General features: G+C 64.7%; 115 protein-coding genes, 1 tRNA gene, 1 pseudogene and 1 riboswitch (1 of these 118 only partly in view). Of the genes and pseudogenes, 57 read left to right on the top strand and 60 right to left on the bottom strand.

The features are described 5' to 3' along the window. From murI to DSD28_RS20725, 6 genes are all read left to right on the top strand, one after another. On the top strand, positions 1-47 hold the end of the coding sequence (gene murI, locus DSD28_RS20750) for a glutamate racemase (protein WP_119258343.1). The gene continues 715 nt to the left of window position 1, outside the view; 47 of the gene's 762 nt are visible here — the last part of the coding sequence; its start codon lies beyond the left edge, outside the window; its stop codon occupies positions 45-47. 119 nt (positions 48-166) lie between these two features. Further along, positions 167-1,678, top strand: coding sequence for an ATP-binding protein (locus DSD28_RS20745; RefSeq protein ID WP_119258342.1), 1,512 nt, complete (start codon positions 167-169; stop codon positions 1,676-1,678). Positions 1,679-1,899: 221 nt separating this feature from the next. Next, positions 1,900-2,517, top strand: a complete 618-nt coding sequence (gene rpsD, locus DSD28_RS20740; RefSeq protein WP_119258341.1) for a 30S ribosomal protein S4 — start codon at positions 1,900-1,902, stop codon at positions 2,515-2,517. 74 nt (positions 2,518-2,591) lie between these two features. Continuing rightward, positions 2,592-3,521, top strand: a complete 930-nt coding sequence (locus tag DSD28_RS20735; RefSeq protein ID WP_119258340.1) for a glutaminase — start codon at positions 2,592-2,594, stop codon at positions 3,519-3,521. After that, complete coding sequence (gene ttcA, locus DSD28_RS20730; protein ID WP_348627941.1) at positions 3,451-4,419, top strand: tRNA 2-thiocytidine(32) synthetase TtcA; 969 nt, start codon at positions 3,451-3,453, stop codon at positions 4,417-4,419. Before DSD28_RS20735 ends, ttcA begins: the two co-directional genes overlap by 71 nt. Next, positions 4,409-5,227, top strand: a complete 819-nt coding sequence (locus DSD28_RS20725; protein WP_119258338.1) for an inositol monophosphatase family protein — start codon at positions 4,409-4,411, stop codon at positions 5,225-5,227. The genes ttcA and DSD28_RS20725 overlap by 11 nt, the downstream gene beginning before the upstream one ends. A 164-nt stretch (positions 5,228-5,391) precedes the next feature. On the opposite strand, the gene DSD28_RS20720 is transcribed toward DSD28_RS20725, so the two are convergent. The 6 genes from DSD28_RS20720 to DSD28_RS20695 all read right to left on the bottom strand — a co-directional run bounded on the left by DSD28_RS20720 (position 5,392) and on the right by DSD28_RS20695 (position 11,660). Further along, the gene (locus DSD28_RS20720; protein WP_119258337.1) at positions 5,392-6,597 is read right to left on the bottom strand and encodes a multidrug effflux MFS transporter; all 1,206 of its coding nucleotides are present in this window, start codon (positions 6,595-6,597) and stop codon (positions 5,392-5,394) included. Positions 6,598-6,722: 125 nt separating this feature from the next. Further along, positions 6,723-7,058 carry a Grx4 family monothiol glutaredoxin gene (grxD, locus tag DSD28_RS20715; protein ID WP_119258336.1) on the bottom strand — a complete coding sequence of 112 codons (336 nt, stop codon included), beginning with the start codon at positions 7,056-7,058 and terminating at the stop codon, positions 6,723-6,725. Between the two features lie 170 nt (positions 7,059-7,228). Beyond that, positions 7,229-7,465 (bottom strand): hypothetical protein, encoded by a 237-nt coding sequence (locus DSD28_RS20710; RefSeq protein WP_119258335.1) that lies wholly within the window; start codon positions 7,463-7,465, stop codon positions 7,229-7,231. A gap of 7 nt (positions 7,466-7,472) precedes the next feature. Then, positions 7,473-7,706, bottom strand: a complete 234-nt coding sequence (locus DSD28_RS20705) for a BolA/IbaG family iron-sulfur metabolism protein (protein ID WP_119258334.1) — start codon at positions 7,704-7,706, stop codon at positions 7,473-7,475. A gap of 211 nt (positions 7,707-7,917) precedes the next feature. Next, the gene (gene purL / locus DSD28_RS20700) at positions 7,918-10,137 is read right to left on the bottom strand and encodes a phosphoribosylformylglycinamidine synthase subunit PurL (RefSeq protein WP_119258333.1); all 2,220 of its coding nucleotides are present in this window, start codon (positions 10,135-10,137) and stop codon (positions 7,918-7,920) included. Positions 10,138-10,241: 104 nt separating this feature from the next. Then, positions 10,242-11,660 carry a PLP-dependent aminotransferase family protein gene (locus DSD28_RS20695; RefSeq protein WP_119258332.1) on the bottom strand — a complete coding sequence of 473 codons (1,419 nt, stop codon included), beginning with the start codon at positions 11,658-11,660 and terminating at the stop codon, positions 10,242-10,244. A gap of 95 nt (positions 11,661-11,755) precedes the next feature. Between DSD28_RS20695 and DSD28_RS20690 the strand changes: the two genes are divergently transcribed. Beyond that, entirely contained in the window at positions 11,756-11,971 is a 216-nt protein-coding gene (locus DSD28_RS20690) for a DUF1127 domain-containing protein (RefSeq protein ID WP_119258331.1), read from the top strand. Positions 11,972-11,976: 5 nt separating this feature from the next. Here the strand turns inward: DSD28_RS20690 and DSD28_RS20685 are convergent, their stop codons facing one another. The 5 genes from DSD28_RS20685 to purC all read right to left on the bottom strand — a co-directional run bounded on the left by DSD28_RS20685 (position 11,977) and on the right by purC (position 14,480). Further along, complete coding sequence (locus tag DSD28_RS20685) at positions 11,977-12,369, bottom strand: hypothetical protein (RefSeq protein WP_119258330.1); 393 nt, start codon at positions 12,367-12,369, stop codon at positions 11,977-11,979. 129 nt (positions 12,370-12,498) lie between these two features. Beyond that, a complete protein-coding gene (purQ, locus tag DSD28_RS20680) occupies positions 12,499-13,170 on the bottom strand; it encodes a phosphoribosylformylglycinamidine synthase subunit PurQ (RefSeq protein WP_119258329.1) in 672 nt (223 codons plus the stop codon). Beyond that, on the bottom strand, positions 13,167-13,424 hold the full coding sequence (locus DSD28_RS20675) for a hypothetical protein (protein WP_119258328.1): 258 nt from the start codon (positions 13,422-13,424) through the stop codon (positions 13,167-13,169). Before DSD28_RS20675 ends, purQ begins: the two co-directional genes overlap by 4 nt. A gap of 20 nt (positions 13,425-13,444) precedes the next feature. Further along, entirely contained in the window at positions 13,445-13,687 is a 243-nt protein-coding gene (gene purS, locus DSD28_RS20670) for a phosphoribosylformylglycinamidine synthase subunit PurS (protein ID WP_119258327.1), read from the bottom strand. A gap of 28 nt (positions 13,688-13,715) precedes the next feature. After that, positions 13,716-14,480 (bottom strand): phosphoribosylaminoimidazolesuccinocarboxamide synthase, encoded by a 765-nt coding sequence (gene purC / locus DSD28_RS20665; RefSeq protein ID WP_119258326.1) that lies wholly within the window; start codon positions 14,478-14,480, stop codon positions 13,716-13,718. A gap of 214 nt (positions 14,481-14,694) precedes the next feature. Between purC and DSD28_RS20660 the strand changes: the two genes are divergently transcribed. Then, a complete protein-coding gene (locus tag DSD28_RS20660) occupies positions 14,695-15,015 on the top strand; it encodes a DUF1476 domain-containing protein (RefSeq protein ID WP_119258325.1) in 321 nt (106 codons plus the stop codon). A gap of 87 nt (positions 15,016-15,102) precedes the next feature. Here DSD28_RS20660 and DSD28_RS20655 read toward each other — a convergent pair whose 3' ends face one another. Both DSD28_RS20655 and DSD28_RS20650 read right to left on the bottom strand, forming a co-directional pair. Beyond that, positions 15,103-17,709 carry a sensor domain-containing protein gene (locus tag DSD28_RS20655; RefSeq protein ID WP_119258324.1) on the bottom strand — a complete coding sequence of 869 codons (2,607 nt, stop codon included), beginning with the start codon at positions 17,707-17,709 and terminating at the stop codon, positions 15,103-15,105. A 90-nt stretch (positions 17,710-17,799) separates the two neighbouring features. Continuing rightward, positions 17,800-18,360 (bottom strand): RBBP9/YdeN family alpha/beta hydrolase, encoded by a 561-nt coding sequence (locus DSD28_RS20650; protein WP_119258323.1) that lies wholly within the window; start codon positions 18,358-18,360, stop codon positions 17,800-17,802. Between the two features lie 170 nt (positions 18,361-18,530). Between DSD28_RS20650 and DSD28_RS20645 the strand changes: the two genes are divergently transcribed. Continuing rightward, entirely contained in the window at positions 18,531-19,331 is an 801-nt protein-coding gene (locus DSD28_RS20645) for a DUF2189 domain-containing protein (RefSeq protein WP_119258322.1), read from the top strand. 95 nt (positions 19,332-19,426) lie between these two features. On the opposite strand, the gene purB is transcribed toward DSD28_RS20645, so the two are convergent. The 5 genes from purB to DSD28_RS20620 form a co-directional block, all read right to left on the bottom strand. Beyond that, positions 19,427-20,734 (bottom strand): adenylosuccinate lyase, encoded by a 1,308-nt coding sequence (gene purB, locus DSD28_RS20640; RefSeq protein WP_119258321.1) that lies wholly within the window; start codon positions 20,732-20,734, stop codon positions 19,427-19,429. Between the two features lie 80 nt (positions 20,735-20,814). Next, entirely contained in the window at positions 20,815-21,546 is a 732-nt protein-coding gene (locus DSD28_RS20635; RefSeq protein WP_119258320.1) for a DUF2259 domain-containing protein, read from the bottom strand. Next, entirely contained in the window at positions 21,543-22,220 is a 678-nt protein-coding gene (gene rpe / locus DSD28_RS20630; protein ID WP_119258319.1) for a ribulose-phosphate 3-epimerase, read from the bottom strand. Before rpe ends, DSD28_RS20635 begins: the two co-directional genes overlap by 4 nt. Positions 22,221-22,287: 67 nt before the next feature. After that, the gene (locus DSD28_RS20625) at positions 22,288-23,292 is read right to left on the bottom strand and encodes a P1 family peptidase (protein ID WP_162911491.1); all 1,005 of its coding nucleotides are present in this window, start codon (positions 23,290-23,292) and stop codon (positions 22,288-22,290) included. Next, positions 23,289-24,365 (bottom strand): ABC transporter substrate-binding protein, encoded by a 1,077-nt coding sequence (locus DSD28_RS20620; protein WP_119258317.1) that lies wholly within the window; start codon positions 24,363-24,365, stop codon positions 23,289-23,291. The genes DSD28_RS20625 and DSD28_RS20620 overlap by 4 nt, the downstream gene beginning before the upstream one ends. Before the next feature lie 216 nt (positions 24,366-24,581). On the opposite strand from DSD28_RS20620, the gene DSD28_RS20615 reads away from it, so the two are divergent. The 7 genes from DSD28_RS20615 to DSD28_RS20585 all read left to right on the top strand — a co-directional run bounded on the left by DSD28_RS20615 (position 24,582) and on the right by DSD28_RS20585 (position 30,204). Next, the gene (locus tag DSD28_RS20615; protein ID WP_205536226.1) at positions 24,582-25,034 is read left to right on the top strand and encodes a flavin reductase family protein; all 453 of its coding nucleotides are present in this window, start codon (positions 24,582-24,584) and stop codon (positions 25,032-25,034) included. 72 nt (positions 25,035-25,106) lie between these two features. Then, positions 25,107-25,988, top strand: coding sequence for an AAA family ATPase (locus DSD28_RS20610; protein ID WP_119258439.1), 882 nt, complete (start codon positions 25,107-25,109; stop codon positions 25,986-25,988). 3 nt (positions 25,989-25,991) lie between these two features. Then, the gene (locus tag DSD28_RS20605) at positions 25,992-27,230 is read left to right on the top strand and encodes a vWA domain-containing protein (RefSeq protein ID WP_119258315.1); all 1,239 of its coding nucleotides are present in this window, start codon (positions 25,992-25,994) and stop codon (positions 27,228-27,230) included. A 22-nt stretch (positions 27,231-27,252) separates the two neighbouring features. Next, positions 27,253-27,579: an XdhC family protein gene (locus tag DSD28_RS20600; RefSeq protein WP_119258314.1), complete on the top strand. Its 327-nt coding sequence runs from the start codon at positions 27,253-27,255 to the stop codon at positions 27,577-27,579. Beyond that, positions 27,579-28,277 (top strand): XdhC family protein, encoded by a 699-nt coding sequence (locus DSD28_RS20595; RefSeq protein WP_119258313.1) that lies wholly within the window; start codon positions 27,579-27,581, stop codon positions 28,275-28,277. Before DSD28_RS20600 ends, DSD28_RS20595 begins: the two co-directional genes overlap by 1 nt. Further along, complete coding sequence (locus DSD28_RS20590) at positions 28,274-29,884, top strand: NTP transferase domain-containing protein (protein ID WP_119258312.1); 1,611 nt, start codon at positions 28,274-28,276, stop codon at positions 29,882-29,884. The genes DSD28_RS20595 and DSD28_RS20590 overlap by 4 nt, the downstream gene beginning before the upstream one ends. A 2-nt stretch (positions 29,885-29,886) precedes the next feature. After that, positions 29,887-30,204, top strand: coding sequence for a TfoX/Sxy family protein (locus DSD28_RS20585; protein ID WP_119258311.1), 318 nt, complete (start codon positions 29,887-29,889; stop codon positions 30,202-30,204). Here the strand turns inward: DSD28_RS20585 and DSD28_RS20580 are convergent. The 5 genes from DSD28_RS20580 to bcp form a co-directional block, all read right to left on the bottom strand. Further along, positions 30,177-30,614: an NUDIX domain-containing protein gene (locus DSD28_RS20580; RefSeq protein WP_119258310.1), complete on the bottom strand. Its 438-nt coding sequence runs from the start codon at positions 30,612-30,614 to the stop codon at positions 30,177-30,179. The two genes, DSD28_RS20585 and DSD28_RS20580, sit on opposite strands and share 28 nt — an antisense overlap. A gap of 8 nt (positions 30,615-30,622) precedes the next feature. Continuing rightward, positions 30,623-32,122: a DEAD/DEAH box helicase gene (locus DSD28_RS20575; protein WP_119258309.1), complete on the bottom strand. Its 1,500-nt coding sequence runs from the start codon at positions 32,120-32,122 to the stop codon at positions 30,623-30,625. A 193-nt stretch (positions 32,123-32,315) separates the two neighbouring features. After that, a complete protein-coding gene (locus DSD28_RS20570) occupies positions 32,316-33,596 on the bottom strand; it encodes a M23 family metallopeptidase (protein ID WP_245424893.1) in 1,281 nt (426 codons plus the stop codon). 98 nt (positions 33,597-33,694) lie between these two features. Continuing rightward, the gene (locus DSD28_RS20565; protein WP_119258308.1) at positions 33,695-34,522 is read right to left on the bottom strand and encodes a ferritin-like domain-containing protein; all 828 of its coding nucleotides are present in this window, start codon (positions 34,520-34,522) and stop codon (positions 33,695-33,697) included. A 22-nt stretch (positions 34,523-34,544) separates the two neighbouring features. After that, a complete protein-coding gene (gene bcp, locus DSD28_RS20560; RefSeq protein ID WP_119258307.1) occupies positions 34,545-35,012 on the bottom strand; it encodes a thioredoxin-dependent thiol peroxidase in 468 nt (155 codons plus the stop codon). 150 nt (positions 35,013-35,162) lie between these two features. On the opposite strand from bcp, the gene DSD28_RS20555 reads away from it, so the two are divergent. Next, positions 35,163-38,555, top strand: coding sequence for a DUF3971 domain-containing protein (locus DSD28_RS20555; RefSeq protein ID WP_119258306.1), 3,393 nt, complete (start codon positions 35,163-35,165; stop codon positions 38,553-38,555). Between the two features lie 47 nt (positions 38,556-38,602). Here the strand turns inward: DSD28_RS20555 and tyrS are convergent, their stop codons facing one another. Beyond that, positions 38,603-39,856: a tyrosine--tRNA ligase gene (gene tyrS / locus DSD28_RS20550; RefSeq protein ID WP_119258305.1), complete on the bottom strand. Its 1,254-nt coding sequence runs from the start codon at positions 39,854-39,856 to the stop codon at positions 38,603-38,605. A 114-nt stretch (positions 39,857-39,970) separates the two neighbouring features. Between tyrS and DSD28_RS20545 the strand changes: the two genes are divergently transcribed. Further along, positions 39,971-41,104 carry an anhydro-N-acetylmuramic acid kinase gene (locus DSD28_RS20545; RefSeq protein WP_119258304.1) on the top strand — a complete coding sequence of 378 codons (1,134 nt, stop codon included), beginning with the start codon at positions 39,971-39,973 and terminating at the stop codon, positions 41,102-41,104. A 90-nt stretch (positions 41,105-41,194) separates the two neighbouring features. After that, positions 41,195-42,373 (top strand): GGDEF domain-containing protein, encoded by a 1,179-nt coding sequence (locus DSD28_RS20540; protein WP_119258303.1) that lies wholly within the window; start codon positions 41,195-41,197, stop codon positions 42,371-42,373. A 60-nt stretch (positions 42,374-42,433) separates the two neighbouring features. Here DSD28_RS20540 and DSD28_RS20535 read toward each other — a convergent pair whose 3' ends face one another. Continuing rightward, entirely contained in the window at positions 42,434-43,111 is a 678-nt protein-coding gene (locus tag DSD28_RS20535) for an alpha/beta hydrolase (RefSeq protein ID WP_119258302.1), read from the bottom strand. A gap of 211 nt (positions 43,112-43,322) precedes the next feature. On the opposite strand from DSD28_RS20535, the gene DSD28_RS20530 reads away from it, so the two are divergent. The 9 genes from DSD28_RS20530 (at position 43,323) to DSD28_RS20490 (ending at position 52,715) form a co-directional block, all read left to right on the top strand. Next, the gene (locus DSD28_RS20530; RefSeq protein ID WP_119258301.1) at positions 43,323-44,492 is read left to right on the top strand and encodes a cysteine desulfurase family protein; all 1,170 of its coding nucleotides are present in this window, start codon (positions 43,323-43,325) and stop codon (positions 44,490-44,492) included. 136 nt (positions 44,493-44,628) lie between these two features. Then, positions 44,629-46,098 (top strand): Fe-S cluster assembly protein SufB, encoded by a 1,470-nt coding sequence (sufB, locus tag DSD28_RS20525; RefSeq protein ID WP_119258300.1) that lies wholly within the window; start codon positions 44,629-44,631, stop codon positions 46,096-46,098. Positions 46,099-46,172: 74 nt separating this feature from the next. Next, the gene (gene sufC / locus DSD28_RS20520) at positions 46,173-46,928 is read left to right on the top strand and encodes a Fe-S cluster assembly ATPase SufC (RefSeq protein WP_119258299.1); all 756 of its coding nucleotides are present in this window, start codon (positions 46,173-46,175) and stop codon (positions 46,926-46,928) included. Positions 46,929-46,951: 23 nt separating this feature from the next. Then, positions 46,952-48,226: a Fe-S cluster assembly protein SufD gene (sufD, locus tag DSD28_RS20515; RefSeq protein WP_119258298.1), complete on the top strand. Its 1,275-nt coding sequence runs from the start codon at positions 46,952-46,954 to the stop codon at positions 48,224-48,226. Between the two features lie 15 nt (positions 48,227-48,241). After that, entirely contained in the window at positions 48,242-49,480 is a 1,239-nt protein-coding gene (locus DSD28_RS20510; RefSeq protein WP_119258297.1) for a cysteine desulfurase, read from the top strand. A gap of 10 nt (positions 49,481-49,490) precedes the next feature. Then, complete coding sequence (locus tag DSD28_RS20505) at positions 49,491-49,871, top strand: SUF system Fe-S cluster assembly protein (RefSeq protein WP_119258296.1); 381 nt, start codon at positions 49,491-49,493, stop codon at positions 49,869-49,871. A gap of 79 nt (positions 49,872-49,950) precedes the next feature. Next, positions 49,951-50,340 carry a Fe-S cluster assembly scaffold SufA gene (gene sufA / locus DSD28_RS20500; RefSeq protein ID WP_119258295.1) on the top strand — a complete coding sequence of 130 codons (390 nt, stop codon included), beginning with the start codon at positions 49,951-49,953 and terminating at the stop codon, positions 50,338-50,340. Positions 50,341-50,457: 117 nt separating this feature from the next. Further along, on the top strand, positions 50,458-52,332 hold the full coding sequence (locus DSD28_RS20495; protein WP_119258294.1) for an ATP-binding protein: 1,875 nt from the start codon (positions 50,458-50,460) through the stop codon (positions 52,330-52,332). After that, entirely contained in the window at positions 52,308-52,715 is a 408-nt protein-coding gene (locus DSD28_RS20490) for a response regulator (protein WP_119258293.1), read from the top strand. Before DSD28_RS20495 ends, DSD28_RS20490 begins: the two co-directional genes overlap by 25 nt. Positions 52,716-52,864: 149 nt before the next feature. On the opposite strand, the gene gcvP is transcribed toward DSD28_RS20490, so the two are convergent. The 4 genes from gcvP to DSD28_RS20470 all read right to left on the bottom strand — a co-directional run bounded on the left by gcvP (position 52,865) and on the right by DSD28_RS20470 (position 57,948). Continuing rightward, positions 52,865-55,726 carry an aminomethyl-transferring glycine dehydrogenase gene (gcvP, locus tag DSD28_RS20485; protein ID WP_119258292.1) on the bottom strand — a complete coding sequence of 954 codons (2,862 nt, stop codon included), beginning with the start codon at positions 55,724-55,726 and terminating at the stop codon, positions 52,865-52,867. Then, positions 55,726-56,088 carry a glycine cleavage system protein GcvH gene (gene gcvH, locus DSD28_RS20480; RefSeq protein WP_119258291.1) on the bottom strand — a complete coding sequence of 121 codons (363 nt, stop codon included), beginning with the start codon at positions 56,086-56,088 and terminating at the stop codon, positions 55,726-55,728. Before gcvH ends, gcvP begins: the two co-directional genes overlap by 1 nt. A gap of 39 nt (positions 56,089-56,127) precedes the next feature. Then, positions 56,128-57,267, bottom strand: coding sequence for a glycine cleavage system aminomethyltransferase GcvT (gene gcvT / locus DSD28_RS20475; protein ID WP_119258290.1), 1,140 nt, complete (start codon positions 57,265-57,267; stop codon positions 56,128-56,130). 156 nt (positions 57,268-57,423) lie between these two features. Then, positions 57,424-57,523: riboswitch (glycine riboswitch) on the bottom strand. A gap of 137 nt (positions 57,524-57,660) precedes the next feature. Beyond that, positions 57,661-57,948, bottom strand: coding sequence for a hypothetical protein (locus tag DSD28_RS20470; RefSeq protein WP_119258289.1), 288 nt, complete (start codon positions 57,946-57,948; stop codon positions 57,661-57,663). A gap of 254 nt (positions 57,949-58,202) precedes the next feature. On the opposite strand from DSD28_RS20470, the gene DSD28_RS20465 reads away from it, so the two are divergent. From DSD28_RS20465 to DSD28_RS20440, 6 genes are all read left to right on the top strand, one after another. Beyond that, the gene (locus DSD28_RS20465) at positions 58,203-58,439 is read left to right on the top strand and encodes an Lrp/AsnC ligand binding domain-containing protein (protein ID WP_024271053.1); all 237 of its coding nucleotides are present in this window, start codon (positions 58,203-58,205) and stop codon (positions 58,437-58,439) included. Between the two features lie 56 nt (positions 58,440-58,495). Then, entirely contained in the window at positions 58,496-59,491 is a 996-nt protein-coding gene (locus DSD28_RS20460) for an RluA family pseudouridine synthase (protein WP_119258288.1), read from the top strand. Then, positions 59,491-60,156, top strand: a complete 666-nt coding sequence (locus tag DSD28_RS20455; RefSeq protein ID WP_119258287.1) for an HAD-IA family hydrolase — start codon at positions 59,491-59,493, stop codon at positions 60,154-60,156. Before DSD28_RS20460 ends, DSD28_RS20455 begins: the two co-directional genes overlap by 1 nt. Continuing rightward, complete coding sequence (locus DSD28_RS20450) at positions 60,149-60,934, top strand: ATP12 family chaperone protein (RefSeq protein WP_119258286.1); 786 nt, start codon at positions 60,149-60,151, stop codon at positions 60,932-60,934. The genes DSD28_RS20455 and DSD28_RS20450 overlap by 8 nt, the downstream gene beginning before the upstream one ends. Positions 60,935-61,028: 94 nt before the next feature. Continuing rightward, positions 61,029-62,561: an acyl-CoA carboxylase subunit beta gene (locus DSD28_RS20445; RefSeq protein ID WP_119258285.1), complete on the top strand. Its 1,533-nt coding sequence runs from the start codon at positions 61,029-61,031 to the stop codon at positions 62,559-62,561. A gap of 20 nt (positions 62,562-62,581) precedes the next feature. Continuing rightward, positions 62,582-62,968: a DoxX family protein gene (locus DSD28_RS20440; protein WP_119258284.1), complete on the top strand. Its 387-nt coding sequence runs from the start codon at positions 62,582-62,584 to the stop codon at positions 62,966-62,968. Here DSD28_RS20440 and sugE read toward each other — a convergent pair. The 7 genes from sugE to DSD28_RS20405 form a co-directional block, all read right to left on the bottom strand. Beyond that, positions 62,965-63,279 carry a quaternary ammonium compound efflux SMR transporter SugE gene (gene sugE, locus DSD28_RS20435; RefSeq protein ID WP_119258283.1) on the bottom strand — a complete coding sequence of 105 codons (315 nt, stop codon included), beginning with the start codon at positions 63,277-63,279 and terminating at the stop codon, positions 62,965-62,967. The genes DSD28_RS20440 and sugE overlap by 4 nt on opposite strands. A 156-nt stretch (positions 63,280-63,435) precedes the next feature. After that, the gene (gene fghA, locus DSD28_RS20430) at positions 63,436-64,269 is read right to left on the bottom strand and encodes an S-formylglutathione hydrolase (RefSeq protein ID WP_119258282.1); all 834 of its coding nucleotides are present in this window, start codon (positions 64,267-64,269) and stop codon (positions 63,436-63,438) included. 18 nt (positions 64,270-64,287) lie between these two features. Beyond that, positions 64,288-64,944 carry a DUF1345 domain-containing protein gene (locus DSD28_RS20425; RefSeq protein ID WP_119258281.1) on the bottom strand — a complete coding sequence of 219 codons (657 nt, stop codon included), beginning with the start codon at positions 64,942-64,944 and terminating at the stop codon, positions 64,288-64,290. Then, complete coding sequence (locus DSD28_RS20420) at positions 64,941-65,420, bottom strand: YaiI/YqxD family protein (protein WP_119258280.1); 480 nt, start codon at positions 65,418-65,420, stop codon at positions 64,941-64,943. The genes DSD28_RS20425 and DSD28_RS20420 overlap by 4 nt, the downstream gene beginning before the upstream one ends. Positions 65,421-65,459: 39 nt before the next feature. Next, entirely contained in the window at positions 65,460-65,933 is a 474-nt protein-coding gene (locus DSD28_RS20415; protein WP_119258279.1) for a GNAT family N-acetyltransferase, read from the bottom strand. Then, complete coding sequence (locus DSD28_RS20410; protein ID WP_119258278.1) at positions 65,933-67,060, bottom strand: S-(hydroxymethyl)glutathione dehydrogenase/class III alcohol dehydrogenase; 1,128 nt, start codon at positions 67,058-67,060, stop codon at positions 65,933-65,935. Before DSD28_RS20410 ends, DSD28_RS20415 begins: the two co-directional genes overlap by 1 nt. Before the next feature lie 84 nt (positions 67,061-67,144). Next, positions 67,145-67,549 (bottom strand): helix-turn-helix domain-containing protein, encoded by a 405-nt coding sequence (locus DSD28_RS20405; RefSeq protein ID WP_119258437.1) that lies wholly within the window; start codon positions 67,547-67,549, stop codon positions 67,145-67,147. A gap of 201 nt (positions 67,550-67,750) precedes the next feature. Between DSD28_RS20405 and DSD28_RS20400 the strand changes: the two genes are divergently transcribed. Both DSD28_RS20400 and DSD28_RS20395 read left to right on the top strand, forming a co-directional pair. Beyond that, positions 67,751-68,656 (top strand): DMT family transporter, encoded by a 906-nt coding sequence (locus DSD28_RS20400; RefSeq protein WP_119258436.1) that lies wholly within the window; start codon positions 67,751-67,753, stop codon positions 68,654-68,656. A gap of 76 nt (positions 68,657-68,732) precedes the next feature. Further along, positions 68,733-70,685 carry an acetyl-CoA carboxylase biotin carboxylase subunit gene (locus DSD28_RS20395; protein WP_119258277.1) on the top strand — a complete coding sequence of 651 codons (1,953 nt, stop codon included), beginning with the start codon at positions 68,733-68,735 and terminating at the stop codon, positions 70,683-70,685. Between the two features lie 12 nt (positions 70,686-70,697). Here DSD28_RS20395 and lipB read toward each other — a convergent pair whose 3' ends face one another. Next, entirely contained in the window at positions 70,698-71,444 is a 747-nt protein-coding gene (lipB, locus tag DSD28_RS20390; RefSeq protein ID WP_119258276.1) for a lipoyl(octanoyl) transferase LipB, read from the bottom strand. 196 nt (positions 71,445-71,640) lie between these two features. Here lipB and DSD28_RS20385 point away from each other — a divergent pair. Together DSD28_RS20385 and DSD28_RS20380 are read left to right on the top strand one after the other, a co-directional pair. Beyond that, a tRNA-Leu gene (locus DSD28_RS20385) sits at positions 71,641-71,725 on the top strand. A gap of 69 nt (positions 71,726-71,794) precedes the next feature. Then, positions 71,795-71,998 (top strand): hypothetical protein, encoded by a 204-nt coding sequence (locus tag DSD28_RS20380; protein ID WP_119258275.1) that lies wholly within the window; start codon positions 71,795-71,797, stop codon positions 71,996-71,998. A gap of 66 nt (positions 71,999-72,064) precedes the next feature. Here DSD28_RS20380 and DSD28_RS20375 read toward each other — a convergent pair whose 3' ends face one another. Further along, on the bottom strand, positions 72,065-72,298 hold the full coding sequence (locus tag DSD28_RS20375; RefSeq protein WP_119258274.1) for a DUF2171 domain-containing protein: 234 nt from the start codon (positions 72,296-72,298) through the stop codon (positions 72,065-72,067). Between the two features lie 58 nt (positions 72,299-72,356). Further along, positions 72,357-72,851, bottom strand: coding sequence for a peptide deformylase (locus DSD28_RS20370; RefSeq protein WP_119258273.1), 495 nt, complete (start codon positions 72,849-72,851; stop codon positions 72,357-72,359). A 294-nt stretch (positions 72,852-73,145) separates the two neighbouring features. Here DSD28_RS20370 and mgtE point away from each other — a divergent pair, with 294 nt between their 5' ends. Further along, complete coding sequence (gene mgtE, locus DSD28_RS20365; RefSeq protein WP_119258272.1) at positions 73,146-74,576, top strand: magnesium transporter; 1,431 nt, start codon at positions 73,146-73,148, stop codon at positions 74,574-74,576. A gap of 62 nt (positions 74,577-74,638) precedes the next feature. Further along, positions 74,639-75,025 carry a MerR family transcriptional regulator gene (locus DSD28_RS20360; protein ID WP_119258271.1) on the top strand — a complete coding sequence of 129 codons (387 nt, stop codon included), beginning with the start codon at positions 74,639-74,641 and terminating at the stop codon, positions 75,023-75,025. Positions 75,026-75,037: 12 nt separating this feature from the next. On the opposite strand, the gene DSD28_RS20355 is transcribed toward DSD28_RS20360, so the two are convergent. The 3 genes from DSD28_RS20355 to DSD28_RS20345 form a co-directional block, all read right to left on the bottom strand. Then, positions 75,038-75,511, bottom strand: a complete 474-nt coding sequence (locus DSD28_RS20355) for a methyltransferase family protein (RefSeq protein ID WP_119258270.1) — start codon at positions 75,509-75,511, stop codon at positions 75,038-75,040. 4 nt (positions 75,512-75,515) lie between these two features. Next, the gene (locus DSD28_RS20350) at positions 75,516-76,550 is read right to left on the bottom strand and encodes a DUF1624 domain-containing protein (protein WP_245424892.1); all 1,035 of its coding nucleotides are present in this window, start codon (positions 76,548-76,550) and stop codon (positions 75,516-75,518) included. Positions 76,551-76,623: 73 nt separating this feature from the next. After that, positions 76,624-77,313, bottom strand: coding sequence for a DUF599 domain-containing protein (locus tag DSD28_RS20345; RefSeq protein WP_119258268.1), 690 nt, complete (start codon positions 77,311-77,313; stop codon positions 76,624-76,626). Positions 77,314-77,328: 15 nt separating this feature from the next. On the opposite strand from DSD28_RS20345, the gene DSD28_RS26030 reads away from it, so the two are divergent. From DSD28_RS26030 to DSD28_RS20335, 3 genes are all read left to right on the top strand, one after another. After that, a complete protein-coding gene (locus DSD28_RS26030; RefSeq protein ID WP_162911489.1) occupies positions 77,329-77,523 on the top strand; it encodes a hypothetical protein in 195 nt (64 codons plus the stop codon). Between the two features lie 352 nt (positions 77,524-77,875). Then, the gene (locus tag DSD28_RS20340) at positions 77,876-79,276 is read left to right on the top strand and encodes an L-serine ammonia-lyase (protein WP_119258267.1); all 1,401 of its coding nucleotides are present in this window, start codon (positions 77,876-77,878) and stop codon (positions 79,274-79,276) included. Between the two features lie 74 nt (positions 79,277-79,350). Further along, the gene (locus tag DSD28_RS20335) at positions 79,351-79,788 is read left to right on the top strand and encodes a DUF1489 family protein (protein WP_119258266.1); all 438 of its coding nucleotides are present in this window, start codon (positions 79,351-79,353) and stop codon (positions 79,786-79,788) included. A 6-nt stretch (positions 79,789-79,794) separates the two neighbouring features. Here the strand turns inward: DSD28_RS20335 and DSD28_RS20330 are convergent, their stop codons facing one another. From DSD28_RS20330 to DSD28_RS20305, 7 genes are all read right to left on the bottom strand, one after another. Further along, entirely contained in the window at positions 79,795-80,067 is a 273-nt protein-coding gene (locus DSD28_RS20330; RefSeq protein ID WP_119258435.1) for a hypothetical protein, read from the bottom strand. 163 nt (positions 80,068-80,230) lie between these two features. After that, positions 80,231-81,679: a D-alanyl-D-alanine carboxypeptidase gene (locus DSD28_RS20325; protein ID WP_119258265.1), complete on the bottom strand. Its 1,449-nt coding sequence runs from the start codon at positions 81,677-81,679 to the stop codon at positions 80,231-80,233. Between the two features lie 120 nt (positions 81,680-81,799). Beyond that, positions 81,800-82,561, bottom strand: a complete 762-nt coding sequence (locus DSD28_RS20320; RefSeq protein ID WP_119258264.1) for a hypothetical protein — start codon at positions 82,559-82,561, stop codon at positions 81,800-81,802. A 244-nt stretch (positions 82,562-82,805) separates the two neighbouring features. Further along, on the bottom strand, positions 82,806-83,405 hold the full coding sequence (locus DSD28_RS20315; protein WP_119258263.1) for a transglutaminase-like cysteine peptidase: 600 nt from the start codon (positions 83,403-83,405) through the stop codon (positions 82,806-82,808). A 77-nt stretch (positions 83,406-83,482) separates the two neighbouring features. Then, complete coding sequence (locus DSD28_RS26025) at positions 83,483-83,842, bottom strand: hypothetical protein (protein ID WP_162911488.1); 360 nt, start codon at positions 83,840-83,842, stop codon at positions 83,483-83,485. A gap of 45 nt (positions 83,843-83,887) precedes the next feature. Further along, the gene (locus tag DSD28_RS20310; protein WP_119258262.1) at positions 83,888-84,499 is read right to left on the bottom strand and encodes a PilZ domain-containing protein; all 612 of its coding nucleotides are present in this window, start codon (positions 84,497-84,499) and stop codon (positions 83,888-83,890) included. Positions 84,500-84,600: 101 nt separating this feature from the next. After that, on the bottom strand, positions 84,601-85,269 hold the full coding sequence (locus DSD28_RS20305; RefSeq protein ID WP_119258261.1) for a PAS domain-containing protein: 669 nt from the start codon (positions 85,267-85,269) through the stop codon (positions 84,601-84,603). A 290-nt stretch (positions 85,270-85,559) separates the two neighbouring features. On the opposite strand from DSD28_RS20305, the gene DSD28_RS20300 reads away from it, so the two are divergent. Next, the gene (locus DSD28_RS20300; protein WP_119258260.1) at positions 85,560-86,303 is read left to right on the top strand and encodes a rhomboid family intramembrane serine protease; all 744 of its coding nucleotides are present in this window, start codon (positions 85,560-85,562) and stop codon (positions 86,301-86,303) included. A 185-nt stretch (positions 86,304-86,488) separates the two neighbouring features. Then, a complete protein-coding gene (locus DSD28_RS20295; protein ID WP_119258259.1) occupies positions 86,489-86,917 on the top strand; it encodes a CBS domain-containing protein in 429 nt (142 codons plus the stop codon). A 105-nt stretch (positions 86,918-87,022) separates the two neighbouring features. Here DSD28_RS20295 and DSD28_RS20290 read toward each other — a convergent pair whose 3' ends face one another. The 3 genes from DSD28_RS20290 to folE all read right to left on the bottom strand — a co-directional run bounded on the left by DSD28_RS20290 (position 87,023) and on the right by folE (position 89,439). After that, a complete protein-coding gene (locus DSD28_RS20290; protein WP_119258258.1) occupies positions 87,023-87,985 on the bottom strand; it encodes a patatin-like phospholipase family protein in 963 nt (320 codons plus the stop codon). 353 nt (positions 87,986-88,338) lie between these two features. Next, entirely contained in the window at positions 88,339-88,791 is a 453-nt protein-coding gene (hisI, locus tag DSD28_RS20285) for a phosphoribosyl-AMP cyclohydrolase (RefSeq protein ID WP_119258257.1), read from the bottom strand. Positions 88,792-88,827: 36 nt separating this feature from the next. Then, positions 88,828-89,439 carry a GTP cyclohydrolase I FolE gene (gene folE, locus DSD28_RS20280; RefSeq protein ID WP_119258256.1) on the bottom strand — a complete coding sequence of 204 codons (612 nt, stop codon included), beginning with the start codon at positions 89,437-89,439 and terminating at the stop codon, positions 88,828-88,830. Between the two features lie 332 nt (positions 89,440-89,771). Here folE and DSD28_RS20275 point away from each other — a divergent pair, with 332 nt between their 5' ends. From DSD28_RS20275 to DSD28_RS20265, 3 genes and pseudogenes are all read left to right on the top strand, one after another. Then, entirely contained in the window at positions 89,772-90,218 is a 447-nt protein-coding gene (locus DSD28_RS20275) for an iron-sulfur cluster assembly scaffold protein (RefSeq protein WP_119258255.1), read from the top strand. 204 nt (positions 90,219-90,422) lie between these two features. Further along, on the top strand, positions 90,423-90,791 hold the full coding sequence (yidD, locus tag DSD28_RS20270) for a membrane protein insertion efficiency factor YidD (protein ID WP_119258254.1): 369 nt from the start codon (positions 90,423-90,425) through the stop codon (positions 90,789-90,791). Positions 90,792-90,794: 3 nt separating this feature from the next. Then, positions 90,795-91,109 (top strand): annotated as a pseudogene (locus tag DSD28_RS20265) (DUF1697 domain-containing protein); the annotation flags it as partial. A gap of 49 nt (positions 91,110-91,158) precedes the next feature. On the opposite strand, the gene DSD28_RS26020 reads toward DSD28_RS20265, so the two are convergent. Then, entirely contained in the window at positions 91,159-92,652 is a 1,494-nt protein-coding gene (locus DSD28_RS26020; RefSeq protein ID WP_162911487.1) for a hypothetical protein, read from the bottom strand. A gap of 749 nt (positions 92,653-93,401) precedes the next feature. Between DSD28_RS26020 and thrS the strand changes: the two genes are divergently transcribed. Further along, positions 93,402-95,372 carry a threonine--tRNA ligase gene (gene thrS / locus DSD28_RS20260; RefSeq protein WP_119258252.1) on the top strand — a complete coding sequence of 657 codons (1,971 nt, stop codon included), beginning with the start codon at positions 93,402-93,404 and terminating at the stop codon, positions 95,370-95,372. Positions 95,373-95,518: 146 nt separating this feature from the next. Here thrS and DSD28_RS20255 read toward each other — a convergent pair whose 3' ends face one another. Next, positions 95,519-96,505 carry a hypothetical protein gene (locus DSD28_RS20255; protein WP_409530039.1) on the bottom strand — a complete coding sequence of 329 codons (987 nt, stop codon included), beginning with the start codon at positions 96,503-96,505 and terminating at the stop codon, positions 95,519-95,521. Between the two features lie 105 nt (positions 96,506-96,610). Here DSD28_RS20255 and DSD28_RS20250 point away from each other — a divergent pair, with 105 nt between their 5' ends. The 3 genes from DSD28_RS20250 (at position 96,611) to DSD28_RS20240 (ending at position 99,083) form a co-directional block, all read left to right on the top strand. Continuing rightward, complete coding sequence (locus tag DSD28_RS20250) at positions 96,611-97,195, top strand: nitroreductase family protein (RefSeq protein ID WP_119258250.1); 585 nt, start codon at positions 96,611-96,613, stop codon at positions 97,193-97,195. A 4-nt stretch (positions 97,196-97,199) separates the two neighbouring features. Further along, on the top strand, positions 97,200-97,808 hold the full coding sequence (locus tag DSD28_RS20245) for a flavin reductase family protein (RefSeq protein ID WP_119258434.1): 609 nt from the start codon (positions 97,200-97,202) through the stop codon (positions 97,806-97,808). Between the two features lie 147 nt (positions 97,809-97,955). After that, positions 97,956-99,083 carry a DUF2336 domain-containing protein gene (locus tag DSD28_RS20240; RefSeq protein ID WP_119258249.1) on the top strand — a complete coding sequence of 376 codons (1,128 nt, stop codon included), beginning with the start codon at positions 97,956-97,958 and terminating at the stop codon, positions 99,081-99,083. Positions 99,084-99,107: 24 nt separating this feature from the next. Here the strand turns inward: DSD28_RS20240 and DSD28_RS20235 are convergent, their stop codons facing one another. Then, a complete protein-coding gene (locus tag DSD28_RS20235) occupies positions 99,108-99,533 on the bottom strand; it encodes a hypothetical protein (protein WP_119258248.1) in 426 nt (141 codons plus the stop codon). Positions 99,534-99,603: 70 nt separating this feature from the next. Further along, entirely contained in the window at positions 99,604-101,682 is a 2,079-nt protein-coding gene (gene parE, locus DSD28_RS20230; RefSeq protein WP_119258247.1) for a DNA topoisomerase IV subunit B, read from the bottom strand. Between the two features lie 208 nt (positions 101,683-101,890). Here parE and DSD28_RS20225 point away from each other — a divergent pair, with 208 nt between their 5' ends. Beyond that, positions 101,891-102,775 carry an alpha/beta hydrolase gene (locus DSD28_RS20225; protein ID WP_119258246.1) on the top strand — a complete coding sequence of 295 codons (885 nt, stop codon included), beginning with the start codon at positions 101,891-101,893 and terminating at the stop codon, positions 102,773-102,775. A 9-nt stretch (positions 102,776-102,784) separates the two neighbouring features. On the opposite strand, the gene DSD28_RS20220 is transcribed toward DSD28_RS20225, so the two are convergent. Both DSD28_RS20220 and DSD28_RS20215 read right to left on the bottom strand, forming a co-directional pair. Then, a complete protein-coding gene (locus DSD28_RS20220; RefSeq protein ID WP_162911486.1) occupies positions 102,785-103,402 on the bottom strand; it encodes a hypothetical protein in 618 nt (205 codons plus the stop codon). Between the two features lie 17 nt (positions 103,403-103,419). Next, on the bottom strand, positions 103,420-104,997 hold the full coding sequence (locus DSD28_RS20215; protein ID WP_205536224.1) for a caspase family protein: 1,578 nt from the start codon (positions 104,995-104,997) through the stop codon (positions 103,420-103,422). Between the two features lie 153 nt (positions 104,998-105,150). On the opposite strand from DSD28_RS20215, the gene tpiA reads away from it, so the two are divergent. The 3 genes from tpiA to DSD28_RS20200 all read left to right on the top strand — a co-directional run bounded on the left by tpiA (position 105,151) and on the right by DSD28_RS20200 (position 108,297). Beyond that, entirely contained in the window at positions 105,151-105,921 is a 771-nt protein-coding gene (tpiA, locus tag DSD28_RS20210; RefSeq protein WP_119258432.1) for a triose-phosphate isomerase, read from the top strand. 122 nt (positions 105,922-106,043) lie between these two features. Then, positions 106,044-106,523, top strand: a complete 480-nt coding sequence (gene secG, locus DSD28_RS20205) for a preprotein translocase subunit SecG (RefSeq protein ID WP_119258244.1) — start codon at positions 106,044-106,046, stop codon at positions 106,521-106,523. A gap of 136 nt (positions 106,524-106,659) precedes the next feature. Next, positions 106,660-108,297 carry a CTP synthase gene (locus tag DSD28_RS20200; protein ID WP_162911485.1) on the top strand — a complete coding sequence of 546 codons (1,638 nt, stop codon included), beginning with the start codon at positions 106,660-106,662 and terminating at the stop codon, positions 108,295-108,297. A gap of 59 nt (positions 108,298-108,356) precedes the next feature. Here DSD28_RS20200 and DSD28_RS20195 read toward each other — a convergent pair whose 3' ends face one another. Beyond that, positions 108,357-108,761 (bottom strand): BA14K family protein, encoded by a 405-nt coding sequence (locus tag DSD28_RS20195; protein ID WP_119258242.1) that lies wholly within the window; start codon positions 108,759-108,761, stop codon positions 108,357-108,359. A gap of 283 nt (positions 108,762-109,044) precedes the next feature. Here DSD28_RS20195 and DSD28_RS20190 point away from each other — a divergent pair, with 283 nt between their 5' ends. Continuing rightward, positions 109,045-110,016 (top strand): GlxA family transcriptional regulator, encoded by a 972-nt coding sequence (locus tag DSD28_RS20190; RefSeq protein ID WP_119258241.1) that lies wholly within the window; start codon positions 109,045-109,047, stop codon positions 110,014-110,016. Positions 110,017-110,256: 240 nt separating this feature from the next. Here DSD28_RS20190 and DSD28_RS20185 read toward each other — a convergent pair. Then, positions 110,257-110,673 (bottom strand): amino acid ABC transporter ATP-binding protein (locus tag DSD28_RS20185; RefSeq protein WP_162911484.1); only part of this gene is annotated, 417 nt, incomplete at its 5' end.

Genomic DNA, 110,673 nt, shown 5'->3' with positions numbered 1-110,673 from the left:
TCGCGACGTGCCGGCTGATGCAGGGTTTTGGTCTGCGCGTCGTCTGACACGGCATTCCTGTGGGTTTTTCAAAAGCCGGGCGCGACGGGCGTTGATTTCGTGTTAGGGCTTGCCGGCCCTCCGCAGGCGGCCGGGCGAATCGGATTTTTCAGGAACGAGGAACGGGATGAAGGTCGGCATCGACATGGGAACGGTGCAGGGCGGCGCACCGGCCAGGCTCGATATCGAGGAACTGCTGGCGACGCGCCTGCTCGTGCAGGGCAATTCGGGTTCGGGCAAGTCGCATCTCCTGCGCCGCCTGCTCGAACAGTCCGCGCAATGGGTGCAGCAGGTCATCATCGATCCCGAAGGGGACTTCGTCACGCTGTCCGACCGCTTCGGCCATGTGGTGGTCGATGGCGAGCGCACGGAGGCGGAGCTTGTCGGCATCGCCACCCGCATTCGCCAGCATCGCGTGTCCTGCGTGCTCTCGCTGGAGGGCCTTGAGGCCGACGAGCAGATGCGCGCGGCCGGCATCTTCCTCAACGCGCTGTTCGATGCGGATCGCGACTACTGGTATCCGGTGCTTGTTGTCGTCGACGAGGCGCAGCTTTTCGCCCCCGCCGTCAGCGGCGAAGTCTCCGAAGAAGCGCGCAAACTCTCGCTCGGCGCGATGACGAACCTGATGTGCCGTGGCCGAAAGCGCGGCCTTGCCGGCGTCATCGCCACGCAGCGCCTCGCCAAGCTTGCCAAGAACGTCGCCGCCGAAGCCTCCAACTTCCTGATGGGCCGCACCTTCCTCGATATCGACATGGCGCGCGCCGCCGATCTTCTCGGCCTCGACCGGCGGCAGGCGGAAATGTTCCGCGACCTGCCGCGCGGCTCCTTCGTCGCGCTCGGCCCGGCGCTGTCGCGCCGCCCGCTGCCGGTGACGATCGGCGCGGTCGAGACCTCCGCGCGCTCCACCAGTCCCAAGCTGATGCCCCTGCCGGATGCGCCGCAGGATGTCGAAGACCTGATCTTCACGCCGGACCCGGACGAATTCACACGTCCCGTCGTCCGCCGCGCGCCGCCCGCGCCGCGCCCGACGACGGATATCCTTGCCGAACTTTCCCGCGCCCGGCCGGAGCCGGTGCAGACGGAGGCGAAAGCCCCAGCGCCGGAGATTTCCGCCGAGGAGCGCGAAAGCCTGCTCGACCAGGCGCTCGCCGAAATCCTCGCCAACCCCGAGGCCGCCTTCCGGGCCGATGCCGAAATGTTCCAGGATTTCCTCGTGCGCTGCCGCATCCGCCGCGTGCCCGGCGCGCCGCTCTCGCTGCCGGCCTTCAGGCGCAAGATGGCGGTCGCCCGTTCGGGTGTGGATGCCGAGACGGCGGCGACGGAGGTCTGGGCGAGGGCGCTCGATCTTTCCCGCAGCGTCACCGAGGATTTGCAGGGCGTGTTCCTGCTCGTCGCGCAGGCGGCGGTGCGCGGGCTGGCCTGCCCCTCGGATGCGCGGATCGCGCGCGCCTATGGCACCCATTCGGCCCGCCGCGCGCGCCGTCTCCTCGGCTATTTCGAGGAGCAGGGGCTGGTGGTCGTGCACAGCGATCTCGCCGGCCACCGCATCGTCGCCTTCCCGGACCTCGGCTGCGAGACGCTGCCGGGCGACGCCAACGGGCCGGACCTTGCGGATTCTCACCGCGATGCCGCGGAATAGTCGGATTTCCGGGCTTTCCGCGTTGACATCTTCCTGAAACCCGCCTAATGACCCCGCCAGCGCCGGGCAGAAATGTCCGGTGTTTCATTTGACATGTCCCGTGGATTCTCCGGTCGCGATCGTGAGAAACCTGTCGGAACCCGAAAAAGGTTCAGAGGAGGGCGTGTTTCCTTCAGCCGGTCCCGCAAGGGAACGGCATAACAAGACCTAGAGGAAATGCGATGAGCAAGCGCGCTGCATCCAAGTACAAAATCGACCGCCGTATGGGCGAAAACATCTGGGGCCGTCCGAAGTCCCCGGTCAACCGCCGCGAATACGGCCCGGGCCAGCACGGCCAGCGCCGCAAGTCCAAGCTTTCGGACTTCGGTGTTCAGCTCCGCGCCAAGCAGAAGCTGAAGGGCTACTATGGCGATATCCGCGAGAAGCAGTTCCGCGCGATCTTCGCCGAAGCCGAACGCCGCAAGGGCGACACCCCGGAAAACCTGATCGGCCTGCTCGAATCGCGCCTCGACGCGATCGTCTACCGCGCCAAGTTCGTTCCGACGGTCTTCGCTGCCCGTCAGTTCGTCAACCACGGCCACGTCAAGGTCAACGGCGTCCGCGTCAACATCGGTTCCTACCGCTGCAAGCCGGGCGACGTCATCGAAGTCAAGGAAAAGTCCAAGCAGCTCGTCACGGTTCTCGAATCCGTTGGCCTCGCTGAACGCGACGTTCCGGACTACATCGAAGCCGACCACAACAAGATGACCGCGACCTTCGTTCGCGTTCCGGTTCTCTCCGACGTTCCCTACGCGGTCGTCATGGAACCGCACCTGGTCGTCGAATTCTACTCGCGTTAATTCGCGAAAGACGCCTTGCGCAATCTGGAAAAGCCGCCAAGAGATTGGCGGCTTTTTCTTTTGGGGGTACCCGCGTGACAGACCTTCAGGCTATCGTCGAGGAAATCCATGCGAGCCTGTCGCCGCGGCGCGGCGAGGGCAAGGTGGCCGATTACATTCCGCAGCTTGCCCATGTGGACCCTCAGAAATTCGGCATGGCCGTCGTTACGGTCGATGGCGAAACCCACCTTGCCGGCGACGCGGATGAGGCCTTTTCCATCCAGAGCATCTCAAAGGTCTTCACCCTGACGCTGGCGCTCGGCAAGCATGGCGAGGGCATCTGGAAGCGCGTCGGGCGCGAGCCCTCCGGCTCGGCCTTCAATTCCATTGTCCAGCTCGAACAGGAAGCCGGCATCCCGCGCAATCCCTTCATCAATGCCGGGGCCATCGCCATCACAGATCTCGTGCTCGCCGGCCACACGCCGAAGGAGGCGATCGGCGAGGTCGTGCGCTTCCTGCGCTATCTGGCGGACGAGGAGGATATCATCGTCGACCAGGCCGTGGCGCGCTCGGAGCAGGCGACGGGCTTCCGCAATTTCGCGCTCGCCAATTTCATGCGCTCCTTCGGCAAGCTCGACCATGCGGCCGAACTGGTGCTCGGCGTCTATTTCCATCAATGCGCGCTGGCGATGAGCTGCCGGCAGCTGGCGCGGGCAGGGCTGTTCCTCGCCAACAGCGGCACCAATCCTCTCACCGGCCACCGCGTCGTCTCGCATCTTCGGGCGCGGCGCATCAATGCCCTGATGCTGACCTGCGGCCACTATGACGGCTCGGGCGATTTTGCCTATCGCGTCGGCCTGCCCGGCAAGAGCGGCGTCGGCGGCGGTATCCTCGCCGTCGCGCCCGGAAAGGCCTCGGTCGCGGTCTGGTCGCCGGGCCTCAACGAGAACGGCAATTCGCTGCTCGGCTCGTTGGCGCTGGAAATGCTGGCAACGCGCACCGGCTGGTCCGTCTTCGGGGCTTGATTGTGCCGGCCGTTCGGGGCATTGCAGGCGCATGACCCTTGCCCTTGCCGAAATCGAAGACGATGCACCGGAGGATGGCCGCCATCCGCTCTTCGCGGATGCGCCGTCGAGCGTCTCCTTCAACAAGCTGCGCAAGCGCCTGCTCCGCCACGTGCGGCAGGCGATGGACGACTTCGCCATGCTCAAGGGCCAGAAGCGCTGGCTCGTCGGCCTTTCCGGCGGCAAGGACAGCTACGGCCTGCTGGCGCTCCTCATGGACCTCCAATGGCGCGGCCTGCTGCCCGTCGAGCTGATCGCCTGCAATCTCGACCAGGGCCAGCCGAACTTTCCCAAGCACATCCTGCCGGACTACCTGAAATCCATCGGCGTGAAACACCGCATCGAATATCGCGACACCTACTCCATCGTGAAGGAGAAGGTGCCGACGGGAGCGACCTATTGCTCGCTCTGCTCGCGGCTCCGGCGCGGCAACCTTTATCGCATCGCCCGGGAGGAGGGCTGCGACGCGCTGGTGCTCGGCCACCATCGCGAGGATATCCTCGAGACCTTCTTCATGAACTTCTTCCACGGCGGGCGGCTCGCCGCCATGCCGCCGAAGCTCTTGAACGACGAGGGCGATCTGATGGTGCTGCGTCCGCTCGCCTATGCGGCGGAGGACGACCTTGCGAAATTCGCCGCCGCCATGCGCTTCCCGATCATTCCCTGCGACCTCTGCGGCTCGCAGGACGGTCTCCAGCGCAATGCGATGAAGGCGATGCTGGCGGATATCGAGACGCGCATGCCGGGCCGCAAGGACGCCATGCTGCGGGCGCTGGGCCACACCAACCCGTCCCATCTCCTCGATCCGAAGCTTTTCGATTTCTCCTCCCTGGAAACGGTAAGACAAAATGACGATTGACATCAATGCGCTGGCGCTCGTGCTCGCACAGGCGGCCGAGGCCGAAATCCGCCCGCGCTTCCGCGCCCTCGGCAAGGGCGACATCCGCACCAAGGCGGACGCCAACGACCTCGTGACGGAAGCCGACGAGGCGGCCGAGCGCTTCATCAAGCGCGAGGTGACGGCGCAGTTTCCGGGCGTGCTGTTCGTCGGTGAGGAATCGGTCGCGGCCGATCCTGCGCTGCTGGGCAAGCTTGCGGATGCAGAGCTCGCCATCGTCGTCGATCCGATCGACGGCACCTTCAATTTCGCGGCCGGCGTGCCGCTCTTCGGCGTCATGGCGGCCATCGTTTCCGGCGGCGAGACGGTCGGCGGCATCATCTACGATCCGATGGGCGACGATTTCGTGATGGCGGAAAAGGGCGGCGGCGCCTGGCAGACGGGCGATCATCGCCCGGCGGTCCGGCTGAAGACGCGCGGCGCCGCGCCGCTCGAGGCGATGACCGGCATGGCATCCACCAGCTTCCTCGACCGCGCGCGCCGCGCCCGCGTCCTGTCGAACCTCGCCAAGGTCGCCTTCGTTTCCAACTATCGCTGCGCCGCGCACGAATACCGCACCTTCGCGGGCGGCAACCTGCATTACCTCATGTACAACAAGCTGATGCCCTGGGATCACCTCGCCGGCACGCTGATCGCGCGGGAGGCCGGCGCCTATGCCGCCCGTTTCGACGGCTCGGCCTACAGGCCCCATCACGTCGAGGGTGGCCTGCTGCTGGCGCCGGACAGGGAAAGCTGGGAGATGCTTCGCCGCGAGGTCTTCGTCGACTGAGTGGAGCGCATTGAATGAAAAGGCCCGGCTGCATCCGCATCCGGGCCTTTTGTTTGCCTTCAAGCCTTGCCTCCCGTCATCCTCGGGCTCGACCCGAGGATCCACGCCGTGAAGAGGGGCAGGCTGGGAAGCGGAGCGGAACTGCATGCAGCCCCGCCGCCTTCTCAAACCGGCTTGTTATGCGGCTGGAACAGCTTCCCGTGCTCGGCGATCAGCACGAAGATGAGGCCGATCACCGAGAGGGTGAAGAAGCCGATGACCAGCGGCAGCGAGGTGCCGTTGAAGGACTGGCCGATGATCGCGCCGATCACCGTGCCGCCGGCCGTGCCCATGAAGCCGAGCACCGAAGAGGCTGTGCCGGCGACGTGGCCAAGCGGCTCCATGGCGAGCGAGTTGAAGTTCGAGCCGATCCAGCCGAACTGGAACATCGTCAGCGCGAAGATCACGATGAAGATCGCAAACGGCAGATGCGTCGGCCAGAGCAGCGTCAGGACGAGCCAGATCGTGTTCACGGTCAGGAAGCCGAGCAGTGCGCCATGCGACAGGCGCCGCATGCCGAAGCGCCCGACGAGCCGCGAATTGACGAAGGACGACAGGGCCATGAAGGCGGCGACGCCGGCGAAGGCGAGCGGGAACCACACGCCGAGCCCGTAGATGCCGACATAGATCTGCTGCGCCGAGTTGATGAAGCCGAAGAGCCCGCCGAAGATGAAGGTGCTCGCCAGCGTGTAGCAGAGCGCCACGCGGTCGGTGAGAACGATGCGGAAGCCGCCGAGTATCGAGCGCGCCGTGAAGGGGCGCACGTCCTCGGGATGCAGGGTCTCCGGCAGGCGGATATACATCCACGTGCCGACGACCACGGTCATGACCGCCATGAAGATGAAGATCAGGTGCCATTCGCCGAACAGCATGACGACCTGGCCGGTGCCCGGCGCCATGACCGGAACGACCATGAAGACCATCATGATGAGCGACATGACCTCCGCCATCGCGCGCCCGCCGAAGACGTCGCGGACGATGGAGACGGTGATGACGCGCGTTGCGGCCGAGCCGATGCCCTGGATGAAGCGCAGCGCCAGCAGCGCGGCGAAGCTCGGCACGAGGATGGCGAAGAGCGACGACACGGCATAGATGGCAAGGCCGAAGAGCATCGGCTTGCGCCGGCCGAAACGGTCGGAGATCGGGCCGTAGAAGAGCTGCGCGCAGGCAAAGCCGATCAGGTAGGCCGAGATGACATATTGGCGGTGGTTCTCGTTCTCGACGCCGAGGCTGGCGCCGATCTCCTGGAGACCGGGCAGCATGATGTCGATGGCGAGCGCGTTGAGCGCCATCAGGAGGGCCATCAGTGCGATGAATTCTACTTTGCCCATGCCTTTCAGGCGCTGGGCCGATTCAGGGGAAAGTCCAGACATATCAATTTATTCCATGAAAGAGATAAGGCGCCGCTGGGTGCGGCGCCTTTTGAAAAGCTTGCCGGCGAAAGATCGGAAAGGCGTCAGGCGGCGCCCTTGACGGCGATGCCCTGGCCCTGAAGATGGGTCTGCAACTCGCCCGACTGGAACATCTCGCGCACGATGTCGCAACCGCCGACGAACTCACCCTTCACGTAAAGCTGCGGGATGGTCGGCCAGTTGGAATAGTCCTTGATGCCCTGGCGGATGTCGGCGTCGGCGAGCACGTTGATGCCCTTGTAGTCGACACCCACATAGTCGAGGATCTGCACGACCTGGCCGGAGAACCCGCACTGGGGGAATTCCGGCGTGCCCTTCATGAACAGGACGACGTCGTTGGTCTTCACTTCATTGTCGATGAAATCGTGGATGCCGCTCATTTCAATATTCCCTGGCAAATCGGCTTCAAGGGCCGATGCGATGAACCGTTCGCCCTAGATAACAATCTCGTGTGACAATTGCCAGAAGCGCCCGGGAAAAAACGCCGGGGGCTGCCTTACGACTTGCGGGGTGTTGCGCGTTCGCCGCGCCTTTGCCCGGTCGGTCGAGGCTAGCGGTTGCGCTGGGGGCTGCGGCTTGCCGCCGTCCTGCGGCGGCTCACCTGCTTGCGGGCGCGCCGCGCCGGCTTCTTCTCCGGCTTCAGCACGGCTTCGATCACGTCGGCGAGGAGGCCGCCCGAGGCCTTCCTGCGGCGGGTCGAAGCCGACCGCACGCCGGTCTTCTTCAGCACCTCCTTGAGGGCTGCGTCCACCACGCCGCTGACGAGGTCCTTGATGAGGTCGGCCACCGCCGGATCAGTCCGGCGCGGAGGTCTGGAGGGCGAGGGCATGCAGCACACCGCCCATATTGCCCTTCAGCGCTTCGTAGACCATCTGGTGCTGCTGCACGCGGCTCTTGCCGCGGAAGCTTTCCGCCACCACCTCGGCCGCATAGTGGTCGCCGTCGCCGGCAAGGTCGCGGATCGTCACCTTGGCGTCCGGAATGCCTTGCTTGATGAGGGTTTCGATGTCGCCGGCGCTCATTGCCACAGTGAAGTCTCCGATTCCGTTATTGCCCATGCAGGATAGTGGCGAACATCCGGAAAGGTCAATCGCAGAGGTCGTCCATCCCGGCTTCTACAAGAGCGGCCGCGCGCGACTGCGGCCAGGCTGTGCGTCGCAGCCCGCCGCAAAAGGAAACGGGCTCATCGTTCCGCTGGAACGATGAGCCCGCAAATCACCTGGCGTCGATGCCCGCCGATCAGGCGGCTTCGCCGTCCATGAATGCCGGGAACCAGCCTTCGTGGGCCGTTTTCAGGCTGGCGACCGGCAGCGACAGGAGGTCGCCGACGGAAAGCGCATCGCCGCCCACCGTGCCGAGGCGGCGGAACGGCACGCCCGCGCCTTCCGCATTGGCACAGACGAAGTTGGCGAGATCGGCCGGCACGGCGATGACGTAGCGGGCCTGGTCTTCGCCGAAGAGCAGCGCATGGGCCGGGCCGTTCGCCTCGGAAAGGTCGATCCTGGCGCCCTTGCCGGAGGACATCGCCATTTCCGCGAGCGCGACGGAAAGGCCGCCCGAGGAGATGTCGTGGCAGGCCGTGACCTGGCCATTGCGGATGGCCGAGCGCACGAAGTCGCCGTTGCGACGTTCCGCATAGAGGTCGACTTCCGGGGCCGGGCCGTCGACGATGCCGAGCACGTCGCGCAGATAGACGGACTGGCCGAGATGGCTGCCGTCGACGCCGATGAGGAGGAGATGGTCGCCGTCCTTCGCGCCGCCGATCTTCGCCATGACGGACCAGTCGGGCAGCAGGCCGACGCCGGCGATGGTCGGGGTCGGCAGGATCGCGATGCCGTTGGTCTCGTTGTAGAGCGAGACGTTGCCGGAGACGATGGGGAAGTCGAGCGCGCGGCAGGCTTCGCCGATGCCCTCGATGGCCTTGACGAACTGGCCCATGATCTCGGGCTTTTCCGGGTTGCCGAAGTTCAGGTTGTCAGTGGAGGCGAGCGGCTCGGCGCCGGTCGCAGTGATGTTGCGCCAGCATTCGGCGACGGCCTGCTTGCCGCCCTCGAACGGATCGGCCTCGACATAGCGCGGGGTCACGTCGGAGGAGAAGGCGAGCGCCTTGGTGGCATGGCCCTCGACGCGCACGACGCCGGCGTCGCCGCCCGGGATCTGCAGCGAATTGCCCTGGATCAGCGTGTCGTACTGCTCGTAGACCCAGCGGCGGCTCGACTGGTTCGGCGAACCGACGAGCTTGAGGAGGGCCTGTCCGTAGTCGTTCGGCTCGGCGACCAGATTGGCCGGCAGCGGGGCGGGCTTGCCCGGCTCGCGCCAGGGGCGGTCGTATTCCGGCGCTTCGTCGCCGAGCTGCTTGATCGGCAGGTTGGCGACTTCCTCGCCCTGGTGCAGGATGCGGAAGCGCAGGTCGTCCGTCGTATAGCCGACAATGGCGAAGTCGAGGCCCCACTTGACGAAGATGGCCTTGGCTTCCTCTTCCTTGGCAGGCTCGAGAACCATGAGCATGCGCTCCTGGCTTTCCGAAAGCATCATCTCATAGGCGGTCATCTGCTCTTCGCGCACCGGAACCAGATCGAGGTTCAATTCGATGCCGAGGTCGCCCTTGGCGCCCATCTCGACGGCCGAGCAGGTGAGGCCGGCCGCGCCCATGTCCTGGATGGCGATGACGGCGCCGGTCTGCATCAGCTCGAGGCAGGCTTCCAGCAGGCACTTCTCGGTGAAGGGGTCGCCGACCTGAACGGTCGGGCGCTTCTCCTCGATGGACTCGTCGAATTCGGCCGAGGCCATGGTCGCGCCGCCGACGCCGTCGCGGCCGGTCTTGGCGCCGAGATAGACGACCGGCAGGCCGACGCCCTTGGCTTCGGACAGGAAGATCGCGTTGGACTTGGCAAGGCCGGCGGCAAAGGCGTTGACGAGGATGTTGCCATTGTAGCGCGCGTCGAACTCGACTTCGCCGCCGACGGTCGGCACGCCGAAGGAGTTGCCGTAGCCGCCGACGCCGGCGACGACGCCCGAGACGAGGTGGCGGGTCTTCGGATGGTCCGGCTCGCCGAAGCGCAGCGCGTTCATCGCCGCGACCGGGCGGGCGCCCATGGTGAAGACGTCGCGCAGGATGCCGCCGACGCCGGTCGCCGCACCCTGGTAGGGCTCGATATAGGACGGGTGGTTGTGGCTCTCCATCTTGAAGACCACGCAGTCGCCGTCGTCGATATCGACCACGCCGGCATTCTCGCCCGGGCCCTGGATGACGCGCGGACCCTTGGTCGGCAGCGTGCGAAGCCAGCGCTTGGAGGACTTGTACGAGCAGTGCTCGTTCCACATGGCCGAGAAGATGCCGAGTTCGGTGAAGGTCGGCTCGCGGCCGATCAGCGAGAGGATGCGGTCGTATTCATCCGGCTTCAGCCCGTGGGCGGCAATCAGCTCCGGGGTGATCGGGCGGGTGTTCGAAATGGTCATCGTCGCTCGTCTTGTCGGTGGAGGGCAGGATTGCGGTCTCTTTACCCCATGCTGCTTTGCAGCGCGACAGGAAAATGACCGCCAACCACATGAGAAAGCGGCTTTCAGGCCGGGCTGTCGTAGCCTGTCGGACCATGGGCGAGCAGGCGGCGCAGCCGCGTCAGGCCGGTGACGACGTCCTCGCGGTTCTCCGGCGAGGAAAGGCCGATGCGCACCCGGTAGAAGGTCTTTTCGGTGCGGCCGGCCTTGAACTCGTCCTCGTCGTCGATGAGGATATCCTCGTCGAAGGCCGCCTGCCGGAAGGTGCCGGCGAGCCAGGGGTCGGGCAGCTTCAGCCAGAGGAACGGCACGCGCGGGTGCGAGTTGAAATCGAGCCCGGCGAAGATGTCCCGCGCATGGGCCTCGCGGGCGCCGACTTCCTCGGCCACCCTGCCGCGGATGGTGTCCGCCATGCCGCTCAGCACCAGCCGCGCACCGAGTTCGGCAAGCAGATAGGGCAGGCCGCCGCTCACCATCTTGTGGGCGATGCGCACGCGCTGGGCAAGATGCGGCGGGCAGGCGATCCAGCCGCCGCGCACCCCGGCCGCGACGCTCTTCGACAGGCCGCCGACGAGGAAGGTGCGGTCCGGCGCGATTTCCGCCAGCAGCGGAATGCCGGTGTCCGCCGTCGCGCCGTAGAGATTGTCCTCCACGAGGAAGACATTGTGCCGCCTGGCAATGGCGGCAATGGCACGGCGGCGCTCCTCCGGCATGGTGGCGAGGGTCGGGTTCTGTGCCGAAGACATCAGGAAGGCGAGCTTGGGATGTTGCTGCAGGCAGACCCGCTCGAAATCTTCGGGAATGACCCCCTCGGCATCCGACTCGACGAGCGCGGTCTGGCGGCCGAGGAGGGCGGTGCCGCGGCTGATCTGCGAATAGGTGACGTGCTCGAAGGCGATGCGGTCGCCGGGCGAGGTGATGACCGAAACCGCGGCAATGACCGCCGCATGCGCGCCCAGCGTCGGCACGATGCTGTCGAGGCTCGGCTGCCAGTCGCCCTGTTTCAGCCAGCGCCGCCCGGCCTCCAGCCAATGCTGCGGGAAGTTGCGGGTGTAGCTGGCGATCTCGTTCGGCTGCTCGCGGCAGATGGCGGAAAGGATATCGGTGATGACGGCCGACTGGCCGACATCCGTCGCCGCCGTCGTGTCGAAGCGCAGCTTGCCCGGCGGGGCATTGGCGGCCCGCGTGCCGGAAAGCCGTGCGCTGACCGTGTCGATCGGCGCCGGCTCGTCCTCCGCGCCCGTGCCGAGCACATAGGTTCCGCGCCCGACTTCGCCGCTGACGAGGCCGCGCTCGCGCACCATGCTGTAGGCGCGGCTGATCGTGCCGATCGTCACGCCGACATCATAGGCGAGGTTGCGCTGTGGCGGCAGCTTGCTGCCGGCGGCGAGCGCCCCGGTATTGATCGCCTGCTCGATCTGGTCGGCGATGCGGACATAGAGCGGCCCGTCGGAGGCCTGGAGATCGGGTAGCCAATTTGTCATGGTGGCAATTCTTATATTGCACCGTTTTGTGAGTCAATTCATCTCTGTCTTTGCCGATTGTCACTATTTCCGGTGACATTTCAGGAGATGCAGTGATGGCAATTGAGACATTTTACGCCGGCACGGAGCTAAAGTCGCGCGGCGCGTTCCGCGTGATCCTTCGTCGCGCATGGCGCGTCTATCAGGCATGGCGTATCAGGCGACACACGCGTTATGCGCTGCTGGAACTGACGGACGAGCAGCTTCGCGATGTCGGGCTCACCCGCAGCGAAGCCCGGCGTGAGGCCGGAAAGTCCTATTTCTGGGATTGATCCCGTCAGCAGCCCTTGCCGCCGCCGGCCCAGCGCTTGACGTCGGTCGCGATGCGCGGACCGACGGCTTCGCCCATCAGCGGGCCGAATGCGTCGAGCTTGGCGGGGCTTCCTTCAGCCTGCACGACGAGCAGCGGCCGGGCTTCCGGCGAATTGCGGTGGACGACCAAGATGCGCGGGCGGCCGGAGAAGGAATTCAGCTCCGGCGCGAGGCGATAGGCCTTGAAGGCCGGATCGCCAGACTTGAACCAGCAGCTATTCGCGCCGAGCGCGACCCGCTCCATCATCGGAAGGGCGCGATTGTCGGCCTTCGGCGCCGGGGTCTTCGCCTGGCAGCCGGCCATGGCCGCAGCGGCGACGAGCGGCAGGAGGAGCTTGGCGGAGAGGAGAGGGCGCATGGAAGACCTTTCGGGAGCGAACATGCGCCTTGATAGCAAGGGCCGGTTAAGAGAGGCTGACGAAACCGTATGAAGCCGGCGGATCGGGGCTTTTCGGCGCCCGTGTCCGGCAGGTTTCGTCAGGTTGCCTCAGGCCGCGATGACGTCGAGAACCGATGCGAAGAGCCCACGGCCGTCGGAACCGCCATGGGCGGCCTCGATGAGGTTTTCCGGATGCGGCATCAGGCCGAGCACGTTGCCCTTTTCGTTCATCACACCGGCAATGTCGTTGATCGAACCGTTCGGGTTGGTGCCTTCGGCATAGCGGAAGACGACCTGGCCGTTACCTTCGACCTTGGCGAGCGTCTCGGCGTCGGCGAAATAGTTGCCATCGTGATGGGCGACCGGGCAGCGGATGATCTGGCCCTTTTCATAGGCGCGGGTGAAGTCGGTGTCAGCGTTGGCGACTTCCAGCTTCACTTCGCGGCAGACGAATTTCAGCGAGGCATTGCGCATCAGCGCGCCCGGCAGGAGGCCCGCTTCGAGCAGGATCTGGAAGCCGTTGCATACGCCCAGCACCTTCACGCCGGCCTCGGCCTTCGCCTTGATAGCCTGCATGATCGGCATGCGGGCGGCGATGGCACCGCAGCGAAGATAGTCGCCGTAGGAGAAGCCGCCCGGAATGACGATGAGGTCGACATCCGGCAGGTCCGTTTCGGTCTGCCAGACGGTCACCGGCGCCTTGCCGGAAATCTTGGTCAGCGCAGCGATCATGTCGCGGTCGCGGTTGAGGCCGGGGAGTTGGACGACGGCGGATTTCATGGGTGTGCTTCAAACCTTGCCTGGGCCTCGGCGAGTTCACGCAGTTCGAGGCGGTTTTCGATACGGTCGAGACGCTGGTCCACGCGGTCCAGGCGCGAATAGATGTGGTGAACGTCTTGCTGCACTGTCACGAGCGCTCCCCGCATCGTGATCATCTCACTGCGAAGATCGGAAAGCCCGGTATCCAGTTTGTCCATTCGGGAATGGATGCTTTTCAGCACTTCGTACAGCAGCTCGTTCGTCACTTCTGCCATTCTTCATCTCCCTTCAACCGTCAGGCGAGGGCGATAGTATAGTTCTCGATTACCGTGTTGGCCAGAAGCTTGTCGCACATGGCCTTAAGGTCGGCTTCGGCCTTGGCGCGGTCTACGGTCTGGAGCTCCAGGTCGAAGACCTTGCCCTGGCGGACCTGGCCGACGCCGTCGAAGCCGAGGCTGCCGAGGGCGCCTTCGATGGCCTTGCCCTGCGGGTCGAGAACACCGTTCTTGAGCGTAACCGTTACGCGTGCCTTGATCATGTCTTTCGTTCCATCCTTGGGAGACGTGTTACTTCACCAGAACCGGGCCGGTGCCGCGCACGGGCTCGTTCTCGTTGATGATGCCGAGGCGGCGGGCCACTTCCTGGTAGGCTTCCACGAGGCCGCCCATGTCGCGGCGGAAACGGTCCTTGTCCATCTTCTCCTGGGTGGCGATGTCCCAGAGGCGGCAGCTGTCGGGCGAAATCTCGTCGGCGATGATGATGCGCATCATGTCGCCCTCGTAGAGGCGGCCGCATTCGATCTTGAAATCGACGAGCTGGATGCCGACGCCGAGGAAGAGGCCGGAGAGGAAGTCGTTGACGCGAATGGCGAGCGCCATGATGTCGTCGAGTTCCTGGGGGCTTGCCCAGCCGAAGGCCGTGATGTGCTCCTCGGAGACCATCGGGTCCTCCAGGGCATCGGCCTTGAAGTAGAATTCGATGATCGAGCGCGGCAGGACGGTGCCTTCCTCGATGCCGAGGCGCTTGGAGAGCGAGCCGGCGGCGACGTTGCGCACGACGACCTCAAGCGGGATGATCTCGACTTCCTTGATCAGCTGCTCACGCATGTTGAGGCGGCGAATGAAATGGGTGGGAATGCCCATCTTGTTCAGCTGCGTGAAGAGGTACTCGGAAATCCGGTTGTTGAGCACGCCCTTGCCGTCGATGACATCGTGCTTCTTCTTGTTGAAGGCGGTCGCATCGTCCTTGAAGAACTGGATCAGCGTGCCCGGCTCCGGACCCTCATAGAGAATCTTGGCCTTGCCCTCGTAGATACGGCGGCGACGGTTCATGGAGTTTTCTCTTTGTTGGCGCGATTGGGCCGCGCAGGTGTCTTTCTTTCGGGCTCCCATAAACGAAATGCCGCGGTTTCACAATCGCCGAGACGCCCGATCCCCCGTTTTCCGGCCTTTGCCGGGGGATGCGGAAGCTCCTCTTGTATATCGGCCGGGGTTTTGATTTATGATCGTCAGGCCTCACGGGTCAGAAAATCTACGGGAGACACATATGAGCGGCATACAAGATCGGGAAAAGGCCTTCGAGGCCAAGTTTGCACTGGACGAGGAACTTCGCTTCAAGGCCGAAGCGCGCCGCAACAAGCTCGTCGGCCTGTGGGCTGCCGGCCTGCTCGGCAAGACCGGCGAAGCGGCGGAAGCCTATGCCAAGGAAGTCGTGGCCGCGGACTTCGAGGAAGTCGGCCACGAGGATGTCGTGCGCAAGGTCAAGGCCGATTTCGATGCGGCCGGCGTTGCCCGCACCGAAGATGAAATCCGCGTGCAGATGATCGAGCTTCTGGCGGTCGCCATTTCGCAGCTCGAAGCGAACTGAACGGCGCTCGCGCGTTTTCGAAAGCCGTCCGGCATGCCGGGCGGCTTTTGCGTTTCCTGAGTATTTCCAGCAAAAGCGCGAAGCGGTTTAGCGTCCGGAAACGCTCTGGCGGGTAACGGCGCGGCGGATCTCGTTCTGCAGGTCGCGCGCGGAGCCGGCATTCGCGCGCCATTCCTGGCGCTCCACGAAGGCGGGGAGCGCCGATGCCGGCATCGGGCGGGCGAGGGCGTAGCCCTGCAGGATATCACAGCCGAGGTCGCGCATGACGGCGACATGGGCGGCCGTCTCGACACCTTCGGCCACCACCTCGATATTCAGCGAGCGGCCGATCTCGATGATGGTGCCGACGAGCTTGCGCTGGCCGGGCGAGCGCGCGACCGGCTTGACGAGCTGCCGGTCGATCTTCAGGCGCCGCGGACGCAGCTTCATCAGGCTGATGATGGAGGCGTGGCCCGTGCCGAAGTCGTCGATCTCGATATCGATGCCGAGCCTGCGCATCTCGGCGAGGTTTTCCAGCACCGTGCGGTCGCAGTCATCGAGGAAGATCGATTCCAGAAGCTCGAATGACAGCGATTTTGGAGGGATGTCCAGCATCTGCAACGAGCGGGCGAGCTCCGGGTCGTGCAGGCGCTTGGAGGAAACGTTCGCCGAAATCTTGCCGATGCCGAGCCCCATGGACTGCCATTCCGCGAAATCGGCAAGCGACCGTTCCAGCACGATGCGGTCGATCATCGCCACGCAGTCGAGATCCTCGGCGATCTTCAGGAAGGTGTCCGGCGTAAGGATGCCGCGCGTCGGATGATCCCAGCGGGCCAGCGTCTCGACGCCGGTCATGTCCAGCGTGCGGGCCGAGAATTGCGGCTGGTACCAGGGAAGGAAGCGGCGCTGCTCGATGCCGGAGAGGATATCGTCGGCCGTCTGCTTCTTGACGATGATCTGTGCCTGGAAATCGCTGGTGAAGAACTCGTGCCGGCTGCGGCCGCGGTTCTTGGCGCGGTAGAGCGCAAGGTCGGCATTGACGAGGAGTTGCTTGGCGTCGACGGCCGCGCCCGACTGGCTGGCGATGCCGACGCTGGCGCCGAAGCGGCAGATATGGCCGTTGAAGGTAACGGGCTTGCGCATCGCCTCGACGATCGCCTCGGCAAGCACTGCGAGGTTCCGCCCGGATGAGGCGCTGGAAAGGAAGACGAATTCGTCACCGCCGATCCGCGCGACGAAGTCGCCGTCTCCCTTCAGTTCGCCCAGTACCTTCGCGGCGTGTATGAGCATTTCGTCACCGGCAAGGTGGCCGAGCGTGTCGTTGATTTCCTTGAAGCGGTCGAGGTCGATATGCAGCACGGCAAGCCGGCTGCCGGACCGGCGCGCCGCCTCCGCCGCCTCCTCGATGGCCGCATCCAGGTAGCGCCGGTTCGGAAGCCCGGTCAGGTGGTCGTGCAGGGCGGTGTATTCGATGCGCGCCCGCGCCGCTTCCAGTTCGTCATTGTGGGCTTCGGCAAGCTCCTTGGCGTGCTTCAGCTCCTCCTGCAGCAGCACGTCGTCGGTCACGTCCCAGTTCGCGCCGATGAGGCGCGGCACGCCGGTGCCGTCGAGATAGGGCGCGGCCCGCCCGCGGATGTGGCGGATCTCGCCGTCGCCGCGGATGATGCGGAACTCGTTGGAGAAATCCCGGCTGTGGAAGATACCGTCGCGCACCTTGGCGGTGGCCTTGCGCTTGTCCCCGGGATGCACAGCGCGTTCCCAGGTGGTGCCGTCTGGCGCCTCGGTGAGCCCGTACATTTCGATCATCCGGTCGTCCCAGCGCACCTCGCCCGTGCGCAGGTTGACCTCGAAAACGCCGATGCGCGAAACGTCGAGCGCCAGCTCCAGCCGGCGGGACATCTGGGCGAGGCGCTCTTCCGCCTCCTTGCGCTCGGTAATGTCCGTGTCGGTGCCGGCAATGCGGCTCGGTTTGCCGTCGTCATCGTATTCGACCACCGCGCCACGGCTTTCGATCCAGATCCAGCGCCCGTCCTTGTGCTTCTCGCGATAGCTGAAGACGTTGAACGGCGCTTCGCCGCTCTCCTGCCTTGCGATCTGCGCGAGCACATGGGCCCGGTCGTCGGGATGGACGGAATCGATCCACGCATCGAGGTTACCCTCGATCGGGTCGTCCGGCTGAAGGCCGCGGATCGTGCGCCACTGGCGGGAATAGAACAGGTCGCCGCGAGCGAAATCATGGTCCCAGACACCCTGTCCGGCGGATTCGAGAGCGTGGTTCCAGCGGCTTTCCCGCTCGGCCAGTTCCAGCGCGTTGCGTTTGCGCTCGTCGATGTCGACGATCTGGACGATCAGGGCCGGCGAAGCATCTTCGCCGGGATTGACTGGCGGTGCGATGAAGGAGGCCAGAACCCAGAATTCCGCGCCATCCGCGCGCTGGAGGCGGATTTCCCATGGCGACTGCTCGGCCATCGGCGCGCGCATGGCGAGCGGCAGAATGGCGCGGTCCTTGGGCGAGACGGCAGCCTTGAAGGTCGTGAGTGCGGAGAAGGAGGCAACGCCGAGCGCCTTGAGCAGCACGGCATTCGCATCCACGATGCGGCCTTCGCCATCGAGCGCGGCGAAGCCGAAACCGGAACGGTCGAACAGGCGGCGGTAGAACGATTCGTGCTCCGCTTCCCGCACGGCAATGGAGGTCGAACCGGAAGGTTTGGCCATAAACGCGGCGCCTGCAATGAACTCAACAGCCGGCAGCGTGCAGGATTTCTATGAAATTCCTCTTAATGATGAAATGAGGGCCCCGGCCGGTCAGGCCGGCGCCTTGAGACGGCTGAGGAACTGGGCGAAGACCATCGTTCCCTCCGGCCAGGGGCCGTGGCCGGATTCCGCGTTGATATGGCCGGATTCGCCGGCGTCGAGCAGAAGCGAGCCCCAGGCGGCGGCAATGTCGTCGGCGTGTTCGTAGGTGCCGAACGGATCGTTGCGGCTGGCGACGACGAGCGAGGGGAAGGGCAGCGGATCGCGCGGATAGGGCCCGAAGCTCATGAAGTGCTTCGGCCGGATATCGGGATTGGCGACATCGGGCGGCGCGACGAGGAAGGCGCCGGCGACCTTGTCGCCGAGATGCGGCACGGCATGGATGGCGCTGGCAACGCCGAGCGAATGGGCGACGATGACGACGGGCTTCGTGGCCGCCGCGACGTCCTCGACCACGCGCCGCACCCAGTCCTCGCGCACGGGCTTTGCCCATTCGGCCTGCTCCACGCGGCGCGCCGTCGAGAGTTTCGATTGCCAGCGGCTCTGCCAGTGGTCGGGGCCGGAATTGCTGTATCCGGGGACGATGAGGATATCTGCTTCCGAGACTTTCATGCGCCCGGATGTGCGTTCACGAAGTGCTGAAGTCAAGGGGGCGGGACAAATCGGCCCTCCGGGTGTATGATTCGCGGTCTTCAATGCCAGTCACGGCCTGCCGTGGTGGCGGACGATTGCCCTCCACTTGGTGCGCCATTGACGGTTTCCAACCGGCAAGGAGGAGTATCATGGCGAGCTTTCATGTCATGGCCGGCCCCGGCGAGATGGTCGCCCATCCGGCAATCCGGCGGATCGGCCTCACCGATATCCGGGATGCGCTCATGCGCGGCTTCGACGATTTTCGCGCCAAGCCGTCGCATTACGTCTTCCTCAGTCTCATCTATCCGATCTGCGGCGTGGTGCTCGTCACCTGGAGTTCCGGGGCCAACATGTTGCCGCTGATCTTTCCGCTGGTGGCGGGCTTCGCGCTGCTCGGGCCGTTCTTCGCCATCGGCCTCTACGAGATCAGCCGTCGGCGCGAGCGCGGCATGGATGCGTCCTGGCTGCATGCGCTGGAGGTTCGCCATTCGCCGGCCCTGCCGTCGATCCTCGCCCTGGGTGCGATGCTGATGGTGCTCTTCGTGGCATGGCTTGTCTTCGCGCAGATGCTCTATACCAGCCTTTACGGGCCGGAGCCGCCGCGCTCGCTGTCGCTGTTCCTCGCCTCCGTCTTCGATTCCGAGAACGGGCTGCTCCTGATGCTGGCCGGCAATACCATCGGTTTCTGCTTCGCGCTGGTCGTGCTGGCGACCACCGTCATCGCCTTTCCGATGCTGCTCGACCGGGATGTCGGGGCGGTCGCAGCCGTCGAGACGTCGCTGCGCGCGACGCTGGTCAATCCCGTGCCGATCGCCTGCTGGGGCCTGATCGTCGCGGCGCTGCTGATCATTGGCTCGATCCCGCTCTTCGTCGGGCTTGCCGTGATCATGCCGATCCTCGGCCATGCCACCTGGCATCTCTACAGGAAGATTGTCGTCGACGAGGGATAGGGAACGTTTCGCGGGCGGAAGCGCCAGGAGGAGAGTGCAAGACCGCCCGCCAGAGGGGAGCGATGGCGCCATTGGCGCCATCGCCTTTTCAGACCTTAGACCGTGCCGAAGACGCGGCGGAAGATCGTGTCGACATGCTTGGTGTGGTAGCCGAGGTCGAACTTTTCGCGGATCGCCTCTTCGGAAAGGGCGGCGCGCACTTCGCCGTCCGCCAGAAGCTCCTCGAGGAAGTCCTTGCCTTGTTCCCATACCTTCATGGCGTTGCGCTGCACGAGGCGGTAGGCATCCTCGCGCGAGACCCCGGCTTGCGTAAGGGCAAGCAGGACGCGCTGCGAGTGAACGAGCCCGCGGAACTTGTTGAGATTCTTCAGCATGTTCTCCGGGTAGATCACCAGCTTCTCGATGACGCCGGCTAGGCGGTTCAGCGCGAAGTCGAGGGTGATCGTCGTGTCCGGGCCGATGCCGCGCTCGACGCTGGAATGCGAAATGTCGCGCTCGTGCCACAGCGCCACATTCTCCATGGCGGGCGTGACGGCCATGCGCACGAGGCGGGCAAGGCCCGTCAGGTTCTCGGTCAGCACCGGGTTGCGCTTGTGCGGCATGGCGGAGGAACCCTTCTGGCCCGGCGAGAAGAACTCTTCGGCCTCCAGGACTTCCGTGCGCTGCATGTGGCGGATTTCGATGGCGACGTTCTCGATGGACGAGGCGATGACGCCGAGCGTGGCGAAGAACATCGCATGGCGGTCGCGCGGAATGACCTGCGTGGAGACAGGCTCCGGCACGAGGCCGAGCTTGGCGCAGACATGCTCTTCGACGCGCGGATCGATATTGGCGAAGGTGCCGACGGCGCCGGAGATCGCGCCGGTGGCGATTTCCGCGCGGGCGGCGACGAGGCGGGCGCGATTGCGATCCATCTCGGCATAGAAGCGGGCGAGCGTCAGGCCCATCGTCGTCGGCTCGGCATGGATGCCGTGGCTGCGGCCGATGCGGATCGTGTCCTTATGCTCGAAGGCGCGGGCCTTGAGGGCCGCGAGCACGCGGTCCATGTCGGCAAGCAGGATATCGGCGGCGCGCACGAGCTGGATGTTGAAGGTCGTGTCGAGCACGTCCGAAGACGTCATGCCCTGGTGCACGAAGCGGCTGTCCGGGCCGACGAACTCGGCAAGATGCGTCAGGAAGGCGATGACGTCATGCTTGGTGACGGCCTCGATCTCGTCGATGCGGGCGACGTCGAACTCGGCCTTGCCGCCCTTTTCCCAGATGGTCTCCGCGGCCGATTTCGGGATGACGCCGAGCTCGGCCAGCGCGTCGCAGGCATAGGCCTCGATCTCGAACCAGATGCGGAACTTCGTTTCGGGCGACCAGATGGCGACCATGTCCGGTCGGGAATAGCGAGGGATCATCGGCTCTAGACTTTCCTTGGGAGGGTGGGAATTGCCGCCGCTTTAGCAAAGATGGCCGGCAAGCTCAACGCATGGCGGCCCTACGGGCGGAAGGGCACTGCGATCCAGCGGCCGTCCGCGCCCTCGAAGCCGAAGCTGCGCACCAGCACGAGCGCGACATGGACCGGTTTCACATTGAACGCGTTGAAGGTGACCGCGCCGGATATCTGGTAGGAGAAGGCGCAGTTTCGGCTCTCGGGCACGCGCTTGTCCTCGTGCACCAGCGTATCGGCGACGGTCCCGTCGTTCTTGACGAGCTTGAGGCGGAAGCCCTTGATGCCGTCCGGCGCGATGTCGCGGCACCGGTCCGTCATGTCGAGGGCGATGTCCTCGATGGCGAGGGAAAAGGCGCCGCCGACCGTCGGTTCGACGGCGTGCTGGAGATATTCGATGCGCTTCGTATCGACATTGCCTTCGCCCATCGGGTTGAAGGCAGCGAGCACGCCGGGATTGGCCAGCACGTCGTACCGGTCGGCGAGCGCCTTCGCCTTGTCGCGGCTTTCCGCGCGCGCCTTGGCGATGCCGGCCGCTTCGTCGTCGATGCGCACGCGGATCGGCGTGCCGGGAAGGTAGGCGTCCTTTTCCGTGTCGATGAAATAGACGTTGGAATAGGGAAAGCCCGAGCCGTCCTGGACGCCGAATTCCTCGAAGGCGTAGACCTTGCCGTCCGGCGAGAAGCCGAGGGACTGGAAGGTGGAAAAATCGCCCGCCTGCGCGCCCGCCGCCGAAAGGCAGGCCGCAAGAACGATGGCCGCTCTTCCCGAGGTCGTCACGCCCGCGCACCCTCCGCATTGCCGCGCAGGGTGTCGACGGTCTTGCGATAGGCCTCGACATGGCCGCCGCCGAAGATGGCCGAGCCGGCGACGAAGACATTGGCGCCGGCGGAGGCGGGAAGGGCGATCGTATCGACGGCGATGCCGCCGTCGACCTGCAGCTCGATCGGCCGCTCGCCGATCATGGCGCGCACGCGGCGGATCTTCTCTTCCATCGCCGGAATGAACTTCTGGCCGCCGAAGCCGGGATTGACGGTCATCACGAGGACGAGGTCGATCTTGTCGAGGAGATAGTCGAGCACGCTTTCGGGCGTCGCCGGGTTGATCGCCACGCCCGCGCGCTTGCCGAGCACCCGGATCGCCTGAAGCGAGCGGTCGAGATGCGGGCCGGCCTCGGCGTGGACCGTGATGCCGTCGCAGCCCGCCTTGGCGAAGGCTTCGAGATAGGGATCGGCGGGGGCGATCATCAGGTGGCAGTCGAAGAAGGCGTCGGTATGCGGGCGCAGCGCCTTGATGACATCCGGGCCGAAGGAGATGTTCGGCACGAAATGGCCGTCCATGATGTCGAGATGGATCCAGTCCGCCCCGGCCGCGACGACGTCGCGCACTTCCTGGCCCAGCTTGGCATAGTCGGCGGCGAGGATGGAGGGCGCGATCCGGATGGGAAGGGTCATGTCAGGCTCCTGGGCGAGAAATCTGGCGTCGCCATACCATTCCCGGCAGGGCCGAACAACGGGCGAATTACCGCGTGGCCCAAGTCGCCATCACGTCGCCCGGCATCGCCGCCGCATCGTGCACGCCGCGCGCTATGGCGCGGGCCATGGTGGAGGCGGCCGCGGCGCAGAGATCGATGAAATCCTCCGCCGCCGGTGCGCGGCCGCTCCTGCCGGTCGCGAGCGCGAAGACGAGATCGCCGTCGAGCGGCGTATGCGCCGGCCAGAGCGCGCGGGCAAAGCCGTCATGGGCGGCAATGGCGAGGCGCTTGGCCTCCGCCTTCGTCAGCACCGCATCCGTGGCGATGACGGCGATGGTGGTGTTCTCCACGCCGGCCGGCCGTGGCGACAGTTTCGTGCGTGGGATGCGCGCATCGGCGGGGAACGGGGTGGGGAGGCCGAGCCCGCCGAACTCGCCGTCCTCCTCGAAGGGCGCGGCCCAGAAATGCGGTGTGTTCCCGACGGTGGCCGAGCCGAGCGCATTGACCGCCACCAGCGCGCCGACCGTGAAGCCGTTCTCCAGCACGCTGGAAGCCGAGCCGATTCCGCCCTTGAAGGTCGCCGTCAGGGCCCCGGTGCCGGCCCCGGCGCTGCCGGTCTCGAAGGTCTCGCCCGCATCGGCGAGCGCCTGGTAGCCGAGCTCGCGATAGGGCGGGTAGCGGCCCCAGTCCTTGTTGCCGCCGTTCATGAGGTCGAAGAGGATGGCGGCGGGGACGATGGGCACGCGATGGGGACCGACGGCAAAGCCGCGCCCCGCCTCGCGCAGGCCCGCCTGCACGCCCGAGGCGGCATCGAGGCCGAAGGCCGAGCCGCCGGACAGCACCAGCGCGTCGACCGTCTGGACCGTGTTGTGCGGCTCCAGGAGATCCGTCTCGCGCGTGCCGGGCGCGCCGCCGAGCACCTGCACGGCCGCCGTCGCGGGCTCCTCGCAGAGCACGACCGTGACGCCGGAGCGAAGGACATGGTCGGTGGCGTTGCCGACCTTGAGGCCGGCAACGTCGGTGATGAGGTTCCGCGGACCGGGCGCCATCACTCGCTCTCCGCCGCCTTGTCCACCGGCACGAAGGCGCCCGCGCGCCAGACGAGCAGGCGGTAGGGGTTTTCCCTCAATTCGTGATCGGCACCGAAGGCAATCGTGCCGATGGCCGTCGCGAAGCTGCCGGCACTGAGCTTCTGCGTGAGGTCGCCGCCTGCCGCGGCAGCCGTCGCCAGTACCGTGACGGCGGCGTGGGCGGGGAGCACATAGCCTTCCGCGACGATATCCTTTTCCGCCATCGCCGCGGCGACCGGCGCGCCCTCCGGCAGGGACTGGTAGTCGGGCAGGGCGATGGCCTCCACGCCGTCCGTCATCGGCACGACGGGATCGGCGCCGACCAGCGCCTCGCCGCCGAGAAGGGCAAGCGGCTTCTTCTCGGCTTTCGCATCGCGTGCGATGACGGCGACGTCCGTGCGGTCGCCGCCGACGAAGACATGGGTGGCGCCGGTCTTGGCGAGGCGTCGCACCAGCGCGAGCTGTTGTTCCTGTGCCGGCCGATACGTATCGACGAAGGTCGCCTTCATGCCGACGTCCTCCAGCCGCAGCCGCACGGCCTCGACAAGCTCGCGGGCATGGATCGTGCCGTCGTCGATGAGGGCGAAGGATTCGGCTTTCCAGTCGCGGGTGATGACCTCCACCGCCTTGTCCGCTTCCGCCTTCGGGCCGGGGGCGAGGCGGAAGAGCGGCCATTTCTTCTTCAGCGCATCCTCCATGAGGATGCCGGAGCGCACGGAAAGCGTGACAGCCGGCACATTCGCCTCGGCGAGCGCGGGCAGCGAGGCGGCAAGCCCCTCCGAGCAGAGGAAGCCGACGGCGGCGGTCGCATCGGCCGCTAGGATTGCCTTGGCGATGCCGGCTCCATCCGTCTCGTCGCAGGCCTCCGCAATCTCGACGACCGTGTCGCCGTTCGCCTCGGCGGCAAAGCGCGCGCCGTCGCGGACCTGCTGGCCGAGAATGGCGAGCGGTCCGTCCTTCGGCGCGACGACGGCGAAGGTGAGGCCCGCGGCGGCTGCCGGCGCGGCGGCAAGCACGGACGCTGCGAAGAGGCTGGCAAGGGCGGCGGTCTTCATTCTCAATCCATGGATCGCGATCCCGCCCTTTGTAAGGATCGGGCCTCGGGCGTCAAAGGGAATTATCGTTCCGGGATCCGCTTTGTCTCTGGCGGGACAGGAATTTTCAGCCCCGGGGGTTACATTTTTCTTCACTTTCGCCATGTATCTCATGTGTCAAAGGAGAATGCCGTGTTGGACAGGTTGGTGGTGGATTCGTCACTCTACAGGGATGCCATGAGCCGCTATGCCGGCCATGTGCAGATCGTGACGACCGCGCATGAAGGCGAGAAACGCGGCGTGACCATCACCGCCGCCTGCTCGGTATCGGACAATCCGCCGATGCTGCTCGCCTGCGTCAATGCTTCCAACCCCAAGAATGCGATCTTCGAGAAGAGTGGCCGCTTCGCGCTGAACACGCTCTCCGCCGACCAGATCGAGCTTGCCAATGCCTTTTCGGGCCGCGATCCCTCGCTGACCTCCGAACAGCGCTTCGCCATGGGCAACTGGCAGGAATTGGTGACGGGCGCGCCGGTGCTGAAGGACGCGCTCGCCGCCTTCGATTGCCGCGTCGTCGAGTTCAAGGTGATGGCCACCCATATGGTGCTCATCGGAGAGGTGATGGGCGTCTCCTTCGGCGAGCACAAACCGGCGCTTCTCTATATGGACCGGGGCTACCGCGCGCTATAAGTTCATCCTCCGGAATGGAGGAACGACGTGCCCTATCGACGCGGACAGATCCCGCAATCCATCGACGAGACCATGGAGATGCTGGCGGCGGGGAACTACCTTGCCGGCCGTTCGCTGGCGACCGTACTGTTCCTCTCGCTGCGCATGAAGCGGCCGCTCTTCCTCGAAGGCGAGGCCGGCGTCGGCAAGACGGAGATCGCCAAGGTTCTGGCCTCCGCCCTCGACCGGCCGCTGATCCGCCTGCAGTGCTACGAGGGGCTCGACATCTCCTCGGCGGTCTATGAGTGGAACTATCCGGCGCAGATGCTGGAGATCCGCCTTGCCGAAGCCTCCGGCACCACCGACCGCGGCCGCATCGAGGCCGATATCTTCTCCGAGCGCTACCTGATCCGCCGCCCGGTGCTCCAGGCGCTGTCCTCGCCGGACGGCCGCGCGCCCGTCTTCCTCATCGACGAGCTCGACCGCACGGACGAGGCCTTCGAGGCCTTTCTGCTGGAAGTGCTGTCGGATTTCCAGGTGACGGTGCCGGAACTCGGCACGATCCGCGCCGCCGAACCGCCCATCGTCATCATCACGACGAACCGCACGCGCGAGGTGCACGACGCACTGAAGCGGCGCTGTCTCTATCACTGGGTCGATTATCCCGACGCCGCGCAGGAACTGGAGATCATCCGCCGCAAGGTGCCGGGCTGCAATGCCACGCTCTCGCAGCAGGTCGTCGCCTATGTCCAGAGGCTGCGCGGGCTCGACCTCTTCAAGAATCCCGGCGTTGCCGAGACCATCGACTGGGCGACGGCGCTCACCGAGCTCGACCGGATGGCGCTCGATCCGGAAACGGTTTCCGACACGCTGGGAACGCTGCTGAAATACCAGGACGATATCGCCCGCATCGAGGGCGCGGAGGGCCGCAAGCTGCTCGACGACGTGAAGGCCGGTCTGGCGGCGGCGGGTTGAGCGATGGCAAGGGCGGTGGGCAACGGAATTTCTGGCACTGCCGCTGACGGGCGGCTCGCCGACAATATCGTGCATTTCGCCCGCGTGCTGCGCAAGGCCGGCCTTCGCCTCGGCCCGGCGGCGGTGACGGACGCCATCGAGGCGGTGGAGGCCATCGGCATCGGCGAGCGCGAGGAATTCTACACCGCGCTCCACGCGACGCTCGTCAAGCGCCACGAGGACGACGCGGTTTTCGACGAGGCATTCCGCCTGTTCTGGCGCTCGCGCGATCTCGTCGGCAAGATGATCGCGCTGATGTCGCCCGTCGTGACCCGGCACGAGGAGCGGGAAAAACGCAAGGCCGGGGAAACCCGCGTCTCGGATGCCTTGTTCGGCGGGCAGGAGGACCGGCGCAGGGAGCGCGACGAGCCGGATATCGAGATCGACGCCCGCTTCACCGCCTCGGGCAGCGAACTCCTGCGCCGGACGGATTTCGCGCAGATGACATCCGCCGAGCTTGCGGCGGCGAAACGGGCGATTGCCGATCTTGTCCTGCCGATGGACGAGGTGCGCACCCGCCGCTTCCGCCGCAGCACCCGTCCCATCGCCATCGACGCCCGCGCCACCATGCGCCACGCCATGCGCACCGGCGGCGCGCTGATCCTGCCGCGCCACCGCGAGCCGAAGACGGTGCATCCGCCGCTCGTCGTGCTCGCCGACATTTCCGGCTCGATGAGTCAGTACACGCGCATCTTCCTGCATTTCCTGCATGCGCTCGGCGAGACCCGCCGCGTCCACGCCTTCCTGTTCGGCACGCGGCTCAGCAATGTCACGCGCCAGATGCGCCACCGCGATCCCGACCTTGCCGTGGAGGCATGCAGCCAGTCGGTGAACGACTGGTCCGGCGGTACGCGCATCGGCGAGACGCTGAAGGAGTTCAACCGGCTCTGGTCGCGCCGCGTGCTGGCGCAGGGCGCCGTCGTGTTGCTCATCACCGACGGGCTGGAGCGCGAGGGCATCGAACTGCTCGAAAAGGAAATGGACCGATTGCACCGTTCCTGTCGACAGCTCATCTGGCTCAACCCGCTCCTGCGTTTCGAAGGGTTCGAGGCGCGGGCGCGCGGGGTGCGGGCGATGCTGCCGCATGTGGACGAATTGCGCCCGGTGCACAATCTGGAGGCCATGGCGGATCTGGTGGCAGCGCTTTCGGGCATGGTGCGGCGCGGCGCCGGCGATCCGCGCCGTTTCCTGCCCGTAGCGTGAGAGAATGAGGGAGGAGGAAAGAATGGACGCGAAGGATGTGCTCGATCCGCTGACGATCGCGGAACGCTGGATGGATGACGGGCGCATGGTGGCGCTCGCGACCGTGGTCGAGACCTGGGGCTCGGCCCCGCGCCCCGTCGGCAGCCATCTCGTCATCGACGGCGAGGGTAATTTCCACGGCTCCGTCTCCGGCGGCTGCGTGGAGGGCGCGGTCATCGGCGAGGCGATGGAGGTGATAGGCGACGGCGAGCCGCGCATGCTGGAATTCGGCGTCGCCGACGAGACCGCCTGGCGCGTCGGTCTTTCCTGCGGCGGGCGCATCCGCGTCTATGTGGAGCGGGTGGGCTGATGGATCCCTTTCTCCTGCGCAAGCTGAACAAGGAACGCGCCGCGCGCCGTGCCGTCATCCACCTGACGGATCTCGGCGACGGGCGTGACCGGGTGATCCGCGAGGGCGATCCTATCGCGGGGCCGCTCGGCGAGGCCGTTACCGCCGCCTTCCGCTCCGGCAGGTCCGGCGTGGTGGAGGCGGAGGAACGGAAATTCTTCCTCAATGTCCACCTGCCGCCCGCCCGCATCGTCGTCATCGGCGCGGTCCATATCAGCCAGGCGCTGGCGCAGATGGCGAAGGTCACCGGCTTCGACGTCCTGATCATCGATCCGCGCACCGCTTTCGCCACGGAGGAGCGCTTTGCCGGCATCGATCTCGTCGCGGACTGGCCGGAGGATGTGCTGAAGACCCGTCCGCTCGACGCCTATACGGCGCTCGCCGCCGTCACGCACGATCCGAAGATCGACGATTTTCCGCTGTCGCAGGCCCTTTCCACCGGCTGCTTCTATGTCGGCGCCCTCGGCAGCCGGAAGACCCACGCCAAGCGCGTTGAGCGACTGAAGGCGCTGGGACACAGCGAGGCGGAAATCGCGACGATCTCGGCGCCCATCGGCCTCGATATCGGCGCAGCGAGCCCGGCGGAGATCGCCGTCGCGATCCTCGCCGACATCGTCGCACATCTGCGCCGCCGCCCGTTGCGCGAGGCCATGCCATGATCTTCGGGGAAGTGCCGGTCGGGGACGCGGTCGGCGCGCGGCTGGCGCATGGCGTGCGCGCGGAGGGCCTGTCGCTGCACAAGGGGCGCATCCTGACGGAGGAGGATCGCGCGGCGCTGGCCGGGGCGGGGATTTCGACCGTCATCGCCGTGCGGCTTGAGCCGGGCGATATCGGCGAGGACGAGGCGGCGGCGCTGATCGCCGCAGCTATCCCGCCGGATCATCTTGCCTTCACGCCGCCGGCGACCGGCCGCATCAATCTCCATGCGCAGGCAAACGGCCTTTTCGTTGCCGACCGTGCGGCGGTCGACCGCTTCAACCGCATCGATCCGGCGATCACGCTCGCCACCCTGCCGGATCACGTCAGCGTCGCGGCCGGCGACATGGTGGCGACGGTCAAGATCATTCCGCTCGCGGTGCCCGGCGCGCTCGTCCAGGCGGCCGCGGCCGTCCTTGCGTCGAGCCGGGCGCTGGAGGTGAAGCCCTTCGCGGCGCATCGGGTCGGCGTCGTCGCGACGGAGCTGCCGTCCCTCAAACCCTCGGTGATGGACAAGACGCGCCGGCTTTTCGAGCAGCGCCTCTCGCCCTCCGGCAGCCGGCTGACCGACGAGGTGCGCGTGCCGCACCGGGCCGAGGCGGTAGCCGATGCCATTCGCCGCGCGGCGCCGGAAAACGATGTCGTCGTCGTTTTCGGCGCTTCGGCGGTGACTGACGCCAATGACGTGATCCCCGCCGCGATCCGCGCGGCCGGCGGCGTGGTCGAGCATGTCGGCATGCCTGTCGATCCCGGCAATCTCCTCGTTCTCGGGCGCATCGGGTCGGTGCCGGTGCTCGGCGCGCCGGGTTGCGCGCGCAGCCCGAAGGAGAACGGTTTCGACTGGGTGCTTGCCCGCATCTTCGCTGGAGAAAAGCCCGGCCCGCAGGAGATCACCGGGATGGGCGTCGGCGGGCTCCTGGCCGAGATTCCCAGCCGGCCCCAGCCGCGCGATATCCGCATGCCCGAGCGCCCGCTCTCCGTCGCCGCGCTCGTGCTGGCGGCGGGCCGCGCCAGCCGCATGCAGGGCAGCCACAAGCTGCTCGCCGCCTTCGAAGGCAAGGCGCTCGTCCGCCGCTCGGCGGAGGCGGCGCTTGCAGCAAGGCCGTCGCGCGTGCTCGTGGTGACGGGGCACCGGGCGGAGGAGATCGAGGCGGAGCTTGCGGGCCTCAGGATCGATATCGTCCGCAATCCCGATCATGCGCAGGGCATGTCGACCTCGCTGCGCGCCGGCGTCTCCGCGCTTGGTCCGGGCTGCGACGGCGTCGTAGTGATGCTGGCCGACATGCCGCATGTCACCGGCGCGGATGTGCGCCGCCTGCTCGACGCCTTTGCGGCGGCCGGCGGCCATGCCATCGTGCGGGCGGTGTCGGGCGGCAAGCGCGGCAATCCCGTCGTGCTGCCCCGCGCCACCTTCGCCGCCATCCTGCAGCTCGAAGGCGATGTCGGCGCCCGCCATATCGTCGAGAGCGCCGGGCTCGATGTGGTGGATGTTGAGATCGGCGCGGCGGCGCATGTCGACGTCGACACGCCGGAGGCAGTGGTCGCGGCGGGCGGTATTCTGAGGGATTAGCGATGGATCGGGATGAGATCGAGGAAATGTTCCAGGCGCTCGGGCCGGTGACGATCCGGCGCATGTTCGGCGGCAAGGGCATCTACCATGCGGGGCGCATCCTGGCGCTGGAGGTGGATGGCGAGATCCTGCTGAAGGCGGACGCGGAAAGTGGGCCGGATTTCGAAGCCGCCGGCAGCCGACAATGGTCCTACGAGGGCAGGAGCGGCAAGCCGGTGAAGATGCCCTACTGGTCGATCCCGGACGAGGCCCTCGACGACCCGGACGAGATGGCCATCTGGGTGCGCCGGGCCTACGAAGCGGCGTTGCGGGCGAAATGACGCGCGCCGAGCGCCTTGACGGCATCGGCGGCGAAGCGCGAGAGCGGCGAGGGCAGGGCATCCAGCGGGAACCAGCCGAATTCCGGAAGCTTCTCCGGCTCCATGACGCGCGCCTCGCCCGCGAAATCCTCGGTCACATAGATGAGCGAAACCCAGTGCTGGCGCTCGTCCGCGATGATCTGCTCGGAAAGGCAGAGGAACTCGACGGCGCCGATGGAAAGGCCGGATTCCTCCTCGGCCTCGCGGCGGGCGCTGTCGACGGCGCGCTCCATGTGGTCGACCTTGCCCCCGACGATGTTCCACGAGCCGGCTTCCGGCGCACGCAGGCGGCGATAGAGCAAAAGCTTGCCCTCACGCAAAACAGCCAGGCCACAACCGAGGCCCGGCATGTCGATGCCTGGAATGGACATGGATCGGATCAGGCCTTGCCGGCGATCAGCATGAAGGCCGGAACCTCGTCGCCGAAGCCGAGCGGCGTCGGGCCGTCATCCTCGTCGCGGCGATAGCGGTTGCGGCGATCGCGGCTGTCGTCGTTGGCCGGACGCGGCGCGGCGTGGTTTGCGGACCGCGGATTGCGGGCGGAATTCTGCGGCCGCCCTTCCGCCTTGCGTTCAGCTTTCACGGCTTCCACCTTCTCTTCGGTCTCGCTGGTCTCGATGCGGGTTTCCGCCGCACGGCTTTCGCCCTTGCGACCGCGGGAACGATCACGGTCGCGGTCACGACCGCCGCGATCGCGGCCGCCGCGGGGGCGTTCGCGCTCTTCGCTCTCGGCCTGCTGCGGCAGGTCCTCGATGCCGCCGTTCAGCCATTCGACCTTCTGATCGATCAGCTTCTCGATGGCATCGACGAATTTTCCGTCGCGCTTGGATACCAGGGTGAAGGCGGCGCCCGAGCGGCCGGCACGGCCGGTGCGGCCGATGCGGTGGACATAGTCCTCGGCATGGATCGGGACGTCGAAGTTGAAGACGTGGCTCACGTCCGGAATGTCGAGGCCGCGGGCGGCGACGTCGGATGCCACGAGGAGCGTGAGCTTGTTTTCCTTGAAGTTGGCCAGCATCGTCGTGCGGGCCCGCTGGTCCATGTCGCCATGCAGCGCGCCGACGGAGAAGCCGTGGCGGTCGAGCGAGCGGAAGAGATCGGCGACGTCGACCTTGCGGTTGCAGAAGATGATGGCGTTCTTCAGGTCGTCCTGCGCGCGGATGAGGTCGCGCAGCGTCGCGCGCTTCTCGTAGTCCTTGCCGTGCGTGGCGACGAGGCGCTGCGTCACGGTCTTGGCGGTGGAGGAGGGCGGCGCCACCTCGATCCGCTCCGGGTTCTGCAGGAAGCGGTCGGCCAGCTTCTGGATTTCCGGCGGCATGGTGGCCGAGAAGAAGAGGGTCTGGCGGGTGAAGGGGATGAGCTTGGCGATGCGCTCGATATCCGGGATGAAGCCCATGTCGAGCATGCGGTCGGCTTCGTCGATGACGAGGATTTCCACGCCGGTCATCAGCAGCTTGCCGCGCTCGGTATGGTCGAGCAGGCGGCCGGGGGTGCAGATCAGGACGTCCGCGCCGCGCTCCAGCTTGCGGTCCTGCTCGTCGAAGGAGACGCCGCCGATGAGCAGTGCCACGTTGAGCTTGTGATTCTTGCCGTACTTTTCGAAGTTCTCCGCGACCTGCGCGGCAAGCTCGCGCGTCGGCTCGAGGATGAGCGTGCGCGGCATGCGGGCACGGGCGCGGCCCTTTTCGAGCAGCGTCAGCATCGGAAGGACGAAGGAGGCGGTCTTGCCGGTGCCCGTCTGGGCAATGCCGAGAATGTCGCGCCGCGCGAGCGCCGGCGGGATGGCGCCGGCCTGGATGGGAGTCGGGATCGTATATCCCGCATCCGTGACGGCGGACAGGACTTTCGGGCTCAGGCCAAGATCAGCAAAAGTGGTCAAAGGGAAAACAGTTTCCGTTCCGGTTCTTGCGAACGCTATGGGTTTCAGCGGCGCAATAGCCGCAAGGATGCAGCGCACATATGCCGAAAGTGCCGGAAAGTCAAGGAAATCAGCGAATTTGGTAAATCCGCGAGTGATTTGAAGCCGATGGCAGACAATTTTGTCATACCGAAGCGCCCGGGCTTGCGCTACGTCAATCCATATAGGTCGTCAGCTTCATGCCTGCGGTGAGGAAGCGCATCGGGTCGACGGCCTTGCCGTTGCGGCGCACTTCGTAGTGTACATGCGGGCCCGTGGAGCGGCCCGTCGTGCCGGAAAGGCCGACCGGATCGGAGGCTTCCACATGGTCGCCGATCTTGACGAGCACGCGGGAAAGGTGCGCGTAGCGGGTCGTCAGGCCATTGCCGTGGTCGATCTCCACCATGTTGCCGTAGCCGCCCGTGCGGCCGGCCACCGTGACCGTGCCGGCGCCGGTGCAATGGACCTCGGTGCCCGTCGCGGCGCGGAAGTCTATCCCGGCATGAAGGGCGAGGCGGCCGAGGAACGGATCGGTACGGTTGCCGAAGCGGCTGGTGATGTTGCTGCCGGGCGCGGGATTGCCGAAGGGCAGTTTGCGCGCCGTGCGGCGGGCGGCGTCGAGCCGGTCCAGCGCGGTATCGAGGTCGCTGATCGATTCCTCGAAGGCATCGCCCGGGCTCATCGGCTCGACGAAGGGGCCGCCGATGGCCGTGTCGGCGGATGTATCCGTCGGGATGCCTTCGGCGATGTCGAAGCCGGTGCGGCGCAGGATCTTCTGGATGGCGTCAGCCGTTTCCGAGGCGCCGGCCGTGAGCGACTGGATGCGACCGAGCTGCTCGTGCTCGAGATCCTTCAGCGACAGCGTGACCTTCGAGAACATGCGGTCGGCGTGGTCGGCGACCGATTCGCCCGTGGAAGCATAGGCGAGCTGCGTCGTCTTCTGCGGCGTAATGCCCATGATGGCCTCGATCGCGCCGGCCGCATCGGCGCGGCGTCCGTCCGTCATCGGCTTCTCGCCGGGTAGGGGCACCGTTTCGCCGCCATCGACGCCGCTGCTTTCGGCGCGGCTCAGCAGGGCGTCGAGCTTGCCGTGGCGCTCGGACAGCGCGAGCTGCTGCTGCATCAGCTTCTCGACCTTCTCCTCCACCACTTGCTGATCGAGGAGCTGGCGGCTGGTGACGCGGTCTACCTGGGCGCGGAGGGCGGAAATGCGGTCCTCGTAGTCGTGCTGCATGCGGGCCTGGCGCGCCATGGTGGCGCCGATCAGGTCGTCGCGCAGGACGAGATAGGAGGTGGCGGCGAGATAGCCGACGGTGAACATGCCGGCAAAACAGAGCGTCACGGCGGCCATCCAGGGGCGGATGGTCATGTGGCGGATCTTGTCGCCGCTCGCCAGGATCACGACATGCTGCTGCGCGCGTTTTCCAAAGACACGGTTTTCAGGACGCTCCGCCACCTAAAACTCCCCGGCCGATTCTCATGGTTCTCGTGCGGGGAATTACACATTGTTAGGGTTAATAAAGCCTTTCCAGGACGGCTTTTCCGCCCGGAATATCAGCTTTGGCTGACGGAAACGAGCGCCCGGTAGAAGGACGGCGTCAATCCCGCCTCGGCGCGGGCTATATCGTTGAAGGGCGGCTTCAGGGGGCTGCGGAAATTCAGGCGGACAAGCTCCTTGAAGGCGGCGGCCGGGTCCTTCTTCTCGCGGGCGCAGAGGAAGCGGAACCATTTGGCCCCGACGGCCACATGGCCTTTCTCATCGTTGTAGATGATGTCGAGGATGTCGGCGCTGGCGTGGTCGCCCGTCTCGCGCATCTTCGCCTGCAGGGTCGGCGTCACGTCGAGGCCGCGCGCCTCCAGAATGAGCGGCACCACGGCAAGGCGGGCCGTCAGATCGTTGCGCGTGTCGTGCGCGGCCTGCCAGAGCCCGTCATGCGCCGGCAGGTCGCCATAGTCCGCGCCGAGCTCGCGCAGGCGATCGCGCACGAGCCGGAAGTGCTTGGCCTCCTCGAACGCAACTTGCATCCAGCCGTCGAAGAAGGAATGCGGAACCCGCTCCGTCGTGAAGCGGGCGACGATGTCGAGCGCGAGGTCCACGGCGTTGAGCTCGATATGGGCGAGGGCATGGAGAAGGGCGATGCGGCCTTTCAGCGTGTGCAGCGAGCGCTTCTCCATATGTTTGGGCGGAATGAGCGCCGGCTTTGCCGGGCGGCCCGGCCGGAGCGGCAGCGCAGGATCGCGCGGCGAGCGCATCGAAAGCGTGCGGGCGAACCAGCGCCGGGCGGTCTCCTGCGACAGCGCCGTCTTCAGGTCGAGGTCGGCCGCAAGGATTGCCGCCGTCGCCCCGCCACGCAGGCTCTCGATATACGGAAGGTCTGTCATTCCAGCGCCCTGTTTCCGGTTCTTAAAGTTTTCTGGCAGCGTCGAGCACGGCCTCGACATGGCCCTTGACCTTCACCTTCGACCAGATCTCCGCGATCCTGCCGTCGGCATCGACGAGCACCGTCGTGCGCTCGACGCCCATATAGGTGCGGCCATACATGCTCTTTTCCTTCCACACGCCGTAGGCCTCCAGCGTCTCATGGCTCTCGTCGGAGGCGAGCGGCACGGCGAGGGCGTGCTTCTGAACGAACCGGTCGTGCTTCTTCACCGGATCGGGCGAAAGGCCGATGAGCGCGACGCCCGCCGCATCGAAATCGGCTTTTGCGGCGGTGAAATCCTTCGCTTCCATCGTGCAGCCTTCCGTGTCGTCCTTCGGATAGAAGAACAGCACGACCGGGCGGCCGCGGAATTCGGAAAGCGAGATTGCGCCGCCACCGTCGCGCGGAAGGGTGAAATCCGGCGCGTCGGCGCCTCGGACCAGTTCTGCCATGGGATTTCCTTTCTTTGGCCGGCTTTTTGAGTCAGGGACACGGCTTCCCGCATATATAGTGACAGGCAGAATCGTCCAGCGGTGAGCGGGCGATGCGCGGCAATTCCATGGGATAACGCGGCGCAGAGGGGCAAAGGAAACAGACGCGAGATGGGAGAAATCCGCGGCGAGAAAGTCGTGTTCCGGAAGCAGGACATTGTTCCGCTGCACGAATTGCCGTCCGCGCAGGCGCATGAGCCCATCCTCCTGCATGCCGTCGAGACGAGCCGTACGGGTATTCTCTGCCGCATCGCCGCGACGGCCGTCGCGCTCGTGCTGTTCCTCGGCGCGGTCGTCATCGGCCTCGTCGAGATGGGAATTTTCGACAATGCGCTGAATGCCCGCGCCGTCACGGCGCTCAATCAGGCGCTCGGGCCGCGCTACCGGGCTTCTGTCGATCATACGGTCGTGCGGCTTGCGGGTCTCAACGGCTTCGCGCTGAAGGCGGAGAACGCGCGCATCATCGAGGTCGAATCGGGCAAGGAGCTGGCGACCACCGAATCCGTCGGCATCGTGCTCGATCCCTGGGCGCTTGCCACGGGCCATGTCGCGGTCTCCCGCCTCGATGTGGACGGCGCGATGTTCAACGCGGCGCTCCTGCCGAAGAGCAAGCCGCTCGACCTTGCCGCGCTGCGCATTTCCGATGTGCCGGACTATCTCAAGACCACCTTCGAGCGGCTGGACGGCATCAATCGCCTGATCGACGTCAACGCGATGCAGGCCGTCAGCATTTCCGAACTCGGTGCGACCTTCGCGGGGCCGAACGGCAAGCCCGTGGTGCTTTCCGTCGCCAGCCTGCGGTTTTCTCGCGACGATGCCGGCGTGATGTCCATCGAGGGAGCCTTCGAGCTGCAGGGCAAGGAGGGGGAGATCGACCTGAAGGCGGCGACGGGCAACGGGGCCGTGCAGGGGCTCGACGGGGCGATCCGCAATATTGCGCTCGGCGACTTCTTCCTCAGCCACAGCCCGGACGGCGAGGTGCATGCCGGCCTCGATACGACGGTGGATCTTGCCATCCACGCGCGCCGCGAGAGCGAACAGGCAAAGCCGCAGCTGACGCTGGGCGTGAAGCTTGCCGCCGGCGCGATCTACGGCGACGGCGTCGCCGCCGAGCTGCGGCCGTCCACCGTGCAGGCGACCTACAATTTCGACAAGGGGGCCATTGAGCTCGCCTCGTCGGATGCCGGCGTCGGGCTCTCGCACTTTCCCTTCACGGGTGGCCTGATCGATCTCGACCGCGTATCCGACAAGTCGGACAAGGGCTTTGCCATCGACCTCGTCTTCAGCAATGCGATCAGCCGTCCGGTCGATTCCAGCGAGGCGCCGATCCGCTTCGACGCCAAGGTGAGCGGCGCTTATCTGCCGGCGGCCAGGAAGCTGCAGTTCGACGAGATGGCCGTTTCGAGCGACAAGGGCAATGTCGCCGGCTCGCTCGCGATGCGCTTTTCCGACCGCGAGCCGGAGGTGAGTTTCGTGATGATCGCCAGCGAGCTTCAATCCGCGGCGGTCAAGCAGTTCTGGCCCTTCTGGATGGGCAAGATAGCGCGCAGCTGGGTTCTGAAGAACATCTACGGCGGCACCATTACCAATGGCCGCATCGAGTTCTATCTTGCCGAAGGTCGCCCGCGCGAGCCGGGCGTGCCGATGCATCTCGACGCGAACGAATTGAAGATCGATTTCGACATCGAGGGCGCCCGCATGAATATCGCGGGCGATATTCCGCCGCTGCGCGATACGTCCGGCAAATTCCGCCTGCGCGGCCCGCGCACGGAAATCTCCATTACCGGCGGCACGGCCTATTTCCCCTCGGGGCGCACGGTAGCGCTGACCGGCGGCACCTTCGTGCTGCCGGACAATTACACCAAGCCACTGATGGCGGACATGGACATCGACGTTTCCGGCGATGCCGACGCCATCGCCGAACTCGTTACCTACAAGCCGATCCGCGCGCTGCCGGCGACCGGTTTTGCGCCGGAGGATTTCAGCGGTCACGTGAAGGCCAAGGTGAAGGCGCATTTCGGGGTCGTTTCCGCGCACAATCCGCCGCCGCCGCAATGGACCGCGGCCCTGACCCTCGACGACGTGGACGTGCGCAAGCCGATCGCCGGACGCAACGTCACGGGACTGCATGGCCTGCTCGCCATCGATCCCACGGTGGCCAGTCTCGATGCGAAAGCCGATATCGACGGCGTTCCGCTCAATCTCGAACTGGTCGAGCCGGTCGACAAGAAGGCGGGCATCGTGCGCAAGACGGTTCTGACCGGAACGCTCGGCAACAAGGAACGGCGCAAGCTGCTGCCGGGGCTCGACGACGTGATCGAGGGCAATATCGCGGTCCGGCTAGAGCAGGAGGGCGACGGTCCGCGCCAGGTCGAGGCCGATGTCGGCGCTGCCGCGATCTCCATTCCCTGGCTTGGGTGGACGAAGGGCGCAGGCATCGGCGGCAAGGTGACGTTGACCGCGAATACAGACGACAAGGTGACGCGGATTTCCGGCTTCCGCTTTGCCGGCGACGGTTTCAGCGTTTCGGGCGATCTCGCGTTTCACGGCACGACGCTGGATTCGGCGAACTTCTCCACTGTCCGCCTGTCCGCCGACGATCGGTTCAGCCTGAAGGTCGACCGCGCCAAGTCCGGCTATCAGGTGCGTGCCGATGGCGAGGCCGCGGATCTGCGCCAGGTGCTGGCGCGGCTGAAGAATCCGGGTGGTGGCAGCGACGGCGGGGACAAGCAGAATATCAGCGTGGAGGCCAATCTCTCGCGGGTGGTGGGCTTCAATGGTGAGACCCTTTCCGGCGTCAATTTCCGCTATGCGACGGCGGGCGATCGCATTTCAGCGGTCGATCTCTCCGCCGTGACGGAGAGCGGCGCACCGGTGGTGGTGAAGCTCGCCAATAACGGCGCCATCGATATCATCCAGTTGACGAGTGGCGACGCCGGCGCGGTCGCACGCTTCGCAGATATCTACGGCCACCTGCGCGGCGGTCTTTTGAACGTGCGGCTGAGCCAGCGGACCAATGGCGGCTGGGCGGGCTCGGTCGATATCCGCAATTTCGCGCTCGTCGGCGAGGAGCGGCTGCGCTCGCTCGTCTCCACCCCGGCCGGTGAGAACGGCCGCAGCCTGAACGACGCCGTGCGCCGCGAGATCGACGTCAGCGCGGTGAAATTCTCGCGCGGCTTCGCGCAGGTGCGGATCGGCGGCGGTACGCTCGCCCTCGACAACGGCGTGGTGCGCGGCGAAACGGTGGGCGCGACCTTCCAGGGAACCGTGCGCGACGCCAACGGCCGGATCGACATGACCGGCACCTTCATGCCGGCCTATGGCCTAAACCGGCTGTTCGCCGAACTGCCGCTGATCGGCATCATCCTCGGCAACGGCAACGACCGCGGCCTGATCGGCATTACCTTCAAGCTCTCCGGCGCCTTCGACAAACCGAACCTCATCATCAACCCGCTCTCGATCATCGCGCCGGGCGTCTTCCGCAACATCTTCGAGTTCCAATGAAAAAGGCCGCCCGGAGGCGGCCTTGATGGTGAAGTGTGTCCGGCCGCTCAGGCCGGGCGGACGAGAATATGCTTCTTCTTGCCGAGCGAAAGCTTGATCACGCCGTCGGCGGAAACGTCCGCCGTGCCGATGACGCGGCGCTCGTCCGATACGGCCGTGTCGTTGATGCGCACGGCACCGCCCTGGACATGGCGGCGCGCTTCGCCGTTGGAGGCGGCAAGCCCTGCCTTGACGACGAGCGTCAGCAGGCCGATGCCGGCTTCCAGTTCACCGGCCGCGACGTCGATCGACGGCAGGTTTTCCGCGATCGCGCCTTCCTCGAAGGTCTTGCGCGCGGTCTCGGCGGCCTGTTCGGCAGCCTGTCGGCCATGCAGCATCGCCGTCACTTCCGTCGCGAGGATTTTCTTCACCTCGTTGATCTCGGCGCCGCCGAGCGCGGAAAGGCGGGCGATCTCGTCCATCGGCAGCGTCGTGTAGAGCTTCAGGAAGCGCGGAACGTCCGCATCTTCCGTGTTGCGCCAGTACTGCCAGAAATCATAGGCCGAGAGCATTTCCGGGTTCAGCCACACGGCGCCGGAGAGCGACTTGCCCATCTTGGCGCCAGACGCGGTGGTCAGCAGCGGCGAGGTGAGGGCGTAGAGCTGCGGCGTGCCCATGCGGTGGCCGAGGTCGATGCCGTTGACGATGTTGCCCCACTGGTCGGAGCCGCCCATCTGCAGGCGCACGTCGTAGCGCTTGTTCAGTTCCACGAAGTCGTAGGCCTGCAGGATCATGTAGTTGAATTCGAGGAAGGACAGCGACTGCTCGCGTTCGAGGCGCATCTTCACGCTGTCGAAGGAGAGCATGCGATTGACCGAGAAATGCCGGCCGACATCGCGCAGGAACTCGAGATAGTTGATGCCGAGCAACCAGTCGGCATTGTTGATCATCAACGCGTCCTTCGGGCCGTCGCCGTAGGTCAGGTAGTTGGAGAAGACCTTCTTGATGCCGGCGATGTTGGTGCTCAGCGTTTCCGGCGTCAGGAGCTGGCGCGCCTCGTCCTTGAAGGAGGGGTCGCCCACCATGCCGGTGCCGCCGCCCATCAGCGAGACCGGGCGGTGGCCGGTCTTCTGGAACCAGTGCAGCATCATGATCTGGATGAGCCCGCCGGCGTGGAGACTCGGCGCCGTGGGATCGAAGCCGATATAGGCCGTCACGGTTTCCTTGGCGAGAAGATCGTCGAGGCCGGTTTCATCGGAAATCTGGTGGATGAAACCGCGCTCTTTCAGCGTGCGAAGGAAATCGGATTTGAATTCGGACATGGCCTGTCTCTCTGGTGGGATCGTGCTTGGTCGGGAAGATTTTCCCGCGGACCGCCGGGCGTTTAGCACCGTTTGCGCGCATAATCACTTCAAAAGTGATTCTGGAGTGGCGGCATGACGGGGATGTTGACGGCGATTGGCCTGATGAGCGGCACGAGCCTCGATGGCATCGACGTGGCGCTGCTGCGCACGGACGGTGAGGCTGTAGTCGAGCGCGGACCGTCGATGGGGCGTCCCTACGACGTGGCCTTCCGCCGCCGGCTGCAAGGCGCACTGGAGACAGCCAAGATGATCGGCGAGCGCGGCGAGCGGCCGGGCGATCTGGCTGAGATCGAGCGCGAACTGACCCTTCGCCACGCCGAGGCGGTGCGCACATTCCTTGCCGAGAACGATCTGCGGTCGGATGACATCGACGTTATAGGCTTCCACGGCCAGACCGTGCTGCACCGGCCGAATCAGGGCCTCACCGTGCAGCTCGGCGACGGCGACCTGCTGGCCCGCGAGACCGGCATCGACGTGGTCTACGACATGCGGGCGAACGACATGGCGCATGGCGGGCAGGGCGCGCCGCTGATCCCGGCCTACCATGCCGCGCTTGCCGCAGGCCTTTCCCGCGCCAGCGGCGAGGCTGTGGTCTTCGTCAATATCGGCGGCATTTCCAACATCACCTTCGTCGGCAGCGGCAGCGAGATCGTCGCCTATGACAGCGGGCCGGGCAATACGCTGATCGACCAGTGGGTGGAGGCCCATGCCGGCATTCCCTACGACCAGGGCGGCATGATCGCCTCGGAGGGCAGGGTGGACGCCGGTCTTGCCGAGCGCTACCTGGGCCACGCCTTCTTCACCGACAAGGTGCGCCGCTCGCTCGACCGCAACGATTTCCGCCCGCCACAAGGCGTGGAGGCGAGCCTCGAGGACGGTGCGCGCACGCTGGCGCATGTCACCGCCGCCGCCATCCTGCGCTCCGCCCGCCATCTGCCGGAGCGGCCGAAGCTCTATGTCGTCTGCGGCGGCGGGCGGCTCAATCCGGTCATCATGGGCGACCTTGCAGCGCTTGCCGGGCCGGAGGGCGCCGCGGTCGTGGCCGCGGAGGCCGTCGATCTCAACGGCGACAGCATGGAGGCGGAGGCCTGGGCCTATCTCGCCGTGCGCTCGCTGCGCGGGCTGCCGCTCACCTTCCCGGGAACGACGGGCGTGACGGCGCCGGTGACGGGCGGCCTGTTGCGGAAAGCAGCCCCTTCCGATTAACGCTTTTTTCGTCGCCGTTCTCTAGCATCCGTCCGATCGTACCGGGGCGTTTCCGCACGGCGCGACATCGGTTCTTGTATAAGGTGGCCAATGAGTGGCGCAGGTTTCCTGCTGACGGTGAACTTCCTCATCGCGCAGTGTTTCTGCATGTTTTTCCTGGCGGTTTCCGCCCGCAGCCGCAATCGGGTCGCCGCCCGCTGGTTTGCCGGCTGCTTTGCCGTCGCGTCTCTCTCGACCGTCTTCGAACTGCTCGTCGCCTATGTTCCCCCGGCGAAACCCTGGGCGATCCTCGCCTTCGCCTCGATGCTGGGCGGCATGTTCATGCTGCGCGTCGGCATCGGTCAGCTTTATGGCCTGAAGACCAGCCGGCTCGGGCTTGCCGCGCTCTTTGCCGCCTTCGTCGCGGTCGACTGTTTCATCTACGATCTGCCGCGCGGCACGCTGCAGCATGCGCTGCCCTACCAGACGCCTTTTGCGGTGGCGCTCGGCCTCAGCGCCTTCGCGGCCTGGCGCGCGCGGGAGAAAACCTTCGTCGACCGGGCGCTTGTCGTATTGCTGGCCGTCACCAGCGCGCATTTTCTCCTCAAGGCTTTTGCCGCCGTCCTTGCTGGATCGGGCAATACGGCGAAGGACTACCTCGCCAGCCAGTTCGCGCTCGTGTCGCAGAGCATGGGCGCGGTGCTCATCGTCGCCGTCGGCCTCATGCTGCTCTGCGTGCTCGTGCTGGAGATCGTCGCGGACGAGAAGGTCAACGCGGAGATCGACCCGCTCTCCGGCCTGCTCAATCGCCGCGGCTTCGACAACCGGGTCGATGCGCTGATTGCGGGCCCGGGGCCGCACAGCATCGTGCTCTGCGACCTCGACCACTTCAAGGCGGTAAACGATACCCATGGCCACCAGGGCGGCGATGCGGCCATCCGCGCTTTCGGCGAGATGCTCAGCGCAGCGGCGCCCAAGGGCGCGCTTGCCGCGCGCATCGGCGGGGAGGAATTCCTCATGTTCCTGCCGCGCACCGGCAAGGAGGCCGCCTTGCTCTTTGCCCATGCGCTGCGGGCGACGCGGGCCGTCTCGCCCATTCCGGGCCTTCCGGCCGGAATAAGAGTGACGTCCAGCTTCGGTGTTGCCGAAATCGGCGACCGGGAGCCTTTCCGGTTCGCCATGCGCCGGGCCGATGACGCGCTCTACGCCGCCAAGAATGCCGGCCGCGACTGCGTGCGCGAGGCCGAGCCGTCGGCCGTCGTGCTGGAAGTCGTCAAGCGGGCGAACTGACGGTAAAGAAAAAGCCCGGAGGCGGGGCCTCCGGGCTCGATGTCTTTGGTTTTCGGCCGATCAGCGGATGCGCTTGGCGGCCGGCTCCGGCGTCAGTTCGCCGGCAAGGCGACGGTCGAGATAGTCCTCGCATTCCGCCATCAGCGTCTCGGTCTGGCCGTTGAAGAAGTGATTGGCGCCCGGCACGGTCTTGTGCGTGATCAGGATACCCTTCTGCGCCTTCAGCTTTTCGACGAGACCGTTGACGTCCTTCTCCGGCGCGACCTTGTCGGCTTCACCATTGATGATCAGGCCGGACGACGGGCAGGGCGCCAGGAACGAGAAGTCGTAGGTGTTCGGCTGCGGCGCGATCGACATGAAGCCTTCGATCTCGGGGCGGCGCATCAGGAGCTGCATGCCGATCCAGGCGCCGAAGGAATAGCCGGCGACCCAGCAGCTCTTGGAATCGGGATGAAGGCTCTGCACCCAGTCGAGCGCCGAGGCGGCGTCGGAGAGTTCCCCCGCGCCGTGGTCGAATTCGCCCTGGCTGCGGCCGATGCCACGGAAATTGAAACGGAGAGTCGTGAAACCGCGCTTCTGGAACATGTAGAAGAGCTGGTAGACGATCTGGTTGTTCATGGTGCCGCCGAACTGCGGATGCGGGTGCAGCACGATGGCGATAGGGGCGTTCTTCTGCTTGGACGGCTGGTAACGGCCTTCGAGGCGACCGGCGGGTCCGTTGAAGATGATTTCGGGCATTCTTACTCCGGCACATTCGCGTTCTGAAACGGATTCTTGTCAAGTCAAGTCTTGACGAAAGCACTCAGCTTTTCTAGAACCTAGTTTAGAACTGTTCGAAACTGTTTGGACGCATCTGGCGCCATGAGTTTGGTGTCATAAGGCAAGCCCGGCGGAAATTTCAAGAAAAATGCACGTCGTCTTGATCTTGCCGGACACGCACGGATAACGAATGACGAAGACTGAGCGCACATATCTCGACTGGAACGCCACCGCGCCCTTGCTGGTCGCGGCGCGTGAGGCCGTGATCGCCGCGCTCGACACGGTCGGCAATCCGTCTTCCGTGCATGGCGAGGGCCGGGCGCTGCGCATGCTGGTGGAAGCCGCGCGCCGTGACGTTGCCGCGCTCGTCAATACGGCCCCGGCCCATGTCATCTTCACGAGTGGCGCGACCGAGGCGGCGAACCTTGTCCTGACGCCCGATTACCGCATGGGTCGCACGCCGCTTGCCATCGGTCATCTCTATGTGTCCGAGATCGAGCATCCGGCGGTCCGCGAGGGCGGGCGCTTTCAGCGGGAGAACGTAACGACTGTTCCGGTCACGCGCGCCGGTGTGGTGGATCTGGAAGCGCTCGAAACGCTGCTCCAGAACCATGACAAGGCCAAGGGTCTGCCGATGGTTGCCGTCATGCTCGCCAACAACGAGACAGGCATCGTCCAGCCGGTGAAGGCTGCCGCGGAAATCGTGCGCCGCCATGGAGGTCTCCTCGTCGTTGATGCGGTGCAGGCCGTCGGCCGCATGCCGGTCGATATCGAGGCGCTGGATGCCGATTTCCTCATCGTCTCCTCGCACAAACTCGGCGGTCCGAAGGGCGCCGGCGCGCTCATCGCGCGCGGCGAGGTGCTGATGCCCGCGCCGCTGATCCGTGGCGGCGGGCAGGAGAAGGGGCACCGTTCCGGCACAGAGAACCCGGCGGCGCTCGCCGGCTTTGCCGCCGCGGCGCGTGCGGCGACCGCCGACATGGTTGAGCGCAATGCCCGGATCACCGGTCTGCGCGACGCGCTGGAGGCGGGCATGCGGCTTGCGGCCAATGACGTGATCATCCACGGCGCGGACGGCGAGCGCGTCGCCAATACGTCCTTCTTCAGCCTGCCGGGTCTCAAGTCCGAGACGGGGCAGATCGCCTTCGACCTCGAAGGAATCGCGCTTTCGGCGGGTTCCGCCTGCTCGTCCGGCAAGGTCGGGCAGAGCCATGTGCTGACGGCCATGGGCTTCGATGCCGCGCTCGGCGGACTTCGCGTCTCGCTCGGGCCGGGATCGGCGCAGGCGGATGTGGATCGGTTTCTGGCCGCTTTCTCGCGCGTCGTCTCGCGGCGCCGCGTGACGGGGAACGCGGCCTGAAGGAATCTTGCGGAAACGCGAGTTTTCGCTTGCCAAAGGGTGGGAAAAGCCGCCTTTGGCGCTTACATAACCGGCGGCTCACCGCCACCCGTTAACAAGCTGCCGGACCTTGTCTCCGGCGAGATTGGAGAACGATATGCCTGCGGTGCAGGAAACGATCGATCAGGTCCGTCAGATTGACGTCGACCAGTACAAATACGGCTTCGAGACGAAGATCGAAATGGACAAGGCCCCGAAGGGTCTTTCCGAGGACATCATCCGCTTCATCTCTGCCAAGAAGGACGAGCCGAATTGGATGCTCGAATGGCGCCTCGACGCCTATCGCCGCTGGCTGACCATGGAAGAGCCCACCTGGGCGCGCGTCGATTATCCCAAGATCGACTTCAACGACCTCTACTACTATGCCGCTCCGAAGAACCAGAGTGGCCCGAAGTCGCTCGACGAGGTCGATCCCGAGCTGCTGAGGACCTATGAGAAGCTCGGCATTCCGCTGCGCGAGCAGGAAATCCTCGCCGGCGTCGAAAAGTCCAAGATCGCCGTCGACGCCGTCTTCGACTCCGTCTCCGTCGTCACGACCTTCAAGGAAGAGCTGAAAAAGGCCGGCGTGATCTTCATGTCGATCTCGGAAGCCATCCGCGAATATCCCGAGCTCGTGAAGAAATATCTCGGCTCTGTCGTTCCGGCGACAGACAATTTCTACGCCACGCTGAACACCGCCGTCTTCACCGACGGTTCCTTCGTCTTCGTACCGAAGGGCGTTCGCTGCCCGATGGAACTGTCGACCTACTTCCGTATCAACGAGAAGAACACCGGCCAGTTCGAGCGTACGCTGATCATCGCGGAAGAGGGCGCTTACGTGTCCTACCTCGAAGGCTGCACCGCGCCGCAGCGTGACGAGAACCAGCTTCATGCCGCTGTGGTCGAACTCGTCGCGCTCGACGATGCCGAGATCAAGTATTCCACCGTCCAGAACTGGTATCCGGGCGACAAGGAAGGCAAGGGCGGCATCTACAACTTCGTGACGAAGCGCGGTGATTGCCGCGGCAAGAACTCGAAGATCTCGTGGACGCAGGTCGAGACCGGCTCCGCCATCACCTGGAAGTACCCGTCTTGCATCCTGCGCGGCGATGGTTCGCGCGGCGAGTTCTACTCGATCGCCGTTTCCAACGGCCATCAGCAGATCGACTCGGGCACGAAGATGATCCATCTCGGCAAGAACACGTCGAGCCGTATCGTCTCCAAGGGCATTTCCGCGGGCTTCTCCAACAACACTTATCGCGGCCAGGTTTCGGCCCATCGCAAGGCGGAGAACGCGCGCAACTTCACCCAGTGCGACTCGCTGCTGATCGGCGACAAGTGCGGTGCGCATACCGTGCCCTATATCGAGGCGAAGAACGCCACGGCCCAGTTCGAGCACGAGGCGACCACCTCGAAGATCTCGGAAGACCAGCTGTTCTACTGCCTGCAGCGCGGCATCCCGACCGAAGCGGCGATCGCCCTGATCGTCAACGGCTTCGTCAAGGAAGTCATTCAGGAACTGCCGATGGAATTCGCCGTCGAGGCACAGAAGCTGATCGGTATCTCGCTGGAAGGCTCGGTCGGCTGACCTTCGCCCATTGATCATCCGGGCGCGCGCAAGACGCGCGCCGACAAACGAATTCGTCCGAAAAGGATACGTCCATGCTTGAAATCAAGAACCTGCACGCCCGCATCGCCGAAGACGGCACCGAGATCATCCGCGGCCTGAACCTCACCGTGAAGGCTGGCGAAGTCGCCGCCATCATGGGTCCGAACGGCTCCGGCAAGTCGACGCTTTCCTACATCCTCTCCGGCCGCGAGGACTATGAAGTCACCGAGGGCGACATCCTCTATAACGGCGAGAGCATTCTGGAACTCGACCCGGCAGAGCGCGCCTCCAAGGGTATCTTCCTTGCCTTCCAGTACCCGGTCGAAATCCCGGGTGTCGCCACCATGCAGTTCCTCAAGGTCGCGATGAACGAGCAGCGCAAGGCGCGCGGCGAGGACGAGCTGACGACGCCGGACTTCATGCGCCGCGTCAAGGAGGCCGCCGCCGAACTGAAGATCGCGCCGGAAATGCTGCGCCGCCCGCTGAATGTCGGTTTCTCCGGCGGTGAGAAGAAGCGCGCCGAGATCCTGCAGATGTCGCTGCTGGAGCCGAAGCTGTGCGTTCTCGACGAGACCGATTCCGGCCTCGACATCGATGCCCTGAAGATCGTCGCCGACGGCGTCAACGCGCTCCGTTCGCCGGATCGCGCCGTTATCGTCATCACGCACTATCAGCGCCTGCTCGACTACATCGTGCCGGATACGGTCCACGTTCTCTACAAGGGCCAGGTCATCAAGTCCGGCGACAAGACGCTGGCGCACGAGCTGGAAGCGAACGGCTATGCCGACATCATCGGTGCTGCCGCCTGACGGCACGGTGAAGGAGTGATCCCATGAACATGCAGACAGGCATGAAGCTTTCGGTCGCCGAGACCGCGCTTTGCGAAGCCTATGACAACGCCATCGGCGAACTGCCGGGCGACGGCGCGGTTCTGGCCGCACGTGATACGCTGATCAGCGACTTCAAGGCCGCCGGTCTTCCGACGCGCCGCGTGGAAGCCTGGCACTATACGGACCTCAAGGCGCTCCTGCGCGCCGTTCCGGCGTTCGACCCGGCGGCTTCGGTCGCCAAGGTCGGCTCGCTGGTCGAGGGGTCGGCCGTGGTTTCGGTCGCAAACGGCCTCGCCGACGCCCGCGCGACGGCCGAGGGTGTGACGGTGCGGACTTTCAAGGACGCGCTGGTGGACGGCACCGCCGCCGCAGGGCTTGCCGCCCGTGACGGCGACGATGCCATCGGCCGCATCAACGGCGCCTTCGTGCGCGATGGTTTCGTGCTCGATCTGGCTGACGGTACCGAGCTGGAAGCTCCGCTCGAGATCCAGACGATCCAGAACGCCGGCCAGACGCATACGCGCTTCCCGGCGACCTTCGGCGCCAATACGAAGGCGACTGTCATCGAGCGCCATGTGGCCGGCGGCGAGAACGCTGCCTTCGTGACGACGGTCAGCGACATCACGCTTGCCGACGGTGCGGAGATCACCTGGATCATCCTGCAGACGCAGGGCGCTGCGGATACCCATCTCGGCCAGATCCGCATCACGCTCGGCACCGACGCGAAGCTGCGTCTTTACGTAGTCAATGCCGGCGGCAAACTCGTCCGGCAGGAAATCCATGTGGTCGTTTCGGGTGAGGGCTCGGACCTGACGCTGCGCGGCATCAATCTTCTCGGCGGCGAGACGCACAACGACGTGACCTTCACGGTCGGTCATGACGTGCCGAACACGACGTCGAGCGAAGTTATCCGCAACGTGATCTTCGATCGCGCGCGCGGCGTCTTCCAGGGCCAGATCCGCGTTGCGCCGGATGCCCAGAAGACCGACGCCAAGATGTCGTGCAACACGCTGCTGCTCTCCGACGAAGCCGATTTCTCCGCCAAGCCGGAGCTGGAAATCTTCGCCGACGACGTGCAGTGCGGCCACGGCGCGACCGTGATCGATATCGACCACACGCAGCTCTACTACCTGATGGCGCGCGGCATTCCGGAAAACAAGGCGCGCGCCATGCTGGTCAACGCCTTCGTCGCCGAGATCGTCGAGGAGCTGGAAGACGAGCCGCTGGTCGAAGCGCTGGAAGGCATCATCGCCGCCTGGCTGGAAAAGCACGCCTAGTTTAGGACGATCGAGATGGAACAAGCACCCGCACTGGCCTACGACGTCGAGGCGATCCGCAAGGATTTTCCCATCCTGTCGAAAACGGTCTATGGCAAGCCGCTGGTCTATCTCGACAACGGTGCTTCGGCGCAGAAGCCGCAGGTGGTGATCGACGCGGTCGCACATGCCTATTCCAACGAATATGCAAACGTGCACCGCGGCCTCCATTTCCTGTCGAATGCCGCCACGGACGCCTATGAGGCGGCGCGCGAAAAAGTGCGCCGTTTCCTGAATGCGTCTTCGGTCGACGAGATCGTCTTCACGAAATCCTCGACCGAGGCGATCAACACGGTCGCCTATGGCTACGGCATGCCCAGGATCGGCGAGGGCGACGAGATCGTCCTTTCGATCATGGAGCACCATTCCAACATCGTGCCGTGGCATTTCATCCGCGAGCGGCAGGGTGCGAAGCTCGTCTGGGCGCCGGTCGATGAGACGGGCGCGTTCCAGATCGAAGAGTTCGAGAAGTGCCTGACGGAGCGCACGAAGCTCATCGCCATCACGCATATGTCGAATGCGCTCGGCACCATCGTTCCGGTCAAGGAAGTCTGCCGCATCGCCCGCGAGCGCGGCATTCCGGTTCTGGTGGACGGGTCGCAGGGCGCAGTGCACATGCCGGTCGACGTGCGCGATATCGATTGCGACTGGTACGTGATGACCGGCCACAAGCTCTACGGCCCCTCGGGCATCGGCGTGCTCTACGGCAAGATGGATCGCCTGAAAGAGATGCGCCCGTTCCAGGGTGGCGGCGAAATGATCGTCGACGTGAGCGAGGATATCGTCACCTATAACGATCCGCCGCACCGCTTCGAGGCCGGCACGCCGCCCATCGTGCAGGCGATCGGTCTCGGCTATGCGCTTGATTACATGGAGAAGATCGGCCGCGCGGCGATCTCCGCCCATGAAGCCGATCTGCGCGACTATGCCCATGAGCGGCTTTCGGCGATCAATTCGCTGCGCATCTTCGGCACGGCGCCGGGCAAGGGGTCGATCTTCTCCTTCGAGCTGGAAGGCATCCATGCCCATGATGTGTCGATGGTGATCGACCGGGCAGGGGTTGCGGTGCGCGCTGGCACCCATTGCGCCCAGCCGCTCTTGAAACGCTTCGGCGTCACCTCCACATGCCGGGCATCGTTCGGCCTCTACAATACGCGTGCCGAAGTCGATGCATTGGCCGATGCGCTCGACCATGCCCGCAAGTTCTTTGCCTAGGAGCAGGCCCATGTCCCTCGACGCAACGGAAGACAAGATCGACGTCCGCGACGGCATCGTTCACTCGGCGATCCCGGCCGACGAACTGGCCCGTCTCAGCGACGACGTCATTTCCGCCCTGAAGACGGTCTATGACCCGGAAATCCCGGCCGATATCTTCGAGCTCGGTCTGATCTACAAGATCGACATCGAGGACGACCGCATGGTCAAGATCGACATGACGCTGACAGCGCCCGGCTGCCCCGTGGCCGGCGAGATGCCGGGCTGGGTCGAGAACGCCGTCGGCGCCGTGGAAGGCGTGTCCGGCGTCGAGGTCAAGATGACCTTCGATCCGCCGTGGACGCCGGACCGCATGTCGGAAGAAGCGCAGGTTGCGGTTGGCTGGTATTGATCGCTTAACCGCCGATCACTAGATTCAGATTCGGAAACCATCGGGCCTTGAACCCGTTAGGTCGAAGGAGATTATGCCCATGGCCTTTGCAGTCATGACACTGACCGACGCGGCGGCAAACCGCGTCAAGGCGATCGTCGACAATGCCGGTGGCGATGCCAGGGGTATCCGCGTCGGCATCAAGAAGGGCGGTTGCGCCGGAATGGAATATTCCGTCGACCTCGTGACCGAACCCAATGCCAAGGACGACCTGATCGAGCTGAACGGCGCCCGCGTCTGGGTCGCGCCGGAGGCCGTGCTCTATCTTCTCGGCACGCAGATGGATTTCGAGGTGACGACCCTGCGTTCGGGCTTCACCTTCCACAATCCCAACCAGACATCCGCCTGCGGCTGCGGAGAATCGGTCGAGTTGAAGCCTGCCGATCTCGCAGCCCTTGCCGCCGCCGGCCAGCCGACCGTCCGCGCCTGACTGGCTGGCCGACGACTGCGAATCCTTGCAGCTTCCCTTCACGGACGGTTTTGCCTAGTCTCCGACGCGCGGCATGAGAGGCTCGTGCCGCCGTGATCGCCAGGAGGGGCGCGAGCGATGACCGGCTTTGCCGCGGCACTTTACGAAAACCTGCCGTTTCCCGTCCTGATCGTGGATGCCGGGGCCTGCGTCGTCTCGCACAACGAGGCCGCGGCCCGCGCCTTCGGCTGGAATCGCGACGGCCGCAGGCCCGATGCTGCCGCCGTTATCGACGGGGCGAACCCCGCCACGCTGCTTGCCCGTCATGCCGCGGAAGGTCGCGAGAACACCCATGCCTTCGCCTTCCGCCACGAGAACGGCTCGCTGTTCGAAGCGACGGCCCATGTCATTCCTTTGCCGGACGAAGCGGACGGCGCGGCGCGCTACGCGCTCCTCCTTCGCAGCCTCCTCAGCGGCGGCAGCCATGGCGAGCAGGTCCTGCTCGGCCAGCGCATCGCTGCCGCGCTCGACACCATGACCGAGGGCTTTGCGATCTTCGATCCGGCGGAGCGGCTTGTGATGTTCAACCGCTCCTACAAGGAGCGCTGCGCGGGCGCGCGGGATGCCGTGCGTGTCGGCGCGACGATGGAAAGCATCGTGCGCGCCAATATCCGCGCCGGAATGTACCCCGGCATCGAGGAGGGAACATCGGGGGCCGAGGCCCTGGTGCGTGAGCGCCTTGAAAAACACCGGGATGCCGGCGGTGGCGGCGCCGTCTTCGAATTCGGCAAGGGGCGCTGGATCCGCGGCGAAAGCCATGTCGCCGAGACGGGCGATATCGTCGCCATGCGCATCGACATATCGGAGCTGAAGCGCACCGAGGCGGCGCTGGAGGAAAAGCGGCGCGAATATCTCTCCCTGCTGCAGATCCTGCCCGACATGATCCTGCGCTTCGACAGGAACCTGACCGTCCGCTTCGCCAACGACAAATATGCCGCCCATATGGGCTCGACCACCGACGCGCTGATCGGCCGGTATCTTCCCGAGGTCGCCTGCGCGCCGGAACAGACAGCCGTGCTGATGGATATCGCCGCCTATACGCGGGACGCTCCTGTGAAGACGCTGGAAATCTGCATCGATCACGAAGGCCAGCCGATGTGGATGCTGTGGACGGCCGTCGCGATCTTCGATGGGGAAGGCGTCAGCGAGGTTGTCAGCGTCGGCCGCGACATCACCGAGGCCAAGCGCCAGCAGCAGCGGGTGGAGGCGCAGACGAACGAGCTGCGCCGCAAGAACGAGGCGCTCGACCAGTTCACCGCCACCGTCTCGCACGACCTGAAGGCGCCGCTGCGTCATCTCTCGATGTTCGCCGAGATGATCTCGGAGGACGTGCATCGCGGCGAGTTCGCCGAACTGCCGGCCTATGCCGATCATGTGCGCAAGAGCTCCGCGCGCATGCGGCGCATCATCGACAGCCTGCTGGAATTCTCGCAGATCGCCTACCGCATCGCCACGCCGAAGCCGGTCTCGCTCTCCGGCGTGGTGGGCGATGCGCTGGCGCTGCTGGAGGGCCATGTGGAGGAGACCGGCGGACGGGTGGAGGTCGAGCCGCTGCCGGAGATCATGGGGGATCCCGAGCTCCTGAAGCGCCTTGCGCAGAATCTCATCGGCAACGCGCTGAAATACCGCCGTCCCGACAAGGCGCCGTCCGTCCGCATTTATGCAAGGCAGCGGCCCGATGGCATCGACCTTGTTGTGGAGGATGACGGGATCGGCATCGACCCGCAGCATGTCGGACGCATTTTCGAAGTTTTCCAGAGGCTTCACCGCGACGAGACGGTCTATCAGGGCACCGGCGTCGGGCTCGCACTGGCGCGGCGGATCGTCGAGAGTCACAACGGCGTCATAGCGCTTGACACGAGCTATGCTCCCGGCGCACGCTTCATCGTGACGTTTCCGCAACCCGTGAAATCGAAGGGGAGCGAACAGTGGGAGGTTCGGCCAGAAAGCTGATCGTCGTCGATGACGATCCGGTGGACGTGCGCTTCGTCATGCGCGCCTTCAGCGATACCGGAAGCCCGATCGAGATCACCCATGCCGCCGATGCCGAGGCCGCCAGCGACCGGCTCGATGCGGAAGCCTTCGACTATATCCTGCTCGACATCAACATGCCCGGCATCAGCGGCATGGAGCTTCTCAAGCGCCTGCGCGGCCGGCCGCGCACGGCGGTGACGCCTGTCATCATGCTTTCCTCGTCGTCGAACACCGCGGACGTCAGCCGCGCCTATGAGAACGGCGCGAACGCCTATGCCGTCAAACCCTCGACGCTGAGCGGCTACCGCGAGTTCGCCGAGGGCTTCACTCGCTTCTGGGTCGACGTCGCCGTCGCACCCTGATCCAATCCCTGCCCGCAATGGAAAACCCCGGCCGATGGCATCGGCCGGGGTTCGTTCGATGTCGACGCCGCTTCCTTTTCTGGCGTCATGGTCGGATCAGGCCCGACCATGACGAAGGAGACGTGAGCGGACCTGAGACAGGCCGGGATTTACTCAGCCGCTTCCGCGTAATCCTCCAGCGGCGGGCAGGAGCAGACGAGGTTGCGGTCGCCGTAGACATTGTCCACGCGGTTGACCGGCGACCAGTACTTGTCGACCCGGAAGGCGCCCGGCGGGTAGCAGGCCTGTTCGCGCGAATAGGGGCGATCCCATTCGCCGACGAGGTCTTCCACCGTGTGCGGCGCGTTCTTCAGCGGGTTGTTGACCGGGTCCATCCGGCCTTCCTCGATGGCGCGCGCTTCCTCGCGGATCGCCAGCATCGCCTCGCAGAAGCGGTCGATCTCGGCCTTGGTCTCCGATTCCGTCGGCTCGATCATCAGCGTGCCGGCGACCGGCCAGCTCATGGTCGGGGCGTGGAAGCCGCTGTCGATCAGGCGCTTGGCGACGTCGTCGACGGTGACGCCGGCGCTCTCGGCGAGCGGGCGCGTGTCGATGATGCATTCATGCGCCACGCGGCCCTTCGCGGACTTGTAGAGCACGTCATAGGCGCCCTTGAGCCGGGCGGCGATGTAGTTGGCGTTGAGGATCGCCACCTTCGTCGCCTGCGTCAGCCCTTCGCCGCCCATCATCAGGCAATAGCTCCAGGAGATCGGCAGGATGGAGGCCGAGCCGAAGGGCGCCGCCGAGACCGCGCCGGCCTCGCCGGTTATCGGGTTTGCCGGCAGGAAGGGCGCAAGATGCGCCTTGACGCCGATCGGTCCCATGCCGGGACCACCGCCGCCATGCGGGATGCAGAACGTCTTGTGGAGGTTCAGGTGCGAGACGTCACCGCCGATATCGCCGGGACGGGCAAGGCCGACCATGGCGTTCATATTGGCGCCGTCGATGTAGACCTGTCCGCCGTGCCTGTGCACGATCTCGCAGACCTCGCGCACGTTCTCCTCGAAGACGCCGTGCGTGGAGGGGTAGGTGATCATGCAGCACGAGAGGCTTTCCGCGTACTGCTCTGCTTTCGCGCGGAAATCCTCCATGTCGATGTCGCCGTTGTCCGACACTTTTACGACGACGACCCGCATGCCGGCCATCTGTGCGGAGGCGGGGTTGGTGCCGTGCGCGGAGGTCGGGATGAGGCAGACGTCGCGGTGCGTATCGCCGTTGGCGAGGTGGTAGGCGCGAATCGTCAGGAGGCCGGCATATTCGCCCTGCGCGCCGGAATTCGGCTGCATGGAGACCGAGTCATAGCCGGTAATGTCGCAGAGCTTCTGCGATAGGTCCTCGATGAGGTGCCGGTAGCCCAGCGCCTGGTCGGCGGGAACGAAGGGATGGATCTCCGAGAATTCCGGCCAGGTGATCGGCAGCATCTCCGCCGTGGCGTTGAGCTTCATCGTGCAGGAGCCGAGCGGGATCATGGCGCGGTCGAGCGCGAGGTCCCGGTCGGAGAGCCGGCGGATGTAGCGCACCATCTCGCTTTCGGCGCGGTTCATGTGGAAGATCGGATGCGTCAGGTATTCGCTGGTGCGCAGCAGGTCGCTCGGCAGGCGGTAGTCCGGCTCGAAGGCCGACACTTCGAAATCGCCGCCGAAGGCGCGCCAGACGGATTCCAGCGTGATCGGCCGCGAGCGCTCGTCGAGGCTGATGCCGATGCGGTCGTCGCCGATCCTGCGCAGGTTCACGCCTTCCGCGACGGCCGTCTTCAGGATGATGCCCTGCAGCTTGCCGACATGGACGGTGATCGTGTCGAAGAACACCGCCGGCTCGACGGTATAGCCGAGCTTTTCGAGGCCCTTGGCAAGAAGCACGGTCTTCTGGTGCACGCTCTGGGCAATCGCCTTCAGGCCCTGCGGACCGTGGAAGACGGCATACATCGAGGCCATGACGGCGAGCAGAACCTGCGCGGTGCAGATGTTCGACGTCGCCTTCTCGCGGCGGATGTGCTGCTCGCGCGTCTGGAGCGACAGGCGATAGGCGCGGTTGCCGCGCGCGTCGATGGAGACGCCGACGAGGCGGCCGGGCATGGAGCGCTTGTAGGCGTCCTTGACGGCCATATAGGCCGCATGCGGGCCGCCATAGCCGACCGGCACGCCGAAGCGCTGGGTGCAGCCGATGGCGATATCCGCATCCATGTCGCCGGGTGACTTGAGGAGCGCGAGCGCCAGCGGATCGGCCGCCATGACGGCGATGGCGCCGGTCTGGTGCAGCCGGGCGATGAGGCCGGTGAAGTCACGGACATGGCCGTAGGTGCCGGGATACTGGAAGATCGCGCCGAAGACGTCGACCGGATCGAGATCGGTGAAGGGATCACCGACGACAATGCTCCAGCCGAGCGGCTCGGAACGGGTCTTCAGCAACGCGATCGTCTGCGGATGGCAGTTCTCGTCGACGAAGAAGGTGGTCGCCTTGGATTTCGCCACGCGTTGCGCCATGGCCATCGCCTCGGCGGCGGCGGTCGCTTCGTCGAGCAGCGAGGCATTGGCGACGTCGAGGCCCGTCAGGTCGCAGACCATGGTCTGGTAATTGATGAGCGCTTCGAGACGCCCCTGGCTGATTTCCGGCTGGTAGGGCGTATAGGCCGTGTACCAGGCGGGGTTTTCCAGGATATTGCGCTGGATGACCGGCGGCGTGATCGTGCCGTAATAGCCCTGGCCGATCAGCGAGACGAGCTTCTTGTTGCGGTTCGCGGTCTCGCGCAGCTTGTCGAGCGCCTCGCGCTCGGTCATCGGCGCGCCCCATTCGAGCGGCTTGGTCTGGCGGATCGATTTCGGCACGGTGTCGTCGATCAGCGCGTCGAGGCTCGGATAGCCGATCACCTTCAGCATCGCCTCCATCTCCTTCGGCGAAGGGCCGATATGGCGACGGTTGGCGAAGTCGTAGGGCTGGTAATCGGTAAAGGCGAAATCCTTGGGCAGGTTCATCAGCCGACAAGCTCCTTGTAGGCGGCTTCATCCATCAGCGCATCCGCATCGGCCGGGTTGGCGAGCTTCAGCTTGAAGAACCAGCCGGCGCCCTGCGGGTCGCTGTTGACGAGGGAAGGATCGGCCGTGATGGCCTCGTTGACTTCGACGATCTCGCCGTCGAGCGGACAATAGACGTCGGAAGCAGCCTTCACGGATTCGACCGTGGATGCATCGCCGCCCTTGGAGAAGGTCGCGCCGACTTCCGGCAGTTCGACGAAGACGAGGTCGCCGAGCTGTTCGGCCGCATGCGTCGTGATGCCGACGGTGGCAACGCCGCCTTCGATCTTCAGCCACTCGTGTTCTTCGGTGAATTTCAGCATGTGTGTTCCTCTCAATGAAGTTGTAGTTGGCGGCTGTTGTCAGCGTTTGAAGGTGTTCTTGACGAAGGGCATGGTCGCTACGGTGACCGGCAGGAATTTTCCGCGCACGCCTGCATAAAGTTGCGTGCCGGGGGCGATGGCGGATTTGGTGACGTAGCCCATGGCGATCGGGCCATCGACATTCGGGCCGAAGCCGCCCGAGGTGACCGTACCGACGACGTCCGTGCCCTCGGGGTCTGTCGCCAGCACCGCGCCGGCGCGCACGGGCGCACGGCCTTCGGGCTTCAGGCCGACACGACGGCGGCCGGCGCCGTTTTCGAGCTGGTCGAGAATGACGGAAGCGCCGGGGAAGCCGCCTTCGCGCTCGCCGCCCTTGCGGCGAACCTTCTGCATGGCCCATTCGAGCCCGGCCTCCACCGGCGTCGTGCCGGTGTCGATGTCGTTACCATAAAGGCAGAGCCCGGCCTCGAGGCGCAGCGAATCGCGGGCGCCAAGGCCGATCGGCAGCACGTCCGGATGGTCGAGCAGGCGGCGACAGACAGATTCCGCAAGGTCGGCCGGGATGGAGATCTCGAAGCCGTCCTCGCCGGTATAGCCGGAGCGCGAGACGATGCAGTCGGCATCGTGCAGGTCGCAGGCGCGCACGTCCATGAAGCGCATGGAAGAGACATCGGCCCACAGTTCCGCAAGCACTGCCTCGGCATGGGGGCCTTGAAGCGCAACCAGCGCGCGGTCGTCGTGCAGCGTCAATTCGCAAGCCTCGCCGATCTTCGCCTGCATATGGGCGAAATCCGCATCCTTGCAGGCCGCGTTGACGACGACGTAGAAATGGTCGCCGCGGTTGGCGATCATCAGGTCGTCGAGGATGCCGCCTTCGTCATTGGTGAAGAGCGCATAGCGCTGGCGGCCTTCGCCAAGGCCGACGATATCGACCGGCACCAGCGTTTCGAGCGCCCGGGCCGCATCGGCATTGTCGCCGGAGCGGGCGCGCACGGTGACCTGTCCCATATGGGACACGTCGAAAAGGCCGGCGGCGGTGCGGGTGTGCAGGTGTTCCTTCATCACGCCAGCCGCATATTGCACCGGCATTTCGTAGCCGGCGAACGGCACCATGCGGGCGCCGAGCGAAAGGTTCAGCGCGTGAAGCGGGGTTTTCTTGAGTTCAGACGTTCCGTCCAAAAGGCGCCCTCCAGTCCTTGGGCGCCCCTGTTGCGTCGGGCGCCGGCTCATAAATCCAGGCGCATATGCGCCGTTCTCCTGAGCCCCCTCTGTCCCTTCGCCTGAGATTGTTATCCCTTCGGCGAGCGCTCTCGCGCTTCTCTCCAGAGTTCCGACGGCACCTTGCTGGTCCTTTTGCCTGAGAGTTTCCGGGGCGGTTGCTCCTTCGGCACCGGCCATCCCCTGAGGGGCGGCCGGTTTCTCCCAGCGAGGTCGGCTCCAGATAACGACCTTGCCCGCGCTTTGGCAAGAGGCGGCGTCGCTGCCGAGCAAATTTTTGTCGTAGGCCCCGGCGGGCAAGAAAAAGGCCCCGGGGCGGGGCCTGAGAGGATGGAGAATATGTTCCCGGAGAGATCAGACCGCTTCGGCCGGCAGCGGCTCGCCATTCTCGTCGTAGTGGCGCTGCGCCTCGGCGACCGTGAGCTGCGGCGTGCTGACCGGGGCGGTGAGGAGGGCGAGGGCAAGCGCCGGAGGCTGGATGACGTTGAGCATGGCGAGCGTGCGCGCATCGCCGTGGACCTTGGCATCTTCGCTCCAGTGATGGATGCGCTGCTCGAAGAGCGTGCCCGTGCGGGTCTGCATCTTCATGCCCTGCGAGGCGTAGGCGGCGGTGGTTGGCGAGACTGTCACGATCTGGGTCATGGCGTTTCAACGTGGTTGGTCGATTGACCGAATCTAGCAGTTGCGCCTTTCTCATGCGTAAAACGCAATGGTTGCATTTTCATCGAGTTTTAACGATCTGTACGAAATTCGGGCGGCCTTGCCTTTGCCGTGAAAATTCCGTCATAAGGAGCCTAGGATGCCGCCGGAATCGGGCGGCTCGCGTGGTCCGGGCGCAGGCGTGCCCGACACGGCACCAGGACGACAAGCATGCCGCCGATGGCGCGGGAGGACCGATGAAGCCGATTTTCGTGCAATTGCAATGCGCTCCGGGCAAGACTTACGAGGTCGCCGATGCGCTTTACGCTACGGAACTCATCTCGGAGCTCTATTCCACCAGCGGCGACTACGATCTCCTCCTGAAGATCTATGTCGACAGCGAGGAGGACATCGGCAAGTTCATCAACGACCACGTCGCCTCCATTCCCGGCATCGTGCGTTCGCTGACGACGCTGACCTTCCGCGCTTTCTAGGCTGTTTCCCTTCGGGCCTTCTTGCGCTAAGAGCGGCGCAACGAAAGAAGGCGAAGATGGCAGGCATCGAACACAAGCAGGTGGACAACGACGAGGCGGGCATGCGCCTCGACCGGTGGTTCAAGGTCCACTATCCGGGCCTCGGCTTCGGCCCGCTCCAGAAGTTGCTGCGCTCCGGCCAGGTGCGCGTCGACGGCGGCCGCGCCAAGAGCGATACGCGCCTGCAGCCGGGCCAGACCGTGCGCATCCCGCCGATGGACATCGATGCCAAGGGCGTCAAGGCCGGTCCCATCGCCGGCCGCGACCTGAAACATTCCCCCGATGGCGAGCTGCTCGCCCGCATGCTGCTGCATGAGGACGACAAGGTCTTCGTGCTCAACAAGCCGGCCGGCATCGCCGTGCAGGGCGGCTCGGGCGTCACCCGGCACATCGACAAGATGCTGGAGGCCTGGACGAGCCAGAAGGGCGAGAAGCCGCGCCTCGTGCACCGCCTCGACCGCGACACGTCGGGCGTCCTCGTCATCGCCCGCACGCGCGGCGCGGCGCAGAAGCTGACCGCTGCCTTTCGCGAGCGCGACACCAAGAAGACCTACTGGTCCGTGGTCAAGGGCGTGCCGAAGAAGCGGGAGGACAAGATCTCCACCTGGCTCGTCAAGGAGCAGACGCCGGACGGCGACCGTATGCGCATCGCCAGGCACGGCGAGGACGGCGCGGACCACGCCGTTTCCTTCTACCGCGTGGTCGAGCAGGCCGGGCAGAATTTCGCCTGGCTGGAGATGGAGCCCTATACCGGCCGCACCCACCAGCTTCGCGTCCACGCGGCTCATATCGGCCACCCGATCCTCGGCGATCCGAAATATTTCGATGCGGACACCAATTGGAGCTTCCCCGGCGGCGTGCAGAACCGCCTGCACCTCCATGCCCGCCACATCGACATTCCGCATCCCTCCGGGGGGCGCCTGCGCGTCACCGCGCCGCTGCCGCCGCACATGGTGCAGACCTGGAACCTCTTCGGCTTCGACCAGAGCGCGGCGGACGGGGAAGACGACTGATGCGGCTCGTTCTTTTCGATTGCGACGGCACGCTGGTCGACAGCGTGAAGCTGATCCACGAGGTGATGGCGCGCACCTTCGTCGATTTCGGCCATGCCCGGCCGGACGTCTCCGAGACCAAGGCGATCATCGGCCTGACGCTTGATATCGCGATCGCCCGCATGCAGGGCAAGCCGCATGTCGACGACGAGGCGCTGGCGATGACCGCGCATTACAAGGCGATCTTTACCGGCGTGCGCGCCGAGGCGGGCTTCCAGGAGCCGCTGTTTCCCGGCATAGCCGAGATGATGGCGCGGCTGGAGCGGGAGGACGCGCTTCTCCTCGGCGCCGTCACCGGCAAGTCGCGCCGCGGCCTCGACCTCATCCGCGCCACGCATGGCTTCGAAAAGACCTTCTTCGTCTCGCGCACGGCGGATGACTGCCCCTCCAAGCCGCACCCCGCCATGGTGACGGAATGCTGCAGCGAAGCGGGCATTGATGCGGCCGATACGGTTGTCATCGGCGATGCGATTTACGATATGCAGATGGCGAAGGCGGCCGGCGCCAGGGCGATCGGCGTTTCCTGGGGCTATGCCTCCGTGCCCGAACTGGTCGAGGCCGGCGCGGATTACATCCTGCGTACGCCCGCAGACCTTCTCGAATGGCTGGAGATTTCCGATGCGTGACATTCTGAGCGATCTTTCCGATGCGATGAGCGATCCCGATCCGGTTCGCCGCGCGCAGATCCAGATGAAGCGGCCGCTGCCGAAGCGGTTCTACAAGGAGGTCTCGACCGACAGCACGGACGAGGGCCACCGCATCCTGCTCGACGGCCGCCCCGTGCGCACGCCCGGCAAGAAGCTGCTCGCCGTGCCGGCCCCCGCCATCGCCGAGCGCCTGCGCGCCGAATGGGACGGGCAGGGTGAGGAGATCGATCCCGCGAAGATGCCGGTGACGCGCCTTATCAACACGGCCGTCGACGGCGTCGCGGACAATCTCGACGCCGTCTTCGAGGAGATCGTGCGCTTCGCCGGCACGGACATGCTCTGCTACCGCGCGGATTCGCCGACCGGCCTCGTCGAGCGTCAGCGCGACGGATGGGACCCGATCATCCGCTGGGCGGCGGACGCCAGGGGCGCGCGCTTCATCCTCGTCGAAGGCGTGATGCACCAGGAACAGCCGGCCCCGGCCATCGCCGCCTTCTCGGACGCTCTGTCCGCCTGGCGCGACCCGCTGGCGCTCGCCTGCCTGCATACCGTGACGACGCTGACGGGCTCGGCGCTGCTGGCGCTGGCGCACGCCGAAGGCGTGATCGATGCCGACCGGGTATGGTCGCTCGCCCATGTCGACGAGGACTGGCAGATCGAGCAATGGGGCACCGACGAGGAGGCCTTCCGCCGCCGCGAATTGCGGCGCGGGGAGATGGACGTCGCCGCCGCCGTGCTTGCCGATATCCCGCGCTGATCCTTCCCTAAGACCATCTATGTAGGGCGATCCCCTTCAAGCCCCCGGTTCCGCATGCTAATCCGTTGTCACAAACGGGAGGAACCGAGGGATCATGAAGGAAATTCTCCACGAACTCGAAGTCCGGCGCGAGCGCGCCCGCATGGGCGGCGGACAGGCGCGTATCGATGCGCAGCACAAGCGCGGCAAGCTGACGGCCCGCGAGCGCATCGAGGTCTTTCTCGACGAGGGCTCGTTCGAGGAGTTCGACATGTTCGTCGAGCATCGCTCGACGGATTTCGGCATGGAGAAGAGCAAGATCGCCGGCGACGGCGTCGTCACCGGCTGGGGCACGGTCAACGGCCGCACCGTCTTCGTCTTCGCCAAGGATTTCACCGTCTTCGGCGGCTCGCTGTCCGAAACCCATGCCCAGAAGATCATGAAGGTGCAGGACATGGCGCTCAAGAACCGAGCGCCGATCGTCGGCCTCTACGACGCGGGCGGCGCGCGCATCCAGGAGGGCGTCGCGGCGCTCGGCGGCTATGCCGAGGTGTTCCAGCGCAACGTGCTCGCCTCCGGTGTCATCCCGCAGATCTCGGTGATCATGGGGCCCTGCGCCGGTGGTGACGTCTATTCGCCGGCCATGACCGACTTCATCTTCATGGTGCGCGACACGTCCTACATGTTCGTGACCGGCCCGGACGTCGTAAAGACGGTGACGAACGAGACGGTGACGGCGGAAGAGCTCGGCGGCGCCTCCGTCCACACGACGAAATCCTCGATTGCCGACGGCGCCTACGACAACGACGTCGATGCACTCCTGCAGGTGCGCCGGCTCATCGACTTCCTGCCGCAGTCCAACACCTCGCCCGTGCCGGAGATCGAGTGCTTCCAGTCGGTCGAGGCGGTGGACGAATCGCTCGACACGCTCGTGCCGGCCAATGCCAACAAGCCCTATGACATCAAGGAACTGATCGCCAAGACCGTCGACGAGGGCGATTTCTTCGAGATACAGGAAAGCTTTGCCCGCAATATCGTCTGTGGTTTCGGCCGCATCGAGGGCGCGACGGTCGGTTTCGTCGCCAATCAGCCGATGGTGCTGGCGGGCGTGCTCGATTCGGATGCCAGCCGCAAGGCGGCGCGCTTCGTGCGCTTCTGCGACTGCTTCAACATCCCGGTCGTCACCTTCGTCGATGTGCCGGGCTTCCTGCCCGGAACGGCGCAGGAATATGGCGGCCTCATCAAGCACGGCGCCAAGCTGCTCTTCGCCTTCGCCGAGGCGACCGTGCCGAAGGTGACGCTCATCACGCGCAAGGCCTATGGCGGCGCCTATGATGTCATGGCGTCCAAGCACCTGCGTGGCGATATCAATTATGCATGGCCGACGGCGCAGATCGCCGTGATGGGCGCCAAGGGCGCGGTCGAGATCATCTTCCGCAAGGACATCGAGGATCCGGAAAAGATCGCCGCGCATACGAAGATGTACGAGGATCGCTTCCTCTCGCCCTTCGTGGCGGCCGAGCGCGGCTATATCGATGAGGTGATCATGCCGCATTCGACGCGCAAGCGCATCGCCCGGGCGCTACGGCTGCTGCGGAACAAGGATCTGGAAAATCCGTGGAAGAAGCACGATAACATTCCACTTTGAACCGAAAGGGAGTGCATCGCATGTTCGACCGTTTGTCCGCCTGGCGGCCGCAGGCGCTGGCCGCGCTTCGCATCATGACCGCTCTGCTCCTCATCGAGCACGGCACGCAGAAGTTCTTCAATTTTCCGCCCGCCGAGCAGCCGTTCGGCGATCTCATGAACCTGATCGGCCTTGCCGGTGTTCTCGAGGTGGTCGGCGGCCTGCTGATCCTGGTGGGGCTCTTTACCCGGCCGGTGGCCTTCGTGCTCTGCGGCTTCACGGCGGTCGCCTATTTCATGGCCCATGCGCCGCAGAGCTTCTTCCCGGTGAACAATCGCGGCGATGCCGCGATCCTCTTCTGCTTCGTCTTCCTCTACCTGACGGTCGCGGGACCTGGGGCCTTCGCGCTCGACAATCGCCGGGGTTAGGCGACGAACTTCAGGCCGAGGATGCCGGTAATGATGAGGGCGATGCAGCCGAGGCGCATGGCCGTTGCCGGTTCGGCAAAGAGGACGATGCCGAGAATGACCGTGCCGACCGTGCCGATGCCGGTCCAGATGGCATAGGCCGTGCCCATGGGCAGCGTCTTCACGGCAAGGCCGAGCAGTACGATGCTGACGAGCATGGAAGCGGCGGTCAGGACGGTGGGGACGAACCGCGTGAAGCCGTCGGTGTATTTGAGACCGATGGCCCAGCCGATTTCGAAGAGACCTGCAAGGGTAAGAAGGATCCAGGGCATTGTGCCTACTCCGTTTCAAAGGAGCGAGGCCGTCCCCGCGTTTGTGACCGAATCTTTCCGGCGGTAGCCGTCTACCGGCGCGGAATATTGCCTATCGATGCGGGGAGGGCAAGGGCAGCGGCGGCATGTCAGCCATGCGCCCCCGCCATGTCTGTGTCAGCCGAGCCGCTCGGCGTGCCACTTCAGGTGATCGTCCATGAAGGTCGAGATGAAGTAGTAGGAATGGTCGTAGCGCTCGTGCATGCGCAGCGTCAGCTTGATGTCCGTATCCTTGACCGCTTCCTCGAAGAGCCAGGGCCGCAGGCCGTTTTCCAGGAAGCCGTCCGCCTTGCCCTGGTCGATCAGGAATTCCGGGAAGCGGGCGCCGTCGGCCACCAGCGCGCAGGCGTCGTACTCCCGCCATTTCGCCTTGTCGGCGCCGAGATACTTCTCGAAGGCCGGGGCCGACCAGTCGGCGGTGGAGGGCTCGACGATCGGCGCGAAGGCCGAGCAGCTCCTGAAGCGGTCGGGGTGCTTCAGCGCGATCGTCATGGCGCCGTGCCCGCCCATCGAATGGCCGAAGATGCCCTGCCGGCTCATGTCCATGCGGAAGTGCTGGCTGAGGAAGTTCGGCAGCTCCTCCGTGACGTAGCTGTACATCTGGAAGTTCTCGGCCCAAGGCTCCTCGGTGGCGTCGAGATAGAAGCCTGCGCCCTTGCCCATCTGCCAGTTGGTCATCTCGTCCGGCACGTCGTTGCCGCGCGGGCTGGTGTCGGGGCAGACGATGATGAGGCCGAGCTCGGCGGCCATGCGGCGATATTCGCCCTTTTCCATCACATTGGCATGGGTGCAGGTGAGGCCGGAGAGATACCAGAGCACCGGGCGCGGCTCGCGGATCGCCTGCGGTGGCACGAAGACGGCAAAGGTCATCTCGCCTTTGCAGGCTTCCGAATCATGGGTGAAGACGCCCTGCATGCCGCCGAAGGCCGTGTTCTGGGAAAGCACTTTCATGGAAAACTCCGATCGGTTTCAGGAGGCGAGCGCCACGGCCGCGTTGACGGCGGCGGCGACCAGCACCGTGTTGAAGAAGAACGAGACGACGGCATGCAGCAGATTGACCTTGCGCATCGCCGTGGAGGTGATCGCGGTATCCGAGGTCTGCGCCGTCATGCCGATGACGAAGGCGAAATAGAGGAAATCATAGGCGCCGGGCTCGCTGTCGCCGGGAAAATCGAGGCCGCGCCCGGTCTCCCCGCCCGTCTTGGCACTGCCCGGCCGCCAGTACACATGGGCGTAATGAAGGGCTGCCATGGTGTGGATGGTGAGCCAGCCGAGCGCGACCGAGGCGAAGGCCAGTGCCAGTTCGGTGCCGGTGGCCGGCTTGCGGTTGAGGACGACGAAGAGCGAGCCGATCGAGACGGCGACCGTGGCGAAGGTCACGGCGAAGATGATGGCGACCGGCTCGTCGGCATCCGTCGCATAGTGCTCGAGATAGCGCGCCGTCAGGCGCGGCAGACGCCAGGCCGTGAGCAGGAGATAGCAGAGGAAGAAGCACGTCGCCGCGGCGGCGATGGCGAAATCCGGCTTCAGCCAGAGGGCCGCCGCAAGGCCGAGCGCGGCAGCGCCGATGCCGGCATAGAAGGGCACGTGACGGCCATAGACCTTGGGTCCGGGTTTTGCCGTCATGATGGCGACCCCGTGCGCGCGTTCTTCGCCCGGCGGCAGAGACGGTCGAGCGTTTCGAGGAAGGCGGAGCGGTCGCGCGGCGAAAAGGCGGCGTTGTAGCCCTTGCTCTCACCGGTCTCGCGAAGATGCGCGCCGAGGTCACGCATCGCGCTCGCCATGCCTATGTTCGATTTGTCGAACAGCCGGCCGGTCGGGCCGGTGACATGCGCGCCCTTGGCGACGGTGCGCCCCGCCAGCGGCACGTCGGCCGTGATTACGATATCGCCTTCCTGCACATTCTCCGCGATCCAGTCGTCCGCCGCGTCGAAGGCGCCCGAAACGATGACGTTGCGCACCATCGGATCGCGCGACGGCCGCAGCCCCGAATTGGCGACGAAGGTCACCGGCAACCCATGCCGCTCCGCCACCTTGAGAATCTCCGGCTTCACCGGGCAGGCATCCGCGTCGACATAGATGGTGGGCAGATCCTCGCTCATGCGATCGTTCTTTCCTTGGACACGGGGCTCCGCCGTCGGTCAGGCGCGTTGCGCAACGCCTGCGCCGGCCCGGCGCATGTCGATATGCGGGATGCCGTCCTCGACATATTCCTCCGATGTCGGAGAAAAGCCGAGGGAACGGTAGAACTGCTGCAGATAGCTCTGCGCGGACAGCTCGATCGGCGTGCCGGGGAAATGGGCCTCGCAGGCGCGGATCGCTTCCTGCATGAGGGCCTCGCCGAGCCTTTTGCCGCGATGGTCCGGCGAAACGAGGACGCGGCCGATGCGTGGCGCGGCGTTCTCGGGACGCCAGATCCGGGCATAGGCGGCGGTTTCGCCGTCGATCAGCAGGCGAAGATGGAGGGCGTCCGCATCCTTGCCGTCCAGCTCCGGATAGGGGCAGGCCTGCTCGACGACGAAGACATCGACGCGCAGTTTCAGCAGGGCATAAAGCTCGGCGGCGGAGAACGTTTCCATTCTCCGCACGTCGACGCTATAGGCGGCTGCCGGCATCAGTATACCACGACGCCGCGGATGGACTCGCCGGAATGCATCAGCTCGAAGCCCTTGTTGATGTCTTCCAGCGGCATGGTGTGGGTGATCATCGGGTCGATCTGGATCTTGCCGTCCATGTACCAGTCGACGATCTTCGGCACGTCCGTGCGACCGCGCGCGCCGCCGAAGGCCGTGCCCATCCACTGACGGCCGGTGACGAGCTGGAACGGACGGGTGGAGATTTCCTGCCCCGCGCCGGCAACGCCGATGATGACCGACTTGCCCCAGCCGCGATGGGCCGATTCCAGTGCCTGACGCATCACCTTCGTGTTGCCCGTGCAGTCGAACGTGTAGTCCGCGCCGCCGATCAGGTCGCCGTTGCGCTTCGTCATGTTGACGAGGTACGGCACGATGTCCTCGCCGACTTCCTTCGGATTGACGAAGTGCGTCATGCCGAATTTTTCGCCCCATTCCTTGCGGTCGGGGTTGATGTCGACGCCGATGATCATGTCCGCGCCGGCAAGGCGCAGGCCCTGCAGCACGTTGAGGCCGATGCCGCCGAGGCCGAAGACCACGGCCGTCGAGCCGATCTCCACCTTGGCCGTGTTGATGACGGCGCCGATGCCAGTGGTGACGCCGCAGCCGATGTAGCAGATCTTGTCGAAGGGCGCGTCCGGATTGACCTTGGCGACGGCGATCTCGGGCAGGACCGTGTAGTTCGCGAAAGTCGAGCAGCCCATATAGTGGTGGATCTTGTCCTTGCCGATGGAGAAGCGGGACGTGCCATCCGGCATCAGGCCCTGGCCCTGCGTCGAACGGATGGCGGTGCACAGGTTCGTCTTGCGGGAGAGACAGGAATAGCACTCGCGGCATTCCGGCGTGTAGAGCGGAATAACGTGGTCACCCTTCTTGACCGAGGTGACGCCCGGGCCGACATCGACGACGATACCCGCACCCTCATGGCCGAGGATCGCGGGGAAGAGACCTTCCGGGTCGGCGCCCGACAGCGTGAAATCGTCGGTGTGGCAGATGCCCGTCGCCTTCACCTCGATAAGCACTTCGCCGGCGCGCGGGCCCTCGAGCTGCACGGTCATGATTTCAAGCGGTTTTCCGGCCTGAACGGCAACGGCGGCGCGTACGTCCATGTTCGTCTCCCTTATGCGGATTCTGTGTCGGGCCGACCATTGCAGAGCCGGTCCGGCGTCTCAAGTGCGGCGAATGTAAAAAAGTCAGCCTTGATCTTTTTTGATCAATCTTGCGACCTCGGTTTCGAGCGCGGCGAGAGCCTTGCCCGTCCTGTCGAAAAGCTGACGCACCTCGCCGAGCTGGTGCATGAGCTGTTCGACGGGATTATCGTCCATGGGGACGGCCGGCGCCGTGCCGACACCGGCGACGAGCCAGGCGGGGGAGACGGCAAGCAGGCCGGCCAGCATGGAAAGCGCCCGGCTATCCGGCTCCGACCGGTCGCGCTCCCAGCCGGTGACCGTCTCTTCCGGCAGGCCGAGCCGCGCCGCGATGATCTCGATGGAAAGGCCGAGCGCATCGCGCGCTCGCCAGAGGCGCCCGCCGAGCGTATCGCTGTCGTTGCGGACGAGAGGGAAGGGGATCGTATTGTTTTCGCCGGGAAAGGTCATCACGGCCTCCATTGTCTCGCCCGTGAGCTTACAGGCAAGAGGGGATGGCCCTCTACCTCAATTGCGCCGCTTTGCGCCGCCCGCGCGAAGAGAGATTTCCGCATTGCCAGCCGGCCGAAAACCGCTATGCAGAGGCGAGCAAGGGAGATGCGCATGAACGCCACAGCCGGCAGCACCACCGATCAAGAGGGCGGCAGCACCATGCAGGGCGTCGTGCTGATGGCCGTCGCCATGCTGATGCTGCCATGCATGGACGCCATCGCCAAATACATGGCGACCTTTGCCGGCATGTCGCCGGGGCAGGTGACGTTCTACCGGTTCTTCTTCCAGGTCGTCTGCACGATCCCGCTGATCTTCACCGCGCAGGGCAGCGCCATGCTGCGGCCGAAGCGCCCGTGGCTGAACCTCCTGCGCGGCGCGATCCACGGCGCAGCGAGCCTGTTCTTCTTCGCGGCGGTCAAATACATGCCGCTGGCAGACGTCTTCGCGATCTATTTCGTCGAGCCCTTCATCCTGACGGCGATGTCGGCCGCGTTCCTCGGCGAGCGGGTGGGCTGGCGGCGATGGCTCGCCATCATCGTCGGCTTCGGCGGCGCGCTGATCGTCATCCAGCCGAGCTTCATTCTCTTCGGCTGGACGGCGCTGCTGCCGGTTGCCTGCGCCTTCCTCTATTCCGTCTACCTCTTCATGAACCGCGCCATCGGCAATGCCGATTCTCCCGTCACCATGCAGACGATCGCCGGCTTTGGCGGCATGGTGTTCATGGGGGCGGCGGTGTTCGCCGGCGATATGGCCGGCATTGCCGATTTCGCGCCCTCGCTGCCGCAGTCGCTCTTCACCCTCGTGCTGCTCCTCATCCTCGGCGCGCTTTCCGGCTATGCGCATATTCTGGTGGTGCGCGCCTTCCGCATGGCACCGCTCTCGCTGCTGGCGCCGTTCCAGTATTTCGAGATCATTTCGGCGACCATTCTCGGCTATGCGATCTTCGGGGATTTCCCGACGCCGTCCAAATGGCTCGGCATCGGCATCATCGTCGCCTCGGGCCTCTTCATCATCTGGCGCGAGCACAAGAACCGCAAGGCGAACGCCGACATCGCCTTCGACTAAAGTGCGCTCCATCCTGCCGTTGTACGGGCGTGCCGTTTATGGCTAAAACTCCGATGCAGACTGCCGGGAGGAAAGCATGTTCAAGAAGATCCTGATTGCCAATCGCGGCGAGATCGCCTGCCGCGTGATCAAGACGGCACGCAGGATGGGCATCGCCACCGTCGCCGTCTATTCCGATGCGGACGGGGATGCGCTGCATGTCGAGATGGCCGACGAGGCCGTGCATATCGGCCCGGCTCCTGCTGCGGAAAGCTACCTCGTCGCCGAGAAGATCATCGCCGGCTGCAAGGAGACGGGCGCCGAGGCGGTGCATCCGGGCTACGGGTTCCTGTCCGAGCGGGCGAGCTTCTGCGAGGCGCTGGAGGCCGAGGGCATCGTCTTCATCGGCCCCAAGCCGAAGGCGATCCGCGCCATGGGCGACAAGATCGAATCGAAGAAATTCGCCAATGCGGCGAAGGTCTCGACCGTTCCGGGTTTCCTCGGCGTCATCGAGGATGCGGGCCATGCCGAGCGTATCGCCGGTGAGATCGGCTATCCGGTGATGATCAAGGCCTCGGCCGGCGGCGGCGGCAAGGGCATGCGCATCGCCTGGAGCGAGGCGGAGGTACGCGACGGTTTCGAGCGGGCCCGCTCGGAGGCGAAGAGCTCCTTCGGCGACGACCGCGTCTTCATCGAAAAATACATCGTCGATCCGCGCCATATCGAGATTCAGGTTCTCGCCGACGCCCATGGCAACGCGCTCTATCTCGGCGAGCGCGAATGCTCGATCCAGCGGCGGAACCAGAAGGTCGTGGAAGAGGCGCCGTCGCCCTTCCTCGACGAGGCGACGCGACGCGCCATGGGCGAGCAGTCGGTGGCGCTCGCAAAGGCGGTGGACTACCAGAGCGCCGGCACGGTGGAGTTCATCGTCGACCGCGAGCGCAACTTCTATTTCCTCGAGATGAACACCCGCCTGCAGGTCGAGCATCCCGTGACCGAGTTGGTGACCGGCATCGACCTCGTCGAGCAGATGATCCGGGTCGCGGCCGGCGAGAAACTGACGCTGACGCAGGCCGATATAAAGCTGAACGGCTGGGCCGTCGAAAGCCGCCTTTATGCCGAGGATCCCTATCGCAACTTCCTGCCATCCATCGGCCGGCTGACGCGCTACTGGCCGCCAGCGGAGGGCCGGAGCGGCGATACGGTCGTGCGCAACGATACCGGCGTCTACGAGGGCGCCGAGATTTCCATGTATTACGACCCCATGGTCGCCAAGCTCTGCACCTTCGCGCCGACGCGCCTTCAGGCCATCGATGCGATGAGCGATGCGCTGGACGGTTTCGTGGTCGACGGTATCGAGCACAATGTCCCGTTCCTCGCCGCGCTGATGCGCCATCCGCGCTGGCGGGAAGGGCGGCTGTCCACCGGCTTCATCGCCGAGGAATATCCGGAAGGCTTCGCCCCCATGGAGCCGACGGCGGAGGAGGCCGGCATTCTGGCGCGGGTCGCGCTTTCCGCCCATCTCGTCGATACCGAGCGGCGGTCGCATCACCTCGACCGGCTCCGCCCGGCCACTGGGCAGAACAAGGACTGGGTCGTGAAGATCGGCGATGCCTATCATGCACTGACGGCGGGCGACGCCGTGCGGAGCGACTGGCTGCCGGGCGAGGCGGTCTGGCGCGGCACGGTCGGTGGACGCGGCGTGACGGCGCAGCTTCGCCCGTTCCTCAATGGCATGCGCATCGACTGGCAGGGGCTTTCCGTGCGCACGCGCGTCTTCACGCCGCGGCTTGCCGAGCTCGACGCGCTGATGCCGGTCAAGCTGCCGCCGGACACGTCGAAGATGCTGCTCTGCCCGATGCCGGGCCTCGTCGTCTCGATTGCCGTCAGCGAGGGGCAGGAGGTCAAGGCGGGCGAGACGCTGGCCGTGGTCGAGGCCATGAAGATGGAAAACGTGCTGCGCGCCGAGCGCGACCTGACGGTCGGTTCGATCAAGGCAAAGCCCGGCGAGAGCCTCGCCGTCGACGCCGTGATCATGGAATTCGCCTGAGGCCGGGACTGGTCAGGCCTGCGGACGGCTTTCGGACGGACAGTCCGCCTCGTTGGCGGTGGGGCCGAAGACGCGCTCGAAGGAGTCGCGGATGCGGACATCCACATCGCTCATCATCACCGGAAGGCCGAGATCCACGAGGCTCGTGACCCCGTAGCCGCGGATGCCGCAGGGCACGATGCCGGAGAAATGCTCGAGATCGGGATCGACGTTGAGCGAGAAGCCGTGGAAGCTTACCCAGCGGCGCAGGCGGATGCCGATGGCGGCGATCTTGTCCTCGGCGGGCGAGCCGTCCGGCAGCGGCGGCCGCTCCGGCCGGCGCACCCAGACGCCGACGCGATCCTCGCGCCGCTCGCCGCGGATGTTCATGGAAACGAGCGCATCGATCACCACCGCCTCCAGCGCCGCCACGAAGGCGCGCACGTCCTGCCGGCGGCGCTTCAGGTCGAGCATCACATAGACGACCCGCTGGCCGGGGCCATGATAGGTATATTCGCCGCCGCGGCCCGTGGAAAACACCGGGAACCGGTCCGGCGCCACAAGGTCGTCCGCAACGGCGCTGGTGCCGGCCGTATAGAGCGGTGGGTGCTCGACCAGCCAGACGAGCTCGTCTGCCTCGCCGCGGGCGATGGCCGCGGCCTCGTTTTCCATGGTCTCGACGGCCACGTCATAGGGAACGAGATCCCGCGCGATGCGCCAGCGCACCGGCGGCGAGCCGGGGAGCGCGAGAAGGGAGATGGAAATGTCCTGACGCTGCATGATGGCCGTCCTTTTGCTTTCCGTTGTGCCAGATATAGGGGCGATCATGCAAGGATTTCAGGGGTTTCCGGGCTTTCCCACAGGTCGTGTTGAAATTGTTTCGCTTTCCGTCATTTTTCTTGTCGCGCGGCCTTGTGCACCCCAAAACCTTTTGCTACATGCACCCCCGTCGCCGCAAGACGACACCTACCACGATGCGGTCGTGGCGGAATTGGTAGACGCGCAGCGTTGAGGTCGCTGTGGGGCAACCCGTGGAAGTTCGAGTCTTCTCGACCGCACCAAAAGAACCCGGCCTAGTGCCGGGTTTTTTGTTTTTGCGGTGCCTGAAGACGGCCGGGGAGGTTTGGGGAATGCGCTTTCTTGTCCTTTGCCCGCTGCTTCTGCTGGCGTCCTGCATGCCGCACATTCCCGAGCATGTTCTCGATGCCGAATGGTGCCGGAACATGGAGGCGGCGAAGGCCGATGCCGACGAGCGGGGACGGCGAAACCTCTCGACCGCCATGAAGAAGCATCATTGCGAGGCAAAGCTTGCGGCCGCCGCGCGCGGCGACTGACCGCGGAAGCATTTTTCCAAAAAGAAACCCGCCTTTCGGCGGGCCCCTTGTTCAAGCCGTTCGCGATCAGTTCATCGACGACCACTGCTGGCGGACTTCGTCGGCATCCTTGTTCAGGTGAACATGGGCGTCGACATGGTCCACCCAGTCGAGCGGAATGAGGTGGTGCTGACCATCGCTGGAATCGCTCTTGGTGAGCTTGATGCGGCTGTCGCCTTCCATGTGGTCGACCGTGCCGACATGGCCGCCGTCGGCTGCCTTGACTTCCATATGTTCGCGAATCTGGGTTGCTGCGACCATCGGGTTTCTCCTTTCGGGTTGGGGTGCTTCCTCAACGCCGAAGGCCGCGGCTGGTTCCCTATTCGCCTGCCTTGCGGAATTTCTTGACGATCCGCTCCCGCTTGAGGCGCGACAGGCGGTCGATCCAGAAAATGCCGTCGAGCTGGTCGATCTCATGCTGGAGACAGACGGCGAGAAGGCCGTCGGCTTCCTCCGAATGCGTCTTCCCCGTGAGGTCCTGGTAGGTGAAGCGGATGCGGGCAGGGCGCTCCACCTCGTCCGTGACGCCCGGCATCGAGACGCTGCCTTCCGCATGGCGCTGCAGTTCGGGCGAGAACCACGTCACGGCGGGGTTCACATAGACGCGCTGCGAAGCGGGGCCGTCCAGCTCGATGACCGTCAGCCGCTCGAGGATGCCGACATGCGCCGCCGTGATGCCGATGCCGGGCGCCGCGCGCATCGTCGCCGCCAGATCGGCCGCGCATTCGGCAAGGCGCGCGTCGAAGGCTTCCACCGGCTTGCAGGGAAGGCGCAGCCGCGGATCGGGAAAGCGCAGGATGGGAAGGATCGCCATGGACGGCTCCGGCTGGTGGATCGGACAGGCTTTCCTAGCGCGTTTGCAGCGGGCGGAAAACGCCGCCGAGCCAAACCGTTCGATTTGCGTGAAATTGCAACAGGTTGCGAATTTTTCGCATCGACCCCGCTTTTGCCGCCTCTCGGCGATGGACCGGCCGCGCGCTTTGGGCTAGCAGAAAACAGGCAAGGCCCTGAAAGACGGCGTCTTGCGAGGAACCCTGCAAGCAATCCCTGTCGTTATCCGCCCGCGCCGCGTGCCGGGCCTGACGAGCCCGATACAAGGAGCGGCCCGATGGAAGACACCGGCGACGACGACCGTATCCATGAGGGCAAGGCAGAGCACAGTACCTTCGACGGCGAGGACATCTATGCCGAGGACGGCTCCGTCCGCTCGGATTTCCTCATGCATGTCGGCGCGGCCATCGCCGACCGCGATCTCCTGTTCCTGCGCCGGCATGTCGCTCGGCTGCACGAATCGGAAATGGGCGACCTTCTGGAGGCGATCCAGCCGGAGCAGCGCCGCCAGCTCGTCTCGCTGCTCGGCGCCGACTTCGACCTCGCCGCGCTGACGGAAGTCGACGAGGCGATCCGCCTCGACATCGTCGAGCACCTGCCGAACGAGCAGATCGCCGCCGCCCTCGGCGAGATGGATTCGGACGACGCCGTCTACATCCTGGAAGACCTCGACCAGGAGGACCAGGACGAGATCCTCGCCAAGCTGCCGTTCACCGAACGGATCCGCCTGCGCCGCTCGCTGGACTATCCGGAAAGCACGGCCGGCCGGCGCATGCAGACCGAATTCGTCGCCGTGCCGCCGTTCTGGACAGTCGGGCAGACGATAGACTACCTGCGCGAGGATGCCGACCTGCCGGAAAGCTTCTCGCAGATCTTCGTTATCGACCCGACCTTCCGGCTGCTCGGCGCCATCGATCTCGACCGCATCCTGCGCATGCCGCGCGGCACGAAGATCGAGGCCATCATGCGGGAGACGAACCATCCGATCCCGGCGGAGATGGACCAGGAAGAGGCCGCCCAGCTCTTCGAGCAGTACGACCTTCTCTCCGCCGCCGTCGTCGACGAGAACGGCCGGCTCGTCGGCGTGCTCACCATCGACGACGTGGTCGACGTCATCCAGGAGGAAGCGGAGGAGGACCTTATGCGCCTCGGCGGCGTCGGCGACGAGGAGCTCTCCGACACCACCATCGAGACGGTCCGTTCGCGTGCGCCGTGGCTGCTCGTCAACCTCCTGACCGCCTTCCTTGCCGCTTCCGTCATCTCGGTGTTCGAGGCGACGATCGAGGAGATCGTGGCACTCGCCGTGCTGATGCCGATCGTCGCCGGCATGGGCGGCAACGCCGGCTCGCAGACCATGACCGTGACGGTGCGGGCGCTTGCCACCCGCAATCTCGATATTCACAACGCCTGGCGCGTCGTGCGCCGCGAGGCCGGCGTCGGCCTGCTGCACGGCATCGCCTTCGGCCTGATGATCGGCCTCGTCGCCGGTGTCTGGTTCCACGACGCCAATATCGGCGGCGTGATCGCGGCGGCCATGCTGATCAACATGACGGCGGCGGCGCTCGCCGGCATCGCCATTCCGCTCTTTCTCGACCGGGCAGGGGCCGACCCCGCGGTGTCGTCGGCCGTCTTCGTCACGGCCGTCACCGACATCGTCGGCTTCCTCGCATTTCTCGGCCTTGCGACCTGGTGGTTCGCCATCCGCTAGGGAAAAATTGACTTATACGTAAAAGTCAATAGAATGCGCCGGTAGAAGAGATCGGAGCAGGCGTGGACAAGTTTTATAGCATAACCGAGCTGACGCGCGAATTCGGGGTTTCCACCCGCACCCTGCGCTTCTACGAGGACGAGGGGCTGATCAACCCCGAGCGCCGGGGCCGCACGCGTCTTTTCCGCCCCGCGGACCGCCGCCTCATCCAGGAAATCCTGCGCGGGCGCCGCATCGGTTTCACCATCGCGGAAATCCGCGACATCATCCGCGTCTACAAGGACCCGCCGGGCGAAGTCGGCCAGCTCGAGATGCTGATGAACAAGGTCAACGAGAAGCGCGACGAGTTGCGCCAGAAGCGCCGCGACATCGAGGAGACGCTGGCCGAGCTCGACAATGTCGAGGAAGCCTGTCTCACGCGCCTTGCCGAGATCGGCGTCGGCACCTGAAGGGCCTGCCGCTCAGATCCAGCGCGCCGTGCCGTTGCAATAACGTTCGAAATCGATGCCGAAGCGCGAGAGGAGATGCAGCTCCTCCCGGCGGATCGCGACGAGGCTCGTCACGGCCGCGGCGACGATGGCCGTCACGATGCACCACGGATTGAGCAGGGCGAGGCCGATTCCGGCGGTCGTCAGCGTATAGCCGAGATAGATGGGGTTGCGCGTGAAGCGATAGGGCCCGGACGTGACCAGATAGGTCGAGCAGCGGTTCGGCAGGATGGTCGTGTGGCAGTCGAGCAGCGTGCGCATCGCCCACACGTCCAGCACCACGGCCGCCACCACGAACAGACCGCCGCCCACCCACGCGTACCACATGTTCGTCTCCGCGACCTCCAGCGGAAAATACGCCTGGAGCAGGAAGGCCGCCGCTATGGCCGCGCCGTAGATCAGCGGCGGCCAGGGAAAGGCGAGTGGCTTCATGCGATAGGCGTTCATGATCCTACTCCTGGGGCTCGCTCCTCGCGTCGGCATCCGCCGTGCATTGCGAGGAGATCGTTGCAATGCGTTGGTCCGTAATATCGATTGCGCCGCGGTTCAGGTCGGCGAAGAGGTTCTCGCCCATCAGCCTGTCCAGCGTGCAGCCGCAGAAGCTCTGGCAGAAGCCGGCGTCGCGCTCGTTGATGCAGGCGCGCATGCAGCTCTTCGTGTAGCTGACGGTCGGGTCGGCCGCGGGAGCAGGCATGACCAGCGAGAAGCCGTAGACCAGCGCGATCAGCACCGGCTGATGGATAAGGTAGATGGCGAGACTGTGGCGGCCGGCCTGCTCCAGCAGGGTTTTCCACCGGCTTCTGGACGCATTGCCGAAACCGGCCAGCCGCTGGGGCAGCGCGCTTGCGACGAAGAGCCGGGCGGCCGCGATGCCGAGTAGCACGGGGGCGAGCCAGGGCAGCAGCGGCACATAGTCGTTGGAGCGCGGCGGCGTGACGGAAAGGCCGACCCACCAGAGCGCCGGATGATCGAAGATGGGTGCGCGAAGATAAAGCGGCGCGGCGGCGACGGCCGCGGCGGCCAGCAGGGTTATGGCGACCGGCAGGCGCAGGAAGAGAAGCCCTATCAGGCTTGCCGCCGCGATGGCGTGCAGGATGCCGAAGAAGATGAAGGTCTGCGGGAAGGCAAACCACGTGGCGACCGTGATCGCCGCCGCCGCCAGCACGATCTTGCCGAGCCGCATGAAGTAAGGCTTCGGCCGGAAGCCACGCTGGTGGCCGAGGACGAGGCTGAAGCCGACGAGGAAGAGGAAGCTGCCGGCGATCAGCCGCGCATAGAGGCGCCAGCCGCCGGTCGTGGCCGTTTCCGGCTCGATATAGCCGAAGAAGCCGAGGTCCCAGGTGAAATGGTAGCTCGCCATGGCGATCAGCGCGACGCCGCGGGCCTGGTCGATCAAAGGAATGCGCGGCAGGCGGCGCGTGGCGCCGCCGTCTCCTTCCACATTGCCGTCAATCACCGTCGTCGTCATGGTTCGGGGTCGCTGCATTGCTTTGGTCCATGGGAATATGCCACGCCAAGCTTGCGCCGGGCGGATGGCCGAAAGGAGGCCGGGGAAGGGATCAGTCGAGGCGTTCGAGCACGCCGAGGCGTGCCTCGGAGTAGAACTGCCGGCGGACGAGCACGACGATGATGCCCATCGTCGTCAGGATGAAGAGATAGGGGCTGACGAACCAGCCGAGATAGCCGATCGACAGGAAGATCGCCCGCAGCCCCTTGTTGAAGTGCTTGGCGGCCAGGATATTCATGCGGATGACCTTGTCGGCGGCAAGGTCGGCGGCGGCCGGATCCTTGTGGATGTCGCCGCTCATCGGCATCGCGCCGAGCAGGATGGTGCAGTAGTTGAAGAGGCGATAGGACCAGCCGAACTTGAAGAAGGCATAGCCGAAGATGATGGCAAGCCCCCCGACCTTCATCTCGAAGCCGGAGCGGCTGCCTCGGAATACTTCCGGCAGGTCGTTGAAAAGGCTGAAAACCTTGTCCGTCGCCCCGAGCAGCGCGAAGCAGCTGCCGAGCGCCAGAAGCGAGGTGGAGGCGAAGAAGGCCGTGCCGTTCTGCAGCCCGGCCATGATCTGCGTGTCGATCATGCGCAGGTCGCGGTGCATGGCGTTGCGAATCCAGATCGCGCGCTGCGAGCTCATCGCCCGTGTCAGGCTCACGCGGTCGAACAGCTTCGCCCGGTCGGTAAGCCAGGAATACCCGACCCACAGGACGATGAAGACGGCAAGGGCGGCGATATCCGGACTGGTCATGCCTAGGTTTGTGCCATGGATTCGGCATTTTGCAAGGGGCTGGCGCCGCTGCCCGAAACCCGTTCAGACTTGCGGCGGAAAGGCGGCGACAAGCGCGCCGGGCTTGCCGCCCGCAACTGTCTGATTTTGCGACAGGTCATGCGCGCCGTGCAGGTCACCCATGAAGCATTCGCCTTGGTTTCGCCATTTTTCGCGATTGCGGTTTCATGAATTCTTCATTAAACAGGGCCCATGCAGCGCCGATCACGGCTGCTGCGCCGGCATGTTCCATCGGGGAAATCATGGAAAGCACAGTTCAGAAATCCTGCTGGGGCGTGACCGCCCGGGCAGTTCTCGGTTTTGGCGCGGTTCTGGTCATCGCCTATCTTTTCGGCGGCATCTGAAAATACCCGGCCACAGCCCTTACATTAACAGCGCGTTCCCTCGGGACGCGCTGTTTTTGTTTCCCGCCATGTCGCGTTGGTAAAACCCGATGTCGGGAGATCGCCATGGGCGCGGTCCGTGATAACGTAGCTTTGCGGATCAAAGCATGCAGCCTGCCGCGGCAAGGAGAAGTCCGGGAATGTTTCTTTCGGTTTTTGATGTCTTCAAGATCGGTATCGGTCCGTCGAGCTCGCACACGATGGGGCCGATGTCTGCGGCGAACCGTTTTCTCGACCTGATCCTGTCGAACGACTGGCCGCGCCCCACCGGCGCGCATGTCGCCGCCATCCGCATGAGCCTGCACGGTTCGCTCGCCTATACCGGCGTCGGCCACGGTTCGGATCGCGCGGTGATCCTCGGCCTGATGGGCGAGCGGCCCGATTCCGTCGATCCCGACCGGATGGATGCGATCGTCGAGGAAGTTGAGCGCACCGGGCGCATCACGCCGCCCGGCCATCCCGGCTATGCCTTCCAGCCGAAGAACGATCTGATCTTCGACAAGAAGAACCCGCTGCCCGGCCATGCCAACGGCATGACCTTCTCCGCCTATGACCGCGACGACCGGCTGCTCCTGAAACGCATCTACTATTCCGTCGGCGGCGGTTTCGTCGTCACCGATACCGAGCTCGAACAGATGCGCACCGCCAAGGCGCGTTCCAGCGACAGGAAGGTGCCGTTCCCCTTCGCCTCGGCGAAGCAGATGCTGGAAATGGCCGAGCGCTCCGGCATGACGATCGCGCAGATGAAGCGCGCGAACGAGGAAGCCACCATGTCGCGCGAGGAGCTGAATGCCGGCCTCGACCGTATCTGGGAGGCGATGAAGCGCTGCATCGACCGCGGCCTCAAGAACGAGGGCATCATGCCGGGCGGGCTGAAAGTCCGCCGCCGCGCCCGCTCGATCCATGACAAGCTGCAGGAGGAGTGGCGCTCCAACAAGGCCAATCCGCTGCTCGCCAACGACTGGCTCTCGGTCTACGCCATGGCCGTCAACGAGGAGAATGCCGCGGGCGGCCGCGTCGTCACCTCGCCGACCAACGGCGCTGCCGGCGTCGTGCCCGCCACGATCCGCTACTACCTGCATTTCCATGAGGACGCCGACCAGGACGGCATCCGCGACTACCTGCTGACGGCGGCCGCCGTCGGCGGCATCATCAAGCACAATGCCTCGATCTCCGGCGCCGAAGTCGGCTGTCAGGGTGAAGTGGGCTCTGCTTCCGCCATGGCCGCCGCCGGTCTTGCCGCCGTGATGGGCGGCACGCCCGAGCAGGTGGAGAATGCCGCCGAAATCGCGCTGGAGCACCATCTCGGCATGACCTGTGATCCCATTGCCGGTCTCGTCCAGGTGCCCTGCATCGAGCGCAACGCGCTCGGCGCGGTCAAGGCGGTGACGGCCGCCTCGCTCGCCATCAAGGGCGACGGCCAGCATTTCGTGCCGCTCGACGCCTGCATCGAGACGATGCGCCAGACCGGCGTCGACATGAACGAGAAGTACAAGGAAACCTCCACCGGCGGCCTCGCCGTCAACGTGGTGGAGTGCTGAGCGAAGGCCCCTTGCCTGTGGAGTGCGACACGGCGGCCCCTTGACCGGGCCGCCGCAAGGGCGTTCAAAGGGGCATGGCCCTTCATCTCATCAAACTCTGTGTCGGCGCGGACTCGATCGAGGACCTGCGCGAATGGGTGTCCGAACGTTCGCTGATCGCGATGGCGGCGGGCATGGAGCCCCATTCCAGCCATATCACCCGCATGATCCCCAAGCGTGACCGGGAACTGCTCGATGGCGGTTCGCTCTACTGGGTGATCAAGGGACAGGTGCAGGCGCGCCAGCAATTGCTGGACATCAAGACCTTCACGGATGTCGACGGGATTTCGCGCTGCGAGCTCGTGCTCGGGCCGGAGGTCATCGAAACCGCGCTCCAGCCGCGCCGCGCCTTTCAGGGGTGGCGCTACCTTACCGAAGAGGATGCCCCGCGCGACCTGACGAACATGGGCGAGGGCACTGCCGACCTGCCGATGGAACTTCGCCGGGAGCTTGCCGAACTCGGCCTTCTCTGACGATCCTCAGCGAAGGCGCAGGCGAACCGGGTGGCGGTGCTCGCTGACGCCGACATGGAGATGGATCCCGGCAACCGGCTGGCCCGAGCGCCAGGCGCGGGCGCCGTGGGCGAGCAGCATGCCGACGAGATCCTTCGTCCGGTTGCGTGAACGGCCGAGCCCGATATCCGCGATCCGCATCGCCGCCTCGTGCAGCGGATGGAGCGTTCCCTTCAGCGAGCGGCGCTTTTCGTCGCGCGCTGCGAGTGGGACATCGAAGAGGTTCTCGTTCATCGCCATGATCTGCCTCGTACGCATTACCTTATCGAGGATGGCATAGCCGTCGTGACGGCCTGCCTGCCTTCCCCCCGCAGCCTCTGGTACGCAATACCTTTCCGGTGGCCGTTGCGGGTGCAAGGCGGTATTTCAGGGACTGCGCCGCATTTGGCGCAGTCCGATCGCGTTACTGCTGGCTTGCCCAGCAGGCGAAGCCCTTGCGCTTCAGGACCTTGCAGGCGGCCGTCGCGCGGTCCTGGTTGTCGAAGCCGCCGAAGCGGGCGCGGTAGAGCTGTTCGCTGCCACTATTGACGGCGACCGTGAAGGGCTTTGCGCTGGAGAGTGCCTTGCCGCCCTGGTCCTGGGCCTTGGACAGAAGCTTCTGCGCCTGGCCGCGGTCCGGCGTCGCACCGATCTGGATCACCCAGCCCGAAGGCGTGGTTTCGGCGACGGCGGAGGTGGTCAGATTATCGACATTGCCGCCGGTGTCGCCCTGTTCCGTCAGGTCTTCCTGCGGAACGGCGGCGTCGCGCTGCAGCTTCAGGGTTGCGGCGAGCGCACGCTTGCCGACGACCTGCGAGCTGTCGGCCGATGCGGCATAGGCCGTTTCGAGATGGCTTTCGGTGTAGCGATAGGACGGGACCGGGCCGTTTTCCGGCAGGTCGAGGCCGCGGCCGGAGACGGATGCGGCGGCCGCATTGCTTGCGACTTCGGCGCTGAGCGTCGGGGCATCCTTGGTCTGGGCGATCAGATCGCCGCTGCCGCGGCGCGAGGCCTTCGGCATGTAGGTGGCGATCAGCTTGCGCATCTGCTGATCGCGGGCACCGCCCGAGCGGCCACCCATGACGACGCCGACCACGCTGCGGCCATCGGCGACGGCCGAGGTCACGAGGTTGTAGCCGGAAGCGCGGGTATAGCCGGTCTTGATGCCGTCAACGCCGCGAACGCTGCCTAGCAGGCGGTTGTGACCGTTGATGACCTGCTTGCCGAGGCGGAAGCTGCGAACGGAGAAATAGGAATAATACTGCGGGAAGTGCTGGCGCAGCGCGATGCCGAGACGGGCCTGGTCACGCGCGGTGGTGACCTGCGCCGTATTCGGAAGGCCGTTGGCATTGCGATAGACGGTGCGCGTCATGCCGAGCGCGCGGGCCTTCTGCGTCATGATGCGGGTGAAGCGCTCTTCCGAGCCGCCGAGGAATTCGGCCAGCGCCGTCGAAGCGTCGTTCGCCGAGCGCGTGATGAGGCCGAGGATGGCCTGTTCGACGGTGATGGACTTGCCGGTCCCGACGCCGAGCTTTGTCGGCGGCTCGCTGGCGGCATTCTTGGAGAAGGGGACGCGCGAATCGAGGCGGATCTTGCCGGCTTCCAGCGCCTCGAAGGTGAGGTAGAGCGTCATCATCTTGGTGAGCGATGCCGGATAACGCAGCTCGTCCGCGTCCTCGCTATAGAGTACCTTGCCCGTCTTGGCGTCGATGACGATGCCCGAGTATTTCGGATTTGCGGCGGCCGGGGTCGCGAAGGCGAGGGTGGCGACCGTGCCGATCATCACCAGACCTTTCGCCGCATTGGCAATCGCCTGGAAAGAGCGGGGGAGAAAATCGAGGAATACGGAACGGGACACTACGTTACTCTTCATTCTCGGATTGCATATGCCGTCCGCTTGCAAGCTGCCGCGACGACCGTTTGAGGCACAATAGCCACACAGCGTTACCAATCGGTTTATGATGAATTATTGGTTTCACAGGTTGGCCGTGTTTTATCGGGTGCGGGTGGTCGAGGCAGGGCGGCCGTTTTCGACGAGGGATGCGGCGAGATAATCGCGTACGCGCGCCTCCATCGCCTGCCACTGCGGCAAAAGTCTGCTCGAAAAACGGTAAAGCACAGAAAGATCGCGGCCGATGTGGATATCGCGCTGGCAATCCGCGCTGGTCGATTGCGATTCGTCCGCCGGCATCATGCAGCGCACCGCATAGTCGGAGCCGTCGGGCAGCGTCCCGGTGAAGAACACCTCGCCGCCATAGCCGGAATTCTCCCGCAGCGGCTGCATCGTCAGGCCGGCCGGACCGGATTCCGTCCGGTCGTCGAACAGGTGGCTGTAGATCGGCGCCAGCCGGCCGGACATGTCGCGCGACATGGTGCTTTGCGAAAGATTGAGGAAAATCAGGCTCTCGGGCCGCGTCGCATCGTTGAAGCGGATGCGCTCGCCGTTGGAATAGCCATTCATCTCCGGCCAGGTGAGGTAGAGATCGACGCGCTCCGTGCGGCCCGGCCGGCGCTGCTCCTCGAAGCGGATCGTATTGGCGGGAAGGCGGATCTGGTCCTGGCCGATCACGACATCCACGGCCTCAGCGCTTTCGGTATGGCCGGCAAGCGCGATGCGCTCGCCCAATGCGCGGCCGGCGACGCTGATGGCGAGCGTCAGCCCGGCGAGAACCGCGACGCCGACGGTCAGGCGCGTCAGCAGGCGATTGGAGATGAGCGGGGCATGGTCCTCGTTGCCGGTTGCCATCGCAGCCATGTCGCCTCGCGCTTTTTCGACCCGTCCATTGCGGGATACCTGGGCGGAGGGTCTGCCAACATGGTTAATTTTCGGTTGAGGATTTGGCTGGGCATGCCCTCAAAAAGGGAGCGGCCGGTTCCGGGACAGGAGAACCGGCCGCAGGGCCAAGGTCGGGGACGGGGGTTGGGGGACTGACCGGGCCCTTTCTGTTGCCCGGCAAAGCCGCCGGGCAGTCTCTTCGCGCGCCCTCGGGCGCCGGTCCTTACCTGACGCTACCGACAGCTTCGGCGCGGCCATCCTGCAGCTTGACCCACTTGCCGGCATTGGCCGACGACTGGCGCTTGAGGAAGCGGTATTCGGTCTCCGACCAGAGCAGGACCTTGTTGCGCATGTTGTCGAGCACGAAGTCGCCGCGGTCGGTGCGCACGGTCAGGACCGCGTGGCCTTCGCCGTTCGGCTGGAGGACGACGGTGATCAGGAGGTTCGCGGGCGAGATGCCGGCTTCCATCAGGCGCTTGCGCTTGACGAGGACATAGTCCTCGCAGTCGGCGGCATATTCCGGATAGGCCCACTTCTCCTCGACGCCGTAGATTTCCATGTCGGTCATCGGCGCGAATTCGGTGTTGGCGGCGTAGTTGACGTTGAGGATCGTCTTCCAGTTTTCCTGCGTCAGCTTGAGCGGGCCGTCGTCACGGCCGTTCGGGCCGCATTCGCTGGCATTGACCTTGCAGAATTCATAGTGGCCGATCGGCTGGTTGGTCGCGCCTGCAAGCGGCGTATTGGCCGGCAGCGCCATGGCGGCCTGCGCCGCAACCAGGGAAAGGAGGAATGCAAACGTCCCTGTCTTGATGATTTTTGTCATTGCTATGTCCCCGTTCGATGAGGCGACAATGACAGCTATGTTTTGAGCTTGCGCGAAAAGCCGAAGTAGAACTTAGTTCAAATCAAGATAGCATAAGCATAAAACAAGAATAGAATTTGAGATTGATTTGAACTGTATTTGAAGCGAATTTGATTAAAATTGTAGCGAATACCCTCGCGGTTGCGGGCTTTCATCTTCCGCCATGCTGCTGATTCATAATCGTTTTTCGATTTAAGCAGGTGATATTGGGCTGGGTTCGGCTTATTGGAAGCCGGAATTTCCACGCGGATGAGCGCTGGTACCACATGGTCGTCGGGCATAATGCGTACTTGCATCGCTGCGTTTTTCCCGATGATGGACGCGCGCGGCAGAATTTTTTTTGATTTTCTTTTTCGAGAATGTGCCTCGATCCGGGCTGAAACAGCAAAGGGCCCCACGGGGCCCTTTTTGAAACAATATCGGCTTTCGGCTGTGCCGGAATGCTACAGGAATGCCGTGAGGGCTTCCCGCGACTGGACGGACGAGAACTCGATGGCGACGCCTTCCTGGAAGTGGCGCACGACTCGCCCCTTCATGTTGCCGAGCTGGACCGGCGTGCCGAGGGCGGGGCGGACGTCGATATCGACGGCGGCGCCCGAAAGCGAAAGGTCGATGATGCGGCAGGGATAGCGCCGGCCGTCGTCGAGCGTCAGGTCCGTGCGCGTGTTGCGCGGCGTGAGGCGGTCGTGGCGGCGGTCTTCCGGCAGGCCGAGCTCGTGCCGGTTGGCGATCCAGGTGAGCTGGGCCGCGAGCTTTTCCCGCTTGCGGTCCGTCGCGTTCAACTGGATGACGAAGCCGTCTTCGCGAAGGATCGCGACGGAGCCCTCGATGCGGCCGACATGGTCGATATAGGCGATGATGCGCTCGCCCATCCGCGGGCGCGCGCTGCAGACGAAGCTGGCGTCGCCCGGCGACATGTCGAGGGCGGTGCAGTCGAATTCGTCATGGCTGGCGAGCATCAGGCGGCCGGGCAGGTTCACCGAGACGCGCTGGAAGTTGCGCTGGTCGGGTTGCGCTGCTCTGGTTGCCGGCGATGCTTGCTGGAAAGAGTACATGAGCGCGCGTGCCTGATCGTCCTATCTCTTTCCAACCCTTAACCTTTCGGGGTTAACAGAAGGTTTGCCGGAGCGGGAAAATGTCGCCTCGGGTTGTGGTTTCAACAACCTTTGGGCGATATTGGTTGCGTTTCCGCCAATCCGCCGTCCTTCCGCCCGCCTTCGAAAATGCGCAGGTGCATGACCCGGCTGATCTTCTGGCCGAAGCCGGCCGGACGCATGGCCATGACGGATGTCGGCATGGGGATCGGCGGGCGGTTGCCGGCCAGATCGTCCTTGCGCGCCGGGTCGATCACCGAAAGCGCATCGAGCGTGGCATAGCGGAAGGCCGAGAGCGGCTGGCGCTGGCCGGGCAGGGGGGCGAAGGTGCCGATGATGCGGTCGGCCGTCCGGCCGGCGGTCGCAAGCGGCAGCAGCACGATTTCCGCCTCGGTATTTTCCAGCGCGCCGTCGACGAGCCGGATCCGCATGACCGCGGGCATGGCCTCGGCCATGACGTTTTCCGCCATGCGGGCCACGCGGCTGCGTTGGTCCGGGGCAAACAGCGCATCGAAATCCATGCCCTTCAGCTCGCGGGCGAACTGGGCGCACATGCGCGTGCCGGCGAGGCGAAAGCGCGGCGCATGCAGTCGTCCATACTCCAGCATGAAGACATCCGGCAGGATCGCCGCGATGTCGGCGGGTTCGATGGTGCTCCGCAATGGCACGGCGCGTTCGCCGCGCTGGCGCGTCCAGTAATCGTAAAGCGTGGTTGCGGCTCTGGTATGCATGCTCGTTCTTCCGTCTGCTCTGTCCCGCTACGGCACGCCGGAGGCGGTGCAGGGGGCATTTGTGAGAGACTGTGCGAGTTTCGTGCCAGACGGATATTAAGGTTAACGATTGGTTTCCATTGCGCGGCCGACCGGCTTGGGAGAACATCCGGCATCCCTTCACGAGGGAATGGTTTACTGCACATCTGTTTCGCCCCGGGGATTGGGGGCACCGGCCGTCGGCGAAAGCTGCACGGCCTTTCTTTTCTCGATATAAGCACGAATCGATTTTTGAGTTGGGTGGTTCGGTCATGAGTAACGACGGCATCGAAGTGCAGGGTGACGGGTTCGAGGCCCGCAAGCGGGAGCCGGCGTTCAACCTGCCCGGAAGCCTCGTCTTCGTTCTCGGGCTGCTGACGCTCGTCCATCTGGTGCGCACCTATGTCCTGTCGCCGTCGGCCGACGAATACGTGCTGCTGGAATTCGCCTTCATCCCGGGACGCTATGCCGTTCCGTTCTCCGAATGGGACCTGAGCTGGCTGTGGAGCCCGGTCACCTATTCGCTGCTGCATGGCGGCTGGGAGCATCTGATCTTCAATGCGTTCTGGATGGTCGCCTTCGGGGCGCCCGTCGTGCGGCGCATCGGCACCGTGCGGTTCTTTCTCTTCTGGTGCCTTTCGGCCATCGCGGCCGTCGCCTTCCACACGGCCCTGCACTGGGGCGCGATGATCCTCGTCGTCGGTGCCTCCGGCGTCGTGTCGGGCCTGATGGGCGCAGCGGCACGCTTCGTCTTTTCGCCGAGCGGGCGCGTCAGCCGGCAGTTTGCCCATCTCAACCGCCGACTCACCATCCCCGAAGCACTCTCCAACCGGTCCGTGCTGGTCTTTTCCGGTATCTGGTTCCTCACGAACTTCCTGATCGGCTTCGGCCAGATCTTCGGTTCGGTGGCCGCCGGCGGGGCGGTGGCGTGGGAAGCGCATATCGGCGGCTTCCTGTTCGGCTTCCTGTTCTTCCCGATCTTCGACGTTTCCGTGGCCGAGAGCCGGCGGGATTAACGATAGTCTATTAGCCGTCTTGCAATCGCCTCTTTCGTGGCGCACCATGACATCGTTCCGGTTCGCACATGCACACCGGAACAGGGTAGCATCCGCAAGGAGGAAGGGATGCCGCCCCGTACTGGCAGGGCATCCCTGCGCGGATGTCCCGCCTCTCAGCGTCATGATGCACACGGGAGGTACGCATGTATGTAAGGACTATACTGGACGAAAAAGGCCGCAACGTCGTAACCGGCGGCCCGCAGCTCACCGTAAGGCAGGCTGCCGTCTATCTGCATGAAAATCATATCGGCGCCATCGTCATCGTGGATCGAAATGACCGCATCGCGGGCATTCTGACCGAGCGCGATATCGTGGCCGCCATCGCCCGCAGCGGCGGCGAATGCCTGGACAAGCCCATTTCCTCCATCATGTGGGGCAATGTCCATCGTTGTGGCGAAAACCAGACGGTCGAGGAGCTCATGGAAATGATGAGCACGCTGCGCGCCCGCCACATCCCCGTGGAAAAGGACGGCCGCCTGGTGGGCATCATCTCGATCGGCGACGTGGTGAAATCCCACATCCGCGCGATCCAGCACGAAGCCGAAGCCATCAAGGCCTATATCGCAAGCTGATACGGCACCGAACGGGTTTGGGCGGAACGATTTCCATCGCTCCGCCCGCCGCCCATTTCGTCTTTCCCGTGTAAGAACCGGTCGCTTCTTCCGGAAAGCCCGCATTCAGCGGGCCATCACCACTTCCAGCATCCGCTTGATCTCGAAAATCCGCGCCTTGCCCTCGAGGTAGCCGCGTTCGATGGATTCACCGGCGCGATGGAATTCCGAAAGGCCGATATCAGCCAGCTTCGGATGCAGCGCGAGGTCCGGCGGATCACCGGCAAGGCGCGCGCGGGAAATCCGGTCCTGGATGATGTTGAAGGACTGCACCATGACGCTCGTCAGCCCGAGCCGGGCGGCGCTGTCCTCCTGCTTCTGTTCTTCGATCTTCTGCGGGCCCGCGCTGTGCTTGATCACGGCCGAGCGGCCGTAGAGGTCGTAGTTGAGGTTGACGGCGACGACCAGAAGCTCCTCATGCGCCCGGCAGACGGAAACGGGCACCGGGTTCACCAGGGCGCCATCCACCAGCGTGCGGTTGTTGCACTTGATCGGCTCGAAGATGCCGGGCAGGGCATAGGACGCGCGCAGCGCCGTGATCAGCGAGCCGCTGTTGATCCAGACTTCGTGGCCGCTGTTGACCTCCGTCGCCACCGCGACGAAGGGCCGGTCGAGATCCTCGATCGACAGGTTCTCTATATGCTCCTGCATGCGCCTGGTCAGCCGCATGCCGCCGAAGAGGCCGGAGCCGCGAATGGTGAAATCGAGGAGGCTCGCAATGCGGCGCATGGTGAGCGAGCGGGCGAAGGCCTCCAGTTCGTCGAGCTTGCCGGCCAGATAACAGCCGCCGACGAGGGCGCCGATGGAGGTACCGGCGATCATGCCCACCTCGATACCTTCTTCCTCCAGCGCCCGGAGCACACCGATATGGGCCCAGCCGCGGGCGGCGCCGCCGCCGAGGGCAAGGGCGATCTTCGGCTTGCGCGGCGGGGCCGGCGCGGGAATGTGGGAAACGTCGTTCATGGAAGGTCCGCCGGGATCCGAGGCATCCGCCGTTACGAGGCTACGATTGAAACTCCAGTTCAACATTCCGGACCTCCGTTCCCTAAAGGAATTCGCGGTAAAGCAAACGGTTCCGCCAATTGGCTGCCCTCGGGAGCACAATAAATGGCAGAATAGTTGCAATCTGTGACGCGGGGAACTTTCGGGACAAAAAATCCCGGAAAGAGCACTTTTCTCGAGGCGGAAGACGGGGGCCTGCCCCGGATACCGCTACCCCTTTGGGGGTGGCGTCGGAAACCTTTCGAAGCGCATGCGAGCGATGGGGTTCCATATCCTGATCCGCATGGCGGGGATAAGGTCCGCCATGCTTGGATTAGGCGACCCGACAGGTTGCCAAATGGTAAATCCGTGCCGGAACGGGACGCTATTCGTCGAGATGCTTAATTTTTGCTGTAGACGGCCGCCGGGTCGAATTGCGGCTCGCCGCCGGTGATCGTCAGTACCGCGCCGTCCGGGCCGCCCGAGACCGTGCGGTAGAAGCAGGAGCGGCGGCCGGTATGGCAGGTGGCGTCGTGGCCGGCGACGGAGACCTTCAGCCAGACGGCGTCCTGGTCGCAGTCGGTCCTGAGTTCCACGACGGTCTGAAGGTTGCCGGAGGTCTCGCCCTTCTTCCAGAGTGAATTGCGCGAGCGGCTCCAGTAATGCGCGATGCCGGTCTCGATGGTGAGCGCCAGCGCTTCGGCATTCATGTGGGCGACCATCAGCAGTTCGCCGTCCCTCGCATCCGTCACGACGGCGGTCACGAGACCGTTGCCGTCGAAGCGGGGGGTGAAGGCCGGGCCTGTCTCCAGCTCGGCCTTGTCCCTGGAGGGGGCTTGGAAGGTGATCGGCATGGCGGTCGGCTCCGTCGGGCGGAGCCGGCCTTCGGCCTAGCTCCGGATCATCGTCATGAACCGGACCTGTTCGGCCGGCTCGGTCTTGAAGGCACCGGTAAAGGTGGTGGTGAGCGTTGTCGAGCCCTGTTTCTGGATGCCGCGCATGGCCATGCACATATGCTCGGCCTCGATCATCACGGCGACGCCCCGCGGGTTCAGCGTTTCGTCGATGGATTTGGCGATCTGCGCCGTCATCGTCTCCTGCGTCTGCAGGCGGCGGCCGAAGATCTCCACCACGCGGGCGATCTTGGAAAGGCCCAGTACCCGGCCGTTCGGCAGATAGGCGACATGCGCCTTGCCGATGATCGGCACCATATGGTGCTCGCAATGCGAGAAGAACGGAATGTCCTTCACCAGCACCATGTCGTCGTAGCCGGCGACCTCCTCGAAGGTGCGGCCGAGCACATCCTCGGCGGCGAGGTCGTAGCCGGAAAAGAGCTCGCGATAGGCTTTCGCGACGCGCTTGGGCGTGTCGAGCAGGCCCTCGCGCTGCGGATCATCGCCGGCCCAGCGAAGCAGAACGCGAACGGCGTCTTCCGCCTCTTTCTGCGTGGGGCGGCCGGCTTCATCCTCGATGCGCGGAAAATTGGTGACTATGGCGTCCATGGACCCATTGACCTTTCTGCAGGTTACCTGACGTGTTTATCGGACTCGCCACTGGCCATTCGCCTAACCCTGCAGGCTTGGGTTCCGTTGGCGGGCTCCGGGGCTTTCGGGTCATCGCTCATCAGTGCGATCGACCGTCCGGCACGGTTTCCCAAACAACAGGTGATGGTTCGACACTTGTAAAACCCTCACCCCAATACGAGTTATCATATAGTATCGAACAACCACTGCGAAAGAGGCCTGAGGCGACACGCCGTGCTTTTTTCCCGACGAGGCCGGAATAATCTCCTCGGATCATTGAAGATTCCGCAAAAAGCGCGGAAAACAGGGCCATGATGGACGATATCTATAACAGCCGTATCCTCGAATTCGCCGGCAACATCCCGCGCATCGGCACCCTGCCGGATGCGGACGCCGAAGCTGGCGCCCATTCCAAGCTCTGCGGCTCGCGCGTGAAGGTCTATCTGAAACTCGACGGCGATACCGTCAGCGATTTCGCCCACGAGGTGAAGGCCTGCGCGCTCGGCCAGGCGTCGTCCTCGGTCATGGCGCGCCACGTGATCGGCGCGACGGTGGCGGAAATCCGCAAGGCGCGCGAGGACATGCTCGCCATGCTGAAGGCCGACGGCGAGGGACCGGCCGGCCGCTTCGAGGACATGCGTTTCCTCAAGCCCGTCAAGGATTACAAGGCCCGCCACGCCTCGACCATGCTGACCTTCGATGCCGTGGTCGACGCCATCGGCCAGATCGAGGCGAAGCGGCTGGAAAAGGCCGGGTGAGGGCGGTGTTTGCCGCCTGCCCCTCATCCCGGTGCCGCGACCTTCTCCCCGCGAGCGGGGAGAAGGGAAATGCCGCGCCGTTTTCCCCTCAAGCCGCACGGTCGATGGGGCACCGGACGCTCCCGCGAGTCCCTTCTCTCCGCTTGCGGGGAGAAGGTGCCGGCAGGCGGATGAGGGGCATCCTTCCCCCGGGCCGCAAAGCCCATGTGTAACGCCCCGGACTGCCACCACGCTCCCGAACGGCCGCGCCCCAAGGGCCGAAACTGGAACGGCCCGTTCCGCAAGACGCCGGGGCGCCTCTTCGGCATGGCCTTCATTCGCCTTTACCAGCTCACACTCTCCGGTTTCATCGGCAATTCCTGCCGCCACCTGCCGACCTGCTCGGAATACGGCTACGAGGCCGTCGCGCGCCATGGCCTGTGGCGCGGCGGGTTCATGACGCTCTTCCGCGTCGCCCGCTGTGGTCCCGGCGGCACGCATGGCTTCGATCCCGTGCCGGAGGCACTGGAAGCGCGCCTTGCCTGGTGGGCGCCGTGGCGGCTGTGGCGCGTCTCGAAGGCGGAGCGCGGCTGAGCGGTGGAAACCTATGTCGCCCTCCTGCATTCCATCGTGCTTTCGCCCGGGAAAAGGGTGGTGATGGCGGACCTGAAGGCGATGGCCGAAGGCCTCGGCTTCCGCAACGCCCGCACGCTGGCCGCCACCGGCAATCTCGTCTTCGACGGCGAGGCCGCGCCGCTCGCCGAAATCGAGGCGCGGCTGGAAGCGGGGTTTCGCGCCCGCTTCGGCAAGCATGTCGACATCATCGCCCGCACCGCCGAAGGCTGGAAGCGCCTTGCCGCCGGCAATCCCTTCCCTGAAGGCAATGGCGCCGACGTCGTGGTGCGCGTTATGCTACGACGGTCAGCACTTCCGATAAGCAACGCTGAATTGAATTTCTGATTTAGGCCCTCAATATTTTCAGTTTTCTTAGATCCTTCGCCGAAACAGGTGCCGTTTGCTTGTTGAATAGCTCAACACTCGCCGCAGCTCTCACGCCCGTATAGAGGCCGTAATCAAGAATAAATGCCATAAATTTCGTTCCGGCTTCTTTTGGGGTAATTCCTTCGGATATTACATGGAGAAGTCTTAATTGAACAAGACTCATGATGTCCTTGAAATGGTCCTCTCCGGATTTTATTTCTACGAGAAAAGCATTAGTTTTGTTTTCTATAACGCAAAAATTCCTTATCTTTTCGAGAAGGTCATTAAGGCGTATAGCTGATTCGCTCGCATCTGTTTGTAAGTCTCTTATCTTTATACTAAGATTGTCAGAGGCGGCCATGTTTACATTCGAAACTGTCACGCGTTTCTTATTTTCTGATGCTGCTTTAAGCATCGATTGCGAAAAGAGGTTCATGCCATCTCGTGGCACCCCTGCGCTTACCCACGTCAAACGGGGAAGGACATCGGCGCTTGAGCATAAGCGACGAATGGATGGAAGGCCCGAATATGCAGCATGCGAGTCGAGAATCGCCTCTATGTGCTTTGCAGCTTTATCCGGATTTGTCAGATTATAGTCTAGTCCGAGTTTTTGCGCATCTTGGGGAATTTGCAAACCAGATTGTGTGGCATTGTCGTATGTTTTGACAAGGTTTTCGATTGCTGAAATTTTCAGATATACGCGATTTCCGCGAGCAATCGAGTATAGAATGTCCATCAATGAATGCTGATAGGCAGCAGGAAAGACATGAAGATCGTCAAGGTAGATGAATAGATTTGTATTAGATGAGACTTTTTCGAATAGACGGCGCAACTTCGGTGTAAATTTTCTTAGTTCAGAAATTGTTAAATTGCCGGATTCAAAACGATGTCGCAATTCCACAACTTCGTCTGAAGCGTTAGCCGGGAAGTCTATCCTATAAAGAATTTCTGTTATGGCGTCTGATACCGCTTGCTCATCTATCCTTCCGGAAAACATTTGCAAATCAATCCAAGCGTTGGGGAGGTTTTCTCTCTGTCTCCTCCTGAAGCAATAGAGGAGAAGCATGGATTTTCCGGCCCCACGCCTTCCGGTGACTATATGGTTGGCGGCCGAAATAATTTGTGCTTCCGCGCCCGTCACCGATGGCGTATATCTATCAAAAAAATCATCTGAAAAGCTATGTTGATTAATGTTTTGGCTTTCGCTCAAAACTTTTAATAAAAGTCTAGACTCGGGGCCGTTAATGATAAAGTCTCTGGCTCTCTGTTTTAATGTGACGTGGTATTCTTCTTCACTATTAATTTCGGAAATACATTGGTTTAAAATTGTATAAAGGCGATCCGTCACTGACGAGACATATATTATCCTTACGAGACGGTTTCCTTTTTCAATGTCGTCAAATTCAAGTCCTGAAAGCCCTGTACGGCCTTCAAATCGGGCATGAACATCTCTTACCGCCGTTTGAGCGTTCATATTTTTTTTCCTAAAGTAATTCCGCGATTAGAAAGGTAGTCGTGAGCATCTCGCATGAAAGAGGTAACGATGGAGACATACTCTGCCGTACTTTTCACGAGGTCTTTAGATTTTATGATATGATCATAGTCGCACGAATTTCTATCTTCTCTCAATGTTGTCAATTCATTTTCATATGTTGACTTATTGGGAAATCCGTTTGGCAAAGACCCAACTTTTGTATGATCTTTTACGTCTGTAGAATGATTTCCGTCATGGTTAAATCGTATAGATTTTGAAACATTGTAGCTAGCATAGTATAATCGCGATATTTTTTGCCTCCAATGTGGTCTTCCGAGAGAGATGGCAAACCTGTAGTGTTGCAATCCAAGGTTATACATGGCGGCCGTATGGGTTTTTGATTGTTCTCGAATTTTGGCTATTTCGCTAGGGAGCAGAAAGCTTGTGTATACCGTAGCGATTCTATTTGGGTTGCCGGCCTTCAGAAATTCAATGTCCATAGTCGCTAGAGCGTCCCCGTGGCTTCAAGGTTTAGGGTGATAAACGGCTAAGCTTTCATTGTGAATTAAAGTAATTTTTGCAACTGGTTGTGGTGAATTGTCAATGCAATTTTAGGCGGCCGTCATTGCCGCGTCTCTTCCAATTCCCCCGTTTTCCCCCTATATCGCACACGCTACATGCCGGATTCCCGGCCTTTACCCTCGCATACCACCCGCATTCGTTGGCGGGACTGGATAGGAGATTTTTGAATGTCTGCACCTGTTTCCCTGACTTTTCCCGATGGTTCCGTTCGCGAATATCCCGCGGGCTCGACCGGGCGTGACGTGGCCGAGGCGATTTCCAAGTCGCTGGCCAAGAAGGCGGTCGCGATTGCGCTCGATGGCGAGCTGCGCGATCTCTCCGATCCCGTTTCCAACGGGCGGATCGAGATCGTCACCCGCGAGGACGACCGCGCGCTGGAACTGATCCGCCACGACGCCGCCCATGTGATGGCCGAGGCCGTGCAGGAGCTTTGGCCCGGCACGCAGGTGACGATCGGCCCGGTCATCGACAACGGCTTCTACTACGACTTCGCCAAGGACGAGCCCTTCACGCCCGACGATCTGCCGAAGATCGAAAAGCGCATGAAGGAGATCATCCAGCGCAACAAGCCTTTCACCAAGGAAGTCTGGTCGCGCGACAAGGCCAAGGAGGTCTTCTCCGCCAAGGGCGAGAAGTACAAGGTCGAGCTGGTCGATGCGATCCCCGAGGGGCAGGACCTCAAGATCTACTACCAGGGCGACTGGTTCGACCTGTGTCGCGGCCCGCATATGGCCGCGACCGGCCAGATCGGCACGGCCTTCAAGCTGATGAAGGTCGCGGGCGCCTATTGGCGCGGCGATTCGAACAATCCGATGCTGACGCGCATCTACGGCACCGCCTGGCGCACGCAGGAGGAACTCGACACCTATCTCAACATCCTCGCCGAAGCCGAGAAGCGCGACCATCGCCGCCTCGGCCGCGAAATGGACCTGTTCCATTTCCAGGAGGAAGGACCGGGCGTCGTCTTCTGGCACGGCAAGGGCTGGCGCATGTTCCAGACGCTCGTCGCCTATATGCGCCGTCGTCTCGCCGGCACCTATGAAGAGGTGAACGCGCCGCAGGTGCTCGACAAGTCGCTGTGGGAGACCTCGGGACACTGGGGCTGGTACCGCGACAACATGTTCAAGGTGACGGTCGCCGGCGACGAGACGGACGACGAGCGCGTCTTCGCGCTGAAGCCGATGAACTGCCCGGGCCATGTGCAGATCTTCAAGCATGGCTTGAAGTCCTATCGCGAACTGCCCGTCCGCCTTGCGGAATTCGGCAACGTGCATCGCTATGAGCCCTCGGGCGCGCTGCACGGGCTGATGCGCGTGCGCGGCTTCACGCAGGACGACGCGCATGTCTTCTGCACCGACGAGCAGATGGCGGCCGAATGCCTGCGCATCAACGACCTGATCCTCTCGGTCTACAAGGACTTCGGCTTCGAGGAGATCACCATCAAGCTCTCCACCCGGCCGGACAAGCGCGTCGGCTCGGATGAGCTCTGGGATCGCGCCGAGAGCGTGATGAAGCAGGTGCTCGATACGATCCAGCAGCAGTCGAACAACATCAAGACCGGCATCCTGCCCGGCGAGGGCGCGTTCTACGGGCCGAAGTTCGAATATACGCTGAAGGACGCCATCGGCCGCGAATGGCAGTGCGGCACCACGCAGGTCGACTTCAACCTGCCGGAACGCTTCGGCGCCTTCTACATCGACCAGGCCTCGGAAAAGCGCCAGCCGGTGATGATCCACCGCGCCATCTGCGGCTCGATGGAGCGCTTCCTCGGCATCCTCATCGAGAACTTCGCAGGGCATATGCCGCTGTGGATCGCGCCGATGCAGGTGGTCGTGGCGACGATCACCTCGGAGGCGGACGATTATGCCCGCGAGGTGGCCGACAAGCTGCGCGAGGCGGGCCTGACCGTCGAGACCGATCTTCGCAACGAGAAGATCAACTACAAGGTCCGCGAGCATTCGGTGACCAAGGTTCCGGTCATCATCGTCTGCGGCAAGCGCGAGGCGGAGGAACGCTCCGTCAACATCCGCCGCCTCGGTTCGCAGAACCAGACGGCGATGTCGCTCGACGAGGCGATCGAAGCCCTGTCGCTGGAAGCGATGCCGCCGGACCTGAAGCGCAAGCTCGGCAAGGCTTGAGGCGAGGGGCGCTTGCCCCTCATCCGCCTGCCGGCACCTTTTCCCCGCAAGCGGGGAGAAGGGACTTGTGGCAAGGCGGTGTAACATCTTCCTTCTCCCCGCTTGCGGGGAGGAGGTCGCGGCAGCGGGATGAGGGGCTTTTCCGCCTAGTCCACCACGTCCTCGGCGGCGGCCTTCTGGTCGTTCGCCTTTTCGTCGAGCAGCACCTCGACATCGGTGTTCACGCCGGCTTTCACCTGGAAATCGCGCTGGTAGATCCTGTTCTTGTTGCGGGCGACGGCGATGTAGCTGCCTTCCGCCAGAACGAGCGTCGGAAACGCGCCGACGCTTTCGGAGACCGTGTCGCCGGAGGAGGTGAGGATCGACCAGGCGGTATCCGCGATGGCCTCGCCGCCGGGCTCGGAGACGAGCTTCAGCGTCAGCTTGGCGGCGCGGTGCTGGATGGTGGCGCGCGTCAGCTTGCCGGCCTCTACCTGGATATCCGCGCGGATGACGGCGTTGACGTCGCCATAGTCGGAAACGACGTGATAGGTGCCGGCATTGAGCCGCACGACGGAATTCGGCTTCACGTCGTCCATCACGAGGTTGCGCTCGCCATCCTCGCGCACTTCGGCGGAATAGATCGCAAAGCTCAGCTCCTTCGGGGGAATGCGCACATCCGCGCCGGAAACGGCGTTCAGCATGATGCCGCCGGCATCGAGCACCATGACCTGCTTGTCGACGGAGCCCTGTTCGGGCACGACGAGCTTCTTCGTCGCGCCGGCCCGGCCGAAGGCGACATTGACGAAATATTCCCCGGGAACGAGGTGAAAGGCGGCCGTGCCGCCCTCGGAGGTGGCGAGTAGTGGCAGCTTGCCGTCGGCGGCCGGAATGGGCGAGAAGACGCGCCAGGTCAGGCCATGCTGCATCGGCTGGCCGTCCTTGGTCAGCAGCGCCTCGCAGGTGACGTCGCGCAGGTTCGCCGGCGTCGCCTCGCCGGTGACGATGGGGTTGAAGGACATCACCTTGCTGCCCTTCAGCGGCGTCGTGATCTGCGAAAAGCTCTCGAGCGAATCCTGCGCGCGCGCCGGCACGAAAGAGGTGGCAAGGCTCGCGACGGCGAGGCCTGCGGCGGCGACGGGATGGATACGCATGCGCATGGGAACGGTTGACTTCCTGACTGTAAGGCTCCACTTGAAGGCCCGGCTAATGGCATTTTCAAGGCCGCGCCGGCGGCACGATATTGGAACTCCCTCGCGATGAAAACCGAAATAAAGCTGATCGATTATCTTTCGACCCGCCGGTCGATCCCCGCCTTCCAGATGAGTGCGCCCGGCCCCTCGAAAAGCGAGGTGGAGGAGATGCTGAAGCTCGCCTCGCGCGTGCCGGACCACGGCAAGCTCGCGCCCTGGCGCTTCATCGTCTATCGCGGCGAGGAACGCCAGCGGATCAGCGAGGCGCTGGCCAGGATCGCGCTCGCCGACAAGCCCGACCTTTCGGAAGAAATGGTGAAGGTGGAGAACACGCGGCTCACCCGCGCGCCGGTGGTGATCGCCGTCGTCAGCCGCGCGGCGCCGCATTTCAAGATCCCGGAATGGGAGCAGGTCATGTCGGCCGGCGCCGTCTGCCTCAACCTCGTGATGGCGGCCAACGCCCATGGCTTCGCCTCGAACTGGCTGACGGAATGGTATGCCTTCGACGAGCGCGCCTATCCCATCCTCGGCGTCGAGCCGGGCGAGAAGGTCGCCGGCTTCATCCATGTCGGCACGCCCACCGTTCCGCCGACCGAGCGGCCGCGGCCGGAGCTTGCCGAAATCGTCACATGGGTCGGCGATGACGCCTGACGCGCTGTTCTACGAGACGGCGGAAAACGCCCACGGCCTGAAGCACGATCCCTTCAAGGCCATCGTCGCGCCGCGCCCGATCGGCTGGATCGGCACGAAGGCGGCGGACGGGCGGCTCAACCTGTCGCCCTATTCGTTCTTCAACGCGGTGAGCGACAGGCCGAAGCTCGTCATGTTCTCCTCCAGCGGCCACAAGGACAGCGTGACGAACATCGAGGCGACCGGCGTCTTCACCTGCTCGCTGGCCAGCCGGCATCTCGCCGAGGAGATGAATGCAAGCTCGGTTGCCGTGCCCTACGGCGTCGACGAATTCGATATCGCGAAACTGACGCCGGTGGCCGGCCGGCTCGTCGATGCGCCCTATGTCGGCGAGGCCCATGCGGCGCTCGAATGCCGGGCGACGCAGATCCTGCGGCCGCTCGGCCTCGACGGGCGTGAATCGGACAACTGGGTGGTATTCGGTGAGGTCGTCGGCATCCATATAAGCCGGGAAATCCTGAAAGACGGCATGATCGACATGGCCGTCGCCCGGCCGCTCGGGCGGATGGGCTACATGGACTATTGCGACGGCGGAGCGGATGTCTTCGCCATGACGCGGCCGAAAGCCGGGTGAGGCAGAAATCCTCAGGGCGAGCCCGAGAATCCATCGCCGGGCGACATTCGTCGCCTCACCGTTCGGTTAATGGATATGGTGAACCAATCTTAAACACTTTGGCGATACCTTGGCCTCCGTAGCGTATACAGGCGTTTGGGGCGTCCATTGATCGTTCATGCATTTCTCCGTTGGGTCGAGACCGCGCGGGCAGCCGACAGGGCGAAGGCCGCCAGCGTGCTGGCGCGGGCCTATAGCCGCTCGCGCATCGCGCCGGACGACCGGCATGCGGCGGAGATGGCGATGATCTTCCTGCTCGACGACCCGGCGCCGAAGGTGCGGCTCGCACTGGCGGAGGCCCTTGCCGAGAGCGAGGACGCGCCGCGCGCCGTCGTGCTGTCGCTGGCGGAAGACCAGCCGGAAATCGCCGCGCATGTCATTCTTTGTTCGCCCGTGCTGACGGATGCCGATCTGGTCGATCTTGCCGCTAAAGGCGGCGACATGACGCGCACGCTGATCGCGCACCGCGCCTTCGTCTCGCGTCCGGTCTCGGCGGCGCTTGCGGAAGTCGGCGCGGCGCCGGACATACTGGCGCTTCTCGAAAACGAGGGCGCGGCGATCTCCCGCCGCAGTCTGACGCGTATTGCCGACCGGCTCGGGCACGACGCGGAAATCCGCGCGCTCCTGCTCGACCGGACGGACCTGCCGAGCGATGCCCGCCATGCGCTGGTCGAGAAGATCGGCTCGGCGCTTGCCGGCTTCGGTCTGATCCAGGCCGCCGTCGGCACGAGCCGGGTGGAGCGCATCACGCGCGAGGCCTGCGACGTCGCGACGATCGGCATGGCCGCTGAAGTGGGAGCGGGCGAAATGCCGGCGCTCGTCGAGCATCTGCGCATTGCCGGCCGCCTGACACCGGTCTTCCTCATGCATGCGCTGTGCACCGGCCGCGTCGAGTTCTTCGCGGCGGCCATCACCAATCTTTCGGGGCAGGCGGAACGGCGCGTCCGCTCGATCCTTTCCGACGGCCGCGAGGCGGCAGTGCGCGCGCTCTACGAAACGGCCGGCCTCGGCCGCGATATCAGCGCGCTCTTCGCCGAGGCGACGATGCTCTGGCGTAGCGAGGCCAAGGGTGGCGACGGCCTGCTCTCTGTCTGCGAACGGTTGCTCACCCGCGCCCGCGCCACGGGCAACGCCTCCTGCCAATCCATGCTTGAACTTGTCGAGCGGCTTGCCATCGCCGAGCAGCGCCAGACGGCGCGAAGCTACGCGCTCATCGCGACGCGGGAAGCGGCGTAAGGACGCCTCCGACTATACTTCCGATCAATCGGCGAAGCGCTTCACGACCCAGGAATAACCGCCTTCCGCATAGCGGACCGGCGTGGTGACGGCGGCCTTCAGGGAGGCGGCGTCGGGGATGGCCTTTTTCACGAAGGCGAGCGTGCGGGCGGCAAGGCCCTGCCGCGCCTGTTCGGTTTCGACGGGGGCAGGGGCTTCCATGCCCGTCGCCGGCTCGGCCGGCTTCGGATCGGGCGCTGTCACCTCGGCCGTCATGCGGTCGCCGGAAGTTTCGCAGACGGCGACGATGACGGGATAGTTCTTGTCCTGGTGCCGGTTGATATAGGTCTCGGCCTGCGCGTCGCAAAGCGCCACGGTCTGCCAGCTCCGGTCTACCGTATCGATATAGTGGCACTGGGTCGCGCTGTCGTCGCAGCCCATGATCGTCATGACGATGAGCGCAGCTTTCATGGCCGTCCTTTCCGCGTTGGATGGCCCCGGTTAGAGGCCGGCATTGCCGCGAAAATATGGCGGCAAGGCCTCAGATATCGAGGTTGTCGGCGAAGACGGCGCGCTCCTGGATGAAGCGGAACCGGGCCTCCGGCTTGGTGCCCATCAGGTCGTCCACCGCCGTGCGCGTGCCCTCGAAATCGACGTCGTCGATCGCCACCTTCAGGAGCGTGCGCTTGGAAGGGTCCATCGTCGTTTCCTTGAGCTGCGCCGGCAGCATCTCGCCGAGGCCCTTGAAGCGGCCGATCTCCACCTTGCCGCGCCCGTTGAACTCGGTGCGCATCAGCTCCTCGCGGTGCGCGTCGTCGCGCGCATAGAGCGTCTTGCCGCCCTGGCTGATGCGGTAGAGCGGCGGCACGGCGAGGTAGAGGTGCCCGCCGCGGATGAGATCCGGCATCTCCTGGTAGAAGAAGGTGATGAGCAGCGAGGCGATATGCGCGCCATCGACGTCGGCGTCGGTCATGACGATGACGCGTTCGTAGCGCAGGTCCTCGTCGCGGTATTTCGAGCGTGTGCCGCAGCCGAGCGCCTGCACCAGATCGGAAATCTGCTGGTTGGCGCCGAGCTTTTCCCGCCCGGCGCTGGCGACGTTGAGAATCTTGCCGCGCAGCGGAAGGATGGCCTGGTTGGCGCGGTTGCGCGCCTGCTTGGCCGAGCCGCCGGCCGAATCGCCCTCGACGATGAAGAGTTCGGCACCGTCGGCCGAGCTCTGCGAGCAGTCGGCGAGCTTGCCGGGAAGGCGCAGCTTGCGCACGGCCGTCTTGCGGCTCACTTCCTTTTCCTTGCGGCGGCGCATGCGCTCTTCCGCCCGCTCGATCACCCATTCGAGCAGCTTGGCCGCTTCGGCGGGGTTGTCGGCAAGGTAATGGTCGAAGGGGTCGCGCAGCGCGTTCTCGACGATGCGCTGGGCCTCGACGGTGGCGAGCTTGTCCTTGGTCTGGCCGACGAATTCCGGCTCGCGGATGAAGACCGAGAGCATGCCGACCGCCGAGATCATCACGTCATCGGTGGTGATGGCGGCCGCGCGCTTGTTCTGCGTCAGCTCGGCGTAGTTCTTCAGGCCCTTGGTGAGCGCGATGCGCAGGCCCGCCTCGTGCGTGCCGCCGTCGGCCGTCGGGATGGTGTTGCAGTAGGAATGGATCAGCGAATCGCCGCCATACCAGGTGACGGCCCATTCCAGCGAGCCGTGGCCGCCCGACTTCTCGCTCTTGCCGGCGAATATCTCGCGGGTGACGGTATAGTCCTTGCCGAGCGTCGCCTGCAGGTAGTCCTTCAGGCCGCCGGGGAAGTGGAAGACGGCCTTTTCCGGCGTCTCGGAGCCTTCGGGCAGCAGCGAGGGATCGCAGCTCCAGCGGATTTCCACGCCGCCGAAGAGATAGGCCTTGGAGCGGGCCATGCGGAAGACGCGGCCGGGATCGAAACGGGCATGCGCGCCGAAGATCTCCGGGTCGGGATGGAAGCGCACCCGCGTGCCGCGACGGTTGTGCACGTCGCCGAGATCTTCCAGCGGCCCGAGCGGCTTGCCGCGCGAAAAGCGCTGGCGGTAGAGCTTGCGGTTGCGCGCGACCTCGACTTCGAGGAGGTCGGACAGCGCATTGACCACCGAGACGCCGACGCCGTGCAGGCCGCCCGAGGTCTCGTAGGCCTTGCCGTCGAACTTGCCGCCGGCATGGAGCACGGTGAGGATGACCTCCAGCGTCGACTTGCCGGGCATCTGCGGATGGTTCTCGACAGGGATGCCGCGGCCGTTGTCGGTGACGGTCAGGCAGCCGTCCGCATCGAGATTGACCTCGATGAAATTGGCATGGCCCGCGACGGCCTCGTCCATCGAGTTGTCGATGACTTCGGCGAAGAGATGGTGCAGCGCCTTCTCGTCCGTGCCGCCGATATACATGCCGGGGCGCATGCGCACGGGCTCGAGGCCCTCCAGCACGCGGATGGCAGAGGCGTCGTAGCCGCCGGAGCCTTCGGTCGGGGCGGCGGGCGCCGGCGCGCTTTCGGCGGCGGGGGCCGGAGCGGGCGTGGGCACGGGCTTTTCCTCCGCCGCGGCGGGCTGCCGGGCAGGCTCGGAAGGCATGTTGGCGAAAAGGTCGTTATTGTCGTCTTGCATGGGCCGTTCAGAGTTTGTTCCGTTTGCCGGTTCTTCCCGCCGATCCATGGGGATCGGGGCCGGCAAGGATGAGGTCGTCAGCGAATCACTGGCGACTCTGCCAGATTCCGTGGGTTTTCGCGATGTCCGGACGCGCCAACCGCCGGGCGAGGATTGCTTTGCGCGCGGACGGATGGCAAGTATCGCCAGCCCAGGGGAGCCTCACTTCATGCGTCAGTCCACAGTTCATTCTCTCCGCCGGCTGATTCTGGCCGCGCTCTTCGCCGGTTTTACGGCCGACAGTGCCGCCGCGCTGACGCTCAAGCCCTGGAAGGACGAGCTCTTCGGCTATCCCGCCGTGGTCGAGACGACGGATAACGGCGCGCTCCGCGTCGTCGATTACCAGGAGATGCGCGACATCAACGGCCGCGACCAGGTGCCCGAGCGGCGCGTCAGATCGGCCTATGTCTCGACGGCGGTGAAGAAGGCGCAGCAGAACCTGACGGTGGATACGCCCGCCGGGCCGATCGACGTGGCGATGACCGGAAAGGGCGAAGGCGCCTCCTTCACCGTCATCTTCATCCACGGCCGGGGCGGCGACCGTCGGCTCGGCAACAACGACTGGAACTTCGGCGGCAATTTCAACCGCATCAAGAACCTCGCCGTGCAGAACGGCGGCGTCTACTACGCGCCGAGCGCGCCCTCCTTCGACGATGCGGGCGCGGCGCGCATCTCCGGCCTGATCCTGCGCGCCAAGGCGCTTTCGCCGGACAGGCCCGTCATCCTCGCCTGCGCCTCGATGGGCAGCTTCATCTGCGCCCGCGTCGTGCGCGATGCGACGGCGGTCAGGAGCCTTTCCGGCATGGTGCTGATGGGCGGGGCGGCGGATGGCGACTATGCCAAGACCCCGGCCTTCAAGGCGAAGCTGCCGGTCTTCTTCACCCATGGCGACAGCGACAGCGTCTATGCAGCCAACGACCAGATCGCCGTCTTCCGCAAATTGCTGAAGGCCGGCATTCCAACGCGCTTCGTGCTGTTCCAGACGGGCGGCCACGGCACGCCGGTGCGCATGACCGACTGGCGCGAGACGCTGAACTGGATCTTCGCGCAGTAAGCGTTCCGCTCAGATCGAGCGCAGCAGGACCTTGGTCGAACCGACGGCGGCGGCGATGTCGCGGTAGTGGCTGGCGCGCTTCTCCGAATTTTCCGAGGCGCGCAGGAGCTGCGTCTGCGCCTCCTCGATGACCTGCCGGGCCGCCTCCATCGCCTTTTCGAGATTGCGCTTGCGGACGGCCGTATAGGTCTTGGTCTCTTTCATGCGCGCATTGCCGCGCGAGCGCATGCGCGGGGCCTTTGCGTCGAGATTGGCGGCCTGGATGCGCCCGAGCCGGCCGGCGGCGCGCTGGACGATCTGCCGGGCCTCGTCATAGGCCTTGCCCTTCGGGATGCGCCGGGCGATGTCGAGGAGGCGCTGGCGCAGGCAATCGATACGGTAGACCGGCTCGTAGGCCGCGCATTCGGCGCTGGCGGCGTTGATGTTCCTGACGATGGAACGGGTGAGGTAGTCGGTCGGTGTCGGCGTATCCATGAGGCCGCCGCCCGATCCTGTGGCGATTCCCGTGGTCGTGCCGCCGCCCGGCGCCGGGGCTGCCTGTCCGTAGGCCTCCGGCATGGAGCCGAGGGCGAGCGCCGTTGCAAGGAAGGCCGCTGCGAGCGGGCGCACTGTTTCAGGCTTTCCCATCGTCCTTCCGCCTCCCGCTACTGTGTCTGCCCGAAGGCCATGCGCATGCTGCGCTGGGTGCCCGCGCCGAGATCGCCGTCTATCGCGCCGGTATAGAACCTGTTGCGCCGGAGTTCGGCCTGCAGGGCGCGCCGTGTTTCCGGCTTGAACATGGTCGGGCGATTGGTGAGTTGAGCCAGCACGTCGTCGACGCCGGCGCGCAGCGCCTGGTAGAGATAGGCCGCGGCATCCTCGGGCGTCTTGCCGGGAATGACGCCGTCGTCGATGAGGGCGGCGACGTTGAACATGGCCTGCGGATGGCGCAGGTCCGCCGCCCTGATGAAGAGCTCGACCGCCTTCTTCGGATCGCGCGGCAGGCCCTCCGTTCCCTGGTAATAGAGGAAGCCGAGATCGTTGATGGCATCGGCAAAGCCGAGATCGGCGGACCTGCGGTAGAGCTTCAGCACCTCGGGCACGTTCTGCGGCGTGCCGATGCCCTTTTCATGGAGCTTGCCGAGCTCGAACATGGCCTCCGCATCGCCGGCCTCCGCCGCCTTGCCGAAGAGCCTGAAGGCCTCGGACGGCTGGAACTTGGCCGAATCCGGCGAGAGCGCCATATAGCCGAGGCCGATCATCGCGCGGGTGTTGCCTTCCTCGGCAAGGCTTGCGAGCTGTGCCGCCTGATCGGGTTTCAGCGCCTGCCACTGGCCGGCCTTGTCGGCGATATCGGCGACCTTCGCGTCCCCGCCGGCGAGGAAAAAGGGCGCGCCCGAGAGCGAGCCGTAGAAATGCGGCTGCTGGCGATTGGCCGTCAGGCTCATCACCCGGTCGCGGACCTGTCGGAAGACGAGGCCGATCTCGACATCGGGACGCGGCAGGCTTTCGAGGATGGCGCTGGTGAAGGGGCTGTGCTCGCCTTCGCCGTCGAGCGCCACCTTGCCGCCCTCCGCGGCATAGACGACGAGCATGCCCTGCGCGGGATCGGGTGCGGCGAGCCCGTCGCCCGTCGCCGAGGCGCCGGCCATGCCGGCCGTCGCGGCGAGGTCGTAGGAGGCGGGGAAGGGATTGTTGCGGCAGGAATCGAGAATGACGATGCGCAGCTTGCGGGCCCTGGCGACGCTGCCGAGAACCGAGCGCAGGCTGACCGCCTGCTCGGGAATCTTTCCGGGATCGTCGACATGGATGTCGACGGGAATGAGGTAGTTCTCGCCCGCCGCCTCGACGCCATGGCCGGCATAGTAGACCATGGCGATATCCGCCGTTTCGGACTTGCGCGAGAAGGCGGCGATCGTCTCCTTCATCTGCGCGAGCGGCACGTCGATCGCAAGGTCGACCGTGAAGCCGAGCTTTTCGAGCATGGCGCCGACCGCGCGGGCATCGGCCTCGGTGTTGCGCAGCGGCGAGATGGAGGTATAGGCGGACATGCCGACGACGAGCGCGACGCGCCGGGCGCTGACTTCGCGCGAAGCCAGTGTCTCCTCGGCCGTCACGCGGCCGACGGGGGATTTTATCGGCATCAGGCCGCGCGTCTGCGCCGGGCCGTCCTGTGCCGCCACGCCGCCGGCAAGCAGGAGCACGGCCATAGCGACGGCTATGCGGCGTCGTGAGGGAAGCATGCGCCCCGTCCATCCTGCATCGATCGATCTCGGCCTTGCTCCATTACGTTTCACGAACGCGGAATATTCAAGCCCGCGCGCGGCAGAACGCACCTTTTCTTGGCGGCCCCGATTTGCTACGCCCCATGCCAACGCTTTATGGAGGGGATGCTCATGACACCGGACGTTACACCGCTCGTCGCCGGAAACTGGAAGATGAACGGCACGCGCGCATCGCTCGACCAGATCAAGGCGATGGCCGAAGGCGTGAAGGGGTCGCTCTCGCAGAGGGTGGAGACGCTGATCTGCCCGCCGGCGACCCTGCTCTACGTCGCGACCGCGCTCTGCGACGACAGCCCGCTCCAGATCGGTGCGCAGGATTGCCACGAGAAGGCGTCCGGCGCGCATACCGGCGACATCTCGGCCGAGATGATCGCCGACTGCTTCGGCACCCACGTCATCGTCGGCCATTCCGAACGCCGCACGGACCACGAGGAGAGCGACGCGCTGGTGCGCGCCAAGGCCGAGATCGCCCACCAGAACGAACTCGTCGCCATCGTCTGCATCGGCGAGACGGGCGATGAGCGCAAGGCCGGCAAGACGCTGGACGTGCTCAAGACTCAGCTTGCCGCCTCCGTGCCGGACGGCGCGACGGCGACAAACACCGTGATCGCCTATGAGCCGGTCTGGGCCATCGGCACGGGCCTGACGCCGACGGCGGCGGACGTGGAGGAGGCCCATGCCTTCATGCGCGCCGAGCTGACCGCGCGCTTTGCCGGCGAGGGCGCGAAGATGCGCATTCTCTATGGCGGCTCGGTCAAGCCGGGCAATGCGAAGGAACTGATGGGCGTCGCCAATGTCGACGGCGCGCTGATCGGCGGGGCGAGCTTGAAATCGGACGACTTCCTTGCCATCTACCGCGCATATGAAGCGCTGACGGCCTGAGGCCCGTCCGCCGGCCCGCAAAAGGGCGGGCGGAACGACGGGAAGGGCTTGGAATGCCGCGCGGCTTGGTATATTGAGCCGCAAACCTGAAATTTGGCCGTCTGGCCGGGATCTTGGAAAACATGCAGACCATCTTGCTCGTCATCTATCTCATGGTCGTCGTCGCGCTGATCGGCGTCGTGCTGATCCAGCGGTCTGAAGGCGGTGGCCTCGGCATCGGCGGCGGCTCCGGTTTCATGTCCGCCCGTGGCACGGCCAATGCGCTGACGCGCACGACCGCGATCCTCGCGACGCTGTTCTTCGTTCTGGCGATCGGCATGGGCATCCTCGCCCGCTACGAGACGCAGCCGACCGACATTCTCGACCGCATTCCGGGCACGACCGGCACGGGCGGCGTTCTCGACGCGCTCGGTGGCGCCCAGCAGAACCAGGGCACCCAGAACAACACGAACCAGACCCCCGCGACGACCGGCACGCAAACCGTTCCGAGCGAAGGCGGCGCGGCCACCGGCACGGGCAACTCGTCGACAACGACGACGGGCACCGGCACGGGTGCCGCTACGGGCGAGGGCGGCAACGCCGGCGTCCCGAGCGGCCAGTAAGCCGCAAAAGCGAAAACAAACCGGCCGGTTGGCGCAAACCAACCGGCCTTCTTCTGTGTAAAACGCCGATTGCGACTTCCGAAATCACGCCCAAGGTGATTTTTCGGTAGCGGAATCGATTTTGAAAAGGTATCCGGTGACTCCCATGGCGCGATATGTATTCATCACTGGCGGCGTGGTTTCTTCCCTCGGAAAAGGCATCGCGGCCGCTGCACTCGGAGCTCTCCTTCAGGCCCGCGGTTACCGCGTGCGCCTCAGGAAGCTGGACCCCTATCTCAATGTCGACCCGGGCACCATGAGCCCGACGCAGCACGGCGAGGTGTTCGTCACCGACGACGGCGCGGAGACCGACCTCGACCTCGGCCACTATGAGCGCTTCACCGGCCGCTCGGCGACCAAGACCGACAACATCACCACTGGCCGTATCTACAAGAACATCATCGACAAGGAACGCCGCGGCGACTATCTCGGCGCGACCGTGCAGGTCATTCCGCACGTCACCAACGAGATCAAGAACTTCGTCACCGAAGGCAATGACGACTACGACTTCGTGCTCTGCGAGATCGGCGGCACGGTGGGCGACATCGAGGCCATGCCCTTCATGGAGGCGATCCGCCAGCTCGGCAACGACCTGCCGCGCGGCACGGCCGTCTATGTCCACCTGACGCTGATGCCCTATATCCCGGCCGCCGGCGAGTTGAAGACCAAGCCGACGCAGCATTCCGTCAAGGAGCTGCAGGCCATGGGCATCCACCCGGACATCCTGCTGGTGCGCGCCGACCGCGAAATCCCGGAAGCCGAGCGCAAGAAGCTCTCGCTGTTCTGCAACGTGCGCCCGACCGCCGTGATCCAGGCGCTCGACGTGGCGTCGATCTACGACGTGCCGCTCGCCTATCACAAGGAAGGCCTCGACGACGAGGTCCTGGCCGCCTTCGGCATAGAGCCGGCGCCCAAGCCGCGCCTTGAGGCCTGGCAGAAGGTTTCCGACCGCATCAAGACGCCGGAAGGCGAGGTGACCATCGCCATCGTCGGCAAGTACACCGGCCTCAAGGACGCCTACAAGTCGCTGATAGAGGCGCTCTATCACGGCGGCATCGCCAATCACGTCAAGGTCAAGCTCGAGTGGATCGAATCGGAAGTCTTCGAGAAGGAAGACCCGGCGCCTTACCTCGAGAAGGTGCACGGCATCCTCGTTCCCGGCGGTTTCGGCGAGCGCGGCTCGGAAGGCAAGATCAATGCGGCGCGCTTCGCCCGCGAGCGCAAGGTGCCCTATTTCGGCATCTGCTTCGGCATGCAGATGGCCGTGGTCGAGGCGGCACGCAATCTCGCCGGCATCGAAAAGGCTTCCTCCACCGAGTTCGGCAAGACGGCCGAGCCGGTCGTCGGCCTGATGACCGAATGGGTGAAGGGCAACGACCTGGAGAAGCGCTCCGCTTCCGGCGATCTCGGCGGCACGATGCGCCTCGGCGCCTACCGCGCCTCGCTCAAGGGCGGCACGAAGATCGCCGACATCTACGGCTCGACGGACATTTCCGAGCGTCACCGCCATCGCTACGAGGTTAATGTCGACTATAAGGGCAAGCTGGAAAGCTGCGGCCTCGTCTTCTCCGGCATGTCGCCGGATGGCCTTCTGCCGGAGACGGTCGAATATGCCGACCATCCGTGGTTCATCGGCGTGCAGTATCACCCGGAACTGAAGAGCCGGCCGCTCGATCCGCATCCGCTCTTTGCAAGCTTCGTGGAAGCGGCGCTGGAACAGAGCCGCCTCGTCTGAGAACAGCGTTCAAACGAAAAGCCCGGCATTTCCGCCGGGCTTTTTGCATTTCAGGGCACTCAGCGCGAATAGGGCGAGAAGCACTGCTTGCGCGGGCCGTTGTTCGGCTGGAACGTGTTGTCATAGGCCCGGTACGAGCGGTAGCGGTTGGCGCACCAGTTCACATGAGCGCTTCCGCTGGCGCGCGGCTGGTTGGCGACCGCCCCGCCGATGGCAGCACCGAGGCCGAAGGCGGCCAGCGGATACCACCAGCCGTCCGAATGGCGGCGGTAGCCCGGGCGATAATGGTTATACCCGCGATGGCCATGCCAGCGGCGCTGGTGACGGTACTGTACCTGTTCCACCGCGGAGGCCGAGGGGACGGGAACCTGAGGAAAAGTGACCGCCTGGGCAGGCACGAAGGAGGTGAGGGCAACGGCGACCGAAAGGGCGCCGGCGGCAAGGCCGGACTTCATCTTCAGCATGGGATAACCTTTCCTGCTTGTTTGGCGCCAGAACGTCCTCAGGCCGGATTCGGTTCCATTTCCGCCGCACACGCAGATGGTTTTGCGCGAAATGTCAAAAAAAACGGGCTGGTCCGCCTTTCGGCTCGCCAACCCGTTCCGGTAAGTTTGCGGATCAGGGTGTTCGGGGTACAGGGGCTTTCGCCGCAATCCGGCTGCATCTCCAGATCTCCTGTAAGGCCGATCATGCCCGAACGCCTTTTTGCCGATTGACATAAGGCGCAGCTTTTTTGACAATTTCCACATGATCAGGCAAGCGCCGCGGCAGGGGCCGCTCGACGTGACCATCCTTCTTTTGCCGGAGTCGTCGATCATGTCGCTCGCCTCCGTGCTCGATCCCATGCGCGCGGCCAACCGCGTGATGCCGGAACCGGTGTTCCGCTGGACGATCCTGTCGCCCGGCGGCAAGCCCGTGGTGCTGACCTGCGGCGTGGAAATCCGCGTCGACGGCAGCTTCGACGACGCCATGAGCGGTGACGCGCTGCTCGTCATAGCCGGCTTCAACCAGGATCGCCACGCGAATCGCAGCTTCATTAGTCGGCTCAAGAAAGTGACGCGCCGGTTCGGTATCGTCGCGGGTATCGAATCGGGCTGCTGGCTGCTGGCGCGTTCGGGCCTCCTGGACGGGCGCGACGCGACGGCGCATTGGGAGGAGCTGGAGGATTTCGCCGCCGCCTTTCCGGCCCTCAACGTGCGGGCGGACCGCTTCGTCACCGACGGGCCGCTCTGGACCTCGGGCGGCGCCTCGCCGACCTTCGACATGATGCTGCATCTGGTGCGCGAGCGCTTCGGCTCGGCCGTCGCGCTCGATGTGGCGAGCGTCTTCGTCTATGACGAGACCCATGCGGCGACGGACGCCCAGCCGCTCGTCTCGCTCGGCCGGCTTGCCGAACACCAGCCGGACCTCGCCGCCGCCATCCGCCTGATGGAGCGCACCATCGACCGTCCGCTGACCATCGCGGCGCTGGCGCGCCGGCTCGGCTTCTCGACGCGCAAGCTGGAGACGCTGTTTGCGGGCGGGCTCGGCATCGGGCCGGGGAAATATTACCTGCGCCTACGGCTGACCGCCGCACAGCGCCTCGTGCGCGACACGCCGCTGTCGATGCAGGATGTGGCGCTGCGCAGCGGCTTCGACAGCCTCTCCGCCTTTTCCCGCGCCTTCCGCAATCATTTCGGCGCGAGCCCGCTGAAGCTGCGGGCGGAGATGCGGGTGTAGGGGTGATGCCGGTACGGAAGTGTTTGTCGCGCGGATTCTCGGGTCGAATCCGAGGATGACGGAAGGGAGGCGATAGTTTCCCACCCGTTCAACGGTGCGGAATGCAGTACTCTTCCACCGCGCGCATCTTCTCTTCTGTCGTCATCCTCGGGTTCGACCCGAGGATCCACGCCGCGGCGCGCACTCACTCCAAACAAAAAGGCGGGCCTGAGGCCCGCCTTTTCTGTCTCGCTGCCGATCCTAGTGCAGGATCTGGCTGAGGAAGAGCTTGGTGCGCTCGTGCTGCGGATTGTCGAAGAACTCGTGCGGCGAGTTTTGCTCGACGATCTGGCCCTGGTCCATGAATATGACCCGGTTGGCAACCTGGCGGGCAAAGCCCATTTCGTGCGTTACGCACAGCATGGTCATGCCTTCTTCGGCCAGCGATACCATCGTGTCGAGCACTTCCTTGACCATTTCCGGATCGAGCGCCGAGGTCGGCTCGTCGAACAGCATGATCTTCGGCTTCATGCACAGCGAGCGGGCGATCGCCACGCGCTGCTGCTGGCCGCCCGAGAGCTGGCCGGGATATTTGTGGGCCTGTTCCGGGATCTTGACGCGCTTGAGATAGTGCATCGCCACTTCCTCGGCGTCCTTCTTCGGCATCTTGCGCACCCA

Source organism: Shinella zoogloeoides (genome assembly GCF_003574625.1).
GTDB lineage: Bacteria > Pseudomonadota > Alphaproteobacteria > Rhizobiales > Rhizobiaceae > Shinella > Shinella zoogloeoides_A.
This window is presented reverse-complemented; position numbering and strand designations above follow the sequence as displayed.

Bases quoted from the DNA above. Each gene is read 5' to 3' on its own strand.
- DSD28_RS20745 (WP_119258342.1), top strand. From the start codon at position 167: ATGAAGGTCGGCATCGACATGGGAACGGTGCAGGGCGGCGCACCGGCC.
- rpsD (WP_119258341.1), top strand. From the start codon at position 1,900: ATGAGCAAGCGCGCTGCATCCAAGTACAAAATCGACCGCCGTATGGGC.
- DSD28_RS20725 (WP_119258338.1), top strand. From the start codon at position 4,409: ATGACGATTGACATCAATGCGCTGGCGCTCGTGCTCGCACAGGCGGCC.
- DSD28_RS20720 (WP_119258337.1), bottom strand. From the start codon at position 6,597: ATGGGCAAAGTAGAATTCATCGCACTGATGGCCCTCCTGATGGCGCTC.
- grxD (WP_119258336.1), bottom strand. From the start codon at position 7,058: ATGAGCGGCATCCACGATTTCATCGACAATGAAGTGAAGACCAACGAC.
- purL (WP_119258333.1), bottom strand. From the start codon at position 10,137: ATGACCATTTCGAACACCCGCCCGATCACCCCGGAGCTGATTGCCGCC.
- DSD28_RS20695 (WP_119258332.1), bottom strand. From the start codon at position 11,660: ATGACAAATTGGCTACCCGATCTCCAGGCCTCCGACGGGCCGCTCTAT.
- DSD28_RS20690 (WP_119258331.1), top strand. From the start codon at position 11,756: ATGGCAATTGAGACATTTTACGCCGGCACGGAGCTAAAGTCGCGCGGC.
- DSD28_RS20685 (WP_119258330.1), bottom strand. From the start codon at position 12,369: ATGCGCCCTCTCCTCTCCGCCAAGCTCCTCCTGCCGCTCGTCGCCGCT.
- purQ (WP_119258329.1), bottom strand. From the start codon at position 13,170: ATGAAATCCGCCGTCGTCCAACTCCCCGGCCTCAACCGCGACCGCGAC.
- DSD28_RS20675 (WP_119258328.1), bottom strand. From the start codon at position 13,424: ATGGCAGAAGTGACGAACGAGCTGCTGTACGAAGTGCTGAAAAGCATC.
- purS (WP_119258327.1), bottom strand. From the start codon at position 13,687: ATGATCAAGGCACGCGTAACGGTTACGCTCAAGAACGGTGTTCTCGAC.
- purC (WP_119258326.1), bottom strand. From the start codon at position 14,480: ATGAACCGTCGCCGCCGTATCTACGAGGGCAAGGCCAAGATTCTCTAT.
- DSD28_RS20660 (WP_119258325.1), top strand. From the start codon at position 14,695: ATGAGCGGCATACAAGATCGGGAAAAGGCCTTCGAGGCCAAGTTTGCA.
- DSD28_RS20655 (WP_119258324.1), bottom strand. From the start codon at position 17,709: ATGGCCAAACCTTCCGGTTCGACCTCCATTGCCGTGCGGGAAGCGGAG.
- DSD28_RS20650 (WP_119258323.1), bottom strand. From the start codon at position 18,360: ATGAAAGTCTCGGAAGCAGATATCCTCATCGTCCCCGGATACAGCAAT.
- DSD28_RS20645 (WP_119258322.1), top strand. From the start codon at position 18,531: ATGGCGAGCTTTCATGTCATGGCCGGCCCCGGCGAGATGGTCGCCCAT.
- purB (WP_119258321.1), bottom strand. From the start codon at position 20,734: ATGATCCCTCGCTATTCCCGACCGGACATGGTCGCCATCTGGTCGCCC.
- rpe (WP_119258319.1), bottom strand. From the start codon at position 22,220: ATGACCCTTCCCATCCGGATCGCGCCCTCCATCCTCGCCGCCGACTAT.
- DSD28_RS20620 (WP_119258317.1), bottom strand. From the start codon at position 24,365: ATGAAGACCGCCGCCCTTGCCAGCCTCTTCGCAGCGTCCGTGCTTGCC.
- DSD28_RS20615 (WP_205536226.1), top strand. From the start codon at position 24,582: ATGAGCCGCTATGCCGGCCATGTGCAGATCGTGACGACCGCGCATGAA.
- DSD28_RS20610 (WP_119258439.1), top strand. From the start codon at position 25,107: ATGGAGATGCTGGCGGCGGGGAACTACCTTGCCGGCCGTTCGCTGGCG.
- DSD28_RS20605 (WP_119258315.1), top strand. From the start codon at position 25,992: ATGGCAAGGGCGGTGGGCAACGGAATTTCTGGCACTGCCGCTGACGGG.
- DSD28_RS20600 (WP_119258314.1), top strand. From the start codon at position 27,253: ATGGACGCGAAGGATGTGCTCGATCCGCTGACGATCGCGGAACGCTGG.
- DSD28_RS20595 (WP_119258313.1), top strand. From the start codon at position 27,579: ATGGATCCCTTTCTCCTGCGCAAGCTGAACAAGGAACGCGCCGCGCGC.
- DSD28_RS20590 (WP_119258312.1), top strand. From the start codon at position 28,274: ATGATCTTCGGGGAAGTGCCGGTCGGGGACGCGGTCGGCGCGCGGCTG.
- DSD28_RS20585 (WP_119258311.1), top strand. From the start codon at position 29,887: ATGGATCGGGATGAGATCGAGGAAATGTTCCAGGCGCTCGGGCCGGTG.
- DSD28_RS20580 (WP_119258310.1), bottom strand. From the start codon at position 30,614: ATGTCCATTCCAGGCATCGACATGCCGGGCCTCGGTTGTGGCCTGGCT.
- DSD28_RS20565 (WP_119258308.1), bottom strand. From the start codon at position 34,522: ATGACAGACCTTCCGTATATCGAGAGCCTGCGTGGCGGGGCGACGGCG.
- bcp (WP_119258307.1), bottom strand. From the start codon at position 35,012: ATGGCAGAACTGGTCCGAGGCGCCGACGCGCCGGATTTCACCCTTCCG.
- DSD28_RS20555 (WP_119258306.1), top strand. From the start codon at position 35,163: ATGGGAGAAATCCGCGGCGAGAAAGTCGTGTTCCGGAAGCAGGACATT.
- tyrS (WP_119258305.1), bottom strand. From the start codon at position 39,856: ATGTCCGAATTCAAATCCGATTTCCTTCGCACGCTGAAAGAGCGCGGT.
- DSD28_RS20545 (WP_119258304.1), top strand. From the start codon at position 39,971: ATGACGGGGATGTTGACGGCGATTGGCCTGATGAGCGGCACGAGCCTC.
- DSD28_RS20540 (WP_119258303.1), top strand. From the start codon at position 41,195: ATGAGTGGCGCAGGTTTCCTGCTGACGGTGAACTTCCTCATCGCGCAG.
- DSD28_RS20535 (WP_119258302.1), bottom strand. From the start codon at position 43,111: ATGCCCGAAATCATCTTCAACGGACCCGCCGGTCGCCTCGAAGGCCGT.
- DSD28_RS20530 (WP_119258301.1), top strand. From the start codon at position 43,323: ATGACGAAGACTGAGCGCACATATCTCGACTGGAACGCCACCGCGCCC.
- sufB (WP_119258300.1), top strand. From the start codon at position 44,629: ATGCCTGCGGTGCAGGAAACGATCGATCAGGTCCGTCAGATTGACGTC.
- sufC (WP_119258299.1), top strand. From the start codon at position 46,173: ATGCTTGAAATCAAGAACCTGCACGCCCGCATCGCCGAAGACGGCACC.
- sufD (WP_119258298.1), top strand. From the start codon at position 46,952: ATGAACATGCAGACAGGCATGAAGCTTTCGGTCGCCGAGACCGCGCTT.
- DSD28_RS20510 (WP_119258297.1), top strand. From the start codon at position 48,242: ATGGAACAAGCACCCGCACTGGCCTACGACGTCGAGGCGATCCGCAAG.
- DSD28_RS20505 (WP_119258296.1), top strand. From the start codon at position 49,491: ATGTCCCTCGACGCAACGGAAGACAAGATCGACGTCCGCGACGGCATC.
- sufA (WP_119258295.1), top strand. From the start codon at position 49,951: ATGGCCTTTGCAGTCATGACACTGACCGACGCGGCGGCAAACCGCGTC.
- DSD28_RS20495 (WP_119258294.1), top strand. From the start codon at position 50,458: ATGACCGGCTTTGCCGCGGCACTTTACGAAAACCTGCCGTTTCCCGTC.
- gcvP (WP_119258292.1), bottom strand. From the start codon at position 55,726: ATGAACCTGCCCAAGGATTTCGCCTTTACCGATTACCAGCCCTACGAC.
- gcvH (WP_119258291.1), bottom strand. From the start codon at position 56,088: ATGCTGAAATTCACCGAAGAACACGAGTGGCTGAAGATCGAAGGCGGC.
- DSD28_RS20470 (WP_119258289.1), bottom strand. From the start codon at position 57,948: ATGACCCAGATCGTGACAGTCTCGCCAACCACCGCCGCCTACGCCTCG.
- DSD28_RS20465 (WP_024271053.1), top strand. From the start codon at position 58,203: ATGAAGCCGATTTTCGTGCAATTGCAATGCGCTCCGGGCAAGACTTAC.
- DSD28_RS20460 (WP_119258288.1), top strand. From the start codon at position 58,496: ATGGCAGGCATCGAACACAAGCAGGTGGACAACGACGAGGCGGGCATG.
- DSD28_RS20455 (WP_119258287.1), top strand. From the start codon at position 59,491: ATGCGGCTCGTTCTTTTCGATTGCGACGGCACGCTGGTCGACAGCGTG.
- DSD28_RS20450 (WP_119258286.1), top strand. From the start codon at position 60,149: ATGCGTGACATTCTGAGCGATCTTTCCGATGCGATGAGCGATCCCGAT.
- DSD28_RS20445 (WP_119258285.1), top strand. From the start codon at position 61,029: ATGAAGGAAATTCTCCACGAACTCGAAGTCCGGCGCGAGCGCGCCCGC.
- DSD28_RS20440 (WP_119258284.1), top strand. From the start codon at position 62,582: ATGTTCGACCGTTTGTCCGCCTGGCGGCCGCAGGCGCTGGCCGCGCTT.
- sugE (WP_119258283.1), bottom strand. From the start codon at position 63,279: ATGCCCTGGATCCTTCTTACCCTTGCAGGTCTCTTCGAAATCGGCTGG.
- fghA (WP_119258282.1), bottom strand. From the start codon at position 64,269: ATGAAAGTGCTTTCCCAGAACACGGCCTTCGGCGGCATGCAGGGCGTC.
- DSD28_RS20425 (WP_119258281.1), bottom strand. From the start codon at position 64,944: ATGACGGCAAAACCCGGACCCAAGGTCTATGGCCGTCACGTGCCCTTC.
- DSD28_RS20420 (WP_119258280.1), bottom strand. From the start codon at position 65,420: ATGAGCGAGGATCTGCCCACCATCTATGTCGACGCGGATGCCTGCCCG.
- DSD28_RS20415 (WP_119258279.1), bottom strand. From the start codon at position 65,933: ATGCCGGCAGCCGCCTATAGCGTCGACGTGCGGAGAATGGAAACGTTC.
- DSD28_RS20410 (WP_119258278.1), bottom strand. From the start codon at position 67,060: ATGGACGTACGCGCCGCCGTTGCCGTTCAGGCCGGAAAACCGCTTGAA.
- DSD28_RS20405 (WP_119258437.1), bottom strand. From the start codon at position 67,549: ATGACCTTTCCCGGCGAAAACAATACGATCCCCTTCCCTCTCGTCCGC.
- DSD28_RS20400 (WP_119258436.1), top strand. From the start codon at position 67,751: ATGCAGGGCGTCGTGCTGATGGCCGTCGCCATGCTGATGCTGCCATGC.
- DSD28_RS20395 (WP_119258277.1), top strand. From the start codon at position 68,733: ATGTTCAAGAAGATCCTGATTGCCAATCGCGGCGAGATCGCCTGCCGC.
- lipB (WP_119258276.1), bottom strand. From the start codon at position 71,444: ATGCAGCGTCAGGACATTTCCATCTCCCTTCTCGCGCTCCCCGGCTCG.
- DSD28_RS20380 (WP_119258275.1), top strand. From the start codon at position 71,795: ATGCGCTTTCTTGTCCTTTGCCCGCTGCTTCTGCTGGCGTCCTGCATG.
- DSD28_RS20375 (WP_119258274.1), bottom strand. From the start codon at position 72,298: ATGGTCGCAGCAACCCAGATTCGCGAACATATGGAAGTCAAGGCAGCC.
- DSD28_RS20370 (WP_119258273.1), bottom strand. From the start codon at position 72,851: ATGGCGATCCTTCCCATCCTGCGCTTTCCCGATCCGCGGCTGCGCCTT.
- mgtE (WP_119258272.1), top strand. From the start codon at position 73,146: ATGGAAGACACCGGCGACGACGACCGTATCCATGAGGGCAAGGCAGAG.
- DSD28_RS20355 (WP_119258270.1), bottom strand. From the start codon at position 75,511: ATGAACGCCTATCGCATGAAGCCACTCGCCTTTCCCTGGCCGCCGCTG.
- DSD28_RS20350 (WP_245424892.1), bottom strand. From the start codon at position 76,550: ATGCAGCGACCCCGAACCATGACGACGACGGTGATTGACGGCAATGTG.
- DSD28_RS20345 (WP_119258268.1), bottom strand. From the start codon at position 77,313: ATGACCAGTCCGGATATCGCCGCCCTTGCCGTCTTCATCGTCCTGTGG.
- DSD28_RS26030 (WP_162911489.1), top strand. From the start codon at position 77,329: ATGGATTCGGCATTTTGCAAGGGGCTGGCGCCGCTGCCCGAAACCCGT.
- DSD28_RS20340 (WP_119258267.1), top strand. From the start codon at position 77,876: ATGTTTCTTTCGGTTTTTGATGTCTTCAAGATCGGTATCGGTCCGTCG.
- DSD28_RS20335 (WP_119258266.1), top strand. From the start codon at position 79,351: ATGGCCCTTCATCTCATCAAACTCTGTGTCGGCGCGGACTCGATCGAG.
- DSD28_RS20330 (WP_119258435.1), bottom strand. From the start codon at position 80,067: ATGGCGATGAACGAGAACCTCTTCGATGTCCCACTCGCAGCGCGCGAC.
- DSD28_RS20325 (WP_119258265.1), bottom strand. From the start codon at position 81,679: ATGAAGAGTAACGTAGTGTCCCGTTCCGTATTCCTCGATTTTCTCCCC.
- DSD28_RS20320 (WP_119258264.1), bottom strand. From the start codon at position 82,561: ATGGCTGCGATGGCAACCGGCAACGAGGACCATGCCCCGCTCATCTCC.
- DSD28_RS20315 (WP_119258263.1), bottom strand. From the start codon at position 83,405: ATGACAAAAATCATCAAGACAGGGACGTTTGCATTCCTCCTTTCCCTG.
- DSD28_RS20310 (WP_119258262.1), bottom strand. From the start codon at position 84,499: ATGTACTCTTTCCAGCAAGCATCGCCGGCAACCAGAGCAGCGCAACCC.
- DSD28_RS20305 (WP_119258261.1), bottom strand. From the start codon at position 85,269: ATGCATACCAGAGCCGCAACCACGCTTTACGATTACTGGACGCGCCAG.
- DSD28_RS20300 (WP_119258260.1), top strand. From the start codon at position 85,560: ATGAGTAACGACGGCATCGAAGTGCAGGGTGACGGGTTCGAGGCCCGC.
- DSD28_RS20295 (WP_119258259.1), top strand. From the start codon at position 86,489: ATGTATGTAAGGACTATACTGGACGAAAAAGGCCGCAACGTCGTAACC.
- DSD28_RS20290 (WP_119258258.1), bottom strand. From the start codon at position 87,985: ATGTTGAACTGGAGTTTCAATCGTAGCCTCGTAACGGCGGATGCCTCG.
- hisI (WP_119258257.1), bottom strand. From the start codon at position 88,791: ATGCCGATCACCTTCCAAGCCCCCTCCAGGGACAAGGCCGAGCTGGAG.
- folE (WP_119258256.1), bottom strand. From the start codon at position 89,439: ATGGACGCCATAGTCACCAATTTTCCGCGCATCGAGGATGAAGCCGGC.
- DSD28_RS20275 (WP_119258255.1), top strand. From the start codon at position 89,772: ATGATGGACGATATCTATAACAGCCGTATCCTCGAATTCGCCGGCAAC.
- yidD (WP_119258254.1), top strand. From the start codon at position 90,423: ATGTGTAACGCCCCGGACTGCCACCACGCTCCCGAACGGCCGCGCCCC.
- DSD28_RS26020 (WP_162911487.1), bottom strand. From the start codon at position 92,652: ATGAACGCTCAAACGGCGGTAAGAGATGTTCATGCCCGATTTGAAGGC.
- thrS (WP_119258252.1), top strand. From the start codon at position 93,402: ATGTCTGCACCTGTTTCCCTGACTTTTCCCGATGGTTCCGTTCGCGAA.
- DSD28_RS20255 (WP_409530039.1), bottom strand. From the start codon at position 96,505: ATGCGTATCCATCCCGTCGCCGCCGCAGGCCTCGCCGTCGCGAGCCTT.
- DSD28_RS20250 (WP_119258250.1), top strand. From the start codon at position 96,611: ATGAAAACCGAAATAAAGCTGATCGATTATCTTTCGACCCGCCGGTCG.
- DSD28_RS20235 (WP_119258248.1), bottom strand. From the start codon at position 99,533: ATGAAAGCTGCGCTCATCGTCATGACGATCATGGGCTGCGACGACAGC.
- parE (WP_119258247.1), bottom strand. From the start codon at position 101,682: ATGCAAGACGACAATAACGACCTTTTCGCCAACATGCCTTCCGAGCCT.
- DSD28_RS20225 (WP_119258246.1), top strand. From the start codon at position 101,891: ATGCGTCAGTCCACAGTTCATTCTCTCCGCCGGCTGATTCTGGCCGCG.
- DSD28_RS20220 (WP_162911486.1), bottom strand. From the start codon at position 103,402: ATGGGAAAGCCTGAAACAGTGCGCCCGCTCGCAGCGGCCTTCCTTGCA.
- DSD28_RS20215 (WP_205536224.1), bottom strand. From the start codon at position 104,997: ATGCTTCCCTCACGACGCCGCATAGCCGTCGCTATGGCCGTGCTCCTG.
- tpiA (WP_119258432.1), top strand. From the start codon at position 105,151: ATGACACCGGACGTTACACCGCTCGTCGCCGGAAACTGGAAGATGAAC.
- secG (WP_119258244.1), top strand. From the start codon at position 106,044: ATGCAGACCATCTTGCTCGTCATCTATCTCATGGTCGTCGTCGCGCTG.
- DSD28_RS20195 (WP_119258242.1), bottom strand. From the start codon at position 108,761: ATGCTGAAGATGAAGTCCGGCCTTGCCGCCGGCGCCCTTTCGGTCGCC.
- DSD28_RS20190 (WP_119258241.1), top strand. From the start codon at position 109,045: ATGATCAGGCAAGCGCCGCGGCAGGGGCCGCTCGACGTGACCATCCTT.